The following is a 114,048-nucleotide window of genomic DNA, read 5'->3' on the forward strand; positions in this document are numbered from 1 at the left end:
TTTTCCCCGGACAGGGTGAGGAGGATTGGTTGGTCGGCCGCATGGGCCTCCCGGTCCGTGCCGTGCGGCAGGAAGCTTTCATCGGTAAACGTCCACAGGTGATCGTCGAGCGCGGACATGCGCTCCTCGGTCGTCACCTGCACGACCGCGCGCCAGCCCCGCTCCAGGGTCTTCTGCAGGAGCGTGGGCAGCACGGCCTCGAGGGGCTGGTGCTGAAGATGATAGAAGAGGATCTCGGTCATTGCTGATCACAATCCTCTGCGGCTGCAAAGGGTTGCCATGTGCGCGAGGTCCTCTTCTCTCTCATCCTCAGGCCTCGTAATGATCGCGCACGAGGCGATCGAGAAGACGCACGCCCCAGCCGGAGCTCCAGCCCTTGTTGATCTCGGTTGCCGGCGACCCCATGGCGGTGCCGGCGATGTCGAGATGGGCCCAGGGCACGTCGTTCACGAAGCGCTGGAGCAGCGCCGCCGCGGTGCTCGATCCGCCGAAGCGGCCGGCCGAGTTCTTCATGTCGGCGAACTTGGATTCGATCATCTTGTCGAATTCCGGCCCGAGCGGCATGCGCCACACGCGCTCGCCGGTCGCCCGGCCTGCGGCCGTCAGGCGCTCGGCCAGTTCGTCGTTGTTGGAGAACAGGCCTGCATATTCCTGGGCCAAGGCCACGAGAATCGCGCCGGTCAGGGTCGCGAGATCGATCATGAACTTCGGCTTGAAGCGGTCCTGCACGTACCAGAGCACGTCAGCGAGCACGAGGCGCCCTTCGGCGTCGGTGTTGATGATCTCGATGGTCTGGCCCGACATCGTGGTGACGATGTCGCCCGGGCGCTGGGCATTGCCGTCCGGCATGTTTTCCACGAGCCCGATGGCACCGACCACGTTGGCCTTGGCCTTGCGGCTCGCGAGAGCATGCATGAGGCCGACCACGCAGGCAGCACCCGCCATGTCGCCCTTCATGTCCTCCATGCCGGCGCCCGGCTTGATCGAGATGCCGCCGGAATCGAACACCACGCCCTTGCCGATGAACGCGATGGGCTTGTCGTTGGCCTTGCCCCCGTTCCAGCGCATGATGGCGACGCGGCCGCCGCGCACGGAGCCCTGCGCCACGCCCAGAAGAGCATGCATGCCGAGCTTGCGCATGGCCTTGTCGTCGAGGATCTCGACCTCGACCCCGAGCTTGGTGAGCGCCTGGGCACGGGCGGCGAATTCCTGGGGCCCGAGCACGTTCGGCGGCTCGTTGACGAGGTCGCGGGCGATGACGACGCCCTGCTGGACGCCCTCGCGGGCCTTGTAGACCTTCTTGACGGCCGCGGGATCCGCCACGCTGAGGACGAGGCGACCGCCGCCGTTGGAACCGCCGTCGTCCTTCTTGGTCTTGTAGCGGTCGAAGCTGTAGCGGCGCAGCTGCGCGCCGAGCGCGATATCGGCGATTGCGTCCGGCGTGACCTCGATCTCGGGCAGATCGAGCACCGCCGTCGCGAGCTTGCCGTTGACCCTTCCGGCGATCAGGCCGCCCAGCTGGACGAAGTCGAGGCTGGCCCGGTCCTTCACGCCGCCGACGCCGATCACGACGAGCCTGTCGACCGACAGGCCGGAAGGAACGACGATGGACATGGATGACTTGGCCTTGCCCTTGAAATTCTCGGCAGCCGCAGCCTTGGCGATCAGATCGACGGCCTTCTGGCCCAGTTGCTTGGCAACCGCGGCCGTGGGCTTGAGATTCTCCGCGACGAAGACGATGAGATCGCCGGATTCGACCTTGCCGTAGGGCTGAAAGTCGATCTTGAAGCTGTCGGCCATGAAATCCTCTTTGTTGTGATGCACATCGCCGGTCTTCAGGCCGGCTGCGACGCTGACGCTTGGGACATATATCATATGGCGGGTTAAGGCACAGGGAAGCTGCCGTGAAATCGGCGCAATCGCGGGCTGTTGAAAACAGCCGTCTTGCCTGAGATCATGTGACACGATACCCAGGGCTCCACCGCCCGGGGGCGAAGGGCTTCATGACACTTCTCGAACGCTACATCCTCAAAAACACATTCAATGCCTTCGCCGCATGCCTCGTCGCGCTGACGGGCGTGATCTGGATCACGCAGGCCCTGCGCGAACTCGACCTGCTGACCGGCAAGGGTCAGACCCTTTTCATCTTCCTCACGGTAACGGGCCTGTCCCTGCCGGCGCTGATCAACGTCATCGCCCCGGTCGCCCTGTTCCTCGCCACTCTCTATACCCTGAACAAGCTCAACGGCGATTCCGAGCTGATCGTCATGAGTGCCGGCGGCATGCCGCCGCAGCGCCTCCTGCGGCCCTTCATGGCCTTGGCTTCCTTCGTCTGCATCGTGGTGGCAATCATCTCGGTCTATCTCATGCCCGCGAGCTTCCAGGAGCTGCGCCAGCTGTTCACCAAGATCCGGGCCGACTTCGTGGGGACCATGGCCAAGGAAGGGCAGTTCATCACCTTGGAGAGCGGCATCACGTTCCATTACCGCGAGCGCTCGGGCGATGCCCTCCTCGGGATCTTCATGGAGGATCTCAGGGAGAAGGACAAAGCCATCGTCTATCTTGCCGAACGCGGCCAGACCGTCGAGCAGGGCGGGAACGCCTATCTCGTCCTTCAGAAGGGCAGCGTTCAGCGCAAGGAGCCCAACAGCCGCGATTCGTCGATCGTGGCCTTCGAGCGGTATGCGGTCGATCTGTCCGCCTTCAACAAGGAAGGCGGCGAGGTCGTCTACAAGCCGCGCGAGCGGAGCACGACCCAGCTCCTCTTCCCGGACAAGAACGAGCCCCTCTATCAGGAGCAGCGTGGGCGCTTCCGGGCCGAACTGCACGAACGCCTCTCCTCCTGGCTGTATCCTCTTGCCATGATGGTCATCGCCTTCGCGGCTCTCGGCGAGGCCCGCACGACCCGCCAGGGGCGCGGCCTTGCCATCGCGGGCGCCGTCGTCGCGATCGTTCTCCTGAGAATCCTCGGCTTTGCCGCATCGAGCGCCGTGGCACGCACCCCGGTGGCGGTGCTTGCGATGTATGGCATACCTCTGGCAGGCATTCTCGTCAGCCTGCTGTTCATCTTCAAGGGACCGGCCATGCGATCCGCTCAGGCCCGGTTGCATGCGACCATCCGCAACCTGCTTCCCTCACGCTCCCCCGCCCCGCAGAAGGCCTGACCATGCTGATCGGCCGCACCCTCGGGTTCTATTTCTCGCGACAGTTTCTTAAGACTATTTTCCTTGTGTTCACGACTGTCTTCACCCTTGTCTATACCCTCGACTTCGTCGAACTCATGCGCCGGGCCGGCGACGCGCCGGCCGCCACGACCGGCGTGATCGCCCAGCTGGCCCTGTTCCGCACCCCGGCCATCGCAGAGCAGGTCATGCCCTTCGCCGTGTTGTTCGGCAGCATGGCCGCCCTCCTCCAGCTCAGCCGCAAGCTTGAACTGGTGGTGGCGCGCGCGGCCGGCATTTCCGCATGGCAGTTCCTGCAGCCCGGGCTCCTGATCGCTTTGCTGATCGGGATCGTGTCCGTGACCGTCTACAACCCGGTTTCGGCAATCCTGAAGCAGCGCGGTTCCGCGCTGGAGACGCAGATCTTTTCCCGGGCGGTCCAGACCCGGGAGAAGCCCATCTGGATTCGCCAGAGGAGCCAGGACGGGCAGGCCATCCTGCGCGGCGACGGTTCGAACGCCAACACGGCAACCCTCTACGGGGTCACCGTCTATGCCTTTGATCATGCCGGAGTTTTCACCCACCGCGTCGAAGCCAAGGAGGCGACCCTGCACGAGGGTTTCTGGGAGCTGAAGGATGCCCGAATCCTGTCGGCCACCGAAGAGCCCCAGGCCCATGACCGTTACCTGATCGCCTCGAACCTGCAGCCCTCGCAGGTTCGACAGAGCTTCATCGATCCCGATGCGGTTCCGTTCTGGGACCTCAAGGAGACGATCAAGCGCATGGAGCAGGCGGACATCAATACGACCACCTATCAGCTCCATTACGACCTGCTTCTGGCCCGTCCCCTGCTGTTCATCGCCATGGTCTTCGTGGCCGCATCCGTATCGTTAAGATTCTTTCGATTTGGCGGTGTAGCGATGATGGTTCTGGGTGGCGTCGCGGCCGGCTTCGTGCTTTATGTCGCCACGGAGCTTATGGCGGAGCTTGGCGCCTCCGGAATTATCAGTTCCCTTGTTGCAGCCTGGTTCCCGGCTGTAGTAGGCAGTCTGTTAGGGACCTTGGCGTTATTGCACCAAGAGGACGGCTGATCGGCCTCGATAAGAAGGTTTGCGAAGGAGTGGGGATGCGGCGGCTTAAGACAACGATCGCAACGTCTGCGGTCGCAGCGGCTCTGTTAGCTGCTGGGTCTGTGCCTGCGCTTGCCCAGGCGACCCTGAACGAGGCCATTGCCGGCCGCGCCCAGTCCGGATCGGGTCAGGACCGGCTGCTCGTTGACGCTAAGGAAATCGTCTACGACAACGACAAAAACACGATCGCCGCCTCCGGCGACGTCCAGATGAACTACCAGGGCCGGACGCTCCAGGCCGACCGGGTCACCTACGACCGGAACACCGGCCGCGTCTTTGCCGAAGGCAATGCCCGCCTTACCGATGCCAGCGGCACGGTCGCTACGGGCGATCGATTCGAGCTGACGGATGACTTCAAGAACGGTTTCATCGATTCCCTGAGGGTGGTCCAGACCACCGTCGAGCAGGGCCGGCCTCTCACGACCCGCTTCTCGGCCCCGCGCGCCGAGCGCGCCGAGGGAGAGACCACGACGTTCGAGCGCGGCACCTATACCGCCTGCGAACCCTGTAAGGACAATCCGGAACGGCCCCCGCTCTGGCAGGTCAAGGCCGCCAAGATCATCCACAACAACAGCGAGCGGACGATCTATTACGAGGATGCCACCCTCGAACTCCTCGGCATTCCGGTCGCCTACCTGCCCTATTTCTGGACTCCCGATCCGACGGTGAAGCGCAAGACCGGCTTCCTGTCGCCGCGTTACATTTATTCTACGTCGATCGGATACGGCGCCACCGTCCCGTTCTTCTGGGCCATCGCCCCGAACTACGACCTGACCATCAGCCCGACCTTCCTGAGCCGACAGGGCCTCCTGGCCCAGGCCGAATGGCGGCATCGGCTCGAGAACGGCGTCTACACCGTCCGGGCCGCGGGCATCTCGCAGCAGGAGCCGGAAGCCTTTCTTCAGCCCCCCTACGGGGCCGGAGATCGCGATTTCCGCGGCTCGCTGGAGACGACCGGCCTGTTCTACATCAACCAGAACTGGCGCTGGGGCTGGGACATCGCGCTGCTCTCGGACAAGTGGTTCCTGTCGAACTACAAGATCCGCAGCGAAAGCCTGAGCGCGTACTACATCAAGGAATCGATCTCGACCGTGTACCTGCAGGGTCAGGGGGACCGTTCCTTCTTCGACATGCGGGGCTATTATTTCCAGACCCTGTCGAGCAACGAGTGGCAGAAGCAGCAGCCGGTCGTCGCTCCGGTCCTGGACTACAACAAGCGCTTCACGCCTCCGACCATCGGCGGCGAGTTCGCCCTGGACGTGAATGTCACCAGCCTCTCCCGCGAGGCCGCCCAGTACGATCCGCTGTCCATCGCCAACACGACCTATTTCGGCGTGGCTCAGACCTGCGTTGTCTTCGACCCCGCCTCCTGCCTCGTGCGCGGCATCAGCGGCTCGACCTCCCGCGCGTCGGTCACCGCGTCCTGGCGCCGCGAGTTCATCGATCCGATCGGCCAGGTCTGGACGCCGTTTGCCTATGTCAGGGCTGACAGCTTCTGGATTTCCCCGGATTTCAACGGGTACCAGAACGCTCAGCTCGGCAACTTCATCGACGCGGACGACGATTATCTCTTCCGTGCCATGCCGGCCGTCGGCCTCGAATACCGCTATCCCTTCATCGCCAGCCTCGGCACCTCCGGCAAGCAGATCCTCGAGCCGATCGCCCAGGTAATCGCCCGTCCGAACGAGACCGGCATCGGCAGCCTCCCTAACGAGGATGCCCAGAGCCTCGTGTTCGACGACACCTCCCTGTTCGACTGGGACAAGTTCTCCGGCTACGACCGGGTCGAGGGCGGCGTGCGCGCGAATGTCGGCATCCAGTACACGGTGACCGGCGCCGACGACTTCTACGCCAACGTGCTGTTCGGCCAGTCCTATCAGCTCGCCGGGCGCAATTCGTTCCGCCAGGGCGATCTTGCCAATGTGGGGCTGGACTCCGGGCTCGAGTCGCGGGCCTCCGACTATGTCGGCCGCTTCCAGATCTCGCCGAACGCGAACTTCGCTTTCGTGACCCGTGCGCGCTTCGACCAGGAAACCTTCGACGTGAACCGGATCGAAGCCGGCTTCCGGGCGAACTTCAATCCGTACCTGCCGATTTCGACCTCGCTGACCTATGCCCGCTACGAGGCTCAGCCCGCCATCGGGTTCCCGATGCGCCGCGAAGGCCTGCTCGGCTCGGCCCGGTGGGACATTTCCCCGAACTGGTACGTGACGGGCTCGGTTCTCCTCGACCTCGACCGCTATCTCCTCGCGCGTGAAAGCCAATTCGCCAGCCTCGACATCGACCCGGACGAGGTCGCCTATGTGAGCGGCATGTCGCTCGGACTGGGCTACATGGACGAATGCACGATCTTCTCGGTCAGCTACAGCGTGACGCCGCGCGAGGTGGTGCGGAACTCGGGTGAGAAGAACCAGAACCACACCATCGCCTTCAGCCTCGAGTTCCGGTCTCTCGGCGAAGTGGGATATACTCAGAATCTCAGCGGCACTGACGATGAATGATGGGGCAGAGGCCCGGTGTCAGGTGTGAACCAGCGCCCTCTCCTGTTGACCCAGGGGGATCCGGCCGGGATCGGGCCCGAACTCAGCCTGAGGGCTTGGCTCGAGCGACATCAGCAATCCCTGCCGCCTTTCGCCATCCTCGGCGACCCTGACCATCTCGCCCGGGTCGCCAGTGGATTCGGATGGACCGTTCCCATCGCGCCGGTCGAACCTGGGCGGATCCGATCCGTCTTTCCCGACGCCCTGCCCGTCATTCCGCTGAGCGTCCAGGTCTCCGCCTCCCCGGGGCGGCCGGATGCGGCCAATGCCCCGTCCGTCATCGAATCCATCGAGACTGCGGTGCGGCTCGTCCGGGCGGGTGCAGCGGCGGCCGTCGTGACCAATCCCATCGCCAAGCACGTGCTCTACGAGGCTGGATTCCGGCATCCAGGCCACACGGAGTTCCTCGCGGCTCTCGCTTCGGAAGGTGCATCAGAGGCGTATCATCCGGTGATGATGCTCTGGAGCGAGCAGCTGGCAGTCGTTCCCGTCACAGTCCACATCCCGCTCTCGGACGTGCCCTCGGCGCTGACGACAGATCTGATCGTTCGCACCGGGAGGATCGTCGCCCGGGAGCTTCAAGATCGGTTCGGCATTGCCCATCCGCGGCTCGCCCTGGCAGGGCTCAACCCTCACGCGGGCGAAAACGGCGCAATGGGAGCCGAGGACGGCGCGGTCATCGTCCCGGCGGTCGACATCCTGCGCGCCGAAGGGATCGATGTGGCCGGTCCCCTGCCAGCGGACACCATGTTCCATGCCCGCGCACGGGGCCGCTACGACGCAGCCCTCGCCATGTATCACGATCAGGCCCTGATCCCGATCAAGACCATCGCCTTTGACGAAGCCGTCAACGTGACCCTCGGTCTTCCCTTCGTGCGGACCTCGCCCGACCACGGCACCGCCTTCGACATCGCCGGGAAGGGCATCGCCCGCCCCGACAGCCTCATGGCGGCCTTGAAACTCGCCGCCCGCCTGGGGCAGCCATGAGCCAGATCGACGACCTTCCCCCCTTGCGCGAGGTGGTGCGCACCCATGGGCTGATGGCCAAGAAGTCCCTTGGCCAAAACTTCCTGTTCGATCTCAACCTCACCAGCCGGATCGCCCGCTCGGCGGGTCCTCTGGAAGACGCGACAATCATCGAGGTCGGGCCCGGCCCCGGGGGGCTGACCCGTGCCATTCTCGCCGCCGGCGCCAGGAAGCTGATCGCCATCGAGCGGGATACCCGCTGCCTGCCCGCCCTTGCCGAGATCGCCGAGCGGTATCCTGGCCGGCTGGAAGTCGTCGAAGCCGATGCCCTGGAGTTCGATCCGCGTCCCCTGGTCGGGGACGGCCTCGTCCGGATCATCGCCAACCTGCCCTATAATGTGGGCACGGCTCTGCTGACCGGTTGGCTCACCGGCGAGGCCTGGCCCCCGTGGTGGGCGTCGCTTACGCTCATGTTCCAGCGCGAGGTGGCCGAGCGCATCGTGGCGGACGAGAGCGATCCGAAGAATTACGGGCGCCTCGGCGTTCTCTGCGGCTGGCGCACGCAGGCGCGCATCCTGTTCGACGTGCCGCCCTCCGCCTTCGTGCCGCCGCCGAAGATCATCTCCAGCATCGTCCACCTGACCCCGCGGGCCGACCCGCTGCCCTGCCGCATCGGCGCCCTGGAGGCCGTGACCCGTGCCGCCTTCGGCCAGCGCCGCAAGATGCTGCGCCAGAGCCTGAAATCCATCGCTCCCGACCCGACCGCGATCATCAACGCTGCGGGGCTCGAGGAGACGATCCGCGCCGAGAACATCTCGGTCGAAGGCTATGTGGCGCTTGCCAATGCCTGGGACGCAACACGCACCGCGTGAGAGGCTAATTCGTAAAGCGCGACGAGCTCTCCTCCCCCTTGTGGGGAGGGAAAACGCGCCTGTGCACTGCGATAGAGCCCTGCGCCGCGACCAGCCACTCTTCATGAGACCTTAACCGCGCCTCTTCCATGATCCGATCAACGTGAGCGGCCCCTCGGCCGCGAGAGGAGGAAGCGGGCATGTCGCAGCCGCGCAAGACGATCGGGCTTCTGTTCGGAGGGCGCTCGGCGGAGCATGAGGTCTCGAAGCTGTCGGCGGCCAATGTCTTGCGCGCCCTCGATCCGGACCGTTACGACATCGTCCCCATCGGCATCGGCCGGGACGGGCGCTGGCTTCTCTGCGACAACGGCAATGGCGGCGGAAGGGGCGCGCAATCCCTGGAGATCCCGGATGGATCTCCGCAGGTGGCCCTGCTCCCCGGCGGCGCGGGCGAAACGCTCGTGCTCGATGGCAGCTCCCCGTCCCGCTCCCTCCGCCTCGATGCGGTCGTTCCCGTCCTCCATGGGCCGAACGGCGAGGACGGAACGGTCCAGGGCTTGCTGGAACTCGCCAATGTCCCCTATGTGGGCTCCGGCGTCATGGGATCTGCCGCCGGCATGGACAAGGACGTCGCCAAACGCCTGCTGCGCGACAGCGGCCTGCCGGTCGTTCCGTTCCTGACCCTGACCTCCCGTACCCGTGTCGACTACCGGACGGCCGTGGACGCCCTTGGCACGACCGACCTGTTCGTCAAACCGGCGAACATGGGTTCGTCGGTGGGCGTGTCCCGTGCCTCCTCCGAAGGGGAGTTCGACCAAGCCTGCGAGAAAGCCTTTCGTTATGACGGCAAGGTGCTTGTGGAGCGCAGCGTCACGGGTGCGCGCGAGATCGAATGCTCGGTGCTGGAGGATGCTGCCGGCGAGGTCCGCGCCTCTCCGCTCGGCGAAATCGTGCCGGCCGACAGCCACGGCTTCTACAGCTATGACGCGAAGTACATCGACGCGGACGGCGCACTCCTGCGCATCCCGGCGGAGCTGGCGCCAGCCCAGGCGCGGCGTATCCAGGAGCTGGCGGTGGAGACATTCAGGACGCTCGCCTGCGAGGCCATGGCGCGGGTCGACTTCTTCCTGGATCCGAAGAACGACGACGGCCTCTTCGTCAACGAGGTGAACACCTTCCCGGGCTTCACGGCGATCAGCATGTATCCCAAGCTCTGGGAGGCGGGCGGTCTGCCGCAGAGCGAATTGATGGAGGTTCTGATCGGACACGCCATCGCCCGCCACGGGCGCCGGAATGGGTTCTCGCTGGTGTAAGCAGGATCAGTCGATCTTTTCCGCCAGCAACCCTTCGACGAAGTCGGAAAGTCCGACGAGGCGTTCGCGCTTGAGGCGCTCGGCCGCCTGGATGGCCTTGAGGCTCTCGAAGGACTTGCCGAGATCCTCGTTGACGATCACGTAGTCGTACTCGACCCAACGCTCCATTTCGACCCGGGCATTGGCGAGACGCTTGGCGATGACCTCGGGCGCATCCTCCGCCCGCCGTTCCAGCCGTGCCTTCAGCTCCCTGAAGCTCGGCGGCAGGACGAACACGGTGACGACATCGTCCGGCAGCTTTTGACGCACCTGGCGCGTGCCCTGGTAATCGATGTCGAAGACCATGTCCTGGCCGCCCGCCAGGGTCTTCTCCACGGGCTTGCGCGGCGTGCCGTAGAAATTGCCGTGCACCTCGGCCCATTCCAGGAGTTCGTCGCGCTCACGCATCGCCTTGAACTCGTCCACGTCGATGAAGTGGTAGTGCTTGCCCTCGATCTCGGACGGACGCTTGGGGCGGGTGGTGACGGAAACCGACAGAACGCCGGCTCGCTCTTCCACGAGGCTGCGGGTCAGCGTGGTTTTCCCGGCGCCTGACGGCGAGGACAGGATGAGGATGAGGCCGCGACGGCCGACCGGAGGCTTCGAATCTTGGCTCACCGCGTCACTCCACATTCTGCACCTGCTCCCGGAATTGCTCGATTACGGCCTTCAATTCAAGCCCAATCCGCGACAAGGACACATCGTTGGCCTTCGCACACAGGGTGTTGGCCTCGCGTCCGAACTCCTGGGCCAGAAAGTCGAGCCGCCGGCCGACCGATCCGCCCTCCTGCAGGAGGCCGCGAGCCGCGTCCACGTGTGCGCGCAGGCGGTCGAGTTCCTCGCGGATGTCCGCCCGGGCCGCAATCAGCACCGCCTCCTGATGCAGGCGGGCCGGATCAAGGGCGGCCTTGCCGTCGAGCAGCTCGGCAATCTGAGCCTCCAACCGGGCGCGAATGGCCTCGGGCCGACGGGCCGGGGCGGCCTCGGCCTCATCGACCAGGCGGGAGACGTTGTCGAGCTGCTGCCCGAGCACGGCCGCGAGTGCCTGTCCCTCCTGCAGCCGTGCCGTCTTGAGGGACTCGATCAGGGTGCCGATCCCCGCTCTGAGAGCTGCGACAAGTGCCTCGTCCTGCGACGGATCGGCGGCATCGTCGTCCAGCTCGACGACGCCACGGACGGAGAGCAGACCGTCGAGCGAGGCGGGCGTCACGTTGTCCGGGAGGGTCAGGTCACCGATGGCCGAGAGCAGCGATTGCAGCACATCCTGGTTCACGCGCAGCTTGGGAGCGGCGGATGCCTTGCTGAGCGACAGGTTGAGCTGGCCTTGCCCGCGGGTCAGTGCCTTGAGGATCTGTCCCCGCGCCTCCTCGCCGACGGCGTCGAGGCCCGAGGACGTCCGAACCCGTACCTCGAGCCCGCGTCCGTTGACTGTCTTAAGCTCCCAGGCCCATTGATAGGACCCGGTGACGCCGGCCTCGCGGGCAAAGCCGGTCATGCTCGCAATGGACATGCGCTAACCTCGAACGGAATGGAAAAATCGGCGCGACCATAGTGCGCGCCGATCCAAGAGTCGATTGCCGGAATCCAGGATTGCGTCGCCGACTCAAGGCTGGCGCAAGGCCGGAACGTTCTTCGGATTGTTCAGGTCGAAGGTCTTGTTCTTGAGCGGATCCTTCTCGGTTCCCTCGCTCGCGTCGAAACCACGGCCCGGTCGCCCGCCGGACGCGGGCAGCGCATTTGCGGTGCCGCGCACCGCAGGCGCCACCCCCGGAGGCAGGCTCGTCTGGTCGGAATCGGGCACCACCCGGTCCACGTCGGCAGCCGGACGGCTCTTCTCGATCTGGCGCCAGCGGGTCACGTTGCGCTGGTGCTGCTCATAGGTCTCGGCGAAGGCATGCCCCCCGGAGCCGTCGGCAACGAAGTAGAGATCCTTGGTGCGCGAGGGATTGGCCACGGCCTCTAGGGCGGCGCGGCCCGGATTGGCGATGGGGCCCGGCGGCAGGCCTTCCACCACATAGGTGTTGTAGGGCGTTGCGGCCTCGATCTCGCTGCGCAGGATGCCGCGACCCAGGGTGCCTTTCCCGCGGACCAGTCCGTAGACGATGGTGGGGTCGGACTGAAGCTTCATCCGCTTCATCAAACGGTTGATGAAGACGCCCGCCACACGGGTGCGCTCGTCCGCCCGGCCCGTCTCCTTCTCCACGATGGAGGCCAGGATCACGAGTTCCTGCGGCGACTTGATCGGCAATTCGCTGGAGCGGCGCTGCCAGATCTGCTCGATGGCCTGGCGCTGGGCGGTCTGCATCGTGTTGATGATCTGCTGCCGCGTCGTGCCGCGCTCGAACTTGTAGGTGTCGGGCAGGAGCGAGCCCTCGCGCGGGGTCTCGATCACGTCGCCGGTGAGGATGTCATGCTCGTAGAGGCGGCCGACGATCTGCTCGCTGGTCAGTCCTTCGGGAATGGTCACCGTATGCAGGATGGCCTTACCCTGGATGAGGGTGTCGATGGCATCCTCGATGCTGGTGCCGGCCTTGAACTGGAACTCTCCCGCCTTCAACTGGCCGCGCTGCCGGTTGAGATGGGCATAGGCCTGGAACAGGAGCGGCTGATCGATCACACCCTCCTCCTTGAGGATGTTGGCGATCTCACCCGTGCCGGTGTTCCTGGGGATGACCACAACCTTGTCGCTCTGCAGCGGCCCTTGGGCCGTCACCTCGTGCTGAAGCATGGAGAAGCCGAAGATGCCGGCGATCGCCAGGGCGACGAAAAGCGTCAGCAGGCCGCTCAGGAGCGACAGCATGCCTCGGCGGCGGCGGCGGAGCTTCGGCGGCGGCGGCGGCGCCATCGACGGCTTGATGGCCTCGTTCGGCGAGCGGGGCGCCAGCCGGGGCTGCGACGCTCCGTGATCGGATTCATCTACGGAGGGGAGAAGGATCTTTTTCTTTCGTCCGAACATTACGCCGCTTTTCTGGTATCGGCCGGCGGTCCTGCCGGTCCGCCGACACCCTAGCAGGGAATATGGCGAAAAGCCGTAACGTGCCGTCGCCGGTCAAATATCGGACCCAAAAGTGGACGCCACTTTTGGGATTGATCCGATGTTCAATCCCTCAGGCGGCGCATCGCCTGGAGCGGAAAACCGGGCCCACTTTTCCGCGCGATGCGCTAGGATACGCGACGAAGAATGAGCGAAGCGTTAGTTCCGCCGAACCCGAAGGAGTTCGACAGGGCCACGTTGATCTCCTTGCGCTTGGCCGTCTTGGGCACGAGATCGATGGCCGTTTCCACCGACGGGGTGTCGAGGTTGATCGTCGGCGGAATGATGCCGTCGCGCATGGCCAGGATCGAGAAGATCGCCTCGACGGCGCCCGCAGCCCCGAGAAGGTGGCCGATTGCCGACTTGGTCGACGACATGGAGAGCTTGCCGGCCGCATTGCCCATGATGCGCTCGACGGCCTTGAGTTCCAGTTCGTCGCCCAGCGGCGTCGAGGTTCCGTGGGCGTTGACGTAGTCGATCTCGGAGACATCGATGCCGGCGCGCTTGAGGGCCGCGGCCATGCACCGATAGGCGCCGTCGCCGTCCTCGGAGGGTGACGTGATGTGATAGGCATCGCCCGACAGGCCGTAGCCGATGACCTCGGCATAGATCTTGGCGCCGCGGGCCTTGGCGTGCTCGTATTCTTCGAGCACGACGACGCCGGCCCCCTCGCCCATCACGAAGCCGTCGCGGTCCTTGTCGTAAGGGCGCGAGGCGCGGGTCGGATCGTCGTTGAAATTGGTGGACAGGGCGCGGCAGGCGGCAAAGCCCGCGATGGACAGCCGGTTGATGGGCGATTCCGTGCCGCCGGCCACCATCACGTCCGCATCGCCGAGGGCAATGAGACGGGCGGCATCGCCGATGGCATGGGAGCCGGTAGAGCAGGCGGTCACGACCGCATGGTTCGGCCCTTTCAGGCCATGCTCGATGGACACGTAGCCACCGGCCAAGTTGATGAGGCGGCCGGGAATGAAGAAGGGCGAGATGCGGCGCGGGCCACGCTCGATCAGGGTGGCGGAGGCCTCGTAGATGCCGCCGATGCCGCCGATGCCGGAGCCGATCAGAACGCCGGTCGCGCATTGGTCTTCGTAGGTCTTGGGCTCCCAGCCGGAATCCCGCAGGGCCATGGTGGAGGCGGCCATCGCATAGACGATGAAGGGATCGACCTTGCGCTGCTCCTTCGGTTCCATCCACTGGTCGGCGTTGAAGGTGCCGCCGGAGCCGTCGCCCCGCGGAATTTGGCAGGCGATCTGGCAGGCCATGTCGTCGACCTGGAAATCCGTGATCCTGTTGGCGCCGCTTTGCCCCTCGACGAGGCGGGACCATGTGGCATCCACCCCGCACCCCAGCGGCGTCACCATGCCAAGACCTGTAACAACTACCCGGCGCATGAATTCCTGCCCTATCGATCAATAAAATTCGGGCGTCGAATGAGTCACCCGACGCCCTTTCAGTGCTTTAGGCTGCGTTCTTCTCGAGGAAGCGGATGGCATCGCCGACCGTCACGATGGTCTCAGCCGCGTCGTCCGGAATCTCGACGTTGAACTCTTCCTCGAACGCCATCACCAGCTCGACCGTATCCAGGCTGTCGGCGCCCAGGTCGTCGATGAAGTTGGCATTGTCGGTCACCTTGTCGGCTTCGACGCCGAGGTGCTCGACAACAATCTTCTTCACGCGATCAGCGACGTCACTCATCGTTTTTTCCTCAGTGGCTGCCGCCTCAGGAATTGGGCGGATTAAGAAATCAATTTAGATCAGCTGTTCAGCTGACAACGCTGAAACGGCTACCCTGCGCCGTGCAAAGCCGCATTTTTAAGCGCCGGTCAACCCCTTTGACCTGATCGGGACCATGCTTAACACAAGCTTATCCTGTCTGGCGAGGGGTGAACGGCACCTTCAAACAGATTCCGGAAACCAGGATAAGTTCCTTTAGAACATGGCCATTCCGCCGTTCACGTGAAGGGTCTGGCCCGTCACATAGGCGGCCTCAGCGGAAGCGAGATAGACCACGGACGAAGCGATTTCCTCGCCCTGGCCGAGCCGCCCCATGGGGATCGTGCCCAGGATTCCCTCGCGCTGCTTCTCGTTGAGCACATCGGTCATGGGCGACTCGATGAAGCCTGGAGCAACGAGGTTGACCGTGATGTTGCGGCTCGCGACCTCGGCGGCAAGCGCCTTGGTCATGCCGATCAGGCCAGCCTTGGAGGCGGCATAGTTGCCCTGCCCCGGATTGCCGGTCGAACCCACGACGGAGCCGATATTGACGATACGTCCGTAGCGGCGTCGCATCATGCCCTTCACGGCCGCCCGCGACAGGCGGAAGGAAGCGGTCAGGTTCACGGCAAGGACCGTGTCCCATTCCTCGTCCTTCATGCGCATGAAGAGGTTGTCCTTGGTCACGCCCGCGTTGTTGACCAGGATGTCGAGGCCATCCATGGCCGCCTCGGCTGCCGGTACGAGAGCTTCGACGGAATCCTTGTCCGACAGGTTAGCCTCGACCACATGGACCCGCTCGCCCAGGGACGAAGCCAGTTCGTCCAGGGCCGCCCGTCGGGTTCCGGAGAGGGTCACGGTTGCGCCCTGGGCGTGGAGAGCGCGGGCAATGGCGCCGCCGATGCCGCCCGTGGCGCCGGTGACGAGAGCCTTGCGGCCGGTGAGATCGAACATGCAGGGCTCCTCTTACGCGTTCAGCGAGGCTTTGAAAGCGGCGACATCCTCAGGGGTGCCGATGGCCGTGGCCGAGGCGCCGGCCGCAATGCGTTTCACGAGGCCGGTCAGAACCTTGCCAGACCCGACTTCATAAAACGATTCAACACCCTGGGCGGCCATATAGGCCACGCTCTCGCGCCAGCGCACGGTGCCGGTGACCTGTCGGACCAGGGCATCGCGGATGGCCGCCGGATCCGTAATGGCAGCAGCTTCCACATTGGCCACCACCAGAACGACCGGGGCATTGACGGTCACGCGGCCGAGAGCCTCGCGCATGGCGTCGGCCGCCGGCTGCATGAGCGCGCAGTGGAAGGGGGCGGACACGGCCAGCATCACGGCGCGCTTGGCGCCCTTGGTCTGGGCGATCGCCACGGCCCTCTCCACGGCAGCCTTATGGCCGGAGACCACGACTTGCGCGCCGCCATTGTCGTTGGCCGCATCGCAGACCTCGCCCTGGGCCGCCTCGCGGGCGACCTCGAGGGCCGCGTCGAATTCGAGCCCGAGAAGCGCCGCCATGGCGCCCTGCCCCACCGGAACCGCGTTCTGCATGGCATTGCCGCGAATCCGCAGCAGGCGGGCGGTATCGGCTACGGAAAGGCTGCCGGCGGCAGCGAGCGCCGAATATTCGCCCAGCGAATGGCCGGCGACGAACGCGGCGTGATTCTTGAGGTCGAGCCCAGCCTCCGCTTCCAGAACCCGGATGGCGGCGACGCTCACGGCCATCAGGGCCGGCTGGGTGTTGGCGGTCAGGGTCAGCTCCTCCGCCGGCCCCTCCCACATGATAGCGGAGAGCTTCTGGGATAGGGCCTCATCCACCTCGTCGAACACGGCCTTGGCCTGAGGGAAGGTGTCGGCAAGGGCCTTGCCCATGCCGACGGCCTGGCTTCCCTGGCCTGGAAAAACGAATGCGCGCTTCATCGGGAGCGGAACCTTTATTGCGTCGAATCCGCGCGGAACTGGCACCCGAAAGGCCCGGAGTCAAGGCAAAGCGCGCGTCTGAGACCCTTATCCAGCTTTCATATATGCTGCCTCCAGCCCCGAAGGAGGCTACGGTCAATCCTCGACCGTCCAGGAAAGAGCCGTTTCCAAAGGCGGTTGGCCCAACCCCGAACGTCACTCAGAACACACAACAAGGCTCTCATAACGCCCACCGTTATTGATATGTTGCATCATAACTTTAATGCCATTCAGGGAATGTGCGGCTCCGCACGCCCTGGGTTTCCGGTTAAGTCTCTGTCTGGTAACGCTTCCTCTTGTTTTCTCGAACCAACCGGTGTATCCGGTCCCCCTTCCGATATTCTCCATTGCTGAAGAAGGAGCCCCGCATGGCTCGCGTGACCGTCGAAGACTGCATCGACAAGGTCGACAACCGGTTTGAGCTCGTGCTGCTGGCCAGCCACCGGGCCCGCCTCATATCTTCGGGCTCGCCGCTCACCATCGACCGCGACCGTGACAAGAACCCGGTCGTGGCTCTCCGCGAGATCGCCGACGAGACGATCGCTCCCGACGACCTGAAGGAGCAGCTCATCCACTCGATGCAGAAATACGTCGAGGTGGACGAGCCGGAGGCCGAAGCCGTTCCCATGCTCAGCAACACCGCGGCAGCGCCCTCGGCCGGCGGCGACAACGACGCGGACGTCCAGTTCGACCGCATGAGCGAAGAGGACCTGCTTCGCGGCCTGGAGGGCCTCGTGCCCCCGAGCAGCAGCGCGGACGACGACGACCGCGAGTAAGCGCTCGCCCTCATGATGAAAGCCCGGCTCGATGCCGGGCTTTTTTTGTTGGCGGCTTAACCACGCCCCTGCATCGGCCGCCTGCGGCAAGCTATTCAGCTTGCGGTCGGAAGATGTTGTACAATATCTTCGATAGCTTCGTCATTTCAGCCAGATAACAGGCCAAAAGGAGAATGCGGCCGCATGATGCGCCAATATGAACTCGTCGAGCGGGTCAAGCGCTACAACCCCTCGGCCGATGAGGCGCTTCTCAACCGCGCTTACGTGTATGCCATGATGGCCCATGGCACCCAGAAGCGCGCATCCGGAGATCTGTTCTTCGGCCATCCGCTCGAAGTGGCGGCCATTCTCACGGACCTCAAGCTCGACGATGCGACCATCGCGGCGGCGGTTCTCCACGACACGGTGGAGGACACCCAGGCGACGCTGGAGGAGATCAACAGGACCTTCGGTCCCCAGATCGGCGCTCTCGTCGACGGCCTGACGAAGATCAAGCGGCTCGATCTCGTCTCGAAGCGGGCGGCACAGGGAGAAAACTTCCGCAAGCTCCTCCTGGCGATTGCCGACGACGTGCGCGTGCTGCTGGTCAAGCTTGCCGACCGCCTGCACAACATGCGCACCCTCCAGTTCATGCCGCCGGAGAAGCGCAAGCGCATCGCCGAGGAGACCCTCGACATCTATGCGCCGCTCGCCGGCCGCATGGGTATCCAGGAGATGCGCGAGGAGCTGGAGGAGCTGTCGTTCCAGAATCTCGATCCGGAAGCGTACGAGGCCATCAAGCGCCACCTGCACGAACTCTCCGCCAAGAACGAGAAGCTCGTCGACGAGATCGAACGGACGCTGACCACCAAGCTGCGCGCGCAAGGCATCGAGGCCAGCGTGACCGGCCGCCAGAAGCGGCCCTATTCCATCTGGCGCAAGATGGAGCGCAAATCCGTCTCGTTCGAGCAACTGTCCGATATCTTCGCCTTCCGGATCATCGTGAACACCCTCGACGAGTGCTACCGGGCGCTCGGCATCGTTCACACCAGCTGGCCGATGGTGCCGGGACGGTACAAGGATTACATCTCCACCCCGAAGCAGAACGATTACCGCTCGATCCACACCACGGTGATCGGCCCCGGCAGCCAGCGCGTGGAACTGCAGATCCGCACCGAAGACATGGACGAGGTCGCGGAATACGGCATCGCGGCCCATGCTCTCTACAAGGAAGGCGTCAACGACAATTCGCGCCTCGCCACGGAAAGCCGCGCTTATCAATGGCTGCGGCGGACTATCGACCTCCTGGCCGAGGGCGACAACCCGGAAGAGTTTCTCGAGCACACGAAGCTCGAACTCTTCCACGACCAAGTCTTCTGCTTCACGCCCAAGGGCCGGCTCATCGCCCTGCCGCGCGGCGCGACGCCCATCGACTTCGCCTATGCGGTGCACACCGATGTCGGCAATACGGCGGTCGGTTGCAAGATCAACGGCCGCATGTCGCCGCTGCTCACCGAATTGCAGAACGGCGACGAGGTAGAGATCGTCCGCGCCGAGGGCCAGACGCCCCCGGCGGCCTGGGAATCGCTCGTCGTCACCGGCAAAGCGCGCGCCTCGATCCGTCGCGCCACCCGTGCCGCCGTGCGCCGGCAATATACCGGCCTCGGACACCAGATCCTGGAGCGCGCCTTCGAGCGCGCCGGCCGCCCCTTCTCCGACGAGAAGCTGAAGGGCGCCCTGCCCCGCTTGGCGCGGGCCTCCGTCGAGGACGTGCTGGCGGCCGTGGGCCGGGGCGAGATGTTCTCGGGCGACGTGGTGCGGGCCGTCTATCCCGACTACCTGGAGGAGCGTCGCGCCGGTTCCGACAGCCGCGGCAGCGGGCAGCCCGACGGTGCAGGCAAGAAGCCGACGAGCGAGAATCCCGGCGGCATCCCGATCCGCGGCCTCAACAAGGACATGCCGATCCGCTTTGCCCAGGAAGGCGGCGCCGTGCCGGGCGACCGCATCGTCGGCATCCTGACCCCGGGCCAGGGAGTCACGATCTACCCGATTCAATCTCCCTCGCTGGCGGCCTTCGACAACGAGCCCGATCGCTGGATCGACGTGCGCTGGGACCTGGAATCCGGATCCACCCAGCGCTTCCCTGCACGCATCAAGCTGCAATCGATCAACGAGCCCGGATCGCTCGCGCAGATCACCCAGGTGATCGCGGATCATGACGGCAATATCGACAACGTTTCCATGAAGCGGCGCACCCAGGACTTCACCGACATGACCATCGATCTGACGGTCTGGGATCTGAAGCATCTCAACGCCATCATCGCGGAGCTGCGCGCCAAACGCGTGGTGAGCCGCGTCGATCGCGTCACCGGTTGAGCGTCATGACGCTCAAACCTCGCATAGCCGTCATCATGGACGAGAACACGAGCGTGGACGGCACGCGCTACGACATGACGAAGGCGTATTTCGTGGCGATTCAGCGTGCCGGAGGGCTGCCCTTCGGCATTCCCTATATCCCGGAGATGGTCGAGCCCGTGACCGACGAGTTCGACGGTTTCTTAAGTACCGGCGGCCGCTTCGCCTTTCCTGATTCCTGGTTCATCGACGGGCAGGTCTCCAAGGCCCCGGCATCGGAGCGCCTGGACGTCGAGATCGCGCTGATGCGCGGCTTCCTGGAGCGGAACAAGCCTGTTCTCGGCATCTGCAACGGCATGCAGGTTCTCGCGGCCCTCCACGGCTGTCGTTTGTCGCCGGACCTGCGCTCGCTCGGGCCGCATGTCATGGAGCACGACAAGCGCGGTGCCTTCCATCCCGTTGCGATCAAGCACGATACCCTGCTCTCGCGCATCGTCGGGCAGCCCGAGATCACCGTGAACACCTTTCATCGAGAAGCGGTGGTGGAGATCTCCGACGAGGCCTTGATCAGCGCCGGTACCGAGGACGGCATCATCGAAGCGATCGAAATTCCGCATCGACGCTTCGCCATCGGCGTCCAGTGGCACCAAGAGCTGTTCGCCACGCAGGATCATCCAGGCAACAGGCTCTTCGCGGCGTTCGTGCAAGCTGCCGGACAGCGTTCGTAGACCACTCCTCCAAAAACGAGCCCTCCCGATGCCCATCTCGATTCTAGGCCTCGATGCCGACGATACGCTCTGGCACAACGAAACCTTCTATCGGATGACGCGCCAGCGCTTCAACGAACTCCTCGCCGATTTCGTCGATGCCGCGACCCTCGAAGCGGAGGTCGAGGCAACGGAGAAGCGCAATCTCAGCCTCTACGGCTATGGCGCCAAAGGTTTCACGCTCTCGATGCTGGAAACGGCGCTCGCCGTCAGCAAGGGCCAGGTGTCCAACCACGTCATCACGGAGATCCTGGCAGCCGGCCGGGAGATGCTCAGACATCCCGTGGAGCCTCTCCCGGGCGTTCACGAGGCTCTCGAAGAGCTCTCCCGAGAATACAAGTTGATCCTCATCACCAAAGGCGACCTTTTCCATCAGGAATCGAAGCTCGCGGCGTCGGGTCTCGGCAACTTCTTCTCGGGCGTCGAGATCGTCAGCGAGAAGAAGGCGGAGACCTACACACGAATTTTTTCGCGCCATGGCGCCGGTCCGGAACAGGCCGCCATGGCCGGCAACTCCGTGCGCTCGGACGTTCTGCCCGCCCTCGAGGCCGGCAGCTATGCGGCGCTCATCCCCTACCATCTCGTCTGGGCCCACGAGGACGCCCCGCTCCCGACGGCGCATCCCCGCTTCGCCGAACTGCCGTCGCTGGCGGACTTGCCGAAATGGCTGGCCCAGGTTGCGGATTCTTCCGCATAAGGCTGTCCGTTTCCTCTTGCCTCGTGCGGGCCCGCCTGCCAAACAGCCCCAGCGCAGGAGACCCGCAGCCATGACCCCGAACGATGTTCTCGACGAGTTCCGCTCAGCCGGCGCATTGCTGGAGGGACACTTCATCCTGTCGTCGGGTCTGCACAGTCCGGTCTTCCTGCAGAAGATGTTCGTGTTCCAGGATCCGGCCAGGACCGAGCGGGTGTGCCGGGCGCTGGCGGAGAAGGTCAGTGAAGCCTTCGGGGCGGTCGACTACGTGGTCTCGCCGGCGGTCGGGGGCATCGTTCCAGGCTACGAGACCGCGCGGCATCTCGGAGCCAAGGCGATCTTCGTCGAGCGCGAGAACGGAGTGTTCGTCCTGCGCCGCGGCTTCGCGATTCCGGAAGGCGCGCGGGTCGTCATGGTGGAGGACATCGTGACGACGGGGCTTTCCTCAAGGGAGTGCTTGGCGGCCCTGCGGGAACATCCGGGCACGATCCTGGGCGCGGCCTGCCTGATCGACCGTTCCGGCGGCAAGGCGGATCTCGGAGTCCCACTGGTGTCCCTGGTCCAACTCGACATTCCAGCCTATCAGCCGGACCAAATTCCTGCAGACTTGGCGGCTCTTCCGGCGGTCAAACCGGGCAGTCGCAGCCTGAAATCGTAAATAGCTGTTTATTTGCCACACTTTGGCTTGACTGCCTTGGTTCTGCCACCTTGACTCTTGGAATTTACACGCCATTAAGTATTTTGCTTTGTCGTTTTTACTCGTCCGAAGGGTTAATAGCAGCCTGTTTCAAGGCGCGTCGTGATTTTATCGCGCAATTCCATTGCCAGCGTAAATAATAGATGCCGCTTCAATAATGCAGGTTGTTATGCCGCTCCGGCAGACACGAATAGAGAATACTTATGTCAGGCCAGCAGCGGATCGCGCTCTTCATTGATGGCGCCAACCTATACGCTACCACCAAAACCCTCGGCTTCGATATCGATTACAAGCGCCTCCTGAAGGAATTTCAAGGTCGCGGCACTTTGGTCCGGGCCTTTTACTACACAGCGCTTGTAGAAGATCAGGAATATTCTTCCATCCGCCCGCTGATCGACTGGCTCGATTACAACGGCTATCGGGTGGTGACGAAGCCGACCAAGGAATTCGTCGATTCCGCCGGCCGTCGCAAAGTCAAGGGCAACATGGATATCGAGCTCGCCATCGATGCGCTCGAACTCTCCCCCTACATCGACCACATGGTCCTGTTTTCCGGCGACGGCGACTTCCGCTCCCTGGTCGAAGCCATGCAGCGCCGCGGCGTGCGCGTCTCCGTGGTCTCGACGGTCACGACCCAGCCGCCCATGGTGGCCGACGAGCTGCGCCGCCAGGCCGACGAGTTCCTCGATCTGTCGCAGCTCGCCTCCCGGATCGGGCGGGACCCCTCCGACCGTCCGCAGCGCACGGGGGGCGAGAACGGCGATCGTTCGCGCCCGCAGCCGCGCAACGGCGCTCTCGAGAGCCGCTACGGGATCCGGCAGTCTCCTGACGAGGAATTCGACATCTGAGAGCTGGCCTTCGAGAGATGGACGCATGGCCGGGTCGCCCCGGCCATTTGCATTTCAGAGGGAGCTCTCTTCGACCTGGCAGCTCAAGCCGAGCGCTCCTGCGGTGTTGCTGACGGTGGCCAGGCACAGATCCGTCTGTCCAGCGGGAATGGAAACTGCGAACCGGGTCACGTAGAGGCCGCCCTCACTCTCTGGGAGCTTGCGTGCCTCGAGGCGCACGATGTTGGCCTCATACTGCTTGAACACCTCCGAGAGACGGGCCACGAGACCGAGCTGATCCCCGCCGCTGATGGTGATGCGGTGGGTGATGTTGCCCGCAGGACCGGGGCTTGGGTCGAAGGCATAGGGAACGGCCCGGATCTCCGCTCCCTCAAGCTCGGGCAGCCGCTTCAGGCCGGCCTCGATGTCGGCGGCCGTGAGTTCCGTGGGAAGCTCGCAGAGCGCGACGAATTCGGCGCCGGAACCAAGCGCCGCGAAGGTCGTGTCCCTCAGGTTCACGCCCACGTCGAACAGATGTTCCGCGATTGCCGCAACGAGACCGACCCGATCGGGGCCAAGAACCGAGACCAGAGCCACGGATGCCATGTCTTCCCTCCCAAGCAACAGATGGGAGATCTAGCGCGGCAGGCCGTTGCGTCAGCCCTTCTCCCGCATGAGGCGCGCCTTCTCTCGGTTCCAGGAGCGCTCTTTCTCGGTCTCGCGCTTGTCGTGCAGCTTCTTGCCTCGTCCGAGGCCGAGCTCCACCTTCGCCCGCCCACGATCGTTGAAATAGATCTTGAGCGGGATCACGGTGAACCCTTCGCGCTGCGTGGCGCCAATCAGCTTGTCGATCTGGCGCTTGTGCAGGAGCAGACGACGCGGACGCTTCGTCTCGTGATTGAAGCGGTTCGCCTGGAGGTATTCCGGGATATAGGCATTGAAGAGGAAGAACTCCTCGCCGGACGGCCCGGCATAGGCCTCGCCAATGGTCGCCTTGCCCTGTCGCAGGGATTTCACTTCCGTGCCGGTGAGCGCAATTCCCGCCTCGTAGGTGTCGATGATCTCGTAATTGAACCGCGCCTTCCTGTTGTCGGCGACGACGCGGTTCGCAGCTTTTGGATCTTTGGACATGAGCTCTTTTAAGCGTTGATCAGGCCCGCATGGACCATGGCCGAGCGAACGGCCTGCTTCGCACCCTCGGAGGCGGGCACCAGGGGCAGGCGCACGGTATCCTCCATGAGGCCGAGGAGGGACGCGGCGTATTTCACGGGCGTCGGGTTCGTCTCGATGAACAGGTTGGTGTGCAGGGGCATGAGCCGGTCCTGCACCTTCAGGGCCGAAGCATAATCGCCGTTCAGGCACGCATTCTGCATCTCGGCGCAGAGCCGGGGCGCGACGTTCGAGGTCACCGAGATGCAGCCATGGCCGCCATGGGCCATGAAGCCGAGCGCGGTCGCATCCTCGCCGGAGAGCTGGATGAAGTCCGGTCCCAGCACCTGCCGCTGCAGGCTTGCCCGCGCCATGTTGGCGGTCGCGTCCTTCACGCCGGCGATGTTCTTGAGCTCATAGAGCCGCGCCATGGTCTCCACCGACATGTCGATCACCGAACGTCCGGGAATGTTGTAGATGAAGATCGGGATGCCGATTGCGTCGTTGATGGCCTTGAAGTGTTGATAGAGGCCCTCCTGCGTCGGCTTGTTGTAATAGGGCGTCACGATCAGCACCGCGTCGGCGCCGACCTTTTCCGCATGCTTGGAGAAAGCCACCGCCTCCGCCGTGCTGTTGGAGCCGGCGCCCGCAATCACGGACGCCCTGCCCTTCGCTTCCTCGACGCAAATTTCGACGACCCGCTCGTGCTCCTTGTGGCTGAGCGTGGGGCTCTCACCCGTGGTGCCGACGGGAACGAGGCCGCTCGTGCCTTCCTGAATCTGCCAGTTGATGAAGGACCGGAACGCCGCCTCATCCACGGCTCCATCCTTGAAGGGGGTTACCAGGGCCGTGATGGAGCCTTTGAATTGGGTCATGGGGGTTATCCTCGATAGTCGCGCCGGGCCTTCTCTTGGGCCAAAGTACACACAGGAAGTTGGGTTTTACACATAGGGGGTGCGGCGCATGCGCGCAAACATTCGTTCGGGGAGTTGTCCTAGCTCGGCTCTTAGTGTTTCCTCAAGAGAAACGTCGTCACAATGAGATAAATGGCGGCAGCAAGGGGTTAGCGGGTGAGCCTCAACATGCGTCCTCTCCTCTGTCTTGCGACGTCCGTCGCGCTTGTCCCCATTCTCCTTCTCCCCGTCTACGCCACCGAAACTTCGCCCGGCACGCCGGCTCCGGCCCAAGCCACCACCCTGGAAAGCTTCGTGCCTCCCGCGCCGGTGCCGGGAGACCTGGATCACCTGGCGGGAATCCTCAAGGCCTATCGGGACAACGATCTCACCGAGGCTCAGATCCTCAAGACGAAGCTCACCCAGCCTGCTGGCCACGCGCTCATCGAGTGGTTCGCGATCCGCAGCGGGCTCACCACGAGCTTCGACCGGATGGCCGCCTTCCAGAAGGATTATCCGGACTGGCCGATGACCAATCAGCTTCGGAGAAGGCACGAGGAAGCGCTGCTGTCCGAACGCAGGCCCCCGTCTCAGGTCCGCGCCTTTTTCGCCAAGCAGCCCCCAGGAACGCCTGCCGGCCGGATCGCCCTCGCCTTCGCCCTCCAGGCAGAAGGCCTCGCCCAGGAGGCAAACGACAAGATCCGCCATGTCTGGCGCGAGGATACCTTCGGACCCGACGCGGAGCGCCGCATCCTCGACCGCTTCCCGGATGTGCTTGCAAAAGCCGACCACCGCTTCCGCATGGAGCGGCTTCTCCTGAAGGAGAACTGGGGCGGCGCCCAGCGCGCGGCCGGCTATGCGGGCAAGGAATACGAGTTGCTCGTCAAGGCTCGCATGGCTGTCTTCCAGGGCAAGAAGAAGGCCGAGAAAGCCTTCGCGGCCGTCCCGGCTTCCCTGCGCAGCGATCCCTCCTATCTGTTCTCCAAGGCGCTGCTGCAGCGCCGGAGCAACAATCTCGCGGAGGCCGCCGCGATCATCATGCAGGCGCCGCGCGACCCCGAATTGCGGGTCGATGGCGACGAATGGTGGGCCGAACAGCGCCTGATCACCCGGAACCTGCTCGACAAGGGAGATCCGAAGACGGCCTATGAGGTGGCAAGCCATCACGCCGCGGAATCGCCCGCGCAGCAGATCGAGGCCGAGTTCCATGCCGGCTGGATCGCACTGCGTTTCCTGAACGATCCGGCAATCGCCTCCAGGCATTTCGCGGCGGTGGCAAAAACCGCCTCGACCCCGATCTCCATCTCCCGCATCGCCTATTGGCAGGGCCGCGCGGCGGAGGCCGCCGGCCAAGGGCAGGACGCCAGGATCTACTACGAGCGCGCCGCCGACCAGCCTACGACCTATTACGGGCAATTGGCCCAGGCGAAGCTGGGGCAGACCATCTCGCTGCGGAAAGTGGACCCGCTGTCGGAGGAGGAGCGCAAGGCATTCGACACCCTCGTTCCCATCCAGGCGGTGAAACTGCTGCAGCAGATCGGCGAGCACGACCTTGCCCTTAGCCTTTATACCGACCTCGCCCAGACCTTGAGCGATCCGGGACAGCTCGACGCCTTGGCGGGTCTCGCCGCCTCCCAGCAGAATCCGCGAGCCGTGCTCGCCATCGGCAAGATGGCGCTGCAAAGGGGCTTTCCGCTCGATCAGCATGCCTACCCGCTTGCAGCCATTCCCGACTTCCAGCCTGTCGGCGACGAGGTCGAACCGGCCATGGTCTATGCCATTGCCCGGCAGGAGAGCGCCTTCAACCCGCGCGCTATCTCGACCGCCGGCGCGCGCGGGCTGATGCAGCTCATGCCCGCAACCGCAAAGAGGACCGCGCAACGGTTCGGCGTCGGCTTCGATCTGAAGCGGCTGATCGAGGACCCGTCCTATAACGCCAAGATCGGCTCGGCCCATCTGGGCGAATTGATGGAGGACTGGAAGGGCTCCTACATCCTCGCCTTCGCGTCCTACAACGCGGGTGGCGGTAATGTGATCAAGTGGATCAGGACCTATGGCGACCCTCGCAAGCCGGACGTGGACGAGGTCGATTGGGTCGAGCGGATCCCGTTCTACGAGACCCGCAACTACGTCCAACGCGTGCTGGAGAACCTGCGGGTCTACCGGCAGCGCCTGAACGACAAGCCAGTGCCTGCAGTCCCGGCGACGGCGGATGCGACCAGCACCAATTGATGAGGCAGGATGCCGTTCGTCGGGCCTCGACGAGGTCGGACTGACATGAGCGGCTCCTACGGCGATCTTTTCGTAACCGCCGACGACGGAATTCGGCTCTATGCCCGTGACTACGGGCCGCTGACCGGCCATGCATCATTGCCCGTCGTCGGCCTGCCCGGTCTCGCCAGAACGTCCGAAGATTTTCACGACATCGCCGAAGCCCTGAGCCGGGATCCGTCGCGCCCTCGCCGGGTTCTGTGCCTGGACTATCGAGGGCGCGGGCGCTCCGAATGGGATCGGGACTGGCGGAACTACGACGTCAAGGTCGAACTGAACGATACCCTGCAAGTGCTGGCGGCTGCCAGAATCCAAAAAGCGATCTTCATCGGCACTTCCCGCGGCGGCTTGATCACGATGGCGCTGAGCGCGGTCCGGCCCGAGCTCATCGCCGGAGCGGTTCTGAACGATGTCGGACCGGTCCTTGAAGCCCGCGGGCTGAAGCGGATCCGGAGCTATGTCGGCAAACTTCCCACACCGGGAACCGTGAGCGAGGCCGTCGATCTCCTGCGCCAGAGATCGCAGAGCCAGTTTCCGCACTACTCTGATGAGCAATGGGCAAAGATGGCGCGGGGAACCTGGCGCGAGACGGAAGGCGGATTCGTTCTCGATTACGATCCCAACCTGACGAAAACCCTCGACAACCTCGACCTCGACGCGCCCCTGCCGGATCTGTGGCCCCTCTTCGAGGCTCTGAAGCCGTTTCCCGTCCTGGCCATCCGGGGCGACCATTCCGACCTGCTGACGGCGGACACCTTGCAGATGATGCAGGATCGGCATTCGCGCCTCACGGCCGTCACGGTGCCGGATCAGGGCCACGCGCCCTCCCTCGACGGCGATCTCCTTCCTGTCATCAGGGATTTCGTCTCTGCTGTTGACGGCCGGGACTGAGCCTCATCGCCTCCGTCTTCGGATCTGGTGGGGAGCTTGTAGAGCAGTCGCCTCGTCGTGCAACCATGACCCTGTTGCGGAGCCGCCTCCCTCCCCGGGTTTGTCGCGCGCCAGAAGGTCAACCACGCGCCTCACCGGACGTCTCGAAGACTTGGAGGAGCTTATTGCATCTGCTTGATCGTCCAAAAGAAAAACCCCGGTGTTGCCACCGGGGTTCTCCTATCCAATCAGGACAAGCCGATTAGAAGTCGCGCTGAACGCGCAGACGGCCTTCCCAAACGTCGTTCTTCAGGTTGACCGGATCCGGACCACGCGGGTCGATGTTGGCGTAGAGAACCTCGACGCCGAGATCCAGGCCGGAGACCGGCGACCAGATCACGTTCGTGCCAGCGCGCCATTCGGTGAAGTCGGACGCGATGCCGAAGGCCGGCGCAACGGCCCGCGGGGCAACGTTGTCATACTCGACGCGAGCCCACGAACCGAACACGTTCTGGCGGATGGTCGGGGTCCAGTAGTGACGCAGACCACCGGCGATCGACCAGCCCTGGCCGGTGTGGATGTCGCCATCGACGCCGATGTAACCGTCGACAACCGATTCCTGCAGCGAGCCAACGGTGACGGACGAACCGAAGCCGAGGTAGCCGAGAGCGCCGTCAGCATAGGTCGCAGCGAGCCACAAGGCGTCGCCGGCAGCCAGCATCGGGAGGTTGATGTGGCCCTGAGCCGTCACAGCCCAGCCGAGTTCGCTGTCCGGATAATCGAAGGCGCCCGGAGCGACTTCAACCACGTCGTCGCTGCGCAGCTGGTGCAGAGCACCGGAGAGCTGAGCCGAACCCCAGGTGCCAGCGTACTTCAGGTTACCGACGAGGTCAGGCATCGTCTGACCAGCTTCGGTGAACACCGTGGCGGGAACAGGAACGCCAGCAGCGTTGAGGCGGGTGCCGAAGGCGGTGCCAGCATAGCGGCCTTCTTCAGCCGAGATCGTGGCCGAGAAGCCGTTGCCGAACGAGAAGGTGTAGGCGAACAGGTTAACGTTCGGAGCGTCCGAGAAGCGGAGCGTGCCGAAGTGGCCGGTGGGCAGGTCGCTGTTGTCGAAGAACGACACGACGCGACCGGCGGTGAGGCCGCCGAACTGGATGAAGGCCTGGTCGACGTTGGCCGTCGTGGAGCTGAAGCCGTACGAGCCGGTGTCGCGGGTCATCTCGAAGCGCACGAAGGTGCGGAGCAGACCGTAGGCGGTGGCGGTGCGGGCGTCGATGTTCAGACGGCCACGGGTACGGAAGCCGATCGCATCCTCGGAGCGGTCGGACGGCTCGAGGTAGCGGAACTCGGCGCGAACACGGCCGCCGACGCGGAGGCAGGTTTCGGTGCCGGGGATGTAGAAGAAGCCTGCGCCGTAGGTGGAGCAGACGCGAACGTATTCGACAGCAGCGGCCTTCTTCGCGGGAAGGTCGGCAGCTTGTGCCCCGGCAACAGCCGCGAGACCCGCGACCGATCCGAGGAAGAGGCTCTTAGCGAGCTTCATGGTTAAACCTCCAAAGTTTCGAGACCCTGGGGGGCCGGGTTTTTGTGCTTCGAGTGCTTCGACGAAGCCCTAAACACGTCCCTTTTCCCCTAGTACCCGGCGACCCGCCTTTTTAGGTCGAACTCACCAGGATCACGACCGGGGTGCCCCCGTCGCTGGAGCCACATTATCCATGACTGGTCCGCAAGCAACCGAATGAAGGCGCAAAATGGGCAAGGGGCGGGGCTTTTCAGGGGCATGTTGCACAAACGCAACGTTCAAAGCTGGCTTCTTTACCCTTCGTTAAGACTTTGACCCCGGATTTCAGAAATCCTTAATTAAAAAGGGTTTGGCGTTTGTCTAACCAAGGGTCAGATGATGCGAATAGAAGTCTCTTCGGGACAGACAATAAACCGGGCCTGTGAATAACGCCCGTCACATCTTCGATAGTCCGCTCTTCTTGAGCCAAAGAAAAAGGCCGGGCGGACCCGGCCTTTCTCGAATCATTGGGCGATCGTCGTCTAGGCAACCTTCGGACCGATCACGCCGCGGCGAATCTGGTCCTCTTCGATGGATTCGAAGAGCGCCTTGAAGTTGCCTTCGCCGAATCCGTCATCGCCCTTGCGCTGGATGTATTCGAAGAAGATCGGCCCGATGGCCGTCTTTCCGAAGCGCTGGAGCAGCACCTTGGTGAAGCCGCCCTCGACCACGCCCTCCCCGTCGATCAGGATGCCGTTCTTCCGGAGGCGCTCGAGAGGCTCCTCATGGCTGGGCAGCCGCTTGTCGACGCGAGAGTAGTAGATATCGTTCGGGGCCGGCATGAACTCGAGACCGCCCTCGACGAGCGCCTCGATGGATTCGTAGAGATCGTGCGAGCCGAGAGCCACATGCTGGATGCCCTCGCCCTTGTACTCCTGCAGATATTCCTCGATCTGCCCGGTCTCGCCCGCATCCTCGTTGATCGGGATCCGGATCTTGCCGTCCGGGCTGGTCATGGCGCGGGAGTGCAGCCCCGTCAGCTTGCCCTCGATGTCGAAGTAGCGAATCTGGCGGAAGTTGAAGAGACGCTCGTAGAATCCGGCCCATTCGTTCAGTCGCCCGCGATAGACGTTGTGGGTCAGGTGATCGATGTAATAGAGGCCGACGCCCTTCGGCTTCGGATCGGGCTCGCCGAGCCACTCGAAATCGACGTCGTAGATGGAGCCTTTCGCCCCATAACGGTCGACGAAGTAGATCTGCAATCCGCCGATCCCTTCGATGCCCGGGATCTCGAGTTCGTTGGGGCCGACCTGCGTCTCGATGGGTTTGGCGCCCATGGAAAGCGCCCGGTCGAAGGCATGCTTCGCATCGGCGACGCGGAAGGCCATGGCCGGAGCCGACGGGCCGTGCTGCGCCGCGAAGCGCTCCGCGAAGGAGCCGGGCTGCGCGTTGACGATGAAGTTGATGTCGCCCTGGCGGTAGAGCACCACGTTCTTCGAGCGATGCTTGGCGACGGTGCTAAAGCCCATCGTCTTGAACAGACGGTCCAAAGCCTGCGGGTCGGGATGGCAGAACTCCACGAATTCGAATCCATCCGTGCCCATGGGATTCTCTTCAGAGATGGCGGCCGGCGGCGCATCGTGCGGGAACGGTCCCATGATCTTCCTCCTGTTGTGCCTCTGCCGATCGAGAGGCCCGTGATTGCAAAAACAACGCATCCGCCCCGTGACGGATGCGATTCGTCCTCAGATCGCGTCAGGCTGACTGGCCGGTGCGGCGTCCTGAAAGGCTTTAAGCGCGGTGCAGGCCGCATCCACCGCCACGATCTTCGGATAGGCATCGAGGGGAACGTTGAAGCGTCGTGCGTTGAAGACCTGCGGCACGAGATAGACGTCGGCCAGGGTGATCTTGGGGCCGAACGCGTAAGGACCTGGCCCGAGCAGGGCCTCGATGGCGTCGAAGCCCTCGCGAACCCAATGGGCGTACCATTCGTCGGCAGCCGCCTGATCGTGCCCGAGGCGGTTCTTGAGATAGGCCAGCGTTCCGGAATTGTTGAGCGGATGGATATCGCAGGCAATCAGGCTGGCAATTGCCCGTACCTTCGCGCGGGTCACCGCACCGACCGGCAGCAGGGGCGGCTCCGGATAGACTTCGTCGAGATATTCCAGAATAGCAGGGGACTGGATCAGCGTCGTGGCGCCGATATCGAGGGATGGCACGCGCCCCTGCGGATTGACGGACCTGTAGATCTCCTCGCGCTGCTCCCCCTTCAGCAGATTGATCGAGACGGAATCGTAGGTCACGCGCTTCAGGTTGAGGGCGATCCTGACCCTGTAAGCCGCAGACGAACGGAAATAGGTGTAGAGCTTCACGCGTCACCCTCCCCAACGTCCCGCGGTGCGAGCAAACGGGCCTGCTGCGTCAGCTTGTCGATCAGCGAAGAGAGCATCTTCTGCTCGTCGGAGGTGAGCACCGCCAGGAGGCGCTCCTCGACCGCCAGTGCCTCGGGCGCCACCGCCTCATAGATCGCCCGCCCTTCCGGCGTCAGGGCCAGCCACTCCTCCCGGCGGTCGTCGAGATTGGGACGCCGAACGACGAGCCCCCGCTTCTCGAGAGCCGAGACAGCCCGGGAGACCGTCGATTTGTGCATGACGCCATCGGGCGCCATGTCCCGTGCGGTGCGAAGCTCATATTGCCCGAGGGTCACGATCACCCGCCAGGCCGGGATCGAAAGGCCGAACCGCTCGGCATAGATCTGGGCCAGGGCGCTCGATGTCAGCCCAGCCAGAACATTGAGCCTGTAGGGCAGGAAATCCTCCAGAACCACGAGCGGCTCGGGCATTCTCTTCCTTGCTGCGGATCCTGTCGCCATCGCCACGCCAATCGTTGCACTAGCAACCAATAGCAGAATTCGTTGCACTGGCAACCAGATTGTCTGACATTGCGGCACCTGATCAAACGAGAAAGGCGCGGTCAGGCTGGCCGACCGCGCCTTTCTCCAGGGTATTTGCCTTCGACACTCCGAAGGTCAAATCCTTCGAAGCCCGGACACTCCGCGTTTACGCCCGTCCGCGGGTGCGGATCATGAAGGTGTCGAAGGCGTATTCGTTGAGCTGCCACCAGGGCAGAACGTCGTTGCGATAGGCCACCATGGAATCATAGGCCTTCTTGAAATCCGCGTTCTTGGCGGAAAGCTCGCCATAGAGCTCATTCGCGGCCTTGAGCGAGGCCTCCAGGATGGCCGGGGAGAAGGTGCGCAGCTCCGCGCCCGCGCCCACCATGCGGCGCAAGGCCTGTCCGTTCACGGCATCGTACTTGGCCAGCATCCAGTTGTTGGCCGCCTCCGTCGCCTGGGACAGGATGGCCTGGTAGTGCTTCGGCAACTCGTTCCACTTCTGCTGGTTGACCACGAGGTGGAGCATGGCGCCGCCCTCCCACCAGCCGGGAGCGTAGTAGTATTTCGCCACCTTCAGGAAGCCGAGCTTCTCGTCGTCGTAGGGACCGACGAACTCGGCGGCATCGAGGGTGCCGCGCTCCAGCGCCGGATAGACGTCCCCGGGAGCAAGCTGCTGCGGAACGACGCCGAGCTTGGCCAGAACCTGTCCACCCAGTCCGCCGATGCGGAACTTGAGGCCCTTCAGGTCGTCGACCGTGTTGATTTCCTTACGGAAGAAGCCGCCCATCTGGGCGCCGGAATTGCCGCACACGAAGGAGGTGCAGTTGTACCGGCCCATGACCTCGTTGATGATCTCCCGACCGCCGGCGAAGTGCCACCAGGAATGGAGCTGGCGCGCATTGAGGCTGAAGGGCAGGCCCGTGCCCATGCCGAGCGCCGGCTCCTTGCCGATGTAGTAATAGAGCGGGGTGTGGGCGCATTCGACCGAGCCGTTCTGCACCGCATCCATGGCCTGCAGGCCCCCGACGATCTCCCCGGGGGCGAAGACCTGGACCTGGAACTTGTTGTCGGTCGCGTCCGCCATGTACTTGGCGAAGGTCTGGGCGGTGCCGAAAATCGTGTCGAGGGATTTCGGGAAGCTCGAAGTCAGACGCCAGCGGATCTCGGGCATGCTCTGGGCGATGGCCGGAGCGGCCACCGTTCCGGCCGCAGCCGCGAGGCCTGCTCCCTTCAGGAAGTTTCTTCTCTTGATCGTTGTCATTGGCGTTTCCCCGGAAAGCATTCTGTTGCAAGTTGAAAGGACCATAACAACCCGGTCGGTGGCAATGAAGCTCTCCTCCCTCAACCAAGGCCGTGACGGCCGCCTCGTCATCGTGTCGAAAGACCTGACCCGCGCGACAGATGCTTTTTTCATTGTTCCGACGCTTCAGCAAGCCTTGGACAATTGGGAAAAAGTCGAGCCTCAGCTGCGGGATCTCGCGGAGCAGCTGGAGCACGGCTCGGTCCCGGCCTTCCGCTTCCACGAGCACGACTGCGCCTCGCCCCTGCCCCGTGCCTATCAATGGGCGGACGGCTCGGCCTACGTGAATCACGTCGAGCTCGTCCGGAAGGCCCGCGGAGCCGAGATGCCGGCTTCCTTCTGGACCGATCCGCTCATGTATCAGGGCGGCTCCGACTCCTTCCTCGGGCCGCGCGACCCGATCCTGGCGATGGACGAAGCCCACGGGGTCGACTTCGAGGCCGAGGTGGCAGTGATCACCGGCGACGTGCCCATGGGCGCGCCCCGGGAGGAAGCCGCCCGGGCCATCCGCCTGGTGGTCCTCGTCAACGACGTTTCCTTGAGAAACCTGATTCCCGCAGAGCTGGCGAAAGGCTTCGGCTTCTTCCACGCCAAGCCCTCCTCGGCTCTCTCGCCCGTGGCAGTCACGCCCGACGAGCTGGGAGATGCCTGGGACGGCGGCCGTCTTCACCTGCCCCTGCTCTCCAGCCTCAACGGCAAGCCCTTCGGCAAGCCCAACGCCGGCGTCGACATGACCTTCGATTTCCCGACCCTGATCGCGCACGCGGCCAAGACCCGACCTCTCGGCGCCGGCACGATCATCGGCTCCGGCACGGTCTCCAACAAGGACGAGGCCGGCGGGCCGGGCAAGCCCATCGACCAGGGCGGCCTGGGCTATTCCTGCCTGGCTGAACTGCGCACGGTGGAGACCATCCTGCAGGGCGAGGCCAGGACGCCCTTCATGCGCTTCGGCGACACGATCCGCATCGAGATGAAGGACCGGCAGGGCCACTCGATCTTCGGCGCCATCGAGCAGGAAGTTCAGGCCTATCGCACGGAAGGCTGATGCTCCGCATCGACCATGTCCAGCTCGCGATCCCGGCAGGCGCCGAGGATCTCTGCCGGACGTTCTATGTGGCTCTTCTGGGGATGAGGGAGGTGCCCAAGCCTCCCGCCCTCATGGCACGTGGCGGTCTTTGGCTCGAAAGCCCTCCCGTGCAGATCCATCTCGGTATCGAGGAGGATTTCCGCCCGGCGCGCAAAGCCCATCCGGCTTTTACCGTCGCCGACCTCGATGGCCTGGCGCAAATCCTGGCGGCGGCAGGCCATGAGCCCTTGTGGGACGACGCGATTCCTGAGATCCGACGCCTCTATGTGTCCGATCCGGTCGGCAACCGACTCGAGTTCATGGAGGATGGCGGCTCTCCAACGAAATAGGCCGCCGGAAATCTCTCGGCGGCCTGATAATTCGTGAGGCTGCGAGCTCACATCGCGCGGGCCGCGCCACCGCGCAGGCCCTGGACATGCTCGAGGTGCATTTCCAGGGTGGGCAGGGTCGCGCCGGCAAACTGCGCGAGTTGCGGCACGTCGCCGTTCTGCGAATAGGACGTGAACAGGGCCACGGCTTCCTGATGCGCCATGAGCTGGGCGTTCACATAGGCGGCGTCGAAGTCCGGAGCGGCCTGGACGGTCGCCAGCATCTGCTGGTGCTTGGCGTTCATGGCGGGCGGCGGCATCGGCAGGCCCGCGCGGCGCACCACCGACGTCATGCGGCGGGTGGCGGCGTTGTGATCGCGGATCATCTGCTGGGCGAAGCGGCGAACCTCGGGATCACGCGACCGCTGCAGGGCCAGGCGGCTCGACTCGATCTCGAACAGGTTCGACGAGGTCGCCGTCGGGATGAATTCCGCCGCGGTGGTGACGGCAATGGGAGCAACGGGAGCCGTGGCCGTCGGCGTCATGCAGCCGGCAACACCAAGCGCCATGGCACTGGCTACAAGGACGATCTTGAGATTCATTGCGGGAGTTCCCTTCCTTTGCCCGGTTGGTCCAGCCGAGCTGACGCTCCCCAACGATGGAACATCCTCCTAAGTTCCTGGCGTCCCAGAGTTACCTTTTCCATTCGTGATCACAAATCATGACCGAAGCCTCTCACCTGATGGTGGGCACGGCCTCAGTGCGCTCCGGGGTCAAGACCTATAAACGCGAAGCGCCCCAAGTGCCTTTGGATGGGGTACTGTGCCCCTCGATTCCGGAGATGTCCTTCAGGAGGTGCAGAGGATGCAGGTTCAAGCCGTTCATCATGTCGCCATCGCAACGCGGGACCTTGAGCGGTCCCTGGCCTTCTACAGCGGCGTCCTCGGTCTGAGGCCTGCGCCCCGGCCCAATTTCCCGGTGGGCGGCGCTTGGCTCGACATGGGCTCCACGCAGGTCCATCTCGTGGTTCACCCCGAGGCCACCTTCCGGACCAACTCTGAGATCGACAACAACGACTGTCACTTCGCCCTGCGGGTGGAGGACTTCGATGCCGCGCTCGATCACTTGATCCGGCATGGCTACGCTGAGAACGCCCCTGAGGGGAGCGGGAGGAGGCTCCTGGTGAAACGCCATGGGCCCGCAGGCTTCCCTCAGGCCTATGTGCTGGACCCGGATGGGCATGTCGTGGAGATCAACGCGAGCAGCTGATCAGAGCCATAGGCCCGCCCATTTCGGCTCAGCCCGCTGCAATCATTATAGGTCCTGAGGCTAGAGCTGTTTCCACTTGCGTGGAATCATCTCTCTTATGGGTTTGCCGCATTTTTGACGGCGAACCGGATCCACTTTGCTAGAAAATGCTCTAGCTCCATGCTTTCGGCAAAGCACGGAGCGTCCCATGGATGACCACGTCTACAAGATCGTCGAACTCGTCGGCTCGTCCGAGACCAGCATCGAGGATGCCATCCAGACGGCGATCCGGCGGGCGAGCCAGACCTTGAGAAATCTGCGCTGGTTCGAGGTCATCCAGACCCGCGGCCATATCGAGGACGGCGAGGTGCGCCACTACCAGGTCGTGCTCAAGGCCGGGTTCACCCTGGAGGCGGGCGAGTAAGCGGGCGCTGCTCTCGTGTCGTTCGCGACCGGGGATGACACCCTCGACTGTCATGGCCGGCCTTGTGCCGGCCATCCCGATACGGTGACGCGCAGTGCTTCAATCCATCGGGATCACCGGCACAAGGCCGGTGATGACGTGAGAGTTTCAGATTGAACGCTCGACGCGACCTTCGGGCTACTTCACCTCGGCCTCGTAGATGTAGAGCGTGGACTTGTCGTCCTCGGGCATGAAGTAGCCACGGATTCCCGCATCGCTCGCCTCCATCCAAACCGGGTTGTGCGTCATGTCCATGCCGCCTGCGGTCCAGAGCAGCACCGGCGTCTGGAAGATCGGACGGCCGTCGGCGAGATTGACGAGATCGAGCCCGCCGAGACGGAACGGGTTGGCCTCGGGCGTGATCCGCATCTCGGTCACGCCGGAGCACAGCATGCGGCTTCTGCCGACATATTTGCAGTCCTGGTAGTCGAGATAATGCGAGGTGTTGAGCGCCCTCAGCTTCTCGGGGGTTTCATTGGCATTGGTGGGCTTCCCGCCGTCATCGAGCGTCCAGCGGTAGAATCGTCGCGAGCCCCAGCTCACCCCGTGCAGGGTCTTGTCGTCCGTGTTGTGCACCACGCCGCCGATGTGGTCGGCGAAGCGGAACATCTCCTCGGCCTTCATGGTCTCCGGATCGACCCGATAGACGATGGAGCGGCTGTTCGGCCGGTACTCGGCCACGGGAACCCAGATATACCTTCCGTCGTAGTCGATACCGCCCGGATGATAGATCGTGCCTTCGCCGAGGGTGATATCGGCGATGAGATTGCCCTTCATGTCGAGCTTGAACAGGTGCCCCACGCCGGCGCCCGTGTCGCGGTCGTAGCCGTCGACCGGCTGGGGGAATCGCTTGGTCGGCTGCTGGATCTCCACGGACGACACGAAGAGCGTGTCGCCGATCTTCACCATGCCCTGCGGATGATGGGTCAGGAAATTGATCGGAACCGCGGAGACGGGCTTCCATTGCGTGCCGCGCGAGAGCTTTGGGATCCGGTCGGCAAGAACCGCCCGATCGGGCTCTGCAGCCTTTGCAACCGCGGGCATCAGCCCAAGACCCAGGATCGTCAGGATCGTTGTCAGGTAACGTCTCGACTTGCAGTCCATCGCGCTCCTCCTTCAGTGACGATCCCGCTTCTAGCGAGCGGGTGATGTCACTTTAGTGTCGGGCGTGGATTCTCTGCAAATCGATCGCGGAGGACGTGGGAGGCGAGATCGGTGGTGCCTCGCCCGGAGCAGAAAAACGTCAGATCCCGTCTCTTTCGCCCCACGTCATCACCGGCCTTGTGCCGGTGACCCCGCTTGTGTGAAGCACAGCGCTGTTCCGATCGGGATGGCCGGTACGAGGCCGGCCATGACGTGGTGGTTGCCATTCCGGGAAGAGCCTCTGGAGGAGCGGTCGGGAATCCATGACGCCGCTCGTGACGGACAAACCCGCTACCCCTCCAGCTCCTCGCGCAGCATCTCCAGTTCGAGCCAGCGCTCTTCCGCCGCGTGCAGCTCCGACTGCAGTTGCGTGAGCGCGTCCATGGCCTTCTGGAAGCGGGCGGGATCGCGGGCATAGAGTTCGGGATCGGCGAGGATTTCCTGCACCTTGACGATCTTGGCCTCGAGCTCCCCCATGCGCTGCGGCAGGGTCTTGAGGGCGTGCTGCTCGTTGAAGGAGAGCTTGCGCTTGTTTCGAGCCGGGGCCGTCGTGGCCGGCCTGTCGACGCTCTTGGGCTTCGAATCCTTCTCGACCACGCGCGCCTGAACGCCGCGGCCGCGCTGGGCTACCATGTCGGTGTAGCCACCCGCGTATTCGAGCCAGCGCCCCTCGCCTTCCGACACCAGGACGGAGCTCACCGTGCGGTCGAGGAAGTCGCGGTCGTGGCTGACCAGGATGACGGTGCCGGAATAGTCCTGGATCATCTCCTCGAGCAGGTCGAGGGTCTCGAGGTCGAGATCGTTGGTGGGCTCGTCGAGCACCAGAAGGTTCGAAGGCTGCGCCAGCGCCCGGGCCAGCATGAGGCGGTTGCGCTCGCCGCCGGAGAGCACGCCCACAGGGGTGCGCGCCTGCTCGGGCGAGAACAGGAAGTCCTTCATGTAGCCGATGACGTGCTTGGTCTGCCCGCCGATGGTGACCGTGTCGCCGCGCCCGCCGGTGAGGGTTTCGGCCACGGTGGCATCGGGATCGAGGCTCGCGCGGCGCTGGTCGAGGGTGACCATCTGCAGGTTGGAGCCGAGCCGCACGCGGCCCTGGTCCGGCTCCAGGGCGCCGGTGAGCAGGTTGATGAGGGTCGTCTTTCCGGCGCCGTTCGGCCCGATGATCCCGAGACGATCCCCACGCAGGACGCGCAAGGACAGGTTCGAGACGATCGGCCGGTCGCCGTAGGATTTCGAGATCCCTTCCGCCTCGACCACGAGGGTGCCGGACTGCTCGGCCTCGGCAAGGCTCATATTGACCGTGCCGACGGCACGCGTGCGCTCGCGATATTGCTGGCGCATGGCGTGCAGATTGCCGAGGCGGCGCACGTTGCGCTTGCGCCGCGCCGTCACCCCGTAGCGCAGCCAATCCGCCTCGGCCACGAGCTTGCGACCGAGCTTGTGGTGCTCGGCCTCCTCCTGCTCCAGGACCTGATCGCGCCATTCCTCGAAATGGGCGAAGCCCCGGTCCATGCGGCGGGTCCTGCCCCGGTCGAGCCAGATGGTCGCCTGCGACAGGCTTTCCAGGAAGCGGCGGTCGTGGCTGATGAGCACCAGCGCCGAGCGCAGGCTCTTCAACTCGCCTTCGAGCCATTCGATCACCGGCAGGTCGAGGTGGTTCGTGGGCTCGTCGAGCAGCAGGATGTCGGGCTGAGGCGCCAGCACGTGGGCAAGCGCCGCGCGGCGTGCCTCGCCGCCGGACAGGGCGGCCGGCGTCTCCTCGCCGGTCAGCCCCAGTTGCTCCAGCAGGTAGCGCGCCCGATAGGGATCGTCGCCCGGTCCCAGGCCCGCCTCCACATAGGCGAGCGTCGTCGGATAGACGGAGAGATCGGGCTCCTGCGCGAGATAGCGCACGGTGGCGCCCGGCTGCACGAACCGCTTGCCATGGTCGGCCTCGATGAGGCCTGCGGCGATTTTGAGCAGGGTGGACTTGCCCGAACCGTTGCGGCCGACGAGGCAGGCCCGCTCGCCCGGCGAGACGGACAACTCGGCGCCCTCGATCAGCGGCGTGCCGCCGAAGGTGAGAGCGATATCTTGCAGGAGAAGAAGAGGAGGCGCCATTCCCGCTCACCTGACACCTCTTCGCCGCAGATGCAAGGCCGCTGCCGGATGTCAGCGCCTCGGCATGAGGCGAAAACCGGGAAACACATCCCCGCCGATGCGCTAAGGGGTGGACGGTCGCGGAAGTTTATGATCCCCTTCTGACATTAAGCTGAGCGTTTGAATGACACTGACGAGGCGTCTGCTTCTTCTTGCCGTGATCTCGGTTCTCCCGGCGATCGTCATCTGGACCTACACGGAAGTTTCCCTGCGTCGCGCCCGGGAAGCCGAGGTGAACGACCTCGCCATCAGGCAGGCGCAACTGGTGGGCGCGGAGCTCGAGCGGATCTTCGACGGCGTGCACAGCCTTCTGCTCGCCGTGGACGAGACGCCGTCGATCCGCGCCTTCGACACGGCGGTCTGCAGCCCCTATCTGAAGGCCATCCAGGAAAAGGTGCCTTACGTGCTGTCCTTCGTGGCGATGGACATCAGCGGGCACATCCGCTGCCGCCCGACAGGAACCGTCGACACGCAGCACTACTTCGCCGACCGTCCCTATTTTCATCACGCCCTGGCCGAAAAGGGCCTCGTGGTCGGCGAATATACGCCGGTCTTCGAGGAGGGCGCGCTCGATCCTCATCCGGTCCTGCCCCTCGCTTTGCCGATCTGGAACGACAGGGGCGATGTGGTCGGCGTCCTCGCTGCGGCTCTCGATCTCCGATGGCTCGGCCAGAAGCTGAAGGAACGCACCGTCCCGGCGGGCGGCTCCTTGACGGTCGCCGACCGAAGAGGGATCGTCATCGTGCAGGATCCTCACCCGGGGCGCCTGATCGGGAAGCTTCTTCCCCAGGAATACCTGCTCCAGGCCAGAGCGAAGGACGCAGGAACGACTGAGACCATCGGCCCCGACGGCGTACGCCGCATCGTCGGCTACATCCCGCTCACCGCTCCTCCCCGGGACATCTACATCAATGTGGGCCTGTCGACGAAGGCCGCCTTCGCGTCGATCAACGAGGCGGCGAAACGCGGCTTCATGCTAATCGCCGCAGCCCTCGTCCTGGCCCTGTCCCTGTCCGCCCTGCTCAGCCGCGCCTTCATCACCAAGCCCTTCGAACTCCTCACGGACGGCATCCGGGCCTGGCGCCAGGGCGACTACCAAGCCCGCATCGACCTTCCGGGAAAGTCCGGAGAGTTCGGCATCCTGGCGCGGGCCTTCAACGACCTGATGGACGACGTGGCCGAGCGGCAGCACGCCCTGCAGGCCAGCGAGGAGCGCGCGCGCCTGGCCCTGGAGGCAGGTCATATGGGAACCTGGTGGTACGATCCGAACAAGGGCGTCGGCGGCTGGTCCAGCCAGGCGACCGCGATGCTCGGATACCCGCACGCCAACGAGACCATGGACCATCAGCACTGGCTGGCCATCCTCCATCCCGAGGACATGGAGCGGGTCATCCAGAGATGGCGCGAGGCCGTGCAGAACCAGGGCGACTATCAGGACGAGTATCGCATCCGGCGCCCCGACGGCGCCATCCGCTGGATCAACTCCAAGGGGCGGGTGTTTTTCGACATCCAGAAGAGGCCGTTCTACTTCGTCGGGATCTTCCAGGACATCACCGAGCAGAAGCAGGCCGAGGAGCAGCAGCGGTTCTTCCTCGACGAGTTGAATCACCGGGTGAAGAACACGTTGACCACCGTGCAGTCCATCGCGTCGCAGACCCTTCGCACGACGGAGACGCCGGCGCAATTCAAGGAAGCGTTCGAAGGCCGCCTGCTCGCCCTGTCGAAAACCCACAACCTCCTGACCCGCAAATCCTGGCGCGAGGCGGAGCTGCGCGACGTGGCGGAGCAGGAGCTGGCCCCTTATCGCAAGGAGGGCGACGAGCGGGTCGTCCTCAACGGGCCGAATGTCAGGCTCCCGGCCCGCTATGCCATCAATCTGGGCCTCGTGCTGCACGAGCTGGTGACGAATGCCGCCAAGTATGGGGCGCTCTCGACCAATGCGGGGCGCCTCGACATGAACTGGACGATCGTCGAGCACGAGGACCGCCCGGATCAGCTGCGCATCCACTGGACCGAAAGCGGCGGGCCTCCCGTCGCGCCGCCGAAACGCCAGGGCTTCGGCTCGCGCCTGATCCGCCGCAGCATCGAGGGCGAGCTCGGCGGCTACATGGTGCTCAACTTCGCGGAAGGCGGCGTCGCCTACGACATCTCCGTGCCCCTGGCCCACAGCTCTAGCGCAGCAGCATAGACAACAGGCGATTCATGCGGCCCCCATAGGGCGGCCTCGTCATGCCGGCTCCGTTGAAGCGGGCCTGGTGGAAGACGGATCGCGCATGGCTGAAGGTCCGGAAGCCCGCCTCGCCATGATAGGCCCCCATGCCGCTCGCTCCCACGCCCCCGAAGGGCAGTTCCTCCTGCACGCAGTGGAGGAGCGTATCGTTCACGGCGACGCCGCCCGATTGGGTTCGCGCCAGGATGCAATCGACGGTCTTCGCGTCGCGGCCGAACAGGTAGAGCGCCAGGGGGTGCGGGCGGGCCGCGATGAAGCGGCAGGCCTCCTCGACATCCTCATAGGCAACCACGGGCAGCACGGGTCCGAAGATCTCCTCGCTCAGGACGAGCGCATGATCCGGCACGTCGGTCAGGACGACGGGGGCCATCTTCCGCTGCGCCGGATCGAATGTTTCGTGACCGGGATTGATCTCGTGGATGCTGGCGCCGCAGGATCGGGCGTTCGCGACGAGATGATGCAGGCGCTCATAGTGCCGCTCGCTGACGATGGCCGTGTAATCGGCATTGGCAGCGATCGTCGGGTAAAGCCGCGAGACCGCCTCGCGAAACGCCGTGACGAAAGCGTCCTTGCTCTCGCGCGGCACCAGCACGTAGTCGGGCGCGATGCAGGTTTGGCCCGCATTGAACAGCTTGCCCACCGCGATGCGCTCGGCCGCCCTGTCGATCGGATAATCCGCCATCACGAGGGCGGGAGATTTTCCGCCCAGTTCCAGCGTCACCGGCACCAGGTTGTCGGCGGCCGCCTGCATGACCTGCCGACCGACCGCCGTTGAGCCGGTGAAGAACAGGTGATCGAACTTCAGCCGCGCGAACGCCTTCGCCACGTCCGGCCCGCCCTGCACCACTGCGATTTCGGCGGGATCGAACACCTCCGCGATGACCTGTTCCAGCAGGGCGGATGTGCGCGGCGTGATCTCGGACGGCTTGATCATCACCCGGTTGCCCGCCGCCAGAGCGCCGGCGAGCGGCGAGAGCACGAGCTGGATCGGATAGTTCCAGGGTCCGATGATGCCCACGAGGCCGAGAGGCTGATACAGGACGCACCCCCGTCCAGGCTGGAACATCCATGCGATCGGCCGCCGCCGCGGCTTCATCCATTGGCGGAAATGCTTTCGCGCATGGCGCAGGGCCGCCACGACGGGATAGATGTCGGCAAGCTTCGTCTCGTGCACGGAGCGATGCCCGAAATCCGCCGCGACGGCTGCCGCGAAATCCTCCGCATGGCGGATGAGGGCATTTGCCAGCCCATCGAGACTTTCGGCCCTCCGCTCGGGCGTCAGTGGCCCGTGCGCGGAAAGGGCGGCGCGCTGCGCGTTCAAGCAGGCCTGCAGCCTGTCTCTCGCCGGATTGGGAACGGCATCGTGCACGTCGTCGGGCCTCCACCTGATGAGCGTGATGATATGGCGGAGCCGAGACCATTCTCAACACGGCGCGGGACAGGACGGATTGACGAAGCGGTCGAGATGACAAGGATGGACACTCAGCCATTCCAGCAGGAGCATGATGTTGAGCGGCCCCTCCCCCGTGCTGTCGATTGAAAACCTCTCCATCGGGCTTCCCGTTCTGGCTGACCGGCAGCACGCGATCAGGGACCTGTCGCTCTCCATCCACCCGGGCGAGACGCTCTGCGTCGTGGGCGAATCCGGCTCCGGCAAGTCGATGACCGCCATGGCGGCCATCGGGCTCCTGCCGGCGGGCGTCCAGGTCCTGTCCGGATCGATCCGGCTCGGCGAGCGCGATCTCCTCGCCCTCGACGAGGCCGGCTGGTGCGACGTGCGCGGCCGGGAGGTCGGCACCGTGTTCCAGGAGCCGATGACCTCCCTCAACCCCGTGATGCGGGTGGCGGACCAGATCGCCGAGACCTTTCGCGCCCATGGCCTGCTCAGCCCGGCCGAGCGCGACCGCCGCGTGATCGAGCTGCTGACCGAGGTCAACCTGCCGAACCCGGAGCTGATCGCGAAGGCCTATCCGCACGAGCTCTCCGGCGGCCAGCGCCAGCGGGTGATGATCGCCATGGCGCTCGCCCTCGAACCCAAGCTCCTGATCGCCGACGAACCCACGACGGCCCTCGACGTGACCACCCAGGCCCAGGTGCTCAAGCTCATCGACAACCTGCGCCGCAAGATGGGCACGGCAGTGCTCTTCATCACCCACGATTTCGGCGTCGTGGCCGAGGTCGCCGACCGGGTCGCGGTGCTGCAGCAGGGTGAGCTCGTCGAGCAGGGCCCGGCTGAGGAGGTGCTGACCCGTCCGCAGCACCCCTACACCAAGCGCCTCCTGGCGGCCGTGCCCTCGTTGACCCCACCCGCCCCGAAGCAGCTCACCGGCGAGCCCATCGCCCTGAAGGTCGATGCCCTGACCAAGTCCTACGGCGGGCGCGGCTTCTTCCGCAAAAGCCGCGAGGTTCAGGCCGCCGATGCGGTGAGCTTCGACATCCGGCGCGGCGAGACCCTGGGCCTCGTGGGCGAATCCGGCTCCGGCAAATCGACCGTGGGGCGCTGCGTGCTGCGCCTGATCGAGCCGGACGGCGGCGCCATCGAGATCGGAGACCTGAACTTCGGCGCCCTGTCCCAGCGGGATCTGCGCCCCTACCGCCGCCGGATCCAGATGGTGTTCCAGGACCCCTTCGCCTCCCTCAACCCGCGCCGCACCGTCGGGCGCATCATCGCCGAAGGCCCGATCACGCAAGGAGAAGACGCAGCCAAGGCCCTGGACGAAGCCCGCATCCTCCTGGAAAAGGTCGGCCTTCCGGCCCAGGCCATCGAGCGCTATCCGCACGAATTCTCCGGCGGCCAGCGCCAGCGCATCGGCATCGCCCGGGCGCTCGCCATGAAGCCCGACGTGCTGGTGGCGGACGAGGCGGTCTCGGCCCTCGACGTGTCGGTTCAGGCCGAGATTCTCAAGCTGATCCGGGGGCTGCAGGAAGAACTCGGTCTCGCCATTCTCTTCATCACCCACGATCTGCGCGTCGCCGCCCAGATCTGCGACCGCGTGGCAGTCATGCAAAAAGGCCGGATTGTCGAAATGGCCGAAACCGCGCAACTCTTCGCCCATCCGCGGGACGCGTATACGCGCCAGCTCCTGGCCGCCGTGCCGGGCATGAACAAGATGATTTAGGGAGACGACAGCCGTGAACGATCAGGTCAGCGCGAGCCTCGCGCCCAACATGGTGTTCCAGAATCTCATCGGCGGACGCGAGCGTCCGGCCTCGGACGGCATGAGCCTCGACGTGCTCTCGCCGGTCGATGGCTCGCTGCTCGCCCGGATCGCCGCCGGCACGGCGCAGGACATCGACGAGGCCGTGAAGGCCGCCCGCGCCGCCCTCAACGATGCCTGGGGCAAGCTGACTGCGACGGAGCGCGGGCGCCTGCTCATGAAGCTCGCGGCTGCTGTCGAGGCCCATGCGGATGAACTCGCCCTCCTGGAGAGCCGCGACAACGGCAAGCCCCTGCGCCAGTCGCGGGCCGACGCCATCGCGCTTGCCCGCTATTTCGAGTTCTACGGCAGCGCCGCCGACAAGCTGCATGGGGACCTGATTCCCTATCTAAACACCCATTTCATCGGCGTCGAGCGGGTGCCACACGGGGTGACCGGGCACATCGTGCCGTGGAACTACCCGATGCAGATCTTCGGCCGCTCGGTCGGCGCGGCGCTGGCCGCCGGCAACGCCACCGTGGTGAAGCCCGCCGAGGACGCCTCGCTGACGATCCTGCGCGTGTCGGCTCTTGCCCAGGAGGTCGGCTTCCCGGACGGCGCGCTCAACGTGGTGACGGGCCTCGGCCGCACGGCCGGCGCGGCGCTCGCGGCCCATCCCGGCATCGATTTCCTGTCCTTCACGGGCAGCCCCGAGACCGGCACGGCGGTGCAGACTGCGGCGGCCAAGAACCATGTGGGCGTGACCCTCGAACTCGGCGGCAAGTCGGCCCAGGTGGTGTTCGACGACGCGGATCTCGAGCGCGCACTGCCGACCCTCGTCAACGCCATCATCCAGAACGGCGGCCAGACCTGCTCGGCGGGCAGCCGGCTGCTGATCCAGCGCGGCATCTTCCAGGACGTGGTGGATGCGGTGGCGGAACGCTTCCGGACGCTGCGTGCCGGCCATCCCGAACATGAGCCCGATCTCGGGCCGATGATCAACCAGGCCCAGCAGCGCCGCGTCCTCGGCTATCTCGAGCGTGGCCGCAACGAGGGCCTGAATGTCATCGGCGAGGGCTCCGTAGCCTCCGACGCGCCGGCCGGCGGCTTCTACGTGGCGCCGGCCTTCCTGGCGCCGGTCCCGCACGAGAGCATCCTGTCCCAGGAGGAGGTCTTCGGCCCGGTCCTGGTGGCGACGCCCTTCGACGACGAGGCGGAGGCGATCCGGCTGGCGAACGGCACGCCCTTCGGCCTCGCTGCAGGCGTCTGGACCCGTGACGCCATGCGCTCCACCCGCGTGGCCCGCTCCATGCGCGCCGGCCAGGTCTTCGTGAACTGCTACGGCGCCGGCGGCGGCATCGAGCTGCCCTTCGGCGGCTTCGGCCGCTCGGGCCACGGCCGCGAGAAGGGTTTCGAGGGGCTGATCGAGTTCACCACGACGAAGACGCTCGTCATCGCGCATGGGTAGGCAGCGGACGAGCAAAGCTCGACCTCATCCTGGGCTCTGGCTCAGAAAGCGCAGGCAACTCTCCTCCTCCTTGTGCGGAGGAGTTGGAGGTGGGGGTGTGAGCGATAGCCTATGAAGGTCAGGCGCCGACACCCCCACCCTACCCCTCCCCACAAGGAGGAGGGAAAAGCACACGTTGAAAGGGAAGAAACATGAATCGCCTTGAAGGCAAGGTGGCGCTGGTCACGGGCGCCGGGTCCGGATTCGGATTGGGCATTGCGGAAACTTTCGCCCGCGAGGGCGCGAAGGTCGCCATCATCGACATCAACGAGGCGGCGGCCAAGAGCGCCGCCGAGAAGATCGGCGCCTCCGCCATCGGCCTTGCCGCCGACGTATCGAAGGCCGCCGACGTGAACGCGGCCGTGGAGAAGACCGTCGCCGCCTTCGGCAAGCTCGACATTGTGGTCAACAACGCGGGCATCAGCCACCGCAACCGGCCGATGCTGGAGGTGGAGGAAGACGAGTTCGACCGGGTCTTCGCGGTCAACGTGAAGTCGATCTATCTCTTCGCCAAGGCGGCCGTTCCGCTGATGCAGAACCAGGGCGGCGGCGTGATCGTCAATGTGGGCTCGACGGCGGGCCTGCGCCCGCGCCCCGGCCTGACCTGGTACAACAGCACCAAGGGCGCCGTGCACACCATGACGAAGTCCATGGCCGTGGAGCTCGCGCCGAGCAAGATCCGCGTCTGCGCGCTCGCCCCCGTGGCCGGCGAGACGCCGCTGCTCGCCACCTTCATGGGCGAGGATACGCCGCAGAAGCGCGAGCTGTTCGTCAACTCGATCCCGCTCGGCCGCTTCTCGACCCCGCAGGACATCGCCAATGCGGCGCTCTACCTCGCCTCGGACGAAGCCAGCATGATCACCGGCGTGGTGCTGGAGGTCGATGGCGGCCGGTGCATTTGAGGCGGGCCGCATTTCCGATGTCATCACCGGCCTTGTGCCGGTGATCGCGATACGGAGAAGCGCGGCGCTTCACAGGATCAGCGAAGGGGAAGGGAAACCATAGCGCCACTCGTGCGAGTGGATCCCCTTCCCGGCCTACGGCCGCCGGGGATGACACGAAGCGGTTTCGTCACCCTCTCACCCACTGGAACGGCAGCGGAGCCTCCTTGAAGGCGAACCGGTCGAGATGGGAGGCGACGACGCCCTTCATCCGCTGGAGGGTCTCGTCGTCCTGGGCTTCCACGCTCACCGTGAGTGCCTCCGGATCCGCCTTCATGGTCGCCACGGCGGCCGGGAAGCGGACGATGCCCTCGTTCTCCGAGAGCTGAACGTTCAGCTTGTGGCTCCAGTGCTTGCAGAGCTGCTGGAGGTATCGGGCGCCGTTGGCGGTGGGCACCCGGGCGGTCTCAAGAGCCATGTCAAAGCCTTTCATTCCGCCAAACGCCTCAGAACAAGAACAATTGGCGGATCTGTTCACGCCTGATGCTTAGGCCTCGGTCGCGGCGAAGTTAAGTGAAGATTCCGTAATGAGCATCTTCCATCCGGCGCGGTCCTGCGTAAGCTGGTCCCATCGCGATCCTGTCGCAGCCCGTGACCCGATGGAGTTCAAGCCCTGATGACGAAGCGCCTCCTGACCGCCGCCCTCCTGCTCTCCGTCAGCGTCATCCCGGCCCATGCGGCCAAGACCTCCCTCGTGGTGGGCATGCCCATCGAGCCCCCGGGCCTCGACCCGACGATCGCGGCGCCCGTGGCCATCCGGGAAGTTACCTGGGTGAACCTCTATGAGGGCTTGGTGCGCATCGATCGCACCGGCAAGGTCCAGCCGCTCCTGGCGAAGAGCTGGGAGGTGTCTCCTGACGGGCTGACCTACACCTTCCGCCTGCAGGAGGGCGTGAAGTTCCATGACGGCACGAGTTTCGATTCCGCCGACGTGAAGTTCGCCTTCGACCGCGCTCGCGATCCGAAATCGACCAACGCCCAGAAGCAGATCTTCGCGCCGATCTCCTCCATCGAGACGCCCGATCCCGCCACCGTGGTGATCAAGCTGAAGGAGACCTCGGGCAACTTCCTCTATTATCTCGGCTGGGGCGATGCGGTGATCGTGGCGCCCGAGACGGCGGCGAACAACGCGGCCAATCCGGTCGGCACCGGTCCGTTCAAGTTCAAGTCCTGGACGCGCGGCGACCGGGTCGAGCTCGTGCGCAATCCCGATTACTGGCAGAAGGACAAGGTCAAGCTCGACAGCGTCACCTTCCGCTTCATCAGCGACTCGCAGGCCCAGGTCGCCGCCGTGAAAGCGGGCGATGTGGATGCCTTCCCGAACCTCGCAGCTCCCGAGCTCTTCGCCGAATTCCAGAAGGATCCGCGCTTCAAGGCCGTGGCCGGCAATACCGAAGGCGAGACCGTCGCAGGCCTCAACAGCGCCAAGAAGCCGTTCGACGACGTGCGGGTGCGTCGCGCCCTCATGCATGCGGTGGACCGCAAGGCTCTCGTGGAAGGCGCCTATTCCGGCTTCGGCCAGCCCATCGGCAGCTTCTTCTCGCCGAACCACCCGGCCTTCGCGGATACGACGAACGTCATTCCCTACGATGTGGAGAAAGCCAAGGCGCTCCTGAAGGAAGCAGGCTACGGCAACGGCCTGTCGATCACCATCAAGTCGCCCCAGATGGCCTATGCCAGCCGCTCGGCGGAGCTGCTCTCCGCCATGATGGCCGAAGTCGGCGTCGACCTGAAGATCGTCCCGACGGAATTCCCGGCCAAGTGGATCGAGGAGGTCTTCAAGAACAAGGATTACGACGTCACCATCGTGTCCCACACGGAGCCGCTCGACATCGAGATCTTCGCGCGCGACACCTATTACTTCAATTACAAGAACGACAAGTTCAAGTCCGTACTTGCGGAAGCTGCCCGGACCACGGACGAAAAGGCGCGCTTCGCCAAATACGCGGAAGCGCAGAAGATCCTGGCCGAGGACGTGCCTGCCCTCTTCCTGTTCCAGCTGCCGAAGCTCGGCGTATGGAACGCGAAGGTGCAGGGCTTGTGGGAGAACTCGCCGATCCCGTCGAACGACGTGACGGAAGTTTTTTGGACGGAGTGATTTGATCCCCCCGGTGCCTCTTCCCTCCCCCTTGTGGGGAGGGTTAGGGTGGGGGTGTGAGCGCCAAGGCTTCAGAACGTGACGCTGACACCCCCACCTCCAACTCCTCCCCACAAGGGGCAGGAGGGTACACTGGCACACAATGAATTGCTCTCTCGATAGATGCATGACCGGCATGAGGCGCATCTAAGCCATGCTGCGTCTCGTCATCTCACGTCTCGTCTCTCTGGCTATCACCCTTCTGGCCGTATCGCTCGCGATCTTCCTGATCCTGGAAGTCCTGCCGGGCGATCCGGCCGCCATCATGCTCGGCACCGCCGCGCGCGAGGACACGCTCGCGGCCCTGCGGCAGGAACTCGGTCTCGACCAGCCGGCGCTCGTGCGCTACCTGCAATGGATCGGCGGGATCCTTCACGGCGATCTCGGACAGTCGATCACCTACAAGATGCCGGTCGCGACCCTCGTGGCCGAGCGCATGAACGTGACGCTGCCGTTGAGCCTGCTTGCGATCCTCATCTCGACGGCGCTGGCGCTCCCGCTCGGCGTCGCGGCAGCCGCGCGCCGGGACGGGGCGGTAGACCGCGCCGTGCTGGTGTTCAGCCAGCTCGGCGTGGCGGTGCCGAACTTCTGGATCGGCCTTCTGTTCATCCTCTTCTTCTCCACCTGGCTCGGCTGGTTTCCGGCCGGCGGCTTTCCCGGCTGGAGCACCGGCATCGGGCCCGCCTTCCAGGCGCTTCTCCTGCCCGCCGTGGCGCTTGCCCTGCCCCAGGCGGCCGTACTTACGCGCGTGACGCGCTCGGCCACGTTGGAAGTGATCGGTGCCGATTTCGTGCGCACTGCCCGCGCCAAGGGCGTCGACAAGGGAGGGACGCTGCGCCGCCACGTGGTGCCGAACGCGCTCATTCCGGTCACCACGATCCTCGGCCTGCAGCTCTCGTTCTTCTTCGGCGGCGCGATCCTCGTCGAGAACGTGTTCAACCTGCCGGGCCTCGGACGGCTCGCCTATCAGGCGCTCAACCAGCGCGACCTCGTGGTGATCAAGGACATCGTGCTGATCTTCTCCGGCCTCGTCATCGTGGTGAACTTCATCGTCGATATCGGCTACGCGATCCTGGATCCGCGCCTGAGGGGACGCTCATGAGCAAACGCTCGCGGCTTCCTCTCAACTCCGCCCTCCTCGTCGGCGGTATCCTCACGACGCTGCTGATCGTGACTGCCCTCGTCTCGCTCGTCTGGACGCCGGAGGTGCCGACTCGCGTGCGCGTGGCCCTGCGCCTGAAGGGCCCCGGAGAGGTCGGCATCCTCGGCACCGATCATTTCGGCCGCGACGTCGCCTCGCTCCTCATGGTGGGAGCCTGGAACTCGCTCGCCATCGCCTGGCCGGCGGTTCTCTTGGGTGCTGCCATCGGCACGGCCATCGGCTGCGCGGCGGCGGCCTGGAAGGGGATCGCCGACGAGATCGCCATGCGCGTGTCGGACGTGGTCTTCGCCTTTCCGGCTGTGCTCTCGGCCATCATGATCGGCGCGCTGGTGGGCTCGGGGCCGCTTGCCGCCATCCTGGCGATCGCCGTGTTCAACGTGCCGGTCTTCGCCCGCGTGACGCGCGGCGTCGCGCTCCAGGTCTGGACGCTCGACTACATCGCGGCAGCCCGCGCCATCGGCAAGCATCCGCTGCGCATCACCTGGGAGGACGTGATGCCCAACATCGCGGGCGCGCTCATTGTCCAGGTGACGATCCAGCTCGCGCTCGCGATCCTGACCGAAGCGGGCCTGAGCTATCTGGGCCTCGGCGTGCGCCCGCCCAATCCAAGCTGGGGCCGCATGCTGAGCGACGCCCAGACCTATCTCTCGCAGGCCCCTCACTTGGCCATCGCGCCCGGCATCGCCATCGCGCTCTCGGTGCTGGGCTTGAATCTGTTGGGGGATGGGTTGCGCGACGCGCTCGACCCGACGCTGAGGGGCAGAGGCGCGACGGCCTAAAGCATCGGACCCAAAAGTGGATTTGCACTTTCGGGATCCATCCGATGCTTCCTCCATAAATGAGAGCATCGTTCGTGCGGACCCGAAGGGCCGCACGATGCGCTAGGAGAGCGACGTCTCCCCTGTCCACTACGTCATCACCGGCCTTGTGCCGGCCATCCCGATGGGAAGAGCGCTGCGCTTCACCGCATCGAGATTACCGGCACAAGGCCGGTGATGACGGGGGAGCTTGTTGTATTGTCTAAGCCGCCTTCCTCATATCCTCCCGCACCTCGCTCAAAATCTCATACGAGCGCAGGCGCTTGTCATGGTCGTAGATGGCGGACGCGACCATCACCTCGTCGGCGCCGGTCTGGGCGATGAAGTTCTCCAGCCCGTCCTGCACGGTCCCGGGTGAGCCTACGAACGAGCAGGACAGCATGTTCATGGCCTGCGCCTTCTCGTGCGGCGCCCAGTAGCTCTCAATGTCGTCGATGGGCGGCTGGAGCTTGCCGCGGGTGCCGCGGAACAGGTTGGTGAAGGATTGCTGCGTAGAGGTGAAGAGATGGCGCGCCTCCTCGTCCGTATCGGCGGCGATCACGTTGACGCCCACCATGGCATAGGGCCGGTCGAGCTGGGCGGAGGGCTGGAAGCGCTCGCGATAGACCTGCAGCGCCTGCATCAGGGCACCGGGCGCGAAATGCGACGCGAAGGCGTAAGGCAGCCCCAGCATCGCGGCGAGCTGCGCGCCGAACAGGCTGGAGCCGAGAATCCAGATCGGCACATTCGAGCCTGCGCCCGGAACGGCCTGGATCGCCTGATCCGGCTGCACGGGTCCAAGCAGCGCCTGCAATTCGAGCACGTCCTGCGGGAAGGTGTCGGCGGCGGTCGGATCGCGGCGCAGGGCCCGCAGGGTGCGCTGGTCCGTGCCCGGCGCGCGGCCGACGCCGAGATCGATGCGCCCCGGGAACAGGGCGTCGAGGGTGCCGAACTGCTCGGCGATCACCAGGGGCGAGTGGTTCGGCAGCATGATCCCGCCCGCGCCGATGCGCATGGTCTTCGTGCCGCCCGCCACATGGGCGATCACGACGCTCGTCGCCGCGCTGGCGATGCCTACCATGTTGTGGTGCTCGGCCAGCCAGTAGCGCGTGTAGCCCCACCTTTCCGCGTGCTGCGCCAGGTCGAGCGTATTGCGCAAGGCATCGGAGGGCGTGGAGCCTTCGGGAACGGGCGCGAGATCGAGAACGGAAAAGGGAGGCATGGGCAATCTTTCTGGTGCGGTTCAAGGCCGAACGAGGGTTGCCATGAGATCATCATTCCGAGCCTCGGATGCAACCCATGAAGCTCCCCGCCTGAGGCACATCAGCCCTGCAAACAAAAACCCGGCGTCTCGGACGCCGGGTTCTTCTGTGACGTGACAAATGCAGACTTAGCCGCGGGTGCGGGCGCGGATCATGTAGGTGTCGAAGGCGTATTCGGCCACTTGGAACCAGAGATATTCCTCGTTGCGGAAGGCGCGGAGCGAGTCGATCAGCTTCTTGAAGTCCGCATTCTGGGCGGAGATCTCCGCATAGACCTCGTTGGTCGCCTTGTAGGCGGCGTCGAGGATTTCCTGGGAGAACGGACGCAGCTGCGCGCCGGCACCCACCAGGCTGCGCAAAGCCGCCGGGTTCTTGGCGTCGTACTTGGCGAGCATGTCCATGTTGGCCGCCATGCAGCCCGCCTGCAGGATCGCCTGATAGTTCTTCGGCAGAGATTCCCACTTGGCCTTGTTGAACAGGAAGTGGAGCGTCAGGCCGCCTTCCCAGAAGCCCGGATAATAGTAGAACGGCGCGACCTTCTGGAAGCCGAGCTTCTCGTCGTCGTAGGGGCCGATCCACTCGGCCGCGTCGATGGTGCCGCGCTCCAGAGATGGGTAGATGTCGCCTCCGGCCACCTGCTGGGGGATGACGCCGAGCTTCGCCATCACCTGACCGGCGATGCCGGCGATGCGCATCTTCAGGCCCTGCAGATCCTGAACGGTCTTGATCTCCTTGCGGAACCAGCCGCCCATCTGGGTGCCGGTGTTGCCGCCCGGCAGGGCGTAGAGGTTGTGCTTGGCCATGAACTCGTTGACGAGGCCGATGCCGCCGCCATGATACTGCCAGGCATTGAGCTGGCGGGCGTTGAGCGTGAACGGCACCGCCGCGGCGGCCGCGAAGGTCGGATCCTTGCCGACGTAGTAATAGGCGGCCGTGTGGGCCATCTCGACTGTGCCGGCGGACACGGCGTCGGCGGCCTGGAAGGTGCCGACGATTTCACCGGCCGAGAACGGCTGGATCTGGAACCGGCCTTCGGTTGCCTCCGACACGTACTTCGCCAGGAAGTCGGCGCCGCCATAGATGGTGTCGAGGGACTTCGGGAAGCCGGAGGTCAGACGCCAGCGGATCTCCGGATTTGACTGGGCAATGGCGGGCTTGGCGACCGCGCCTGCGGCGAGGCCGGCGCCGGCCGTAGCGAGAAAATTGCGGCGTTTCATAGGTGCCTACTCCAGTTCGAGGGCATGTCGCGCTTTTAAGGAAGGCTCGGTAACAAGGGATGGTTGCCCTTGAGTAAAGTTAGACGAAAGACTCAGATTGCACCGTTCATTTCGGGCAACGGGTCGCCCTCCCGGCTGTTCCTCGGATTATTCGGGTGTCAAACTGTTGAAATGACGAAGGTGTGGCTCTTCATCACGAACGAGCCCCTGTCGGCAGGACGCCAGCGATCATCGACAGGCATGATCTCAGCGCATTGGGGACCCGCCAAGCTTGCATGAGAGCCGCGAGAAACGTTGAATTTGAGCCGTTTCAGCCGTCCTCGCAGGCTCAAGATCCAATGATATAAAGTCAATGAAGATAATCATCGTAGAGATAAATAATTCTTATTAGTAAACTCTCAGAATCTTGTAGCATTTACTATGAAAAGCACCAGTATTACGGAAGCATACCTCTTACGAGTCAGTACATTACTTAGAAGTCGCCACAGATTCGCCATAGTCAGCACATGAGTTTTACCCGAGCAAGGGGAAGAGCCAACGTGCTCTTATAGGCCGATGAAGAAGACGCTTATTTTGCTTGGAGCCTCCATCGTCACGCATGGGATGATGTTCAGCGGTGCGGAGGCGCGGTTGGTCCGATACGAGATCAACGGCAAACAGTACTCCTACAGCACCAACAACCGCGCCCAGACGGCGGAGGCCAGGAAGCGGATTGCGGCCGCGAAAGCGGCAGAGGCCGCAAAAACGAAGGCGGAGGCGGAAAAAGCCAAGAACCCACTCGCGGCAGCTTTCGGCTCCACGACGCAAAAGGAAGCCAAAGAGGCAGAGGGACGGCTGCAGCAAATCCTGTCCGGGCCGACGGAGTACATGGCGGTGTCCCAACCCGTCCGCGACCGGGTCGACGAACCCGCAAGGAAGCTCCAGGACAAGCAAGCCCGTCAGGCTTCCGTCGTCTCCAAGCCCACCCAACGGCCCGTCACCATTGTTCGCGCGCCGGCCAAGCCGGTCCTCGCATCTGCGGCAGCGGCATCCCTGGTCATCGCAGAGCCGATCACCCCCCAGAAGCAGACGAAGGTGAAGTCCGTCTCCTTCGATATGCAGACCGGCATCAAGACGATGATCATGATCGACGGGACGATCGAGGAGGAGCCGTTCGACAGCAGCGCTCTGGCGTTCCTGGCTCCCGAGCCGGGGCAGACGAACAGCCTGACGGCTTTCGTGAACCAGTTGCGCAAGATGGCGCCTGAAGAGACGACCGGCTCGATCAGAACCAGCGTGGCCGAACCGGAAGACGAGACGCTGATCCGGCATCGGTAGGATCGATCGGTCGAACGCGCAATGAAAACGGCGTCGCGCGAGCGACGCCGTCTCCCTTCATCGGATGGATGCCGGAGCTTAGAAGTCCATGCCGCCGGCGGGCATCGCCGGAGCGGCTTCCTTCTTGGGCTTCTCGGCGATCATGGCCTCAGTGGTGATGAGGAGACCCGCGACCGAGGCGGCGTCCTCAAGGGCGACACGCACGACCTTCGCGGGGTCGATGATGCCGAACTTGTAGAGGTCGCCGTACTCGCCGGTCTGGGCGTTCCAGCCCGCCGCGTAGTCCGTCGCCTCGGCCACCTTGCCGACGATGACGGAGCCGTCCTCACCCGCGTTCAGGGCGATCTGACGGGCCGGAGCCTGCAGGGCGCGACGCACGATCTCCACGCCGGTCTTCTGGTCGTCGTTGACGGGCTTCACGGTCTCGAGAGCCTTCAGCGCACGCAGAAGGGCCACGCCGCCGCCGGGAAGGATCCCCTCCTCGACCGCCGCCTTGGTGGCGTGCATGGCATCGTCGACGCGATCCTTCTTCTCCTTCACCTCGACCTCGGTCGCGCCGCCGACGCGGATCACCGCGACGCCGCCGGCGAGCTTGGCCAGGCGCTCCTGCAGCTTCTCACGGTCGTAGTCCGAAGTGGTCTCCTCGATCTGGGCCTTGATCTGGCCGACACGGGCCTCGATGTCGCGCTTGTCGCCGGCGCCATCCACGATGGTGGTGTTCTCCTTCTCGATCACCACCTTCTTGGCCCGGCCGAGCATGTTCAGCGTCACGTTCTCGAGCTTGATGCCGAGATCCTCGGAGACGACCTGACCCTTGGTGAGGACGGCGATGTCCTCGAGCATGGCCTTGCGGCGGTCGCCGAAGCCCGGAGCCTTGACGGCAGCGATCTTCAGGCCGCCGCGCAGCTTGTTGACCACCAGCGTCGCCAGCGCCTCGCCTTCCACGTCCTCGGCGATGATCAGCAGCGGCTTGCCGGTCTGCACCACGGATTCCAGGACGGGCAGCATGGCCTGCAGGCCCGACAACTTCTTCTCGTGGATGAGGATGTAGGGATCCTCCAGTTCTACGCGCATCTTCTCGGCGTTGGTGATGAAGTACGGCGAGAGATAGCCGCGGTCGAACTGCATGCCTTCCACGACCTCGAGCTCGGTCTCCAGGGACTTGGCCTCCTCGACCGTGATCACGCCCTCGTTGCCGACCTTCTGCATGGCCTCCGCCAGCATGCGGCCGACATCGGCATCGCCGTTGGCCGAGATGGTGCCGACCTGGGCGATCTCGTCGTTGGAGGTGACCTTCTTGGCGTTCTTCTTGAGATCCGCCACCACGGCCTCGACGGCGAGATCGATTCCGCGCTTGAGGTCCATCGGGTTCATGCCGGCGGCCACAGCCTTGGCGCCCTCGCGGACGATGGCCTGGGCCAGAACCGTCGCCGTGGTGGTGCCGTCGCCGGCGCGGTCGTTCTGCTTGGAGGCGACCTCGCGCACCATCTGGGCGCCCATGTTCTCGAACTTGTCGGCGAGCTCGATCTCCTTGGCGACGGTGACGCCGTCCTTGGTGATGCGCGGAGCCCCGAAGCTCTTCTCGATCACCACGTTGCGGCCCTTGGGACCGAGCGTGACCTTCACGGCATCGGCGAGGATGTCGACGCCGCGCAGCATCTTGTCGCGAGCGTCCAGGGAGAATTTGACTTCCTTAGCAGCCATTGTTCGTCACTCCTGATGAGACGTAACGATATGTGACTCTGATTGCGGGGCTAAGCCTTACGCGGCCTTCTTCTGGACGGCGGTCTGTTCCAGCACGCCCATGATGTCGCTCTCCTTCATGATCAGAAGATCATCGCCGTCGATCTTCACCTCCGTGCCGGACCACTTGCCGAAGAGCACCGTGTCGCCGACCTTGACGTCGAGGGGAACGAGCTGACCCTGCTCGTTTCGGGCACCGGGACCGACGGCGATCACCTCACCCTGTTGGGGCTTCTCCTTGGCGGTATCCGGGATGATGATCCCACCCGCGGTCTTCTGTTCGGCCTCGATGCGGCGCACGACGATCCGATCATGCAAAGGACGGAACTTCATGAAGCTTCCTCCAATGATTTCAGTCTATTAACTGCCTCAAGCGGAGCCGTTCGGGCCTCCGCGGTCGGAAATTTGGTTGAAAGAGCTTCACCGTTCAAGAGGGGGTGCGAAAATTTTTTGGCACTCCGGGGAGCCGGGTGCCAAAGAAGCTTTTCGCTATGGAAACTGGTCGCGATACAGATGCCTGCTCCACGTCATCACCGGCCTGTGCCGGTGATCCCGCTGAGGAAAAGCGTGGCGCTTCACAGGATCGGGATGGCCAGGACAAGCCCGGCCATGACGTGGAGACGCCAGCACAGTCTGCAAGGCGCCCCGGCTGCCGTTCGGGTCGACTAGTAATGCGGCGGCGGAGGCTCGGGCGCGGACGGCCCGCCCGTATTGTCCTCGACTTCCTGCACGCGGTCGAGCAGCTCGTTGAGCTGCCGCTTCAGGCCGTCGATCTGCTTCCATTGAGCGATGACGGTCTGGTTCAGGTCCTCGATCATCTTGTCCTGGTAGGCGACGCGCACCTCGAGCGCCTCAATGCGGGCTTCATGGTCACTCATCAGATTGCCCTGCCTCATCCGGCCGCTCCACGAGCCCGTGGCCGAGTGCCACCCGCTCGTCGAAGACGAAGCACCCGCCGTTCCAGCGGCTCTCCGCTGCCGGAACCTCTTCCAGGTATTTGAGGATCCCGCCCTTGAGGTGGAAGACCTCTTCGAAGCCCTGGGCGAGCATGTAGGAGCTAGCCTTCTCGCACCGGATGCCGCCAGTGCAGAACATGGCGACCTTCCTGTGCCGCTGCGGGTCCAGCTCGGTCTTCACGAAATCCTTGAACTCGCTGAAGCGCTTGATCCGCGGGTCGACCGCTCCCTCGAAGGTGCCCATCTCGACCTCGAAATCGTTGCGGGTATCAAGCAGCACGATACCGGGCTCGTCGAGCAGCCTGTTCCATTCGGCCGGCGACACGTAGGTGCCGACCCGGCGCAGCGGGTCGGTCTGGGGATCGCCCAGCGTCACGATTTCCTTCTTGAGCCGCACCTTCATCCGCTTGAACGGCATCTCGGCGGCGGTCGAGAACTTGAGCTCGAGATTGTCCAGACGCCCCCTGAAGAGCGCGCCGTCGCGCAGCTCGGCCATGAGGGCGTCGACGCTCTCCTGCGTGCCGGCCACCGTCCCGTTGATCCCCTCGTGGGCGAGCAGGAGCGTGCCCTTGATCCCGAGATCCAGGCAGAGCGTGTGCAGCGGGTCCTTTAGCGCCCGGAAGTCCGGCAGCGGGACGAACTGGTAGAGGGCGGCAACCTTGTACGTCATGGCGGCTGTTTATCAGCAGGTGGCTTCTAGGAAAACCCGAACCATCCGGCTTCGATGTCGCTACGGTACCCTGTCCTCAACGTCATCACCGGCCCTGTGCCGGTGATCCCGATTGTCTTGGGCGCCGCGCTCTTTATCGGGATGGCCGGGACCGATCCCCGGATCGAGTCCGGGGACGGCCATGACTTGGAGGGGAAGTCTTGCGGCATCAAAGCCTCGGCCAGGGCCGCTTGTCCGGGCACATCTCCTCCCAGGCGTGAGAGAGCCGCAGCACGCCCATGTCGTCGAACCGGCGGCCGATGATCTGGAGGCCGATGGGAAGGCCCGCTTTCGTGAAGCCCGCATTGACGGAGGCGGCCGGCTGGTCCGACATGTTGAAGGCGACCGTGTAGCCGATATGCTCGAACGGCTCCTCGGGATTGTGGATGGGCGATGCCAGTTCCGCCGGGTAGGCGGCGCAGGGCGCCACCGGCGAGATCGCGAAGTCGAAGCGATGGGTGGCGGCGACGGCCGCGTGGCGCATCACCATCATCTGGTTCATGCCGCGGTAGACCTCGGCACCGGTCAGGTCTTTTCCGCCCTCGGCCCATTGCAGGATGTAGGGCAGGATCTTTCCGCGCTCCTCGTCGCTCAGGGGCGCGATGTCCGTCCAGGCCCGCTGGCGCCAGAAATCGTCGAGGCCGTCGAGCATCTCGCGGGTGATGAAGGGCGGCATCTCCTCGACGAGAGCGCCGGCATCCTCGAATATCTTTGCTGCGCTCTCGACGGTAGCGCGAACCTCCGGGTCGAGGGTCATGCCGACGCCGGCCTGCATCATCACGCCGATCTTCAGGCCTTTGACGTCGATGTCGAGATCGAGCCAGGGCAAATCCTGATAGGGCAGGCTCATGGGATCGCGCATGTCGGGCCGCGTGAGGCTTTTCATCATGAGGGCCGCGTCGCGTACGGTGCGCGTCATCGGCCCTGCCACGCGGCCGTAATAGGTCGGGTCGATGGGAATGCGGCCGAAGCTGGGTTTGAGGCCGAACACGCCGCACCACGACGCCGGCAGGCGGATGGATCCGCCGATATCGGTGCCGATATGAAACGGCCCGTAGCCGGCCGCCGCCGCTGCGCCGGCTCCCGCTGAGCTGCCGCCTGGGTTCTTCGAAATGTCCCAGGGATTGCGCGCGAGCGGGTGAAAGCTCGACAGCCCCGAGGAGAGCATGCCGTAATCCGGCATGGTGGTCTTGGCGAGGATGACCACGCCGTCCTCGCGCAGGCGCGCCGCCGGAGGCGCATCCTCGGCCGCTGGAACCAGCGGACGCGCCGCCGTGCCGAGCGGTACCGGCGTCCCCTTGGTGGCGATGTTTTCCTTGACGGTCGCGGGGATGCCGTCGAGCGCCCTCGCCTGCCCGCTCATCCAGCGCTGCTCGGACGCGCGTGCATCGCGAAGCGCCGCATCGGGATCGAAGGCATAAAGTGCCTGCAGCCGCGGCTCATAGGCATCGATGCGTGCAATCACATGCTTCGCGACCTCGACGGGAGACGCCGCCTTGCGGGCATAGGCTTCCAGAAGCTCAGGAGCGGACCAGTCCGCCAAATCCGCCGTGCTGCCGCTTACCCGATACGAAGATGACTGCGTGCTCAATGCGGAGTTCTCCCCAGAGATTCTGAACGCGCCATGCTGAGGCCTTCCGTGGGAAGGGTAAACCGGTTTTGTCGCGGCGGATGCGCATGGGCCCATGACGCCAATGCAGAAGCCGGTCTTGAGCCGGTCAGCACGACCCGAGGCATTCTACTCTTCGGAGGCATGTCCGTCAGGCCATGGCACAAAGCCACAACCCTGTCGTTTCCCTGAAGTCGGCATCTGTCCGAGCCACATCCGACGACCCGCCTGCAAGGAGGACATGTTCTGAGCCCGAACCGCCTGTTCATAAGTACGGCCCGCGATTGCACATCCTGAAGTTGTGACGTTATTATCCTGTAAGGATACTCGGTAACTTCATCCGGGGATCCTCAACGCGGTGATGACCCTGCCATGAAGAATGGTACGAAGGCCGCCCTTCATCGAAGGAACCAGCTCCTCGCCGCTCTGGAGCCAGACGATTATTCATGGCTCGAGCCTTATCTCGAGATCGTTGAGCTGCCACGCGGCAAGATCGTCTATCAGACCGGCGAGGCGATCCGGCATACCTATTTCCCCCACGATGCAGTCATCTCTCTGGTGACGGATCTGCAGAACGGCGGCTCCGTCCAGATGGCGGTGTTCGGCCGGGAATCCGTCTTCGGCTTCGTGAGTGCGCTCGTTACCCGTCAGTCCTTCGGACGCTACGTCACCCAAATATCCGGCTCGGCATCACGCATCACCTTGGAGCGCTTGAGCAAGGACCTCGAACTGCGCCCGCCGATCCGCCGCGTGCTGTTCCGTTACTCGGAAGCGCTTCTCGCGCAAACGCTTCAAACCGTTGCATGCAATGCCGTTCACAGCGTCGAATCCCGGTGCTGTCGCGCCATCCTGAGCACGCATGACCGAACCGACAAGGACGACATCCCCCTCACCCATGAGATCCTGGCCGAAATGCTGGGGGTTCAGCGCTCGACCGTGAGCAGCGTCACAAGCGCGCTGCAGCGGATGGACTTGATCAGCCAAGGCCGAGGAACGATCAGGATTACAAACAGGGCTGGTCTCGAGGAAACCGCATGCGAGTGCTATCGCGCGATCCGCCAAAGCTTCGAGCGTCTTCTTCCGTCAGGTCACAAAGCGTCCGTGGTGAGCGCCCATTCTCATTCAGCGCTTGCCAAGAAGCGAAACACAACCCGTTGAACGGAAGAAAGATTTCTCCTGTCTTTGTCGGGTTCCAAACAGACGGGGTAACCCGACCTCAGTATTCTGACCCTCTTATTAACGCAAAGTTAATATGAGGAAAGAGATGAACGATACTAAGTTTCATAAAGAAGAAGCGAACAACGGGGCTCTCCTTCCAAGAATGTACTCACCCACCTTCCAGCCGTTGCTTCAGTCGCTTCTGGCGACCCTGGCCGACATCGATTTCGATTACGAACGGGAACGCGCGCAACTGAGCAACATTTCGCCTGACACCAACATCAAGATCCGCGCCCTCGAGAGGCTGAAGGCCCGCCATCATGAGCGGCGGCAGCCCTACATCCAGCAGCTCGCCATCCTGCAAAAGCGCATGATGGAATTAAGAGCCTAGTCAAACGTCTCTCCGTTCGGCGCATTCCAAACGCCAGGCGTCGAAGCCAAGAACGAGCATTCCTTGGGGCATAAGCACTCGACCGGACAGGTCATACGGATGCGTTCACACGATCTGGGCACACACCAACGGCTCACGAGGGATTGTCGACATGACTGAGGAAGAAGTTGAGATCGTCGCGGAGGAAATGGCCAAGATCGGTGGCGTAACCTGGTATCCAGGCCGGGAAAAGGGGACCCTGATGCGGGTCGTCTGCGACCGCTACCGCGACAGAGCCCGGGTGGCGATCGAGGCGCTCGACCGCTATCGGGCCGGTCAGCAACCCACCCTCGCGCAGGACAACGTGGAGGTCGAGAGGCACGCGACGACCAGCACGCCTCATCCGCCGGTCCATGAGGACATCAGGCCTGGGACGACCGTCATATACCGACCGCCCGGGGATCGGCGGGCCTATTCCTGCCGGGTGGTCGAGATCGAAGGCAATCGGGCCTATCTGACCCCCATCCTCAGAGCCTGCACGGAGTGGGTTTCCATCGAGCACCTCGTCCCGGACCAGGAGCCCGGCAAGGCCGCGGCCCACGATTGATTGTCGATCGACGATGCAAAAAGGGCGGCTCCGATGGAGCCGCCCTTGCTCTTTGCGGTCAGGCCGCCCGTCACTGAGTCAGCTTGCTGTACGTGCCGCCCTTCCAGACATTGATGTTGTATCTCGGATCCTTGATGTCGCCCTTCTCGTCGAAGGTGACCGGGCCGAGAACGGTGTCGACCGTTGTGCTGCGCAGGGTCTTCGCCACGGCTTTCGGATCCGCGCTGCCGGCTTTGCCGATTCCGCCGGCGATGGCCTGAACGGTCGCATAGGAGAACAGCGTGAATCCTTCCGGCACGAAGCCGATCTGCTTGAACTGCTCCAACGCTCCCTTGGCCGCCTCGCTGTCGCGGCCGTCGGGCGGGAAGGTGAACAGGGTTCCGTCGGCCGCAGGACCGGCGACGGCCCCGAATTCCGGCGTCGCGATGCTGTCTCCCATCATCAGCTGGAACTTGTAATTCTGATCACCTGCCTGGCGCATGATGAGCCCGGCCTCGGTGTGATAGCCGCCGAAATAGAGAAACTCAACGCCCTGGCTCTTGAGGCGGTTGACCACCGCCTTGTAGTCCTTCTCGCCGGGATTGATGCCCTCGTAAAGCACCTCCTTGACGCCGGCGCTGTTGAGGGAAGCCCTCACCACATCCGCGAGGCCTTTGCCATAGGCGCTCTTGTCGTGAAGGATGCCGATCTTCTTGGTGCCGTAATTCTGCTTGATCCACGGCCCGATGAACTTGCCCTGCGCATCGTCGCGACCGTAGAGCCGCATGATGGTCGTCCAGCCCTCTTCGGCTGCCTTGTCGGTCATGGCCGGGTTGCTGGAGGCCGGGCTCATCATCAGAACGTCCGCCTCGGCATAGACCTCGGAGGCCGGGATCGAGGAGCCCGAGCAGGCATGCCCGTCGACGAACTTGATGCCCTCGGCGATGATGCGGTTGGCGATGGCGACGGCCTGCTTCGGATCGCAGGCATCGTCGTAGATCACGACCTTCACGTTCTTCCCGTTGACGCCGCCGTTCTTGTTGATGGCCTGCGCCGCCAGCTCGGCCCCGTGCTTGAGCTGCTCGCCGATGCTGGCGACCGCACCGGTCATCGGCCCTGCCACGGCGATGGTGATGTCCTGCGCATGAGCAAATCCGCTTCCGGCCAGCAAGGCCAGGACGGACAGGTGACAGACGTAGCTTCTCTTCATGGCGGTACCTCCAGCTTCATGCTTCGCCGCTTCAGGCCGATTGCGATCGGAAGCGATCGAGCTTGAAACGAGAGATGTCGTTGGCCGGCGTTTTTCCAAGGGCGAGGTCCGCCAGCACGTCCCCGATCACGCTCGCGAACTTGAAGCCGTGCCCCGAGCAGGGCGAGGCCACGACGATGCGGGGATCGTCGGACGATTGATCGATCACGAAATCCTCGTCCGGCGTGCGGGTATACATGCAGGTGCGCATGGCCTTCAGCGGCCCGTTGGCATCCGGCATCGCAAGGGCGAGCATGCGCCGGATCTGCGCCTCGTCGGCGGCTCCGCCATCCTGCGCCAGGTCGTTGCCCGATGAGAGATAAGTCCCTTTGCGGTGGGAGGCCGCCTTGACGCCCGTGCCGGCGAAATCCGGAAAGCCGTAGCAGGCGTCGTCCTCGGATTCGAGGATGAAGACCGGGCAGCGATCCGGAGTGTAGGAGGCTGGCTGCAGGGGCTCGAACCAGCCGAGCACCTGCCGCGTCAGCTTGAGGTGCGGCTTCAGTTCGGGAGCGAAATCCCCGATCCAGGCGCCTGCCGCAATGATCACGGATCCGGCCTCGATCTCGCCGGCCTCCGTCCGGACACGCACGGCAGCGCCGTGCGGCTCGATAGCCAGGACGCGCGTCCGTGTCCGCACTTCGGCACCATGGCTTTCCGCTAATCCGACGAATTGCTGGATGGCGAGTTCCGGCCGCAGGAAGCCGCCATCAGGCTGATACAATCCGGTCCAATGGGACGGCAGCTTGAAGGCGGGAAAGCGCCGGTTGATCTCGGCGGCATCCAACACTTCATGCTTGAGGTCGTGCAGCCTCGACGCCTCGAGCGAGCCCTCGACGATCGGGCAACCGGGATAGCCCGCCTCCAGGACGCCGGTGACCGTGAGAACAGTCCGTCCGCAGAGATCCTCCAGCTCGCGCCACTTCTCCATGGCCCGGCGGGCCAGCGGCACATAGGACGGATGCTCGAAATACGAGAGCCGGATGATCCGGCTCTCGCCATGCGACGAGCCCTTGTCGTGTCCCGGCTCGAACTGTTCGATGCCGATCACGCGCCGTCCCCGGCGCGCGAGATTGAAAAGCGCGGCGCTCCCCATGGCGCCAAGGCCGATCACCGCCACATCGAACGTCGTCATCGACCTGCCTTTCACACTTGCATCGAGGATGGGCGCATACATTCCGCAGCGACCGAGACTTCGTCAATCCGGCGGACAGGCGAGCATGGCTGTCGCTGGCATTGCCATTCTCGACGGCAGCCGCTTGCCTGAACCATCCTTGTCGAAGGAGAGCCTCGTCCGGTTGACGATGGACCGATCAGCCGAACCAGGCGGCTGAATCGTGGAACTCTTTCGATGCGGCTGCTGTTCTCGTGCAGCGAATGAGGAGGAACACATGAGCCGCGGCTTTCCATCCATGACGGCCCTTCTGGGGCTTCTCGCCATCGCTGGATACCAGAACAGGGACAAGATCGCCGAGATGATCGGCGGGTTGGGACAGAATCCATCAGGAGCCCCGGGCGGTCCCGGACAGCAGCAAGGTGGCTCGGGCGCTTTAGGAGGCCTGGGCGGCTTGCTGGGCGGCTTGGCCGGCCAAAATCCAGGCAATGTGCTGAACGGGGGCTTAGGCGAACTGGTCGACAGATTCCGGCAGAACGGCCAGGGCGACATCGCCGAGTCCTGGGTCGGCACTGGACCGAACAAGGAGGTCGCTCCGCCGCAACTGGAGCAGGCGATCGGGCCCGATGTCCTGGCGACCCTGACGCAACAGACGGGTTTGTCGCGCGAGGAAATCCTGGCCCGCCTGTCCAAAGAACTCCCGCAGGCCGTGGACAAGTACACACCCGACGGGCGACTTCCCAGCTGACACGATATTCACAGACCTTTCGGTGAAGTGAGCGCTGCGGCTCTCGTGGGAGCCGCAGCGCTCTATCCTTTTGACCTGCCTGCTACCTCCATCGCTTCATTACCGAAAAAGCCGCATCAGGTAGCTTTTCGAAGGCTCCGCTGCGAAGCGGGGTTTGGGAGGGGCTGATGCATACGGACCGCTTTGTCGTGTTCAAGTTTCAGGACGAATGGCTGGTCACCTACGCAGACCGGGAACAGACGGCGTTCGCAACCCGTCAGGACGCGGAACGATCGGCCTTCGAGGCGGCGGACATGCTCGCCTCCAGTGGCCATGCCGTTTCCGTGCTCATCATTCCCGATGGCTCGAAGGAGGTCGCAAGACCCGATCCAACTCCGGAAAAGCCGACCCGCAAGGAGAGCCTGAACTAGGGTCATCCTTGCCTCTCCGGGTTTGGCCCGATTGGACGACGGGGATCGGAAGGAGCGATGGCAGCCCCTGCCCTCGCCCGATTAAACGCGTTTCCTCCTCACAGGCCTTGCTGCGATCGCTCCTGTACCGTCTCTCGCCTGTCGACGCAGACTAGGCTAGGATTTGACCCGTGAGGATTTCCTCGGGCGCAGGACTGGGCATATGCTTTGGGCGAAGAAGGTCATTGGCCCTGCTGACTGGAGCCAGACGCAGGATCAGTTCGAAGAGCTCTTCGTCAAGCTCGGCGGCCCGAAGCAGATGATGCTCGCCGCTGCGTGCGATCCGGCGTCGGGCCAGTCGATCCTCCTCATGAGCCTTCCGAACACGACCTTCCTCGGCTTCTTTTCAGGGTTCGAACGCGTGACCGAGGACGCCCTTCCCTCGGAAGCCGCGCTGCTGGTCGGCCACAACGACGAGTTGCTCAAGCACTTCCGTTATCCGGCACGGAGGATCGTGCCTTAGGCTGGATGCGTCTTTTCCGCTGAACTTCTGCTCGTCAGGCAAGCCTACCGCAAGCTTGGGCATTTGGTTGCCACAATTGGCTGCCAATGGCCGAGATTGATCGAGCCTTTGCAGTGGAGAGCATTGTGACCGCAGCCCACGATTTCGACGAGATGGTGGATCTTCTTGCATTAAGCCGCCCGTTCGAGCGATCGGCCGGCATGAACATGGCGTGTAAAATCGCGACATTGCCGCTTCGGGAGGCCATCGCCCTGGTCGTCGAGGATTGGGCCGACGACAAGTTCAGGCAGTTGAGCGCCGTGATCGTCCGGCAGTCTGCCCCGGCCATCCGCAGCTTCGACGAGATCCGGCGTCTCTACGAAACGGCCGAGATGGCACCTGTCTCGTGAACGACGGCGGCTCCCGCTCCCTCGGCGTCCAGAATGCCGAGGATTTAGGCGTTAGACATCATATTTGACCACCCGTGCCCCTTCCCTCCTGAGTCCATACCCGCTTTCATGGGTCATGCTCACGCACCGCAGGGAGGAACGGGTGGAAGTCAACGAAGCAGAGTGCTCATGCCCGAAGTGGTTTCCCGTTTTCCTGTCCGGCATCGGGCTTGCGAGTCTCGCCCTCTCCCACCTGTTCTGGTGAACCCCGATCCCTTGAGCTCGGCAAGGGCTTTCCCTCTCGGGCGGGCCTAATCGGGCGATTTTGGACCTTGACGAAGAGACCCTGTTCGCGTCTATTGCGCCACCTGCGAAGCGGGATCCCAGATCCGGCCTTTTCGCCTGGAGACGTGGCCGAGCGGCTGAAGGCACTCGTTTGCTAAATGAGCATACCCCAAAAGGGTATCGAGGGTTCGAATCCCTCCGTCTCCGCCATCCACTCCCTTCCCTTTTCCATGAATCGACCGTCTCGCGGACCTTCGGCTGTCCTCCGCGTGGCCACCTGTGGTAGGAGCCGGGACGGCGATCGGACAGGGGAGACCAGAGCGTGCCAGACATCCGGCGGATCGGCGTTGCAGCCCGTTACAGCGATCTCGTGATCCACGACGGGACGGCCTATTTCTCGGGCTATGTGCCTGAGACGACCTTGGGCCTCTCGGTCTCCGAACAGACCCGGGACGTCCTCGGTCAGGTCGAGCAGTCCCTTGTCGAGATCGGCAGCGACAAGTCCAAGCTGCTGCAGGCGACGATCTGGCTCGCGGACATCGCCTTCTACGACGAGATGAACGCAGTCTGGGACGCCTGGGCCGTCCCCGGTCAGACGCCGGCGCGCGCCTGTGTCGAGGCCAAGCTGGCCAACCCAGATTACAAGCTCGAGATCCAAGTCGTCGCGGCTCTCTGATCCCGCAGCCCGCCTAACGCAACGTGCGGCCCCCCAGGGACGCGCTCGACGATGCGCTCGTCAAAGAATGGAGCATCGGATCAGATCCCAAAAGTGCAATCCACATTTGGGTCCGATGCTCTAGGCCCGCTCCGTCCGGGCTCCGGATTTGGCGAGGGCTCCCAAACGCTTGCGCTCATAGTGCTTCGCCAGGCGCAGGTGGCGCCATGTGGCGTAGTTCATGGCGATCAGGAAGCCATAGGTGCCGCGCAGGAAGTGCAGCCGGCCGAAATAGGCCTTCAGGAACGCCGCCGGAAACTCGAAATAGACCCGCCATGTGGGGATCGAGATCCCCCTCACCTCGAGGTCGACGGCCTGCTGGTCGGTGTAGCTGTTGAGCTTGGCGAGCTGGTCGCCGAGGGAGCGCACGGATCGGTGATGCACGAGCCCCTTGAGCTTGCCGATCTTGACGCCCGGCTTCAGGTCGACCCGGTCATGGACGAGCGAGGACGAATACCGGCCGGCGTCCCGGCGATAGAGCCGGACGGGCGCGACCCGATAGGCCAGGGGATGGGGAGCGGTCTCCCCCGGGAAGGTTTCGGCGATCCGAATGCCGTAGGCCTGGCAGGGCGGCTCTCCATGAGCGAACAGCCCGCGGATTTCGGCCAGCAGCTCCGGCGAGACCTCTTCATCCGCATCGAGGTTCAGCAGCCATTCGTGCCGGCACTGGTCCTCCGCGAAGCGTTTCTGGAGCCCGTATCCCGGCCAGGGATTGAAGATCACCCGGGCGCCGAGTTCCTGAGACACCGCCTGGGTTCCGTCCGTCGAGCCCGAATCGATCACGACGAGATCGTCCGTCAGGCTTCGGATGGCGCGGATGGTCGCTCCGATCCGATCGGCCTCGTTCTTGGCAATTATGAAAACGGAAACAGGAAGCATGGCACCGGGTGCCTAGCCGCCCTGAGGTTCCGTGGCAAGGGTTTTGGATGCCCTAAGAGCCGTGGCGCGGTCGCTCCGCTCTTCCGACCCGGTGCCCAATGGTCAGAGGAGTTCGCCCTCACGGGCTTGGCTTGCCGCTGAAACCCCGTGCCGCTTGCGCACGCGCAGCTCCGCCAGAAGGGGGAAATGATCGGACGCGACCCGGGTCATAGAGTTTCGCACCGGCCCGGCATCGACCACCTGGATGGATTTCGTCACGAAGACATGGTCCAGCCGCAGGACGGGCGCCCTTGTATGGAAGGTCGGTTGCGGCTCCCCGAAGGAATTGGACAACTGGGCGTCCTGCATCCGGTTTGCGATCAGGCGGTAGGAACGGGAGTACGGCGGCGCGTTGAAGTCGCCCAGCAACACGGCCGGTTCGGCGCAATCCGGATGGCCGATCCAATCCGGCCCGATCAGAGCGGCCGCCTGCGTTCGCCTCTCCCCGGAGCGCAGCGACAGGTGAGCGTTGATGACCTGGATCGTCTGGCCATCGACCTCGACGGCCACCCAGAGGGCGCTGCGCTTCTCGAAGGACGGCCTCGTCGATTGCGTGGGCAGGCGCCCCGACCTCACGATCCTGGAGGCGTGACGGGCCAGAACGGCGATGCCGTATTGCTCGCCCAGAATACGGATCGTGGGCTGGAAATGCAGGTCCATGCCGAGCCGGGATGCCACGGCCGCGGCCTGATCGATCTCCCCTGCTCTCGCGCGGCCGACGCGAACCTCCTGCAGGGCGACGATATCCGGGTCGCAGGAGGCGATGACCTCCGCGATCCGCTGCGGTGAGATCTGCCTGTCCGTGCCGAGCCAGCGATGGACGTTGTAGGTGAGGATCCGAAGGGTTCGCCCCTGTTTGTCGCTATGCTTCAAAGGTCGGCACCGGCTTTATCGTTCGTTACAGGTAAGAGCACCGCGGCATGCGGCACAAGCAGGAAATTGTCCTCGCCCCTAGGCGGCAAACGTGTCGGATCAATGACCCAGGTTCGGGCCTGGTTCCCCTGCGGGTGGGAGCGGGACGGAGCCGGTCGAACCCGCACAGGCAGTTCGTCCGCCCTGCCATTAATATCCTTCGCCATCATCTCCTCGGACGACTTTTGGGAGGCGGTGCCGGTGACCTCGCTCGTGTGAGGCGACGCACTCTTCTAAGGTGCTGGAACAGGGTTGACCCTGTTCCTCTCCCTCGTTCTCCCCGGGCTCGCCACCCGCGCCGTCACCACCGGGCTTGTGGCGGTGATCTCGCTTGTTTGAAGCACGGCGCCCTTCCGATCGGGACGGGGCTGGCCGTGACGCCGCGGGTGTCCTCCCCGGCGCACGCAGTGCGGGAAGGGGATCCTTGGCGTTGCGCCTGATCGTGGATCCCTTCCCCTGCGAGGGCGTTCGCCCTCTCCGGCCGGGCATGACACGCCGGGCGTGCCGCAGACGGTTCTGGTGACCTGTGGTGATGTCAACGAGCCAGCACCTTCAGGCCCAGGGCTGGTGAGCCCTGAGCCGGAAGGACGATCGAGGGTGGCGCGAGTGGCAGCCCGGCTCGATGATGATGGTGGGAGATGGAAGAGCCGGACGGCGCCTCGCGCACGGTTCTTTTCAGGCGGACCAGCTGGGACGACACCCAAGGTCGGCCTCCTGCGCTCCCAGGCGTGCGAGGCCTGCCGCAGGACCGTGCCGGCTCCCGTCACTGCGACGCCTCGCGAGCGCGCCCCTCGCAGGAACCGATCTGCACAAGAGTATAGCTCAGATGCAACACCGTGTCAAGAACAAAGTGAGAACATAGCGTTGCGTCACAGCAGTGCCACCCCGCTCCTGCTACCCGTCCCGTCATCACCGGCCTTGTGCCGGTGATCCCGATCGGAAAAGCGCGGTGCTCCAAAAGATCGGGATGGCCGGGACGAGGGAGAGAGTGAGTCTGACAGTAGAAGGGCTGGGACCGATCACCGCATCACGTCCGGGACGGCCATGACGTCGAGGGTGAGCACGGGAGAGACGCCGCATGTCCGAAACCCATTTCTGAAACCGCTTGACCTTCCCATGATTGGAAGGATTACACCCTGGTCCCATATAGGGATCAGGAGATTCACCATGGCCGCCGGCACGCCCGCCCCAATCGACAGCATCGACATTCCCATCCAGGGCATGACCTGCGCCTCCTGCGTCGGCCGTGTGGAAAAGGCGATCCGCTCGGTGGACGGCGTCATGGCTGCCAACGTCAACCTGGCGACGGAACGAGCGCATGTGGAGTTCGCCTCCTCCGAGGCCAGTCCGACGGCGGTTGCGGACGCCATCCGGGCTGCCGGCTACGAGCCCTCGGAGAATACGATCGAGCTCACGATCGACGGAATGACCTGCGCGTCCTGCGTCAACCGGGTCGAGAAGACGCTCAGGCGTGTGCCCGGCGTGGTCGATGCCTCCGTCAACCTCGCCACCGAGCGCGCCTCCGTCCGCTATTTCGGTCGAGCAGACGTCGTGGACCGCCTGATCGGGGCCGTCGAGCAGACGGGCTATGAGGCCAAGCCCGTTCAACGCGACGAGGGTCAAGTCGACCGGGAACGGCAGGCCCGGGAGGTCGAGATTTCCGCCCTGCGACGCTCTGTGCTGATCGCGGCAATCCTCACCCTGCCGGTCTTCGTTCTCGAAATGGGATCCCACTTCATTCTCGCCATCCATGATTGGGTGATGGGAACGCTCGGGCACCGTACCAGCTGGTACCTGCAATTCGCGCTGACCACCCTGGTTCTGTTCGGCCCGGGCCTGCGCTTCTTCCGCAAGGGCATCCCTGCCCTGCTGCGCGGGTCGCCGGACATGAACTCGCTGGTCGTGATCGGTACGAGCGCCGCCTATGCCTATTCCGTGATGGCGACCTTCCTGCCCGGCTTCCTGCCTGCCGGCATGGACAACGTCTATTACGAGGCGGCCGCCGTCATCGTGACCCTGATCCTGCTCGGCCGGTTCCTCGAGGCGAAGGCCAAGGGCCGCACCTCCGAGGCGATCAAGCGCCTCATAGGGCTGCAGGCGAAGACCGCCCGCGTGGTGCGGGACGGCGAGGTCCTGGAGATTCCCCTCGACCAGGTCCTGATCGGCGATCGCGTCCAGGTCCGTCCCGGCGAGAAGGTGCCGGTGGACGGTGAGGTGGTGGAAGGTTCTTCCTATGTCGATGAATCCATGATCACGGGCGAGCCGGTGCCCGTGCAGAAGTCCCATGGTAGCGAAGTGGTGGGCGGCACCATCAACCGGACCGGCAGCTTCACCTTCCGGGCCACCCGCATCGGCGCCGACACGGTCCTGGCCCAGATCATCCGCATGGTCGAGCAGGCTCAAGGCTCGAAGCTCCCGATCCAGGCCGTCGTCGACCGGGTGACCGCCTGGTTCGTGCCCGCCGTCATGGCGGCAGCCGCCCTCACCTTCCTGGTCTGGCTCCTCCTCGGTCCAGAGCCTGCCCTCACCTTCGCGCTGGTGAATGCGGTCGCCGTGCTGATCATCGCCTGCCCCTGCGCCATGGGCCTGGCGACCCCCACCTCCATCATGGTCGGCACGGGCCGGGCGGCGGAGCTCGGGGTTCTCTTCCGCCAGGGCGAGGCCCTGCAGAGCCTCAAGGAAGTCGGGGTCGTCGCCCTGGACAAGACCGGCACCCTCACTCAGGGGCGCCCCGAGCTGACCGATTTCGTGACGGCTCCCGGCGTCTCCGAGGCCGAGGCCCTGCGGCTGGTCGCGGCCGTGGAACGCCGCTCCGAGCACCCGATCGCCCAGGCTATCGTGGCGGCCGCCGAGCGGCGGGGACTGGACCAGCCGCCGACCGGGAGCTTCGAGGCCGTGCCGGGCTTCGGCGTCTCAGGCTTGGTCGAGGGTCGAAGGGTGGCCGTGGGGGCGGATCGCTTCATGACGCAGCTCGGCGTCTCCGTCGCCGGCTTCGCCGAGGTTGCTGCCCGCCTGGGCGCTGAGGGCAAGAGCCCGCTCTATGCCGCCATCGACGGCAAGCTCGCCGCCGTCGTGGCGGTCGCCGATCCGATCAAGCCGTCGACCCCGGAAGCCGTTGCGGCGCTCCATGCGCTCGGCCTGAAGGTCGCCATGGTCACCGGCGACAACCGCAGGACCGCCGAGGCCATCGCGAGGCGCATCGGGATCGACGCGGTGGCGGCCGAGGTTCTGCCCGACGGCAAGGTCGAGGTGGTCAAGCGCCTGCGCCGGCAGCACGGCAGCATTGCCTTCGTGGGCGACGGCATCAACGATGCGCCCGCTCTGGCGGAGGCCGATATCGGCATTGCCATCGGCACGGGCACGGACATCGCCATCGAGAGCGCCGACGTGGTGCTCATGTCCGGCGACCTGCGCGGCGTCGTCAACGCCATCGCCCTGTCGAAGGCGACCATCCGCAACATCCGGCAGAACCTGTTCTGGGCCTTCGCCTACAACGTGCTGCTGATACCGGTCGCCGCGGGCGTGCTCTATCCCGTCGACGGCACCCTGCTGTCGCCGATCTTCGCGGCCGGAGCCATGGCGCTGTCCAGCGTCTTCGTTCTCGGCAATGCCCTGCGCCTGCGCGGCTTCAAGGCGCCCGTGGCGTCCGCGCAGGCCGCCGCTCACTCTCAACCCGTCGAAGGTGTCGCATGAATATCGGACAGGCAGCCGCGGCCTCGGGCGTTTCGGCCAAGATGATCCGCTATTACGAGTCCATCGGGCTGATCCCGAAAACCGTCCGCACCGAGTCGGGATACCGGGTGTATTCGGACCACGACGTGCATACCCTGCGCTTCATCCGGCGCGCGCGGGATCTCGGCTTCTCGGTCGAACAGATCGCCGATCTCGTCTCCCTCTGGCAGGACCGCGAGCGGGCGAGCAAGGACGTGAAGGCCATCGCGCTCGACCATGTCGGCGTGCTCGAGCGCAAGATCCGGGAGCTGCAGGAGATGGCCTCGACCCTGAAGCATCTCGCCAGGAATTGTCACGGCGATTCCCGGCCCCATTGCCCGATCATCGAAGAGCTGGCGAACGACGAGGCTGCGCCTCTCCCGGCAAAGGTGGACGCGAAGTTCGGCACGCTTGGAAAGGGGTCCGTGCGTTAACCGGGCCGCAGAAAGCTCCTGGGCATCACCCCTTCTCACGTCATGGCCGGGCTTGTCCCGGCCATCTCGATCGGAAAGGCGTCGCGCGGAATGAAGCGCGTCGCTGTCATCCCCGGCGCACGAAGTGCGGGAAGGGGATCCACTCCCGCGCTCAGCGCCCTGGATTCCCTTCCCTTCCGCTGACGCTCCGGCCGGGAATGACAAGGTGACGCCTCATACGATCAGGCTCACCGGGACGAGCCCGGTGATGCCGGGCGAAAGAGTGTCGGGCCGATGGCTGAGACAACTCGCGAGTTCCGTGCACAGCTCCTTCAAGCCGCCATCTCCACCTCGCGGCCGCGGCCGAGATCGTGCATCAGCTGGACGTAGTTCGGCATGCGCCGGATCTGGCGCCCGTAGTGCCGCCGCAGCGCATCGGTGAGCCGCCCGTTGCGCGACAGGAGATCATCCGCGAAATCGACCATGAGGGAATTCGGCCAGGCCTGGGGACGGATCTCCGCCAGCCGCTCGAACAGGACATCCTCGCTCTCGTGCGGATTGGCCTGAGCCATGAGCGTCAGCATCGCGGCGGTCGAGCGCGAGACGCCCATATGGCAGTGGACGAGCAGGTGCCCCTCCGCATGTTCGGCCCCTCCCCTCGCCACCTCGGTTCCGAACTGAAGGACCGCCTCCACGTCCTTCGGCGTGGGCAGGATCATGCCCGGCACCGGTTCGATGATGTCGTGGAAGCGCAGGATCGTTCTGTGATGCGGATCGTAGGCGCCGAACGCCTCCGGGTCGGGATGATCCGGGTCGAGAATGGACAGAACGTGCGTCACGGACCGGTCGCGCTGATCCGGTAATTCCGCGATGCCGCAGACCGTGAGCATCTGAATGGGTACAGGCCGCATGAAGAACGCTCGCTTGGTGACCGAATTGGGACAGAAACCTTAACGCACCTGCCCGAAGAGTTAACCCGTTACAAACGAAATGGATCAAGGCGTTCAAAATACTGTGTCTTGCAAACCACACCGGACCTTTGCCACATTTCCGCCACGTGAGATCCACCTTGTCGTCACCCGCTAGGCTATGTCTCTTCATGAGTAACGCTGCCGCTTTCAGACGTCGGCAGATGAACCCCAAAAACAGAAACTGCAGGTCACCCCACTGATGTTTGCTGCTCTGGCTTCGAGCCCGTCACCGTTGAAAAACGCGATCCGCTTTCTCGCGGTTCTTCTTCCAATGGCCCTGGCCGCCTGCGTGTCGACGCAGACGCCGCCGCAGCAAGCCGTGCGCCGCATCGATCCCGCTTATGCCGCCATGTACGGTCCTCGGCCCGACGAGCCGCATCCGCTGCCGGCCACCGACATCTCCGAGGTCGATCCGCGCTTCCTGCGCCGCGAGGTCGCCTATTACGGCCGCGAGGAGCCCGGCACCATCGTGGTCGATACGGCATCCCGCTATCTCTATCTCGTGCGCGAGGGTGGCCGGGCGATCCGCTATGGCATCGGCGTCGGCAAGGAAGGCCTCGCCTGGGGCGGTCGCGCCCGGGTCGGCCGCAAGGCCACATGGCCGAACTGGACGCCGACCGCCGCCATGATCCGCCGCGAGCCGGAGCGCAATGCCAAGTGGGCCGGCGGCATGGCCGGCGGCCTGAACAATCCGCTCGGCGCACGCGCGCTTTATCTCTATGAGGGAGGCCGCGATACCATGTACCGCATCCACGGCACCACGGAGCCCTGGTCGATCGGCCAGTCGGTGTCCAGCGGCTGCATCCGGCTGTTCAACCAGGACATCATCGACCTCCACAGCCGCGTGCCTGTCGGCTCGCCCGTGGTCGTGCTCCAGGGCCAGCGTCTGTTCGACGTGGAGGATGAAATGCGAGTGTCTTCGGCTTACTAAGCGAGTTGCATATGGATCAAAAGGGCTAGCCTCCGGCTGGCCCTTTTTCTTTTGCCCCTGTCAGGCTTGAGGTAAGATCGTCTGGTCTCTTCCGGAGGCATACCATGACAGTCGAACGCGCGATCCTTCTGACCGTCGGCGGGCTCATCATCGTCAGCGTCCTGCTCGCCGTCTATGTGAACATCAACTGGCTTTGGCTCACCGGAATTCTCGGCGCCCATCTGGTGCAGGCCTCCTTCACGGGGATGTGCCCGGTGGTGATGATGTTCAAGCGCATGGGACTGCCGAGCAAACCCGGCTTCACCTGATCCCACTGAGTGAGAGGCTGGCTTTAGAAGTCTCCAGACCCTCGGCGTCATCACCGGCACAGGGCCGGTAATGACGTGGAAGCTCCGGCGGCTCTTCTTTTCTCAGCCTGTGCCGCTGGAGCCTTCGCCTCCCTGTCCTATGAATCTATGTCCATGAAGCTCAAGGATCGCTCATGGATGAATGGTTTTTCTCGGCGCTCAAACTGACGACGCGCGCCATCGAGGTCGGCGGGATCGCCATCATCGTTCTCGGAATCCTCGGATCGAGCCTCGCGGTGTTCTGGCAGATCCTGCGCGGACGCTCGGGTTCGGAGGCCTTCAACCTCTATCGCTCCAATGTGGGTCGCGCGATCCTGCTCGGGCTCGAGTTCCTCGTCGCCGCCGACATCATCAACACGGTGGCCATCGAGCCGTCGCTCCAGAGCCTGCTCATCCTCGGCGGCATCGTCCTCATCCGGACCTTCCTCAGCTTCTCGCTGGAAGTCGAGATCGAGGGACGTTGGCCCTGGGACCGGCACAAGGGCGAGAGCGAGCCCTCGTCACGCAGCACGGCTTGACGCCGGAACGCAGGCCTCGCAGATCGCCGCGATATGGCGGTGGTCGGTGCCGCAGCATCCCCCGAGCACGGAAAGCTGCGTCAGGCGCTCCCGCAGCCCGCGATAGCGCCGGGCGAGATCGTTGGGATCGCCCGGGTCGAGCTCGGTGGCTTCATCGAGCTCGGCATGGCTCTTGGCCGAGGCATTGGCGCGAAGCCCCCGGACTCGCCGGGTCCATCCATCGCGCTCCGACAGAATGCCGTCGAAGTGGCTCGGGTGCGCGCAGTTGATCATGTAATAGGCCGGAGCATGGCCGGTCTCGCGGTCCGTCCGCTCGATGGCCGATTGCAGCGTCTCGCCGGACGCGAGCCGACCGTCCGTCTCGACCGTGAACGAGATCACCACCGGCAGGCCGAGAGCCTCCGCGGCCCGCGCGATGCCGATGGCCTCCTCGGCGTAGTTCATGGTGACGGCGCTGACCAGGTCGGCGGCGCCCTCGCGAAAGGCTTCCACCTGCGGCGCATGATAGGCCTGCGCCTCCTCGGCGGTCATCTGCGCATCGGCTCGGTAGCCGTCGCCGCGCGGGCCGACGACGCCGTTGATCAGGATACGATCCCGGGTATCCGAAAGCCGGTCGCGCAGGCCGGAGGCCCAGCGCACGGCCTCTTCGTTCATGCTCGCCAGTTCGGCAGGCGGGACATTGAGCTTCGCGGCCCAATCCGTGTTGGCCCGCCAGGTGGGCGTGTCGAGGATGAAGCCGACATCCCGCTCCACGGCGGTGCGGATATAGGGCTCGAAATAGCGTTCGAGCCTCGCCCGGCCCTCCTCGCTGCGCAGAAGGGGAAATGCCGCAAAGCAGGGAAGATCGACGCCGTCGAGAAAGACGAGCGTTGTCTCGAGACCGCCATCGGTCAGGAAGATCGCATCGCCCGAGGGCGGAAAGGCAAATCGGCTGCTGGTCATGAGAAGGGCTCCCGCATTCCTCGCGACAACGTGCCTCCGGCAGCCCGACCCAAGACGGCACTCGGCTTTATCTTCGATCTGTCGACGCAGGGTTGGGGCTGCGACAGGCGGCAAGATTGCCCGAATGCCCATGATCGCGATGTGCCTTTCCTCACGTTAGGGCAATCGCAAGATCCTTCTCCCATAGTGCCGTGTGGAATTCGCCAATGCTCGGAATGGAAACGTCAGTGGATACGAAGGTGGGATGTCAGGGGTGCCGGAGCGGCGAACCGCTCCCGTTCGATTTCACCATGGCGTTCCACCCCATCGTCGATCTCGACCGGGGAGTGGTCTGGGGCTACGAGGCCCTGGTCCGGGGCACGCAGGGGCAATCCGCCTGGCAGATTCTGAGCCAGGTCGATGACAGCCGGCAGTACAAGTTCGATCAGGCCTGCCGCGTCAAGGCCATCGAGCTGGCGGGCCGCCTCTTCCCGAAAACCGACGAGACCCGGCTTTCCATCAACTTCATGCCGAACGCCGTCTATGAGCCTGCGGCCTGCATCAGAACGTCCCTGGAGACCGCCCGCCGCGTGGGGTTCGACACCAGACGGATCATGTTCGAGTTCACCGAGAACGAGCGCATGGCGGACACGAAGCACGTGGCCCGGATCATCGCGGAATACAAGCGCCTCGGGTTCATCACGGCCATCGACGATTTCGGCGCCGGGCATGCGGGCTTGAATCTCCTCGCCAATTTCCAGACCGATCTCATCAAGATCGACATGGAGATCGTCCGCGGTATCGGGGATTCCGCCGCGCGCCAAGCCATCATCGCCGGCATCCTGGTGATGGCGCGCGCCCTGAACATCACGATCATCGCCGAGGGCATCGAGACGGAGGCGGAACTCTCGACGCTGCGGGATGCCGGAATCAGCCTGTTTCAGGGGTTCCTCTTCGCCAAGCCTGCCATTGAGGATCTTCCGGCCGTTTCGCTCGGCGCCTGATCCGAAACGCAACCTCGGCAGTTGACGTAACGGCCGGTTGCCTTTAGGAACACTGTCCCGGCCCGCAAGCCGCCGCCACTCTTCCAGTGTCCGCCGGCTCCATTCCTGTCTTTTCTGCCGCTCCAGCCGCATGACTGGCGCGCCCTGTCGGTCACGCATCGAAGCATCACCGACCAAGACAGATGTTTGTCGACATTCCTGCGCAGCGCGATCCGACCGGACACAGGCGCTGCAACGGGCTCCTCTCCGGCGATACGTCCATGAGAACATTCGATACGGGTCTGTTCCTCGACAGAATTCCCTTTGTGAAATCAGGATCCGGCGTCGATCCCATCGTCGTGCTCAACGGCGGGCAGGCTTTCGTCCGACGCCCTACCCCGGCGCGTGCGCAGAGGGACGCCAGGCGCATCGCACGCCTGCTCCCAGCCGACAGAGCCGTTTACATTCTGGGCTACGATCCGGCGCCGTGCGCCGATTATTCCATTGAGACGATCGTCGGGGACGTCGCGCGGATCCTGCGGGACGAGATCGGCCCCGCGACCGTGATGGGCATCTCCTTCGGCGGCTTCGTCGCCGCGCGGCTGGCCGCGGACCACGCCGATGTGGTGAAGGAGCTGATCCTGATGGTGAGTGCGCACCGCTTCTCGCCGGAGGGACGCCGCAGCGTCGACCGGCAGATCGACCATGCGTGGCAAGGCGATTTCGAAGGACTTTTGGACGAGTTCGGCCTGGTCTTCCGCCGCCCGTGGCTCAACTGGCTGATCCGCTGGCGCTTCCGGCAGGAGCGGACACGGCTGCACGAGACGATGAACGATCCGGCCACCATCGTGCGCGGTCTCAATGCCGTCGCGGGCGAGGATTTCGGCTGCGACCCGTCCTGGCTCTCCCGCGTCGCCGCGCCGACCCTGATCGTCGGCGCGACGCGCGATCCCTTCTTCGACGTCGCGGCGATCGAGGAGACCGCGCGGCACATCCCGTCCGCGCGGCTGCAGCTCTTCAAGCGCGAGACCCATATGCTGCCCGTCGAGCGGCCCAGGGATGTGGCGAAGGTGGTTGCGCGTTTTCTTTCGACGCAACGACGTGCTCGGTGAGCCCCGTCCACCTCCCTCACCACGTCATCACCGGCCTTGTGCCGGTGATCCCGATTAGGAGTAGTGCCGCAGTGTCATTCCCGGCCGGAGATGGCGAGGCCATCGGAGGGGAAGGGGATCCACGATCAAGCGCTGAGCGCATGGTGGATCCCCTTCCCGGTCCTGCGGACCGCCGGGGATGACAACGGAGTGCTTCTCGATCAACCGCTCACATGCACCAGCACGTGCCGTTTCTTGCCCGCCGTCAGCTTCAGGGCTCCATCCGTGAGATCCGCGGTGTCGACATGAGCATCCGCATCCTGCACGACCTTGCCGTTGAGCCTCGCCCCGCTGTTGAGGACCAGGCGGCGTGCCTCGCTCTTCGAGCTTGAAAGGCCCGCGCGAACGAGAAGCTGCGCGACCGTGACGCCGGCATCGAGTTCGGAGCGGGGGACGCCGATGCTCGGAAGCCCGGACGCGTTCTCACCCTCCTCGAAGGCGCGGCGGGCGGTGTCTGCCGCGTCCCGTGCTGCCGCCTCGCCGTGGGCGAGCCGCGTCGCCTCATGGGCGAGGATCCGCTTCGCCTCGTTGATCTCGGCTCCCTTCAGCTGCCCGAGACGGTGCACCTCGTCGAGGGGCAGTTCCGTGAAGAGGCGAAGGAAGCGGGCGACATCGTCGTCCTCCGTGTTGCGCCAGAATTGCCAGAACGCGTAGGGGCTCAGTTTCTCGGCGTTGAGCCACACCGCGCCGGTCGCCGTCTTGCCCATCTTGGCACCCGCCGAGGTGGTGAGCAGCGGCGTGGTGAGCCCGAAGAGCTGGCGCTGGTCGATGCGGCGGGCGAGCTCGATGCCGTTGACGATGTTGCCCCACTGGTCCGAGCCGCCCATCTGCAGCACGCACGAGTGGTGGCGCGACAGCTCGAGGAAGTCGAAGGCCTGGAGAACCATGTAGTTGAACTCGAGCAGGGTCAGGGGCTGCTCGCGCTCGAGCCGCTGGCGCACGCTGTCGAAGCTCAGCATCCGGTTGATCGTGAAATGGGTGCCGAAGTCGCGCAGGAACGGCAGGTAGCGCAGGGGATCGAGCCAATCGGCATTGTCCACCATCACCGCGTCGGTCGGCCCGTCGCCGAAGGCGAGGTAGCGGGAGAAGACCTGCTTCAGGCCGGCGGCGTTCCGGGCGATCTGCTCGCCATCGAGCAGAGGCCGGCTCGCATCGCGGAAGCTCGGATCGCCGATCTGCGAGGTGCCGCCGCCGATGAGCACGACGGGCTTGTGGCCGGATTTCTGGAGCCAGCGCAGGGCCATGATCTGCACGAGGCTGCCCACATGCAGGCTGTCGGCCGTCGCGTCGAACCCAATGTAGGCGGCCACCGGCCCGGCGGAGAGCCGCCCGTCGAGGGCGTCGAGGTCGGTGCATTGATGGATGAAGCCGCGCTCGGTCAGCGTCTTCAGGAAGTCTGATTTGGGAGTGCTCATCGTTTCGTCTCCTGGGGATTGGCGGGAGCCGCTGCCCGGAGACCTGATCACCAAATGAAGATGCCGCCGGAGAGCGGCGGCATCGAACGTCTGGTCGCAACCGAACGGAGCCGCCCTATGGGGACGGCGTAAAATAGTTCGTGAAGCTGGTGCGACCGGTGATCATGGGGCGCAAAATACGAGCACCAGGCCGGATCGTCAACCGGCTTCAGAAATATCCCTTCAAATTCCGCCGCACCCGCTCCAGCACCGGCACGTCCGCCGGCGGCAGGACGAAGGGCTGGCCGGTGATGCGCTCGAAGGCGTCGATGTAGACCCGCGCGGTTTCCAGCACCACGTCCTGCGGGATTACGGGGATCTCGTCCTTGTAGGGGTCGCAGCGGGCGACCACCCAGGTGCGGATGAAATCCTTGTCGAAGCTCTCGGGCCGCTCGCCGGCCTCGAAGCGTTCCTGGTAGCTCTCCGCAAACCAGTAGCGGCTCGAGTCCGGCGTGTGGATCTCGTCGGCGATCATGATCCGGCCTGTCTCGTCGATGCCGAACTCGTACTTGGTGTCCACCAGGATGAGGCCGCGCTCGCGGGCCATTGCCCTGCCCTTCGCGAAGAGCGCGAGGGCGTAGTCGGAGACGGTCTGCCACTGCTCTCTGCTCAGCAGGCCCTGCCCGACGATCTCGGCCGGCGTCAGCGGCTCGTCGTGGCCGCCGTGGAAGGCCTTGCTCGTCGGCGTGATGATGGTCTGCGGCAGCTTCTCGTTGTCGCGCATGCCCTCAGGCAGGCGGATGCCATACATCTCGCGCTGGCCGGCCTTGTAGAGGGAAAGGATCGACGTGCCCGTGGTGCCGGCGAGATAGTCGCGCACCACGATCTCCACCGGCAGGATGGTCAGCCTGCGGCCGACCAGCACGTTCGGATCCGGATATTCGATCACGTGGTTGGGGCAGATATCCGCCGTCGCCTCGAACCAGAACCTGGCGGTCTGGGTCAGCACCTGCCCTTTCAGGGGGATGGCCGCTAGATTCCGGTCGAAGGCGCTGATGCGGTCCGACGCGATGATGATGCGCCGCCCGTCGGGCAGGTCGTAATTGTCGCGCACCTTGCCGCGATAGTGGTTCGGCAGTTCCGGGATGGTCGCGTCCTCGAGGACGTAACCGGCATAGGCTCCGAGGGCCGCTTGATCCACCATGCTCACCTGCCAAGGATTTCGGGCGCCGCGCTCGCATAGCGCGCTGGCCGTGTTCTAGACTGAAATCCTCGGCGCGCTAGGCCAAAAATCGGCGGAACGCCGCTCTTTCCACGGGCACGGCCTCAAGCCCTACTGGCCTGCCCTCGCGTCCCGGCGATAGGTCACGTTGAGGCCCGACAGGGTCACGGTGGTCTCGTAGCCCTGGGCGTCGATGATGGTCCATTGCTTGAGCGCATTGGCCCGGCTGTCGAAGCGCAGGGTGATCTTCGAGGTGCCGCCCAGCGTCGCGCTGTCGTCGAACCGGACCGTCACCACGCCGTCGCGCCCCACCTGCACGTCGCGCACCTTGGTGTCCCGCGAGAGGTCGATATTGTCCTGGACGAGGAATTTCAGGGGGGTCTGCCCGACCGGATAGACGTCGTTGGTGCCGAGCTTCTTGTCGCGGATGGCCACATTGCGCCCGTCGGAGACCACCTCGAGGGTGCTCGGCGGCGCGTAGGCGAAGTGGAACTGGCCCGGGCGGCGCATGGAGAGCGTGCCCTCGGCCTGCTGGCCGTTGGGGTTCTTCTGCACGAAATAGGCCGACATCACGTCGATGCTGTTGAAATAGGCGTTGACCCGGTCGAGGGCCTCCTCGGGCGTACGGGGGCCCGGCGGCGAGGTCGGCGTCGGAGCGGAGGACGGCGCGGCGACGGCGGTCGGCGCAGGCACGGCCTGGGCCGGGGTCGCGCGGGCGGGCTTCGGCGGCTCGGCCACCTTGGCGGGAGGCGGCGTGGCGGGCTTGGCCGGCTCGGCCGCCTGCACGGGGGGCTCAGAAGCAGGCTTCTGCGGTTCAGGAGCGGCCGGTCTCGCCTCCACTTTCTCAGGAGCAGGCGCCCGCGGCTGCGGCTCGGGTCTCGTGGCGGTCTGAGGCTGGGCGGCCCGTTGGGGTGCCGGCTGGGGCTTCTGCACGGTCGCCTTCGGCTTGGCGGGCTGCGGACGCGCTTGCGGCTGCGCCTGGGGGCGCGCCGCCGGCTGGGGGGTGGCCTGCGGCGCGGGCTGCTGGGGAGCGCTGCCGGCCGGCGCCCCCGGCTTCTTGAAGATGCCGTCGAGGAAGCGGGTCACCGGATCGGAGGGCTGCTGGGCAGCGGCGGGAGATGCGCACGCGAGAGCGAGGGACAGACCGAGAATGCAACGCACAGACGAATGGAGCATGACGCCACTGTTAACCTGAGAATTCACCGATGGCCCGTGCGCAAAAGCACGGCGCAGCAAGGCTTTATGGCTTGGATAAGAGGCTGAATGAAGGCAGGAGCCTTGCAGACGAAACCCACCGGGTCCATAGCGCACGCCGATTCCAGAGGCCTCACGCGGCATCCGCCAGTTCGTCCTGGTCGTCCGCCACGGGCCGGACCGGCGCAGGCCGGGGCTTGGGAGCCCGCGGGCGGGACGGCTGCTTCTTCTTGCCCTTGGCGGGCTTTGCCTTGCCGCTGAGCCCCCGCCACCAGCCCTGCCAGCTCCAGGCTCCCGGCCCCATCAGGCCATAGAACAGGAGACCGGCCAAAACGCCGAGGTGGGACAGAAACACCGCCTGCTCGGCCTGCCGGTTCAGGCCGGCATAGTCCCAGAACCGGTGCATGGTGCCGGTCGTCACCACGAGCGCCGCAATGAGAACGGCGGCGCTCAGGCGCGGCGCGAAACCGAAGATGAGAGCCAGAGGCCCGAACACCTCGGCCAGGACGATCAGGGTCGCCACCACGTCTCCGTAGGGCATGCCCTTGAGGGTCAGGGTGGCGGCCAGGCCGGAAATGTTCGACAGACGCCCGATGGCGACCGGCAGAAAGCAGCCGGCCAGAAGCAGGCGGTTCAGCAGCAGAATTCCATTGACGCCCGTTCCCCTGTCCTCGCCCATGCTCTCGCCCTCCGACCACGTTGCTCGACGGCGCCGGGAATCGGCCCGGCGCCTCAACGAGCATTTGAGGCAGAGGTTCTTAACCCGCCCTTATCGAGAGCCGGCAATCCACGGGTAGAGCATTTTTCGGCGAAGTGGCTCCGGTTCGCTGTCAAAAAATGCGCAAACCAAGAAGAGAGATGATTCCACGTTAGTGGAACCAGCTCTCGTCAGAGCTTCAGGTTCCGCTCCCGGAGCATGCTTTCCCATCGCAGGGAGTGCTCCACGATAGTGGCGAGGTCGTCGTGACGCGGCTCCCAGCCCAGCCTGGCGCGGATGCGGGACGAATCCGCCACGATCGTCGTCGGGTCGCCCGCCCGCCGCGGACCGATCCGCGCCTCCACGGGCTTTCCGGAAACCTTGCGCACCGTCTCGATGACCTCGGAGACCGAATAGCCGTGCCCATAGCCGCAATTCATGACCAGGCTCTCGCCCCCCCCGTCGAGATGCGTCAGGGCCTGCAGGTGAGCGGCGATCAGGTCGCTCACATGGATGTAGTCCCGGATGCAGGTTCCGTCCGGCGTCGGATAATCCGTGCCGAATACCTCCATGTGGGACCGCATGCCGAGCGCCGTCTGCACCGCCACCTTGATCAGGTGGGTGGCGTTCGCGGTCGACTGGCCATGGCGCATCTGCGGATCGGCGCCCGCCACGTTGAAGTAGCGCAGCACCACATAGCGCATGTCGTGCGCGGCCGCGACATCGCGCAGCATAACCTCCGTCAGCTGCTTCGAGCTCCCGTAGGGCGACAGGGGCCCCAAGGGTGCGTTCTCGTCGATCGGCTTGTCGGAGGTGTCGCCATAGACGGCCGCCGTCGAGGAGAACACGAATTTCTTGATTCCCGCGGCAACGGCCGCCGCCATGAGGGAGCGGCTCTTGACGGTGTTGTTCAGATAATAACCCAGGGGATCGGAGACCGATTCCGGCACGATGAGCTTGGCGGCGAAATGCGCGATGGCATCGACCCGGTGCTGCTGGAGCGTGCGAAGGACCAGCTCGTAATCTCCCACATCGCCGACGACGAGAGGTACACCCTCCGGAACCGACCAGCGGAACCCGGTCGACAGATTGTCGAACACGATCGGGTTGTGTCCCGCATCGAGGAGCGCCAGAACCATATGGCCGCCGATATACCCTGCCCCGCCTGTCACGAGAACGTTCATGGGATCTCCTGAAAACCTACTCAACTTTTCGCCTGCTGGCTTTATAGGTGCTGAAATTCTAGATCAACGCGGTCTCAATGGAAGGCTACCGGGCCGATTTTGAGGGGATGCAGGATGGATGATCGCAAGGAATACTGGTGGGTTCACCATGAGGCGGCGGTGCAGCCGGCCGAGGTCGACTTCGTCGGCGGCATTCCTGTGAGCTTCCGCTTCATCGGACGAGCCGGCACCATTTCCGCCGCATCGGCCGAACTGATCGAGCGTCTGCCTGCGCCTCCAAGGCCCGTCATCCGCCCCCAGCAGCCGCAACCGCCCGTCGCCCAGCCGCAGCGGAGCGGCTCATGGCTGTGGTTCTTCGGCATCCTTCTGTTGATCCTGGTCGCCCAATGCTCAGGACAGCTTTTCGATCTCATCAAATAATCGAGCCCCTGCGGCGATCGGAATTGCAACCTGATCGATGGGGGTATCGAGGCACTATCAAAAAGGCTTCATCCCATTCGAGGTAGGCTTATACTTCGACAGCATTACACCTCTTCAGGGCATTCGACTCTTTAACTCCGAATTGCCCCGCGCGTATAAAATAGATCCATTTCACTTCTGCGATTATGCCTATTTAATTCCGAGTAATCAGGCCGACACCGCAGAGGAACACGCCAAGATGCTCACGACTTCCAGCGAGGCGGAAACCGATCCCGCTTCGAAGACCCGAACGCGTCACCTGTCCTTACGGCAGCGCCGCCTCGCCAGATCACCAGCGACGCAAACCTGAACAACGCCGTCGCACTGACGGCGTCCCCAAAACAGTCGGCATTTGCAATGCGCGCACCGGATCGATTCCGGTGACGACGACGCTCGCGGTCGCGCTGACACATCGATACTTGAACACTTAAGGACCTCATCATGATCTTCTATGTTGATCCGCCGACCGGCGATGCCACGAAAGACATGGCGGCCATTAATAAAGCGATTGCCGACGCAAACACATATTACGAAAGCCATAAGGCAGAGGGTCAGGTCACGGTCCAACTCGCCTCAGGAACCTATATGGTGAGTGGCGATCCGACGAATCCTTCCAAGGGTCCGGTCGAGCTCATGTCGGGCGTTGCCCTCGTCGGCGCGGGCACACGCGATTCCACGATCAAGCTCGTGGACAATTTCAATGCGCGCATCAACGGCATCGTGCGAACGGAACTGGAGACCGTCGAAAACGTCACGGTCGCCAATCTCGTCATCGACGGCAACCGGGAGCACAACACCGGACACCAGGCCGGCTTCATTTGCGGCATCAAGGAGGACGGCTCCGGCCGCACGCAGACCAACATCACGATCGACAACGTGGAGGTGATGAACTGCACGGCTTACGGCATCAATCCGCACGAAGTCACCTACGGCATGACGATCAAGAATTCCGAGTCTCACGGCAACGGGCTTGACGGCTTCGTGGCGGACGCCGTCGTGGGCGGCACCTACGAGAACAACGTCGCCTACAACAATGACCGCCACGGCTTCAACATTCAGAACGAGACGACGGGCCTCACCCTCAAAGACAACGAAGCTTACGGCAACGGTTACCGGTACATGTACCAAGGCGTCCTTGCAGGCGGCGCCGGTCTCACCATCCAACGCGGCAACATTCCTCCTGCAGGCTCGACCGAGATCCCCTGGGTCTCCGATATCGAAATCATCGGCGGCTCGTATCACGACAACGGCAAGGAAGGCATCCTGGTCAAGCTGTCGGAGCAGATCACCATCACCGATGTCGATATCTACGGCAATCAGCGCCAGGGCGTCCGGATCGAGGGATCGGACGACGTTACGGTTCAGGACAGCCGAATCCGCAACAACTCGCAGGAAGGCGATGGCGTCTACGACGAGATCAACATTCGCCTGCGTTTCGACGACGATTATTCCCAGAACACCTACTATTCTCACAACACGCAAATCCTGAACAACGTGATCTCGTCGACCGGCGCCGTCAACGCCCGCTATGGCGTTCGGGAGGAGCAGACCAATGACGATGCCGGACCGACAAACACGGTCGTCTCCGGAAACACGATCAGCGGAATGAACTCTGGCTCCATCTCGGTCCCGGGCTATGTCTGGACCGGCGATATAGGCAACAACGCGATCGACGGCACTGATGGCGCCGATACGATGGCGGGCGCCGCAGGCAACGATGAATACACGGTCAACCATTCGGGCGACGTCGTCATCGAGAATGCCGGAGAGGGAACGGACCACGTTTACTCCTCCATCACCTACGCCCTGACCTCCAATGTGGAACACCTGACCCTGCTGGGTGCGGGCGCCATCAACGGGCACGGCAACGGACTCGACAACGTGATTGTCGGTAATGCGGCCGTCAATACACTCAAGGGCAATGACGGCAAGGATACCCTGGATGGCGGCGCAGGCGCCGACAGTCTCGATGGCGGCAACGGCGACGATACATACTATGTCGACGATGCGGCCGACCTGATTGTCGAGAAAGCCAGCAAGGACGCGAACGGTATTGAACTGGGCGGCTACGACCGCGTGATCAGCTCGGTCAGCTACGCTCTCTCGGCTGAAGTCGAGGAGCTGACGCTGACAGGGTCAGCCAACCTGAACGCCACCGGCAACTCAGGCGGGAATGTTCTGAACGGCAACGGCGGCGACAACGTGCTTAACGGCCTGGGCGGCGCCGATACGATGAACGGCGACCTTGGCAACGACACCTACTATGTCGATCACAGCGGCGATACAGTGAACGAGGCTGCCGGAGCCGGGATCGATACGATCATCAGTTCCGTGTCCGGTTCCCTCGATAAACCTCTGGCCGCCAATGTCGAGAATCTGACGCTGATTGCGTCTACCGATCCGTTGAAACCTAACATCCAGGGTGTGGGAAATCAGCTCAACAACGCCATCATCGGCAACGATCTCGTTAACAAGCTGTACGGCCTCGACGGCAACGACACGCTCGACGGCGGCGCGGGAGCTGACTCGTTGACCGGCGGTGCGGGAGACGATGTGTTCATTCTCCGCAAGGGCGAGTTCCAGGACGAAACGATCGCCGACTTCATCGGCAACGACGCGCTTGCAGGCGACCGGATCGAATTCGTCGGCTTCTCCAGCCAGGCGGTTCTATTCTCCGCCGGCGGCGGCATCTGGACGGTCACTGACGGGGGCTACTCCGAGAGCTTCCGCGTGTCCGGCGGGGTGAAGGTTCACGCCAGCGACCAGAACCTTCAGTTAATGCCGGGGCCTGTCTGGAACGGTGACGCAGGCAACAACGAGATCGTCGGCACCGCCGGGGCCGATACGATGAACGGGGGAGCGGGCAACGACGTCTACCACGTCAATCATTCAGGAGATGTGGTGAACGAGGATGCGGGAGCCGGGATCGACACAGTCGTCAGTTCGATCTCCTTCTCCCCTGATAAACCTCTGGCTGCCAACGTCGAGAACCTTACTCTGACTGCTCCTGCCGATCCGACGAAACCCGCCCTTCAAGGTACGGGAAACCAGCTCAACAACGTCATTACGGGCAACGATCAGGATAACAAGCTGTTTGGTCTGGAAGGCAACGACACGCTCGTCGGTGGCCTCGGTAACGACACCCTGGATGGGAGTCTTGGCACGGACACGGTGATCTATACCGGAAAGAAGTCCGACTACACCATCACGATCAAAATCGACGAATGGAAAGTGACTGGCTCGGATGTCGGCACCGACACTCTGCGAGCCATTGAGATCGTGCAGTTCTCGGACGGGCGTCTGAACAACGGCGTCTGGGAGCCTACTCCGACCAACCCGGGCAATCCCGGCCCAGGGACGCCCAGCAATCCTGGAACCCCGGGCAATCCTGGAACGCCGAGCAACCCCGCGAATCCTGCAGTCGCGACCGAGAGCCGCAACGGCAACTCCAAGGCGAACACCCTCGTCGGCAACGACAACATCAACATCATGAAGGGCCTGGGCGGCAACGATGTCATCAAGGGCCGGGGTGCCGGCGACGAGCTCCGTGGCGGCGTCGGAAACGACAAGGTCTACGGCGAGAGCGGTGATGACTGGCTCTACGGCGACGACGGTGCCGACAGGGTCTATGGCGGCACGGACAGCGACCATGTCTATGGCGGCGGCGGCAACGACCGCGTCTACGGAGATTCCGGCAACGACTGGGTCTATGGCGGCGGCGGTCAGGACACGGTCGTCGGCGGCTCGGGCGACGATGTGATCGATGGCGACGGCAGCAACGACGTCCTTTACGGGAATGCTGGCAGCGACGCCTTCGTGTTCAGCGACAAGCTTGGAACGGCCGGCACGGATCGCAAGGTCAACTTCGATACGATCAAGGACTTCAACGTCACGCTCGACAGCCTCTGGCTCGACAACGCGGTATTCAGGAAGCTCGGAAGCGGGACATTGTCCAACCCGACGCAGCTGAACAAGGAGTTCTTCGTCACGGGCACCAAGGCACGGGAGAAGGATGACTACCTCATCTACAACAAGAAGACGGGCGTCCTCAGCTACGATGCCGATGGATCGGGTTCGAAGGAGGCTGTGGAATTCGCGCAGCTCTCCAAGAACCTCAAGCTGACCTACAAGGACTTCTTCGTCATCTGACGTCGACGTCGCAAGAAAAGGGCCCCTGCCGGTCGGCACGGGGCCTTTTTGCGCTTTGACGGCCGGGAACTGCAGGGCGCCGGATGGGCGCACGGGGACCAAAGCCGGTCCAGCGCCGTTGATGGGAGAGAACGACAGGTGACAATTCACCCGAGGATCTATAAGAACCAACCTGTTTCACGTCAAAAAAGAAACAAATAATTTATTCTACATCAGAGAGATGCAAAATGGCCGCCCGTGGTGCCCTGGACCTCATCGGAAGGACTCCCCTCGTCGAGGTGACGAATCTCGATACCGGTCCGTGCTGGCTCTTCCTGAAGCTGGAGAGCGCCAACCCGAGCGGCTCCATCAAGGACCGTCCGGCCCGCGCCATGATCGAGGCGGCGGAAGCGGACGGACGCCTGAAGCCCGGAGGCACCATCGTCGAGGCGACGGCCGGCAACACGGGCGTCGGCCTGGCCCTGGTCGGCGCCAGCAAGGGCTATCGCACCCTTCTCGTGGTGCCGGACAAGATGAGCCGTGAGAAGGTCCTGCACGCCAAGGCCCTGGGCGCCGAGGTGGTCATCACCCGTTCCGACGTGGGCAAGGGTCACCCGGACTACTACCAGGACCTCGCCCAGACGATCACGAACAGGACGCCGGGTGCCGTCTACATCAACCAGTTCGAGAATCCGGCCAACCCGGCCGCCCACGAAGCGAGCACCGGCCCGGAGATCCTCGAGGGTATGGACGGTGACGTGGATGCCGTCGTGGTCGGCGTCGGCTCCGGCGGCACCCTCACGGGCGTCGGACGCTATCTAAAGAAGGCGTCGCCCAAGACCGCCATGGTGCTGGCCGATCCGGCGGGCTCCATCCTCGCCCCGCTGGTCGAGACCGGGCAGATGACCGAGGCGGGCTCCTGGGCGGTGGAAGGCATCGGCGAGGACTTCGTGCCGCCGAACTGCGACCTCTCCCTGGTCAAGAAGGCTTATTCCATCGGCGACAAGGAGAGCTTCTCGGCAGCCCGCGAATTGCTGCGCAAGGAAGGCATCCTGGCGGGCTCCTCCTCGGGTACCCTGCTGGCGGCCGCCTTACGCTATTGCAGCGAGCAGACGGAACCGAAGCGCGTCGTCACCCTGGTGTGCGATACGGGTGCGAAATACCTGTCGAAGGTGTTCAACGACGCCTTCATCGCCCAGGAAGGCTGGCTCGACCGCAAGACGACCGGCACCGCGCGGGACGTGGTGATCAACCCCTTCGGCGAAGGCGCCACCATCTTCGTCTCGCCCAGTGAGACCCTGCGCTCGGCCTTCGCCCGCATGCGCTCCTCCGATGTCTCGCAGCTTCCCGTGATCGAGAACGGCAGCGTGGTCGGGTTGATCGACGAGAGCGACATTCTGGATGCGCTGGTCGCCCACGAGGGCGCTCCCCAGAGCGTCTTCGACAAGCCCGTGCGGGACGTGATGGTCTCGCGCCTTCAGACGATCTCCGCCGATGCTCCGGTCAAGGAGCTTCTGCCCCTCTTCGCCGCCGGCCTCGTGCCGGTGATCATGGACGGCGATTCCTTCGTCGGCCTCGCCACCCGCATCGACCTCATCAACTTCTTCCGGATCCACCCATAATGACCGCCCGCAACCAGCTCGATTTCGCCACCCGCTGCATCCATGCGGGTCAGTCGCCGGATCCCACCACGGGCGCGGTGATGATGCCGATCTACGCCACCTCGACCTTCGCGCAGGAGAGCCCGGGCGTTCACAAGGGCTTCGAATATGCCCGCTCGCAGAACCCGACCCGCATGGCATTCGAACGCTGCATCGCGGATCTCGAGGGAGGCACCGCGGCCTTCGCCTTCTCGTCCGGCCTCGCGGCGAGCGCCACCGTGCTCGACATGCTGGAGCATGGCTCCCACATCGTCGCTTCCGATGATCTCTACGGCGGCACCCGCCGCCTCTTCGAGCGCGTGCGCAGAAAATCCGCCGGGCTCGACATCACCTATGTCGATCTCGGCAACCCCGATGCGGTGAAGGCGGCTCTGCGCCCCAACACCAAGCTCGTCTGGGTCGAGACGCCCACCAACCCGCTCCTGAAGCTCGCCGATCTGGAGGCGATTGCTGCCGCCACGCGCGGGCACGGCACCTGGCTCGTGGCCGACAACACCTTCGCCAGTCCCTATGTGCAGCGCCCGCTCGAATTCGGGTTCGACATCGTGGTGCATTCCACCACGAAATACCTCAACGGCCATTCCGACATGGTCGGCGGCGTGGTGATCGTGGGCCAGAACCAGGAGGTCCGCGAGAAGATCGCCTTCCTGCAGAACGCGGTCGGCTCGGTCTCCGGACCTTTCGACAGCTTCCTGGCGCTGCGCGGCCTCAAGACCCTGTCGCTGCGCATGGAGCGGCACTGCACCTCGGCGCTCAAGATCGCCCAGTTCCTGGAAAGCCATCCGGGCGTCGACGGCGTGATTTATCCGGGACTCGCCTCGCACCCGCAGCATGAACTCGCCAAGCGCCAGATGCGGGGCTTCGGTGGCATCATCACGGCCCGCATCGCGGGCGGGCTCGACGGCGCGACACGCTTCCTGGAGCGCTGCCAGCTCTTCACCCTGGCGGAGAGCCTGGGGGGCGTCGAAAGCCTGATCGAGCATCCGGCGATCATGACCCACGCCTCCGTGCCGCCGGAGGTGCGGGCCGAACTCGGCATCGACGACGGGCTCGTGCGCCTGTCGGTCGGCATCGAGGACGCGGACGACCTGATCGAGGATCTGCGCTCGGCTTTGGCTTAAACGTCGTCCGAAGCGCTCTATCCTGCTCGTCATCACCGGCCTTGTGCCGGTGATCCCGATCGGAAAGGCACTGCGCTTCAGACAATCGGGATGGCCGGGACAAGCCCGGCCATGACGACGTGAGTGTCATTCCCGGCCGGAGCGTCAGCGAAGGGGAAGGGAATCCACCCGCACGCTCAGCGCTATGGATCCCCTTCCCGGTCCTGCGGACCGCCGGGGATGACACGCGCCAATCACGCAACCGGCGAGAACCGTCCGACGAGCTGGTGCCGATCGCCCGGATAGGTGATGCGCGCCTCGGTCACGAAGGCGCCCGCCTGCCATGTTCTGCGCTCCAACATGAGACAGGCGGTTCCCGTCTGGATCTGCAGCCGCTTCGCCATAGAACCGTCGGCATTGACGGCGCGCACGATGTGCTCCGCATCCGTCCAGGGCACACGCCGCAGCAGCCAAGTGCCGGGCGGATCGTCCTTGAACGCCTCCTTGTCGGCTTCGGGCACGGTGGCGAGATTGATCAGGCGCTGCTCGAAGGCCTGCGGCACGTCGTCCATGACGTGAAGGGTCGAGAGGCAGAGCATCTTCGTCCCCACCGGAAGACCTGTGCGCTGCGCGGCGGCGGCATCGATGGGCTCGACGGAGCGGTGCAGGATCCTGAAGCGGTATTCGACTCCGGCCCGTGCCGCCTCGAGGGCGAAGTCCTGGATCTGCAGCACGGCCTGCTGGCTGCTCGGCTCCGCCACCACCGTCCCGGCGCGGCGCCGGCGCGTGATGAGGCCGTTGGCGGCTAGTGTCGAGAGCACCTTGTTCACGGTCATGCGCGAGCAGCCGTATTCCGCCATCAGCTCGTGCTCGAAGGGAATGCGATGGCCCGGAGGCCATTCGCCGGACATGATCTTGGCCTCGATGTCGTCGCGGATGCGCTGGTGCAGATGCTTCATGCTTGTCTCATGCCAGGATGCGGGCCATGGCGCGCGCATAGCGGGCGCGGATCGCGTCGCGCTTCACATGCCGGCCGCCCGTGACCACGGGTTCGCCCGCAACGAACACCGTGTCGATGGCGGCCTTGCCGGTCACGAACACGTAAGAATCGAGCCAGCGGTCCCCTGAAACGGCCGCGAGATCGGGATGGCTCGGATCGAGCACCACGAGATCGGCGCGATGCCCTGCCGCAATCGCCCCGATGCGGCGGCCGAGCGCCTGAGCGCCGCCCGCCAGGGCCTTGTCATAGAGGCTGCGCCCGGTCGACTGGCCCTTGTGCCCGGCCAGGACATTGCGGGCGCGGTGCTTGAGGCGCTGGCTGTATTCGAACTGCTTGAGTTCGCCGGGAGCCGAGATCTCAATGTTGGAATCGGAGCCGACGCCGAAGCGGCCGCCAGCTGTGAGGTAATCGATCCCTTCGAAGATGCCATCGCCGAGATTGGCTTCCGTGATCGGGCAAAGGCCCGCCACCGCGCCGCTCGTGGCGATGCCCTCGACCTCCCGTGCATCGAGATGGGTCGCGTGGATCAGGCACCAGCGCCGGTCGACGGGCGCGTGGTCGAGCAGCCATGCGACGGGACGCTGCCTAGACCAGGCGAGGCAATCCTCGACTTCCTTCACCTGCTCGGCAATGTGGATGTGGATCGGCCCCTCACCCGCCATCGCCTCGACCTCGCGCAGGCTCTCGGGCGTCACGGCGCGCAGGCTGTGCGGCGCGACACCAACGACGGCATCGTCGAGATCGGCCACGGCCTGACGCGCGCCTTCGAGCAGGCGAGCATAGCTCTCCACATCGTTGATGAAGCGCCTCTGACCTTCGGACGGCGCCGCGCCGCCGAAGCCGCCCTGCGCATAGAAGACCGGCAGGAACGTCAGGCCCATGCCGGCGTCCCGCGCGGCGGCCGCGATGCGGCCGGAGAGCTCCGCGATGTCGGCATAGGCGCGGCCGTCCGCATCGTGATGCAGGTAATGAAACTCGGCGAGAGCCGTGAAGCCGCCTTCCAGCATCTCCATCATGGCGAAGGCCGCGATGGCTTCCACGTCGTCGGGCGTGAGGGAGCCGAGAAAGCGGTACATCACCTGTCGCCACGTCCAGAAGCTGTCCCCTTCCGGCCCGCGCGTTTCGGCAAGCCCCGCCATGCCGCGCTGGAAGGTATGAGAGTGCAGGTTCGGCAAGCCGGGCAACGCGATTCCGGCGATGCGCTCGCGCCCCTCTGCGGAGGCGTTCGGCATGACGGCGGCAATCGTCCCATCCTCGATGTCGATCCCGACGTGCTGCGCCCAGCCGTCCGGCAGCAGGGCATGATCGAGAATGAGCCTGCGCATGCTGACACCTTCCTTGTTGATGGTCCTGACGCGCAGCCGCCAAAAAGCCACGCCTGCACCCGAGCATCAGAGCCGATCGAATAAGTCTAGACAATACCGATGTTCCGCGATTATGTATAGACATTATCGCAACCTCACCGGAGCAGGAACATGCGCTTCGATCGGGTCTGGTTCAACGCTCGCTTGGCTACGCTTGCCGGCGACGATCTCGGGATCGTGGAGAGCGGGGCCGTTGCCGCCAGGGACGGCCGGATCGCCTTTGCCGGACCGGCGGAGGATCTCCCCACCGGCTGGGAGGCGGCCGAGCGAATCGATTGCCAGGGCCGCTGGATCACCCCCGGCCTCGTCGATTGCCATACCCATCTGGTCTTCGGCGGCGACCGGGCGCATGAATTCGAGCTGCGCCTGAAAGGCGCGACCTACGAGGAGATCGCCCGCGCCGGCGGCGGCATCGTGTCGACGGTCAAGGCGACGCGGGCGGCCAGCGAGAATGAACTCGTCGCCAGCGCCCTGCCCCGCCTCGATCATCTCATCGCCGAGGGCTGCACCACCGTCGAGATCAAGTCGGGCTACGGCCTCGATCTGGAAACGGAGGCGCGCTCCCTGCGCGCCGCGCGCCGTCTCGGCGAGGAGCGCCCGGTTTCCATCATAACCACCTTCCTCGGCGCCCATGCCCTGCCGCCGGAGGCGAACGGCGACAAGGATGCCTTCATCGACAAGGTCTGCCGCGAGATGCTGCCGGCGCTCGCCCGCGACGGACTGGCCGATGCGGTCGACGCCTTCTGCGAGGGCATCGCCTTTTCACCCGAGCAGACCGCGCGCGTGTTCGAGGCCGCAAGGGCGCATGGTCTCAAGATCAAGCTCCACGCCGACCAGCTCTCCAACCTGCACGGTGCGAAGCTCGCGGCCGATCACGGCGCCCTCTCGGCCGACCACCTCGAATATACCGACGAGGAAGGCGCCGCCGCCATGGCGAAGGCCGGCACCGTCGCCGTGCTGCTGCCCGGCGCGTTCTACATGCTGCGCGAGACGAAAGTGCCGCCGGTCGCCGCCTTCCGCAACGCCGGCACGCGCATGGCGCTGGCGACCGATTGCAACCCCGGCACCTCGCCGCTGACCTCGCTGCTGCTGACCATGAACATGGGCGCGACCCTGTTCCGCATGACGGTCGAGGAATGCCTCGCGGGCGTCACGCGCGAGGCGGCGCGTGCGCTAGGCCTGCTCGACGAGATCGGAACGCTGGAAGCCGACAAATCCTGCGATCTCGCGATTTGGAACATCGAACGGCCCGCGGAGCTCGTCTACCGCATCGGCTTCAACCCGCTTCACGCCCGTGTCTGGAGGGGACAGTGACCCAAGACGTAAAGCTTCATCCCGGCTCCGTTGCGCTCGCTGATTGGCGTCGCGCGTATTTCGGTGCGGGCATCACGCTCGATCAGGATTGCCGCGCCGCCATCGAGGCCGGCGCCAACACGATCGAGACGATCGTCGCCAAGGGCGAGCCGGTCTACGGCATCAATACCGGCTTCGGGAAGCTCGCGAGCGTGCGCATCGGCACCGCCGATCTCGCCACGCTCCAGCGCAACATCGTGCTCTCGCACGCGGCCGGCGTCGGCGAGCCGCTGCCGGCCGCGGTGGTGCGGCTCATCATGGCACTCAAGCTCGCAAGCCTCGCGCAGGGCGCATCGGGCGTGCGCTGGTCGACCATCGAGCACCTGACGGCCTGCCTCAAGGCGAACCTCATTCCGGTCATTCCCGGCCAGGGGTCGGTGGGCGCCTCGGGCGACCTCGCTCCCCTCGCCCACATGACGGCAGCCCTCATGGGCGTCGGCGCGTTCTTCGTCGACGGCACCCGCATGCCGGCGGAGGCGGCTCTTGCGCGCGCGGGCCTCGCGCCGCTCGTTCTTGGACCCAAGGAAGGCTTGGCGCTTCTCAACGGCACGCAGGTGTCGACCGCGCTGGCGCTCGCCGGCCTGTTCGAAGCCGAGCGCGTGTTCCAGGCGGCGCTCGTCACGGGCGCGCTCGCGACCGATGCGGCCAAGGGTTCGGACGGGCCGTTCGACGAGCGCATCCAGAAGCTCAGGCGTCATCGCGGGCAGATCGAGGTCGCCGCTTCCCTGCGCGCCTTGATGCAGGGCAGCGCCATCCGCGCCTCGCATCTCACCAACGACGACCGCGTGCAGGATCCCTATTGCCTGCGCTGCCAGCCGCAGGTCATGGGCGCAGTCCTCGACCTGCTGCGCCAAGCCGGCGAGACGCTCGGCACCGAAGCGAACGGCGTGTCCGACAACCCGCTCGTCTTCTCGGAAACCGGTGAGGTCATCTCAGGCGGCAACTTCCATGCCGAGCCGGTGGCTTTTGCGGCCGACATGATCGCCATGGCCCTGTGCGAGATCGGCTCTCTGGCCGAGCGGCGCATCGCCATGCTGGTCGACCCGTCATTGTCTGGGCTTCCCGCCTTCCTGACGCCGAAGCCCGGGCTCAATTCCGGCTTCATGATCCCGCAGGTCACCGCCGCAGCGCTCGTATCGGAAAACAAGCAGCGCGCCTACCCGGCAAGCGTCGACTCGATCCCGACCTCCGCCAACCAGGAGGACCATGTGTCGATGGCAACCCATGGCGCACGACGCCTTATCCCGATGGCGGCGAATGCCGCCAACGTGATCGGCATCGAGTTGCTCGCCGCCGTTCAGGGCTGCGACTTCCATGCGCCGATGCCTTCGAGCGAGCGCCTGGAGCGCGCTCGCGCGCTGCTGCGTGCGCAGGTGCCGCATCTCGACGACGACCGGCACATGGCGCCCGACATGGAGCAGGCCACGGCCCTCGTCGTGTCCGGCGCGCTCGCGGATGCGGCCGGTGCCGACGTGCTGCCGCTCGTGACGGATGAGGTCCGGGCATGAGCGCGCATCCCGACTGGCTCAGCGTCATCCGGGGCGAAGCGCCCCTCGTGGTGAGCCTGCCGCATACGGGCACGGACATTCCATCTGACTATGAACATGGCCTCGTCTCGCCCTGGCTCGCGCGCAAGGATGCGGATTGGTGGATCGAACGGCTCTACGATTTTGCCGCCGATCTCGGCGCGACCGTGATCCGCACCACGATCTCCCGCACGGTGATCGACGTGAACCGCGACCCTTCCGGCGTGTCGCTCTATCCCGGACAGGCGACCACGGAGCTGTGCCCCACCACCACCTTCGACGGCGAGCCGCTCTACGCGCCGGGCACGGAGCCGAATGCGGAGGAGATCGCCGAGCGGCGTACGCGCTTCTTCGATCCCTATCACGCGACGCTTCGCGCCGAGATCGAGCGGCTGCGGGCACGGCATGACAACGTGGTGATCTATGACTGCCACTCGATCCGCTCGGTCATTCCGCGCCTGTTCGACGGCACTCTGCCCCATTTCAACATCGGCACCAATGGCGGCACCACCTGCGCGCCTGTCTTGACCGACGCCATCGAGGCGATCTGTGCCGGCAGCGGCTTCAGCCACGTGGTCAACGGCCGCTTCAAAGGCGGCTATATCACGCGCAGCCTCGGGCGTCCCGAGGCAGGCGTCCACGCCGTCCAGATGGAGCTGGCCTGCCGTGGCTACATGAGGGAGCCGCTCGGCCCCGTCTCCGAGGGCGAATGGCCGAGCGCCTACGACGAGGAATTCGCGGCGCCCATGCGCGCGGCCCTCACGCGCATCCTTCAAGCCTGTCTCACCTTCGCCCAATCCAAAGCCTGATCCGAGGATCCGTCCCATGACCCGCATCGACAATGCCCGCGTGATCCGCGCTCCCCACGGCACCGACCTGTCGGCCAAGAGCTGGCTGACCGAGGCGCCGCTGCGCATGCTGATGAACAACCTCGATCCCAACGTCGCCGAGAAGCCGGGCGAGCTCGTCGTCTATGGCGGCATCGGCCGCGCCGCGCGCGACTGGGACAGCTTCGACCGCATCGTGGCCGCGTTGAAGAACCTGGAAGCCGACGAGACGCTTCTGGTGCAGTCGGGCAAACCGGTCGGCGTGTTCCGCACCCATGCGGATGCGCCGCGCGTGCTGATCGCCAATTCCAACCTCGTGCCGCACTGGGCCACCTGGGACAAGTTCCACGAACTCGACCGCAAGGGGCTCATGATGTACGGCCAGATGACGGCCGGCTCCTGGATCTATATCGGCACGCAGGGCATCGTGCAGGGCACCTACGAGACCTTCGTGGAGGTGGGCCGCCAGCACTATAACGGGGATCTCTCCGGCCGCTGGATCCTCACGGGCGGCCTCGGCGGCATGGGCGGCGCGCAGCCGCTCGCCGCCACGATGGCGGGCGCCTCCTGCCTCGCCGTGGAATGCCAGCCGAGCCGCATCGAGATGCGCCTGCGCACCGGTTATCTCGACCGGCGCGCCGACACGCTCGACGAGGCGATGGCCATCATCGAGCAGTCCTGCCGCGACAAGAAACCAGTGTCCGTGGGACTTCTTGGCAACGCCGCCGAGATCTTCCCCGAGATCTACCGGCGCGGCATCCGCCCTGATGCGGTCACCGACCAGACCTCGGCGCATGACCCGATCAACGGCTATCTGCCGAAGGGCTGGACGCTGAGCCAGTGGGAGGCCAAGCGCGAGAGCGACCCGAAAGCCGTGGAGCACGCCGCCAAGCAGTCCATGGCCGAGCACGTGCGCGCCATGCTCGATTTCTACAAGGCCGGCGTGCCGACTCTCGATTACGGCAACAACATCCGCCAGATGGCCAAGGAGGAAGGCGTCGACAACGCCTTCGACTTCCCGGGCTTCGTGCCGGCCTATATCCGCCCGCTCTTCTGCCGTGGCATCGGGCCGTTCCGCTGGTGCGCACTCTCGGGCGATCCGGAGGACATCTTCAGAACCGACGCCAAGGTGAAGGAGCTGCTGCCCGACAACAAGCACCTGCACAACTGGCTCGACATGGCCAAGGAACGCATCAAGTTCCAGGGCCTGCCCGCGCGCATCTGCTGGGTCGGCCTCGGCGACCGTCACCGCCTGGGCCTTGCCTTCAACGAGATGGTGGCCAAAGGCGAGCTGAAGGCCCCCATCGTGATCGGCCGCGATCATCTCGATTCCGGCTCGGTCGCGAGCCCGAACCGGGAGACGGAGGCCATGAAGGACGGCTCGGACGCCGTCTCCGACTGGCCGCTCCTCAACGCGCTGCTCAACTGCGCCTCCGGTGCCACCTGGGTGTCGCTGCACCACGGCGGCGGCGTCGGCATGGGTTTCTCGCAGCATTCGGGCATGGTGATCGTCTGCGACGGCACGCCCGAGGCGGCCAAGCGCATCGAGCGTGTGCTCTGGAACGATCCGGCCACGGGCGTGATGCGTCATGCGGATGCGGGGTACGACATCGCGATCGATTGCGCGCGCGAGCACGGCCTCAACCTGCCGAGCCTGCGCTGATGACGGCACGCGTCATCCGCCAGCACGATCTCGTCCGGGTTCCCTGGAAGAACGGCCACGGCACCACCGCGGAGGTCGCGGCCTTTCCGGAGGGCTCGACCTTCGAGACCTTCGGCTGGCGCATCAGCATGGCGGATGTGGCGTCGGACGGGCCGTTCTCAACCTTTCCGGGAATTGACCGCACACTGATCGTGGTCGAGGGCGACGGCATCGAGCTCGATGTGGAGGGCATTGCATATCCGCTCGACAGGAGCTCTCCCAAGCTCTCCTTTTCGGGAGACGACATCACCGCCGGGCGGCTCCTGGTGGGGCCGATCCGCGACCTCAACGTGATGACGCGACGCGGAAAGTTCCGGCACCGGACCCGGTTCGTGGAATCCGGCGTGGCGCTGCTGTCGGAGGACACGACAGTGGCCTTTCTCGTCGCGCTCGACGGTTCCTTCGACGTGACGCTCGATTCGACCATCCATTCGCTTCAAGTGCTCGACACGCTGATGCTGGAGGCGACGCGGGATCTCATCGTCCTCTCCGGCACCGGGCGCGCGATCCTCGTCGAGATCGCGCCGGACCAAGCCTAGGAGCGCGATATTTGTCGCATGATGCCCAAAACAGTGGCAGGTCGAAATGTCTATACATTTGACAATGCCGCTGCGTCATGGTGCCATTCGCCCGCTCACAGAAGAATGCCGACCGCGGACAACACCTTTCAGGGGAACGGCCGGCGGAACGAGTCAGGGAATCAACAGAACGGAGGCTGCAATGAAGGCGGTATTGGGTGGATTGGCCGTGTTGGCACTGGCGGTCGGGTCGGCTTCGGCACAGGAGACGAAGGTGGCCATCGGCATCTCGGGCTGGACGGGCTTCGCGCCCCTCACCCTCGCGAAGGAAGCCGGCATCTTCAAGAAGAACGGCCTCGACGTCACGATCAAGAAGGTCCCGCAGGCCAGTCGCCATCTCGCCATCCAGTCCGGCGACATCCAATGCGCCGCCACCACGGTCGAGACCTGGATCGTATGGAATGCGAACGGCGTTCCCACCAAGCAGATCTTCCAGCTCGACAAGAGCTACGGCGCCGACGGCATGGTGGTGAAGAACGACATCGCCTCGATCAAGGACATCAAGGGCAAGCAGGTGGCGGCCTCCGCGCCCGGCACGTCGCCCTATTTCGCTCTCGCCTGGATGCTCAAGAAGAATGGGCTGTCCGTGAAGGACGTCACCGTCGTCAACATGGAGCCGGGCCCGGCCGCTCAGGCCTTCATCGCCGGGCAGAACGATGCGGCCATGACCTACGAGCCCTATCTCTCCTCCGTTCGCGCAGCCCCTCAGGCCGGCAAGATCATCGCCACGACCCTCGATTATCCGATGGTCATGGACACCTTCGGCTGCACGCCGAAATTCCTCGCCGACAATCCGAAGGCCGCCAAGGCTTTCGCGGACAGCTATTTCGAGGCCCTCGACATGATCGCCAAGGATCAGGCCAAGGCCTACGAGATCATGGGCGCGGACGTGAAGCAGACCGGCGAGGCCTTCGGCAAGTCGGCCCAGTTCCTGCGCTGGCAGGACCGCGAGGCCAACAAGAAGTTCTTCGCCGGCGAGTTCAAGACCTTCTCGGCGGAAGCCGCCGACCTGCTTCTTGAAACCGGCATCATCAAGCAGAAGCCGGACATGGAAGCCCTGGCCGATACGAGCTTCATCCAGTAACACCTTCGGGATACGGCGGCCGGTTTGACTGCCGGCCGCCGTATCGTTCTTTCTTCCCGCGCATCATCCGGCCCGATCGGTCGGATCGCAGAACAGATCACACATGCCTCGTCCTCTCGAACCCGTCAGCCAGGGCACGCGCATCGCGCTCGGCATCTCCTTCTTCGTGCTCTTCTTCGCGGCCTGGGCCTTTGCGACGCTGGGCGGCTTCGTCTCCCGCACGTTCCTGGCCGATCCGATCACCATGGTGCAGGACGGCTGGCTGCTGCTCACGCGCTTCGGTTTCCTGGGCGATATCGGCATCACGGTCTGGCGCGTCGTGGGCGGCTTCGTCCTGGCCGCGCTCGTTGCCGTGCCGCTCGGCATCATGATGGGCGCCTACAAGTCCTTCGAGGCGTTTCTCGAGCCTTTCGTGTCCTTCGCACGCTATCTGCCGGCCTCCGCCTTCGTGCCGCTGCTCATCCTCTGGGCCGGCATCGGCGAGATGCAGAAGCTCCTCGTGATCTTCATCGGCTCGGTCTTCCAGATCATCCTCATGGTGGCGGTGGCCGTGGGCAACACCCGCCGCGATCTCGTCGAGGCCGCCTATACGCTGGGCTCCAAGGACAGCGGCGTGGTCAAGCGCGTGCTGATCCCCGCCAACGCGCCCGAGATCGCCGAGATCCTGCGCCTCGTGCTCGGCTGGGCCTGGACCTACGTGATCGTCGCGGAACTCATCGGCTCGTCGTCCGGCATCGGGCACATGATCATCGACAGCCAGGCGCTTCTCGCCACAGGCCAGATGATCTTCGGCATCATCGTCATCGGCATCATCGGCCTCATCTCCGATTTCCTGTTCAAGGCCCTCAACCGCAAGCTCTTCCCATGGAGGCTCGCATGAGCAACACGATCCTCCAGATCGACAATGTCTCGCGCGTGTTTCCCGGCATGCGCGGCGGCGCGCCCGTTCGGGCGCTCGAGCCGACGAACCTGCAGGTGGCGCAGAACGATTTCATCACCATCCTCGGCCCCTCCGGTTGCGGGAAATCCACGCTCCTGCGCATCGTCGCCGGCCTCGACCGGCCGAGCAGCGGACGCGTCATGCTCAACGGCCGTGAGATCAAGGGCCCCGGTGCCGATCGGGGCATGGTGTTCCAGTCCTACACCCTCTTTCCGTGGCTGACGATTGCCGAGAACATCGCGTACGGCCTGCGCGAGAAGAGCATGCCGAAAGCGGAGCGCCAGGACATCGTCGCCTCGTACACCGAGAAGGTGGGCCTGCGCGGTTTCGAGAACCATTATCCGAAGCAGCTCTCCGGCGGCATGCAGCAGCGCACGGCCATCGCCCGCGCGCTCGCCAACGATCCGGACATCCTGCTTCTCGACGAGCCCTTCGGCGCCCTCGACAACCAGACCCGCGGCCTGATGCAGGAGCTCCTGCTCGGCATCTGGGAGCGCGAGCGCAAGACCGTGCTCTTCGTGACCCACGACATCGAGGAAGCGATCTTCCTCGCCTCCCGCGTGGTCGTCATGTCGGCCCGTCCCGGCCGCATCAAGGCCGACATCCCGGTCGACCTGCCGCATCCCCGCCATTACACCATGAAGACCACGCCTGAGTTCTCCGCCCTGAAGGCGCAGCTGACGGAGGAGATCCGCGTCGAGGCCATGCAGGCGGAAGCCGTGCACTAGAGCCTCGGACCCAAAAGTGGCTTCCACTTTTGGGTCCGAGGCTCCTTCCCTTAAGCGGCGCATCGTGCGGAAAACCGGGGCCACTTTTCCGCACGATGCGCTAGCATGTCCTCCGCCGCGACGCACAAGGCATTCGCGGTACTCTTCCGGGTGAATTGACGCTGCGGGCTCCTTCAGGCGACCCTTCCCGTCTCTGATGTGGGAAGGCACGATGCTCAAGCGCCTGCTAGCCGGATCCATCCTGATCGCCAGCGGCATGCCCGCCATGGCCGACATCCTCATCGAACAGGCAATGATCACCGCCGGCGAGCTGCGCGTCGTCGGCCGGTTGAGCAAACCCCGGCAGGTGTCGGTTTTTCTCGACGAGCGGTTCGAAACGAAAGCGGAAGCGAACGGCCGATTCACCTTCCGGGTTGCCTATCATCCCGTCAATTGCATCGTGAACCTCCAGGCGGAGAACGAGCAGCGGCAGGCGGTCGTCGGATTCTGCGGCCAGCGAGGTCCGGAAGGATCCGGAACGGCACAGCAATCGGCGGCCGCCGCACCGGCTCAGCCGGGGCCAGCGGGCCCGCCCGGCCCTCAGGGCGAACCCGGTCGCGACGGATCTCCCGGTCCGCAGGGAGCCGCGGGACCTGAGGGACCTCCGGGCCCTCAAGGACCGGTCGGGCCTCCCGGGCCGCGCGGAGAGGCGGGTCCTCAGGGCCCGCCCGGAACGTCGGAAGCTCGAGCCGCTCCTCACGGGCAGCCCGGACCTGCGGGGCCGGCAGGACCGATCGGGCCCGAAGGTCCGGCAGGCCCGCCAGGTCCCCAGGGGCCGCAGGGGCTAGCCGGTCACCAAGGGCCTCATGGACCTCAGGGAGCCCCAGGGCCGCGCGGCGAACCGGGACCGGCAGGTCCTGCTGGTCCGGCCGGTCCGCCGGGTCCTGTCGGGGCGGAAGGACCGATCGGGCCCATGGGCCCTGCCGGCTCGCCTGGACCGCAGGGTGTCGCCGGTGCCATCGGTCCCATCGGACCTCCGGGTCCCCTTGGTCCCATCGGCCCGGCAGGCCTCACGGGTCCCGTCGGCCCGCCCGGACCTGCAGGCCCGGAGGGCAAGGCGGGAACGGCTGGAACGATCCTTCGCGTCTTCGTGCAGGAATGCGCATCCCAGGGCCGATGCATGGCGCGTTGCGAGCAGGACGAATATCCGGTCAACGGCACCTGCAACCGCGGCGATCGCTTCGACATGGATGAAACAGGCGTCTACTGCTTTTCCACCAGCGACACGGCAAAAGGCATGATCGCGCGGGCGATCTGCGCGAAGAAGTAACTCAATCGGACTGGCGAGAATGCTCTGCTGGAAGGAGCGACGAGCGCCAAGGACGGAGCTCGCGATAAGACTGGCGTCGAGCTGATCAGACCGCGTGTCTGTCCTTGCGAGCCGACGTCGAAGCCTCATCCACAACCCTCGGAGCAAAGGTGCTGCTGAGCGGATGGGGGTTCCATGGGTGGTCGGAGGACGACACCACTTTGAGCGCACCGAACCAGCGACGCCTGAACCGCGTCGCGGTTTGCAAGTCGCTGAAGCCCACGAGCCCCCACTCGTCGAGCAGGTGATAGAAGTCCCAGTCGCTTTCCTGCTCGTCGAGCCACCGGATGACCTCCTGGTTCAGGTCGCGCCCGCTCTCGTTCCAGACCCGCCAGTCGTTGACCATGAACACGTAGGGCCAGAGCTTCGAATAAGCGTCGATGCCGTAGCAGGCCGAGGAAGCCATCTCGTCGTCGCGCCATGTTGCGGCAATGGTCTTCTTCAGTTCATCCAAATTCTTCATCGCCCAGGTCTCAGATTGCCCGATCCGCGCTGCGGGTCTGCGTTACGATGTTCACAATAGCATATAGGTGTAATCCAAGAGTAGTAGAAAAATTCTTACACCCCGTCGCATTGAAGTAAAAAATGATCATGAGCAATGGCGGCAGATCTTACGACCTGGATGCTTCAAGATCGTCTATGGAAATCGTCCTAAGGCGGGCCGTTGCTCGGAAGTATTAGCAGACTCAACGATATCAATGACTTTGCTTTTCTCACAAGTGGTAATCCCAAAGAGGAAGGGAACGAATCCCTCTCCAAGTACCTATCTGGTTAAAAGGTGCAGGGAGACTTGCATGACGCCAGACCAGGTTGAGCTTGTCGCGCAGGCGTTCTATGGCGCCGAATATCCAGGCGACTGGGACGATGCTCCCGAGATCCTCCAGGAGCAGTTCAGGGATCTGGCCCGCATGGCCATTTCGCTTCTGCATCGGCAGATCTCGCACAACCGATCATCCTTTGTGCTGGCGAAGATAGCCGCGCCCGTTCACGAAGAGGAAGCGGTCCGGCTCCCATCCTGATCGACAGGCGCTTCAGTCGTCACCGCTCAGCGGATCGCTCATCTGGGCTTGCGAATGGCAGCAGCCGTTCGCTCGAGACAGGTGCTCGCTTTACCCTTGTTCCTCAGCATTGCGCAGGGTCGGAGCGTCGCATGACTGCGACTTGCGACGCTCCGGGTTCGCTCACCAGCAGTCCAGCGGATCGCTGGGGCCGGGCGGCGTGCCGCAAAACGGGGGAATGCCGCCAGGGTCGCCGATCGGACCGGGAGGCGTGCCGCAGAATGGGGGATAGTCGCCCTCAGGCTCGTTGCTTGGAATGAACCACGGTGTGGGACCCTCAAACAGAAGGGTCGTGGGATCCACGCCGGGTAAAATGCCCCCGTCGCCAGGGTCGTAGGTGGGATGGCAATCGATCATGGGACGTCCTTTCAAACCGGGCTGCTCAATTCCGCCGAAGATGGTTTCCGTCGGCGAACGATGACTTTGCCCGTTATGGAAGGCCTGAACTGTGAGATGCATCACAAGGGGTCAGTTTCATGGAACGACCCACCTTTGCGACCACCGCAACTGGCTTCGAAGCTTTGGATGGAAAAGAGCCGAAATCATGAGGCTTTTACGCTTCGAGCCCTAGCGATTTCTTGGCTCCTCTGTCCTGCCTTCTCACTGGAGGAGACGCCACGTGGAAATGCAAACTTGCAGCAGACCGAAATGCAAAAACCCTCGGCTGAGCGCGCAGCCAAGGGTCTTTAAGTATATGCGATCTACTTCGGCTTAACGGCGACCGCCGCCATTGCCCCCGCCCTCGCCTCCACGGCCGCCACCGCTGCCTCGGCCGCTATCACCACCACGACCACCACCCGGGTTGGACGGGTCAGTTCCTTTCACATCGGTGCTGGTGTTGTCCGCAGGCTCCGATCCGTTGCCGAGACCATTGTTGTTGCCCGGCCCTTGGCCATTGCCGTTATTGCCCTGGCCACCGGCGGCGCTGCCACGGCCGTCACTCGATCCACCGATGCCCCCGGTTCCACCGGATGCATTGCCGGATGCGGTGGCTCCGCCGGAGTTCCCGCTCAGTCCACCGGAATTCGCATTGTCGCTGACGCCGCTGGCACCAGCTGTGGCCCCTGCGCTGCTACGTCCGGAGTTGCCGCTGTCAGCCACGCTCCCGGCTCGGCTTGCAGCTGTGCCGCCGCTGACAGAACCAGAGGTGCCGATGCCCAGCGTGCCCTCGGCGACACCGCTGTTGCGGGAACCTACATTACCGAAGCCAGAGCTACCCGATCCCGGAAGAAGGGCAGGACGGCTTCCGATCGATCCGGTCACGGCTTCGTCTGCATCCTGCGCCCTCTGCCGGTCGATGCGGCGCAGGGCTTGAGGACGGATGGCGCAACGGCAGACCTCTTGTCCTTGCACGATATGCAGACGGCAGTTCTGGTAACTGGAGGCATCTGCCACGGCCGGCACGCACTGCTGCCCTGCCCTAAAGGTTTGTGCGTAAGATGGGGCCGATATCGCTAAGAAGAGAGCAGCACTAGACAAGGCAAGAGCGTGCGAACGCTTCATGTTTTCACCTACAATACGCATGATTTCTGAGGTAGACTGAAGAATATCAGCCCGTATGCAGATGAAGACGCTCAAGCAAGGCTCAGGTTCCATTCTTCCTTAGGGAGTACCCATTTCGGGGTAAATGAAACCTTACCAGGCCCTCCCCAGGCCTCCCTCTTCTCTTCCAGAGGCGTAGGGGTGTCCTTCCCTCACGGCTAAAGCCGTTCCCCGGGGAAGTTTGTGTGAGCTCACCGGCCAACACCTCAGCACCCGGTCCGACCAGCAGTTTGGGTGGAATTTCAAGGCGCCCGATGAGGCTTGTAGGCGAGGATCTCCAAGCGCTCGATCTCGGGCGGATCGACAAAGAGATCGGGAGCTTGCTGGATCAAGGTCACGAGAGCTTCACCGGCTAAGTGGGCGTCCCGCGTAGCTTCGTCCTGGAAAGCGGCAAAAAGTGCGAAGGTGTTGTGATCAAACCGCACCGCATACCAAGTAGTTGTGCCCGGCTCCTTTTCAGCGAGGGGAAAAAGTGACCGAAGGAGCTCGGCTGCCTCGTCTCTCTATCCGGCCGCGCTTCTAAGGGCACATACAGGGCGAGCTTCGTCATGCAAGCATGCCTTTCCTCTTGTCCTCCGAGTAGCCAGGGAAGATATGGAGCAACCGTGAGCAACGCCTAGGCGACATGTCTTTGGGCCGGTTCCGTGAGCCCCTGGAACACTCTCCTTACCCCTTCATCTATACCCTTGGCATGACGTACTCCCGCGATCGATCGCCGTCTTCGAACTCACCGGCCAATCCATCAGCACCTGGTCCGAGAAATGGCGGATGGAAACACCGGATCGGATCCTGCTGAAGATGGTCGAGGCAGAGCATCAAGGACAATAGGAGTTACCCCTTCTCCGGCTCTATCTGACGGTTAGCTGGGGGCGCAGGATCGCTCCTCGCTCGACATCGTGCCGTGATGGATACCGTTGGGAGGTCCCGGATGTCATGTTCACAGAGCAAAGCGATCCTGCGCTCTACTGCCAGGACAGTTGTAGTGGCCATTGGACTTAGCATCGTCTCAGTCACAGGCGGCGTCGCATCCCCAGAGGACGAAGTCGCCCGGCTCAATCGGGTTCGCGCGAATCTGTTCGAGGAGCTGGTAAGGACGCGGGCGGAAGCGGCTTCCGCCCGGGCCGAACTTGAGGCAGCTCTCAAGGCGCGCGATACGGCCGAGGCTGAACTCGCTCGCCTGAAGGAGGCCGGTAATGCTAAACCTGCTGACCCTGGGCCGAGCACCGCGTCGAAGGCCGAGCCAAAGCAACCCGCCACGACTGCCGCCTCACCCGCGATTCGCCGCCAAAGCACGCGCCGAACGGCACCGGGAACCACGGGATCCATTCAGAGAACCGTCACGGCGAGCGCGCCGCAACGTCTCGTCCGACGCGATGCTGCATCGCGCGCAGTCGCCCGGCAGGCCAATCCGGCTCCGCGCCAGTCGGCGCCGCTTGCCCGGGCGCAGGAATTGCCTAGCGTGCTGCGCCTGCAAGATCCGCAATAGCCGCCTGCCCGCGAGCATTGACGCGACATTCAATGACGCCTTGGCGGGCTTCCCGCCCGCCGGGACGTGAGTAGACGATCCCAATCTCCACCGGCGCCCGCTGGCCGCTTCGGGCGAGCCGCATTTCGCCGGCGCTGGTGGCATCCACGCGGACCAACCTCGCGTCCGACGCGGCGGCATGCGCGCGCGCCGCTGCGATGACCGCTTGGCGACATTTTTCCACCACCTCATTGGGCGTACCAGGCCGATACTGAAGCTTCGGGACGATGGCCCGTTCGGCTGCGTAGCCGCCGCCCAATCCGGCGGCGCCGAGGAGAAGGATGACCCAGAGCATGTCTGTCCACCAAATGAGCCCTGCGAACGACGGGGCCAGGGCCTCATGACTGTCGCTTCAAGAAGTTCTTACCTGGGCTGTCAGTTCCCTATCCTGAGGTATGATGACGGCTACTCCGGGCTTGGTGCGGGCAAGGGGCCGGGCGAAACCCCGAGGAAGCCCCCGGGAGACGCCGCTAAGAGGCAGGTTCGGAATCACGAAGGGGGCGGTGCATGTGCAATCTCTACAGCGACTGCGCCACCCAGGCCTCCATGGCAAAGGCCTTCGCTGCGAAACGCGGCCGATCGGGTTCCGCTGAGGCGGGCCCGATCCCAATGAACAAGAGCCCTGCAATCGCGGGTGCATAGAACCGGACCATCGGGCGCCCGGAAGGAGGCGACCGGCTCAGCAAAGCCGACTTCGGAAATTCTGGGTGATCTTCTGCCGCACGCGTCGGGCTGGTAAAGCTGAGTCAGTTCGGAGATCGCCCATGGACGATGAGCGCCGCGACGAACAGGATCGAGCCAGGACGCTGGAAGTTGCTCAGTTCAGCCTGTTCGGATTTGAGAGACGGACACGGATCATCCTGCTCGCGTTCGCCCTCGTGAACATCGGCCTCCTCGCTTTGGTGGTCGGCTACCTCTTCACCTTGTCCTGGGATCCCTATAGCCCCGCCCGCTTCCTGTGGTAGGCGAATGTCAGGGGCTCTTTACTAACTTCGCTTGCAGGCGTGGATATTTTGCCTCCGAATACCCGCTGGCATAAACGCCGCCCGTGGCAAGCGCAGCTCCGATAACAAGGCTAAGCCCGATCCCAAGCGCCCATCCCTGTCGATGAGACTTCCAGAGGGCCATTACTGCCGGGGCCAGGCACATGCAGAGCAAAATGAGACCGAACATGAAAAAGGCGTGCAGGTTTGGAGAGTGATAGATGGCTCCAATATCGAAGCCCTGCTCCTTCGGCGGCTCTCCAAGAAAGAATTGAGCCAGGAATGTGAACATGGAGTGCCCCCGAAAGCTGCCGGGGAGTGTGACCCTCCCCCTGTTGGCGTGCCTGCGCTTTTGCGAGAGTTTATCTTGCATTGAACTGCAGGTCCATGTCGGGATCGACCAGATCGGGAAATTCAGATCTTCAAACGAGGGGAAGAAGATCATTCGTAAACTTGAGAAAACTCAGCGTCGCAGCGGCTAAGATCCAAAGCATGCGGTCAAACGACGTCAAAGGAGGTGGATCGCTACACGCGTGCGGCGGAGCAAAATCGGCTGGCTGCGAGTGCCTTGGGGGTCGAAGCTGAGTCCCACCTTGAGAGCCCCGCTTCTGAGAAGTGGTCTAGAACCAGCAAGTTATTGTGCGAAGTGGTGCCCAGGGGCGGAATCGAACCACCGACACTGCGATTTTCAGTCGCGTAGCTCCGGATTTTAGTGGACAATTGTGGACGCCGGCGGAATAAGCAACCTCTTGCATAATAAGCATTTTTCGTTCTCTACTGTTCGAGCTTGTCCACGGTCATCCAGCGATTTTGCGTCCCCGGCGTGTCCCCGGGACGCAACGCTCGAGGTCCGACCACCCGGAGACGCTCGTGCAAAAGTCCCTTACCGACGCCCTGGTGCGCTCGATCGCCGCGCCTGAAACCGGCCGTATCCAGATCTCGGACGCCCGCTGTAGCGGCTTGGCTCTTCGGGTGTCCAGTTCTGGCGCAAAATCCTGGTCCTTTAGGTTTCGCGATCCTTTGACGAATAGAGACGAGCGGATGACCCTCGGGTCATATCCGGACGTTACACTCGCCGACGCCCGGGAACGCGTCGACCAATTGCGCCGGCTCGTCGCGTCTGGCCGCAACCCGATCACTGAGAAGAAGAAGGAGCGTGAGGAGGTTGATACCAAGACGTTCGGAGCACTCGCGAGCCGGTATCTCCGGGAACACGCCTACCGCTTTAAGCGCTCGGCGCCTCGAGACGATCGGAACCTCGAGCTTCACGTACTACCCCACTGGCGGGATCGCCGGTTTGACGAGATCCGCCGGAGCGATGTGATCGCCCTTTTAGAGGGAATGATCTCGAGCGGCTTAAGCACCCAAGCGAACCGGATCCAGGCGCTTATCAGCAAGGTCTTTTCCTTCGCGGTCGATTGTGAGCTCCTCGGCGCGAATCCCTGTACGCGCCTCCGGAAACGAGGTGTCGAGAACGTAAGCGAGCGGGTCCTCTCCGACGCGGAGCTCCAGCTTTTCTGGGCGGGAATCATCCTCCCGCCGGTCTCTTACCAAGCCGGCCTGGCGCTCCGAATCGCGGCTACGACGGCCGCTCGCGTCAGCGAGATCGCGGAAGCGGCAAAATCCGAGTTCCAATACCTCGACGACCCGTCCCGGTCGGCTTGGATCCTGCCGGCGGCGCGGTCGAAGAACGGCCGCGCTCACTATGTCCCTCTCGTCGGGTTGGCTAGAGAGGCCGTCCTCGAGGCCTTCCAGCGCGCCGGCGAGAGCCCCTGGCTATTCCCCTCCACCGCCGTGTCGGACGCTCCAATCAAAGGCCACGCCTTGAGCGTCGCAATGATGCGCTTTCAGGCCGGCCTCGAGCCTGGGGAGGACCTAGCCTCCGAAGTCCGCATAAAGACGCCGGAGGAGCGCCTACAGCGGAGGGAGGCTAAGGCCGCCCTCCTAGCCTCTCCCGCGCACGAGGAGGCCGTAGAAACTTGGCGCAAGGTCCCGCCAACCCCTCACGATCTTCGGCGCACACTCAATACCCGGCTCTCTGAGCTCGGCGTGGTTCGCGAGGATCGGGAGGCTGTTTTGAACCACACTCCGAAGGGAGTGAACGCGGTTCATTACGACCTTTACGATCGCGCTCGAGAGAAGCGCCGCGCGCTTTCCCTCTGGAACGATGCTCTGAGCTCAATCCTTGAGGGGCGCCAGACAGGCGCCGACATTGTCCCGCTCCGGGCCAATTCAAGTCGGTTAGGATAGGCTTCGGCTCCGCCGGAGCTTCAATCGCTCAACGCCAATCCGATCGGAGAATGACTGGCCTCCGCTCTCAGTAATCGGAAAGCGAGAAGCGGCTTTTTGAAAGTGTCGAGGCGAGTCATTTCCGCCACAGACAAAGCGATTCCGGTCCGCCTAAAAAAGCGAGCCGCCGAGGTGCGACCAACACCTCGACGGCCCTAACCACGCGCCAACCTTAGGGGCATTGCGCAATGGCTTATCGCTTTTGTACGGGATCGCGGTCACGTGTCACGTCTGTTCGCTCTCGGACACCCTTAATCTCCATCGCCGTACTTAACTTTCGTGATCGCCTAATAAAGGCCGGCGGCCAGGTCGTCGAAATTGGCATCCTCGACGGCGAGATCTTTGTCGACTGGCTTCCAGTCGACGCGGATCCCTATCTCGAACCCCTCCGGGCGTCGTTCCTTCTCCCGTCACCAGCCGCCGAGAACGACATCGAGGAAAAGATCCAAGTACTCCTAGACGAGCCGGCAATCGCCGCGCTCGAGGACGAGGCTTTCGCCCTCGGCGCGGCCTCGCTTGAGGCTTGGCGCACGCGCAACGGCAATTAAGTAACGGCGATTCCGATTGGTGTCCAAAGAAGCGGCGAACTTTGGATCGCCGCTTTTATTTTATCCACAAGCTACGGCTTCCGATTATTTGGGTCAATTTCCGATTTCTTGCCCATTATCCGATCGGAAATCGGCTCTCTGAATGAAATAAGTCATTGTTAGACAAAGCATCTAAGTATTCATTCATTGGTAATTATGACGCTTTCCGAATTCTATCCATGATAAAATCGGAAAGCATCGCTGGTGCGCGGATTTCCGATCGAAATATTTTTTTCACCCGACTTCACATCTAGATCACCACTACGTCATTTTGCCTCCGACCGCCGACAAATCCGCCGGCGTACATTGGAGGCAGAACAAATGCTTGAGAAACCAGCATTCAGTATCGACGAACTCGCAAAGGCCGGCCCCCTCGGCCGTTCGAAGCTCTATGAAGCTATCAAGGCGGGCGATCTGATCGCTCGCAAAGCCGGTCGTCGGACGGTTGTTCTCAAAATCGATTACGACCGCTTCTTGAACGCTCTCCCCGTCGCCAATGCTCGCCAC

At 64.2% G+C, this 114,048-nt stretch carries 107 protein-coding genes and 2 tRNA genes (2 of these 109 running past the window's edge); 61 read left to right on the forward strand and 48 right to left on the reverse strand.

Annotated elements, in window-relative coordinates; genetic code table 11:
* Positions 1–242: the 5' portion of a DNA polymerase III subunit chi gene (locus VB672_RS06980; protein ID WP_329783455.1), read on the reverse strand. It extends 211 nt beyond the left edge of the window; only the first 242 of its 453 coding nucleotides appear in the window; it begins with the start codon at positions 240–242; its stop codon lies beyond the left edge, outside the window.
* Between the two features lie 67 nt (positions 243–309).
* A complete protein-coding gene (locus VB672_RS06985; RefSeq protein WP_329783456.1) occupies positions 310–1,800 on the reverse strand; it encodes a leucyl aminopeptidase in 1,491 nt (496 codons plus the stop codon).
* Between the two features lie 203 nt (positions 1,801–2,003).
* On the opposite strand from VB672_RS06985, the gene lptF reads away from it, so the two are divergent.
* The 6 genes from lptF to VB672_RS07015 all read left to right on the forward strand — a co-directional run bounded on the left by lptF (position 2,004) and on the right by VB672_RS07015 (position 9,961).
* On the forward strand, positions 2,004–3,164 hold the full coding sequence (lptF, locus tag VB672_RS06990; RefSeq protein WP_329783457.1) for an LPS export ABC transporter permease LptF: 1,161 nt from the start codon (positions 2,004–2,006) through the stop codon (positions 3,162–3,164).
* A gap of 2 nt (positions 3,165–3,166) precedes the next feature.
* Complete coding sequence (gene lptG / locus VB672_RS06995) at positions 3,167–4,252, forward strand: LPS export ABC transporter permease LptG (protein ID WP_329783458.1); 1,086 nt, start codon at positions 3,167–3,169, stop codon at positions 4,250–4,252.
* 35 nt (positions 4,253–4,287) lie between these two features.
* Positions 4,288–6,792, forward strand: a complete 2,505-nt coding sequence (locus VB672_RS07000; RefSeq protein WP_329783459.1) for an LPS-assembly protein LptD — start codon at positions 4,288–4,290, stop codon at positions 6,790–6,792.
* Positions 6,793–6,816: 24 nt separating this feature from the next.
* Positions 6,817–7,818, forward strand: a complete 1,002-nt coding sequence (gene pdxA, locus VB672_RS07005) for a 4-hydroxythreonine-4-phosphate dehydrogenase PdxA (RefSeq protein WP_442931934.1) — start codon at positions 6,817–6,819, stop codon at positions 7,816–7,818.
* A complete protein-coding gene (gene rsmA / locus VB672_RS07010; protein WP_329783461.1) occupies positions 7,815–8,669 on the forward strand; it encodes a 16S rRNA (adenine(1518)-N(6)/adenine(1519)-N(6))-dimethyltransferase RsmA in 855 nt (284 codons plus the stop codon). Before pdxA ends, rsmA begins: the two co-directional genes overlap by 4 nt.
* Before the next feature lie 179 nt (positions 8,670–8,848).
* Positions 8,849–9,961 carry a D-alanine--D-alanine ligase family protein gene (locus VB672_RS07015; RefSeq protein WP_329783462.1) on the forward strand — a complete coding sequence of 371 codons (1,113 nt, stop codon included), beginning with the start codon at positions 8,849–8,851 and terminating at the stop codon, positions 9,959–9,961.
* A gap of 6 nt (positions 9,962–9,967) precedes the next feature.
* On the opposite strand, the gene gmk is transcribed toward VB672_RS07015, so the two are convergent.
* The 7 genes from gmk to fabD form a co-directional block, all read right to left on the reverse strand.
* Complete coding sequence (gene gmk, locus VB672_RS07020; RefSeq protein WP_329783463.1) at positions 9,968–10,633, reverse strand: guanylate kinase; 666 nt, start codon at positions 10,631–10,633, stop codon at positions 9,968–9,970.
* Positions 10,623–11,510 (reverse strand): YicC/YloC family endoribonuclease, encoded by an 888-nt coding sequence (locus VB672_RS07025; protein WP_329783464.1) that lies wholly within the window; start codon positions 11,508–11,510, stop codon positions 10,623–10,625. Before VB672_RS07025 ends, gmk begins: the two co-directional genes overlap by 11 nt.
* Positions 11,511–11,603: 93 nt before the next feature.
* Positions 11,604–12,800, reverse strand: coding sequence for an endolytic transglycosylase MltG (gene mltG, locus VB672_RS07030; protein WP_442931935.1), 1,197 nt, complete (start codon positions 12,798–12,800; stop codon positions 11,604–11,606).
* 362 nt (positions 12,801–13,162) lie between these two features.
* A complete protein-coding gene (gene fabF / locus VB672_RS07035) occupies positions 13,163–14,425 on the reverse strand; it encodes a beta-ketoacyl-ACP synthase II (protein ID WP_329783466.1) in 1,263 nt (420 codons plus the stop codon).
* A 67-nt stretch (positions 14,426–14,492) separates the two neighbouring features.
* Positions 14,493–14,729: an acyl carrier protein gene (locus tag VB672_RS07040; RefSeq protein WP_009764365.1), complete on the reverse strand. Its 237-nt coding sequence runs from the start codon at positions 14,727–14,729 to the stop codon at positions 14,493–14,495.
* A 234-nt stretch (positions 14,730–14,963) separates the two neighbouring features.
* A complete protein-coding gene (gene fabG, locus VB672_RS07045; protein ID WP_329783467.1) occupies positions 14,964–15,701 on the reverse strand; it encodes a 3-oxoacyl-[acyl-carrier-protein] reductase in 738 nt (245 codons plus the stop codon).
* A gap of 12 nt (positions 15,702–15,713) precedes the next feature.
* The gene (fabD, locus tag VB672_RS07050) at positions 15,714–16,661 is read right to left on the reverse strand and encodes an ACP S-malonyltransferase (RefSeq protein WP_329783468.1); all 948 of its coding nucleotides are present in this window, start codon (positions 16,659–16,661) and stop codon (positions 15,714–15,716) included.
* Positions 16,662–17,068: 407 nt separating this feature from the next.
* Here fabD and rpoZ point away from each other — a divergent pair, with 407 nt between their 5' ends.
* The 6 genes from rpoZ (at position 17,069) to VB672_RS07080 (ending at position 22,816) form a co-directional block, all read left to right on the forward strand.
* Entirely contained in the window at positions 17,069–17,476 is a 408-nt protein-coding gene (gene rpoZ, locus VB672_RS07055) for a DNA-directed RNA polymerase subunit omega (RefSeq protein WP_329783469.1), read from the forward strand.
* Positions 17,477–17,659: 183 nt separating this feature from the next.
* Positions 17,660–19,831, forward strand: a complete 2,172-nt coding sequence (locus VB672_RS07060; RefSeq protein ID WP_329783470.1) for a RelA/SpoT family protein — start codon at positions 17,660–17,662, stop codon at positions 19,829–19,831.
* Positions 19,832–19,836: 5 nt separating this feature from the next.
* On the forward strand, positions 19,837–20,538 hold the full coding sequence (locus tag VB672_RS07065; protein WP_329783471.1) for a gamma-glutamyl-gamma-aminobutyrate hydrolase family protein: 702 nt from the start codon (positions 19,837–19,839) through the stop codon (positions 20,536–20,538).
* Between the two features lie 28 nt (positions 20,539–20,566).
* The gene (locus tag VB672_RS07070; RefSeq protein ID WP_329783472.1) at positions 20,567–21,274 is read left to right on the forward strand and encodes an HAD family hydrolase; all 708 of its coding nucleotides are present in this window, start codon (positions 20,567–20,569) and stop codon (positions 21,272–21,274) included.
* Positions 21,275–21,344: 70 nt separating this feature from the next.
* Positions 21,345–21,929 carry an orotate phosphoribosyltransferase gene (gene pyrE, locus VB672_RS07075; RefSeq protein WP_329783473.1) on the forward strand — a complete coding sequence of 195 codons (585 nt, stop codon included), beginning with the start codon at positions 21,345–21,347 and terminating at the stop codon, positions 21,927–21,929.
* 242 nt (positions 21,930–22,171) lie between these two features.
* Positions 22,172–22,816 (forward strand): LabA-like NYN domain-containing protein, encoded by a 645-nt coding sequence (locus VB672_RS07080; RefSeq protein ID WP_329783474.1) that lies wholly within the window; start codon positions 22,172–22,174, stop codon positions 22,814–22,816.
* Between the two features lie 54 nt (positions 22,817–22,870).
* Here the strand turns inward: VB672_RS07080 and VB672_RS07085 are convergent, their stop codons facing one another.
* Genes VB672_RS07085 through dapA form a run of 3 tightly spaced genes read right to left on the reverse strand, consistent with a single transcriptional unit; the run spans position 22,871 to position 24,819 of the window.
* Complete coding sequence (locus tag VB672_RS07085) at positions 22,871–23,401, reverse strand: glycine cleavage system protein R (protein ID WP_329783475.1); 531 nt, start codon at positions 23,399–23,401, stop codon at positions 22,871–22,873.
* Between the two features lie 51 nt (positions 23,402–23,452).
* Complete coding sequence (gene smpB / locus VB672_RS07090) at positions 23,453–23,926, reverse strand: SsrA-binding protein SmpB (RefSeq protein ID WP_329783476.1); 474 nt, start codon at positions 23,924–23,926, stop codon at positions 23,453–23,455.
* Positions 23,927–23,934: 8 nt separating this feature from the next.
* The gene (gene dapA, locus VB672_RS07095) at positions 23,935–24,819 is read right to left on the reverse strand and encodes a 4-hydroxy-tetrahydrodipicolinate synthase (protein WP_329783477.1); all 885 of its coding nucleotides are present in this window, start codon (positions 24,817–24,819) and stop codon (positions 23,935–23,937) included.
* 207 nt (positions 24,820–25,026) lie between these two features.
* Here dapA and VB672_RS07100 point away from each other — a divergent pair, with 207 nt between their 5' ends.
* Both VB672_RS07100 and VB672_RS07105 read left to right on the forward strand, forming a co-directional pair.
* Positions 25,027–27,069, forward strand: coding sequence for a lytic transglycosylase domain-containing protein (locus VB672_RS07100; RefSeq protein ID WP_329783478.1), 2,043 nt, complete (start codon positions 25,027–25,029; stop codon positions 27,067–27,069).
* A 45-nt stretch (positions 27,070–27,114) separates the two neighbouring features.
* Positions 27,115–27,999, forward strand: a complete 885-nt coding sequence (locus tag VB672_RS07105; RefSeq protein ID WP_329783479.1) for an alpha/beta fold hydrolase — start codon at positions 27,115–27,117, stop codon at positions 27,997–27,999.
* A 241-nt stretch (positions 28,000–28,240) separates the two neighbouring features.
* Here VB672_RS07105 and VB672_RS07110 read toward each other — a convergent pair whose 3' ends face one another.
* The 5 genes from VB672_RS07110 to VB672_RS07130 all read right to left on the reverse strand — a co-directional run bounded on the left by VB672_RS07110 (position 28,241) and on the right by VB672_RS07130 (position 33,630).
* Entirely contained in the window at positions 28,241–29,524 is a 1,284-nt protein-coding gene (locus tag VB672_RS07110) for a porin (protein WP_329783480.1), read from the reverse strand.
* 500 nt (positions 29,525–30,024) lie between these two features.
* A complete protein-coding gene (hppD, locus tag VB672_RS07115) occupies positions 30,025–31,140 on the reverse strand; it encodes a 4-hydroxyphenylpyruvate dioxygenase (protein ID WP_329783481.1) in 1,116 nt (371 codons plus the stop codon).
* 87 nt (positions 31,141–31,227) lie between these two features.
* The gene (maiA, locus tag VB672_RS07120; RefSeq protein ID WP_329783482.1) at positions 31,228–31,854 is read right to left on the reverse strand and encodes a maleylacetoacetate isomerase; all 627 of its coding nucleotides are present in this window, start codon (positions 31,852–31,854) and stop codon (positions 31,228–31,230) included.
* Positions 31,851–32,324, reverse strand: coding sequence for a MarR family winged helix-turn-helix transcriptional regulator (locus VB672_RS07125; protein WP_329783483.1), 474 nt, complete (start codon positions 32,322–32,324; stop codon positions 31,851–31,853). The genes maiA and VB672_RS07125 overlap by 4 nt, the downstream gene beginning before the upstream one ends.
* Before the next feature lie 217 nt (positions 32,325–32,541).
* Entirely contained in the window at positions 32,542–33,630 is a 1,089-nt protein-coding gene (locus VB672_RS07130; RefSeq protein ID WP_329783728.1) for a TRAP transporter substrate-binding protein, read from the reverse strand.
* A gap of 73 nt (positions 33,631–33,703) precedes the next feature.
* On the opposite strand from VB672_RS07130, the gene VB672_RS07135 reads away from it, so the two are divergent.
* Both VB672_RS07135 and VB672_RS07140 read left to right on the forward strand, forming a co-directional pair.
* Entirely contained in the window at positions 33,704–34,723 is a 1,020-nt protein-coding gene (locus tag VB672_RS07135) for a fumarylacetoacetate hydrolase family protein (protein ID WP_329783484.1), read from the forward strand.
* Positions 34,723–35,094 carry a VOC family protein gene (locus tag VB672_RS07140; protein WP_329783485.1) on the forward strand — a complete coding sequence of 124 codons (372 nt, stop codon included), beginning with the start codon at positions 34,723–34,725 and terminating at the stop codon, positions 35,092–35,094. The genes VB672_RS07135 and VB672_RS07140 overlap by 1 nt, the downstream gene beginning before the upstream one ends.
* A 47-nt stretch (positions 35,095–35,141) precedes the next feature.
* On the opposite strand, the gene VB672_RS07145 is transcribed toward VB672_RS07140, so the two are convergent.
* The gene (locus VB672_RS07145; RefSeq protein ID WP_329783486.1) at positions 35,142–35,675 is read right to left on the reverse strand and encodes a DUF4142 domain-containing protein; all 534 of its coding nucleotides are present in this window, start codon (positions 35,673–35,675) and stop codon (positions 35,142–35,144) included.
* Positions 35,676–35,937: 262 nt separating this feature from the next.
* On the opposite strand from VB672_RS07145, the gene VB672_RS07150 reads away from it, so the two are divergent.
* Both VB672_RS07150 and VB672_RS07155 read left to right on the forward strand, forming a co-directional pair.
* Positions 35,938–36,342 carry a VOC family protein gene (locus tag VB672_RS07150; RefSeq protein WP_329783487.1) on the forward strand — a complete coding sequence of 135 codons (405 nt, stop codon included), beginning with the start codon at positions 35,938–35,940 and terminating at the stop codon, positions 36,340–36,342.
* Between the two features lie 187 nt (positions 36,343–36,529).
* Entirely contained in the window at positions 36,530–36,745 is a 216-nt protein-coding gene (locus tag VB672_RS07155) for a dodecin (RefSeq protein WP_329783488.1), read from the forward strand.
* Positions 36,746–36,922: 177 nt separating this feature from the next.
* Here VB672_RS07155 and VB672_RS07160 read toward each other — a convergent pair whose 3' ends face one another.
* A complete protein-coding gene (locus VB672_RS07160) occupies positions 36,923–37,888 on the reverse strand; it encodes a DUF6454 family protein (RefSeq protein ID WP_329783489.1) in 966 nt (321 codons plus the stop codon).
* A gap of 330 nt (positions 37,889–38,218) precedes the next feature.
* Positions 38,219–40,027, reverse strand: a complete 1,809-nt coding sequence (locus tag VB672_RS07165; RefSeq protein WP_329783490.1) for an ABC-F family ATP-binding cassette domain-containing protein — start codon at positions 40,025–40,027, stop codon at positions 38,219–38,221.
* A 163-nt stretch (positions 40,028–40,190) separates the two neighbouring features.
* Between VB672_RS07165 and VB672_RS07170 the strand changes: the two genes are divergently transcribed.
* Complete coding sequence (locus VB672_RS07170) at positions 40,191–42,254, forward strand: sensor histidine kinase (protein ID WP_329783491.1); 2,064 nt, start codon at positions 40,191–40,193, stop codon at positions 42,252–42,254.
* On the opposite strand, the gene VB672_RS07175 is transcribed toward VB672_RS07170, so the two are convergent.
* Positions 42,238–43,665 (reverse strand): coniferyl aldehyde dehydrogenase, encoded by a 1,428-nt coding sequence (locus tag VB672_RS07175; protein ID WP_329783492.1) that lies wholly within the window; start codon positions 43,663–43,665, stop codon positions 42,238–42,240. The two genes, VB672_RS07170 and VB672_RS07175, sit on opposite strands and share 17 nt — an antisense overlap.
* Positions 43,666–43,801: 136 nt before the next feature.
* Between VB672_RS07175 and VB672_RS07180 the strand changes: the two genes are divergently transcribed.
* The 3 genes from VB672_RS07180 to VB672_RS07190 all read left to right on the forward strand — a co-directional run bounded on the left by VB672_RS07180 (position 43,802) and on the right by VB672_RS07190 (position 47,842).
* A complete protein-coding gene (locus VB672_RS07180) occupies positions 43,802–45,415 on the forward strand; it encodes an ABC transporter ATP-binding protein (RefSeq protein ID WP_329783729.1) in 1,614 nt (537 codons plus the stop codon).
* A 13-nt stretch (positions 45,416–45,428) separates the two neighbouring features.
* Positions 45,429–46,901 carry an aldehyde dehydrogenase family protein gene (locus tag VB672_RS07185; RefSeq protein WP_442931938.1) on the forward strand — a complete coding sequence of 491 codons (1,473 nt, stop codon included), beginning with the start codon at positions 45,429–45,431 and terminating at the stop codon, positions 46,899–46,901.
* A 191-nt stretch (positions 46,902–47,092) separates the two neighbouring features.
* Positions 47,093–47,842 (forward strand): SDR family oxidoreductase, encoded by a 750-nt coding sequence (locus VB672_RS07190; protein WP_329783493.1) that lies wholly within the window; start codon positions 47,093–47,095, stop codon positions 47,840–47,842.
* Between the two features lie 169 nt (positions 47,843–48,011).
* Here VB672_RS07190 and VB672_RS07195 read toward each other — a convergent pair whose 3' ends face one another.
* Positions 48,012–48,299, reverse strand: a complete 288-nt coding sequence (locus tag VB672_RS07195; RefSeq protein ID WP_329783494.1) for a DUF2218 domain-containing protein — start codon at positions 48,297–48,299, stop codon at positions 48,012–48,014.
* A 198-nt stretch (positions 48,300–48,497) separates the two neighbouring features.
* Between VB672_RS07195 and VB672_RS07200 the strand changes: the two genes are divergently transcribed.
* The 3 genes from VB672_RS07200 to VB672_RS07210 all read left to right on the forward strand — a co-directional run bounded on the left by VB672_RS07200 (position 48,498) and on the right by VB672_RS07210 (position 51,959).
* Positions 48,498–49,979, forward strand: coding sequence for an ABC transporter substrate-binding protein (locus tag VB672_RS07200; protein ID WP_329783495.1), 1,482 nt, complete (start codon positions 48,498–48,500; stop codon positions 49,977–49,979).
* 193 nt (positions 49,980–50,172) lie between these two features.
* On the forward strand, positions 50,173–51,120 hold the full coding sequence (locus VB672_RS07205) for an ABC transporter permease (RefSeq protein WP_329783496.1): 948 nt from the start codon (positions 50,173–50,175) through the stop codon (positions 51,118–51,120).
* Positions 51,117–51,959: an ABC transporter permease gene (locus VB672_RS07210; protein WP_329783497.1), complete on the forward strand. Its 843-nt coding sequence runs from the start codon at positions 51,117–51,119 to the stop codon at positions 51,957–51,959. Before VB672_RS07205 ends, VB672_RS07210 begins: the two co-directional genes overlap by 4 nt.
* 241 nt (positions 51,960–52,200) lie before the next feature.
* On the opposite strand, the gene VB672_RS07215 is transcribed toward VB672_RS07210, so the two are convergent.
* Positions 52,201–53,199, reverse strand: coding sequence for an LLM class flavin-dependent oxidoreductase (locus VB672_RS07215; protein ID WP_329783498.1), 999 nt, complete (start codon positions 53,197–53,199; stop codon positions 52,201–52,203).
* Positions 53,200–53,367: 168 nt separating this feature from the next.
* Complete coding sequence (locus tag VB672_RS07220) at positions 53,368–54,456, reverse strand: TRAP transporter substrate-binding protein (RefSeq protein WP_329783499.1); 1,089 nt, start codon at positions 54,454–54,456, stop codon at positions 53,368–53,370.
* 555 nt (positions 54,457–55,011) lie between these two features.
* Between VB672_RS07220 and VB672_RS07225 the strand changes: the two genes are divergently transcribed.
* The gene (locus VB672_RS07225) at positions 55,012–55,773 is read left to right on the forward strand and encodes a hypothetical protein (protein ID WP_329783500.1); all 762 of its coding nucleotides are present in this window, start codon (positions 55,012–55,014) and stop codon (positions 55,771–55,773) included.
* Positions 55,774–55,851: 78 nt separating this feature from the next.
* On the opposite strand, the gene groL is transcribed toward VB672_RS07225, so the two are convergent.
* The 5 genes from groL to VB672_RS07250 form a co-directional block, all read right to left on the reverse strand.
* The gene (groL, locus tag VB672_RS07230; RefSeq protein ID WP_329783501.1) at positions 55,852–57,477 is read right to left on the reverse strand and encodes a chaperonin GroEL; all 1,626 of its coding nucleotides are present in this window, start codon (positions 57,475–57,477) and stop codon (positions 55,852–55,854) included.
* 57 nt (positions 57,478–57,534) lie between these two features.
* A complete protein-coding gene (gene groES, locus VB672_RS07235) occupies positions 57,535–57,849 on the reverse strand; it encodes a co-chaperone GroES (protein WP_329783502.1) in 315 nt (104 codons plus the stop codon).
* 332 nt (positions 57,850–58,181) lie between these two features.
* Positions 58,182–58,394, reverse strand: a complete 213-nt coding sequence (locus tag VB672_RS07240; RefSeq protein WP_442931940.1) for a SlyX family protein — start codon at positions 58,392–58,394, stop codon at positions 58,182–58,184.
* Positions 58,387–59,142 (reverse strand): oxygen-dependent tRNA uridine(34) hydroxylase TrhO, encoded by a 756-nt coding sequence (trhO, locus tag VB672_RS07245; RefSeq protein ID WP_329783504.1) that lies wholly within the window; start codon positions 59,140–59,142, stop codon positions 58,387–58,389. The genes VB672_RS07240 and trhO overlap by 8 nt, the downstream gene beginning before the upstream one ends.
* 208 nt (positions 59,143–59,350) lie before the next feature.
* A complete protein-coding gene (locus VB672_RS07250) occupies positions 59,351–60,772 on the reverse strand; it encodes an amidase (RefSeq protein WP_329783505.1) in 1,422 nt (473 codons plus the stop codon).
* 390 nt (positions 60,773–61,162) lie between these two features.
* Between VB672_RS07250 and VB672_RS07255 the strand changes: the two genes are divergently transcribed.
* From VB672_RS07255 to VB672_RS07265, 3 genes are all read left to right on the forward strand, one after another.
* Positions 61,163–61,948 carry a Crp/Fnr family transcriptional regulator gene (locus VB672_RS07255; RefSeq protein ID WP_329783506.1) on the forward strand — a complete coding sequence of 262 codons (786 nt, stop codon included), beginning with the start codon at positions 61,163–61,165 and terminating at the stop codon, positions 61,946–61,948.
* A 106-nt stretch (positions 61,949–62,054) separates the two neighbouring features.
* On the forward strand, positions 62,055–62,339 hold the full coding sequence (locus VB672_RS07260) for a hypothetical protein (protein ID WP_329783507.1): 285 nt from the start codon (positions 62,055–62,057) through the stop codon (positions 62,337–62,339).
* A gap of 151 nt (positions 62,340–62,490) precedes the next feature.
* Positions 62,491–62,925 carry a hypothetical protein gene (locus VB672_RS07265; RefSeq protein ID WP_329783508.1) on the forward strand — a complete coding sequence of 145 codons (435 nt, stop codon included), beginning with the start codon at positions 62,491–62,493 and terminating at the stop codon, positions 62,923–62,925.
* A 70-nt stretch (positions 62,926–62,995) separates the two neighbouring features.
* Here the strand turns inward: VB672_RS07265 and VB672_RS07270 are convergent, their stop codons facing one another.
* Both VB672_RS07270 and solA read right to left on the reverse strand, forming a co-directional pair.
* Positions 62,996–64,114, reverse strand: coding sequence for an ABC transporter substrate-binding protein (locus VB672_RS07270; RefSeq protein WP_329783509.1), 1,119 nt, complete (start codon positions 64,112–64,114; stop codon positions 62,996–62,998).
* 31 nt (positions 64,115–64,145) lie between these two features.
* A complete protein-coding gene (solA, locus tag VB672_RS07275) occupies positions 64,146–65,285 on the reverse strand; it encodes an N-methyl-L-tryptophan oxidase (RefSeq protein WP_329783510.1) in 1,140 nt (379 codons plus the stop codon).
* A gap of 256 nt (positions 65,286–65,541) precedes the next feature.
* Here solA and VB672_RS07280 point away from each other — a divergent pair, with 256 nt between their 5' ends.
* The 6 genes from VB672_RS07280 to VB672_RS07305 all read left to right on the forward strand — a co-directional run bounded on the left by VB672_RS07280 (position 65,542) and on the right by VB672_RS07305 (position 68,253).
* On the forward strand, positions 65,542–66,012 hold the full coding sequence (locus VB672_RS07280) for a YidB family protein (RefSeq protein WP_329783511.1): 471 nt from the start codon (positions 65,542–65,544) through the stop codon (positions 66,010–66,012).
* 167 nt (positions 66,013–66,179) lie between these two features.
* Positions 66,180–66,422 carry a hypothetical protein gene (locus tag VB672_RS07285; RefSeq protein WP_329783512.1) on the forward strand — a complete coding sequence of 81 codons (243 nt, stop codon included), beginning with the start codon at positions 66,180–66,182 and terminating at the stop codon, positions 66,420–66,422.
* A gap of 202 nt (positions 66,423–66,624) precedes the next feature.
* Complete coding sequence (locus tag VB672_RS07290) at positions 66,625–66,924, forward strand: hypothetical protein (RefSeq protein WP_329783513.1); 300 nt, start codon at positions 66,625–66,627, stop codon at positions 66,922–66,924.
* A gap of 125 nt (positions 66,925–67,049) precedes the next feature.
* On the forward strand, positions 67,050–67,313 hold the full coding sequence (locus VB672_RS07295) for a hypothetical protein (protein WP_329783514.1): 264 nt from the start codon (positions 67,050–67,052) through the stop codon (positions 67,311–67,313).
* Positions 67,314–67,696: 383 nt separating this feature from the next.
* Positions 67,697–67,787, forward strand: a tRNA-Ser gene (locus VB672_RS07300).
* Between the two features lie 112 nt (positions 67,788–67,899).
* Positions 67,900–68,253, forward strand: coding sequence for a RidA family protein (locus tag VB672_RS07305; protein WP_329783515.1), 354 nt, complete (start codon positions 67,900–67,902; stop codon positions 68,251–68,253).
* Between the two features lie 120 nt (positions 68,254–68,373).
* Here VB672_RS07305 and VB672_RS07310 read toward each other — a convergent pair whose 3' ends face one another.
* Both VB672_RS07310 and VB672_RS07315 read right to left on the reverse strand, forming a co-directional pair.
* Entirely contained in the window at positions 68,374–69,171 is a 798-nt protein-coding gene (locus VB672_RS07310; protein ID WP_329783516.1) for a glycosyltransferase family 2 protein, read from the reverse strand.
* A gap of 102 nt (positions 69,172–69,273) precedes the next feature.
* Positions 69,274–70,083: an endonuclease/exonuclease/phosphatase family protein gene (locus VB672_RS07315; RefSeq protein ID WP_329783517.1), complete on the reverse strand. Its 810-nt coding sequence runs from the start codon at positions 70,081–70,083 to the stop codon at positions 69,274–69,276.
* Between the two features lie 1,206 nt (positions 70,084–71,289).
* Here VB672_RS07315 and VB672_RS07320 point away from each other — a divergent pair.
* Complete coding sequence (locus VB672_RS07320; protein ID WP_329783518.1) at positions 71,290–73,815, forward strand: heavy metal translocating P-type ATPase; 2,526 nt, start codon at positions 71,290–71,292, stop codon at positions 73,813–73,815.
* Entirely contained in the window at positions 73,812–74,267 is a 456-nt protein-coding gene (gene cueR / locus VB672_RS07325; protein ID WP_329783519.1) for a Cu(I)-responsive transcriptional regulator, read from the forward strand. Before VB672_RS07320 ends, cueR begins: the two co-directional genes overlap by 4 nt.
* Before the next feature lie 311 nt (positions 74,268–74,578).
* Here the strand turns inward: cueR and VB672_RS07330 are convergent, their stop codons facing one another.
* Positions 74,579–75,157: a tyrosine phosphatase family protein gene (locus tag VB672_RS07330; RefSeq protein WP_329783520.1), complete on the reverse strand. Its 579-nt coding sequence runs from the start codon at positions 75,155–75,157 to the stop codon at positions 74,579–74,581.
* Positions 75,158–75,488: 331 nt separating this feature from the next.
* Here VB672_RS07330 and VB672_RS07335 point away from each other — a divergent pair, with 331 nt between their 5' ends.
* The 3 genes from VB672_RS07335 (at position 75,489) to VB672_RS07345 (ending at position 77,013) form a co-directional block, all read left to right on the forward strand.
* On the forward strand, positions 75,489–76,148 hold the full coding sequence (locus VB672_RS07335; RefSeq protein ID WP_329783731.1) for a L,D-transpeptidase: 660 nt from the start codon (positions 75,489–75,491) through the stop codon (positions 76,146–76,148).
* A gap of 104 nt (positions 76,149–76,252) precedes the next feature.
* The gene (locus tag VB672_RS07340; RefSeq protein WP_329783521.1) at positions 76,253–76,456 is read left to right on the forward strand and encodes a YgaP family membrane protein; all 204 of its coding nucleotides are present in this window, start codon (positions 76,253–76,255) and stop codon (positions 76,454–76,456) included.
* A gap of 173 nt (positions 76,457–76,629) precedes the next feature.
* Positions 76,630–77,013: a DUF1622 domain-containing protein gene (locus VB672_RS07345; RefSeq protein WP_329783522.1), complete on the forward strand. Its 384-nt coding sequence runs from the start codon at positions 76,630–76,632 to the stop codon at positions 77,011–77,013.
* Here VB672_RS07345 and VB672_RS07350 read toward each other — a convergent pair.
* On the reverse strand, positions 76,996–77,955 hold the full coding sequence (locus VB672_RS07350) for a homocysteine S-methyltransferase family protein (RefSeq protein ID WP_329783523.1): 960 nt from the start codon (positions 77,953–77,955) through the stop codon (positions 76,996–76,998). The two genes, VB672_RS07345 and VB672_RS07350, sit on opposite strands and share 18 nt — an antisense overlap.
* A 215-nt stretch (positions 77,956–78,170) precedes the next feature.
* Here VB672_RS07350 and VB672_RS07355 point away from each other — a divergent pair, with 215 nt between their 5' ends.
* The gene (locus tag VB672_RS07355; RefSeq protein WP_329783524.1) at positions 78,171–78,938 is read left to right on the forward strand and encodes an EAL domain-containing protein; all 768 of its coding nucleotides are present in this window, start codon (positions 78,171–78,173) and stop codon (positions 78,936–78,938) included.
* A gap of 182 nt (positions 78,939–79,120) precedes the next feature.
* Positions 79,121–80,029 (forward strand): alpha/beta fold hydrolase, encoded by a 909-nt coding sequence (locus VB672_RS07360; RefSeq protein WP_329783525.1) that lies wholly within the window; start codon positions 79,121–79,123, stop codon positions 80,027–80,029.
* Between the two features lie 200 nt (positions 80,030–80,229).
* Here the strand turns inward: VB672_RS07360 and tyrS are convergent, their stop codons facing one another.
* The 5 genes from tyrS to galE all read right to left on the reverse strand — a co-directional run bounded on the left by tyrS (position 80,230) and on the right by galE (position 85,759).
* Positions 80,230–81,483: a tyrosine--tRNA ligase gene (gene tyrS / locus VB672_RS07365; RefSeq protein WP_329783526.1), complete on the reverse strand. Its 1,254-nt coding sequence runs from the start codon at positions 81,481–81,483 to the stop codon at positions 80,230–80,232.
* A 208-nt stretch (positions 81,484–81,691) separates the two neighbouring features.
* The gene (locus VB672_RS07370; protein ID WP_329783527.1) at positions 81,692–82,666 is read right to left on the reverse strand and encodes a phosphoribosylaminoimidazolesuccinocarboxamide synthase; all 975 of its coding nucleotides are present in this window, start codon (positions 82,664–82,666) and stop codon (positions 81,692–81,694) included.
* A 129-nt stretch (positions 82,667–82,795) separates the two neighbouring features.
* The gene (locus tag VB672_RS07375) at positions 82,796–83,860 is read right to left on the reverse strand and encodes a LolA family protein (protein ID WP_329783528.1); all 1,065 of its coding nucleotides are present in this window, start codon (positions 83,858–83,860) and stop codon (positions 82,796–82,798) included.
* Between the two features lie 151 nt (positions 83,861–84,011).
* Positions 84,012–84,557, reverse strand: coding sequence for a DoxX family protein (locus VB672_RS07380; protein WP_329783529.1), 546 nt, complete (start codon positions 84,555–84,557; stop codon positions 84,012–84,014).
* Positions 84,558–84,766: 209 nt separating this feature from the next.
* The gene (galE, locus tag VB672_RS07385) at positions 84,767–85,759 is read right to left on the reverse strand and encodes a UDP-glucose 4-epimerase GalE (protein WP_329783530.1); all 993 of its coding nucleotides are present in this window, start codon (positions 85,757–85,759) and stop codon (positions 84,767–84,769) included.
* Between the two features lie 114 nt (positions 85,760–85,873).
* Here galE and VB672_RS07390 point away from each other — a divergent pair, with 114 nt between their 5' ends.
* From VB672_RS07390 to VB672_RS07405, 4 genes are all read left to right on the forward strand, one after another.
* Complete coding sequence (locus VB672_RS07390; RefSeq protein WP_329783531.1) at positions 85,874–86,179, forward strand: hypothetical protein; 306 nt, start codon at positions 85,874–85,876, stop codon at positions 86,177–86,179.
* A gap of 480 nt (positions 86,180–86,659) precedes the next feature.
* Positions 86,660–90,367 (forward strand): right-handed parallel beta-helix repeat-containing protein, encoded by a 3,708-nt coding sequence (locus VB672_RS07395; RefSeq protein ID WP_329783532.1) that lies wholly within the window; start codon positions 86,660–86,662, stop codon positions 90,365–90,367.
* Between the two features lie 227 nt (positions 90,368–90,594).
* Entirely contained in the window at positions 90,595–91,968 is a 1,374-nt protein-coding gene (locus VB672_RS07400) for a pyridoxal-phosphate dependent enzyme (RefSeq protein WP_329783533.1), read from the forward strand.
* Positions 91,968–93,128 carry a cystathionine gamma-synthase gene (locus VB672_RS07405; RefSeq protein WP_329783534.1) on the forward strand — a complete coding sequence of 387 codons (1,161 nt, stop codon included), beginning with the start codon at positions 91,968–91,970 and terminating at the stop codon, positions 93,126–93,128. The genes VB672_RS07400 and VB672_RS07405 overlap by 1 nt, the downstream gene beginning before the upstream one ends.
* Before the next feature lie 233 nt (positions 93,129–93,361).
* Here VB672_RS07405 and hutC read toward each other — a convergent pair whose 3' ends face one another.
* Together hutC and VB672_RS07415 are read right to left on the reverse strand one after the other, a co-directional pair.
* Positions 93,362–94,066 (reverse strand): histidine utilization repressor, encoded by a 705-nt coding sequence (gene hutC, locus VB672_RS07410; protein ID WP_329783535.1) that lies wholly within the window; start codon positions 94,064–94,066, stop codon positions 93,362–93,364.
* Between the two features lie 7 nt (positions 94,067–94,073).
* On the reverse strand, positions 94,074–95,432 hold the full coding sequence (locus tag VB672_RS07415; RefSeq protein ID WP_329783536.1) for a formimidoylglutamate deiminase: 1,359 nt from the start codon (positions 95,430–95,432) through the stop codon (positions 94,074–94,076).
* A 150-nt stretch (positions 95,433–95,582) separates the two neighbouring features.
* On the opposite strand from VB672_RS07415, the gene hutI reads away from it, so the two are divergent.
* From hutI to VB672_RS07460, 9 genes are all read left to right on the forward strand, one after another.
* Entirely contained in the window at positions 95,583–96,785 is a 1,203-nt protein-coding gene (gene hutI / locus VB672_RS07420) for an imidazolonepropionase (RefSeq protein WP_329783537.1), read from the forward strand.
* Positions 96,782–98,332 (forward strand): histidine ammonia-lyase, encoded by a 1,551-nt coding sequence (gene hutH, locus VB672_RS07425; RefSeq protein WP_329783538.1) that lies wholly within the window; start codon positions 96,782–96,784, stop codon positions 98,330–98,332. Before hutI ends, hutH begins: the two co-directional genes overlap by 4 nt.
* A complete protein-coding gene (gene hutG, locus VB672_RS07430) occupies positions 98,329–99,159 on the forward strand; it encodes an N-formylglutamate deformylase (protein ID WP_329783539.1) in 831 nt (276 codons plus the stop codon). The genes hutH and hutG overlap by 4 nt, the downstream gene beginning before the upstream one ends.
* Positions 99,160–99,175: 16 nt before the next feature.
* Complete coding sequence (hutU, locus tag VB672_RS07435) at positions 99,176–100,840, forward strand: urocanate hydratase (protein ID WP_329783540.1); 1,665 nt, start codon at positions 99,176–99,178, stop codon at positions 100,838–100,840.
* Positions 100,840–101,418 carry a HutD/Ves family protein gene (locus VB672_RS07440; protein ID WP_329783541.1) on the forward strand — a complete coding sequence of 193 codons (579 nt, stop codon included), beginning with the start codon at positions 100,840–100,842 and terminating at the stop codon, positions 101,416–101,418. The genes hutU and VB672_RS07440 overlap by 1 nt, the downstream gene beginning before the upstream one ends.
* A 181-nt stretch (positions 101,419–101,599) precedes the next feature.
* The gene (locus tag VB672_RS07445) at positions 101,600–102,541 is read left to right on the forward strand and encodes an ABC transporter substrate-binding protein (protein WP_329783542.1); all 942 of its coding nucleotides are present in this window, start codon (positions 101,600–101,602) and stop codon (positions 102,539–102,541) included.
* A 103-nt stretch (positions 102,542–102,644) separates the two neighbouring features.
* Positions 102,645–103,421 (forward strand): ABC transporter permease, encoded by a 777-nt coding sequence (locus VB672_RS07450; RefSeq protein WP_329783543.1) that lies wholly within the window; start codon positions 102,645–102,647, stop codon positions 103,419–103,421.
* Positions 103,418–104,209, forward strand: coding sequence for an ABC transporter ATP-binding protein (locus VB672_RS07455; RefSeq protein ID WP_329783544.1), 792 nt, complete (start codon positions 103,418–103,420; stop codon positions 104,207–104,209). The genes VB672_RS07450 and VB672_RS07455 overlap by 4 nt, the downstream gene beginning before the upstream one ends.
* Before the next feature lie 211 nt (positions 104,210–104,420).
* On the forward strand, positions 104,421–105,518 hold the full coding sequence (locus VB672_RS07460; RefSeq protein WP_329783545.1) for a hypothetical protein: 1,098 nt from the start codon (positions 104,421–104,423) through the stop codon (positions 105,516–105,518).
* An 85-nt stretch (positions 105,519–105,603) separates the two neighbouring features.
* On the opposite strand, the gene VB672_RS07465 is transcribed toward VB672_RS07460, so the two are convergent.
* Positions 105,604–106,020, reverse strand: coding sequence for a hypothetical protein (locus VB672_RS07465; RefSeq protein WP_329783546.1), 417 nt, complete (start codon positions 106,018–106,020; stop codon positions 105,604–105,606).
* Between the two features lie 331 nt (positions 106,021–106,351).
* Between VB672_RS07465 and VB672_RS07470 the strand changes: the two genes are divergently transcribed.
* Entirely contained in the window at positions 106,352–106,576 is a 225-nt protein-coding gene (locus VB672_RS07470; protein ID WP_329783547.1) for a hypothetical protein, read from the forward strand.
* A 162-nt stretch (positions 106,577–106,738) separates the two neighbouring features.
* Here the strand turns inward: VB672_RS07470 and VB672_RS07475 are convergent, their stop codons facing one another.
* Both VB672_RS07475 and VB672_RS07480 read right to left on the reverse strand, forming a co-directional pair.
* The gene (locus VB672_RS07475; RefSeq protein WP_329783548.1) at positions 106,739–106,972 is read right to left on the reverse strand and encodes a hypothetical protein; all 234 of its coding nucleotides are present in this window, start codon (positions 106,970–106,972) and stop codon (positions 106,739–106,741) included.
* 354 nt (positions 106,973–107,326) lie between these two features.
* Positions 107,327–108,193, reverse strand: a complete 867-nt coding sequence (locus tag VB672_RS07480) for a hypothetical protein (protein WP_329783549.1) — start codon at positions 108,191–108,193, stop codon at positions 107,327–107,329.
* Positions 108,194–109,139: 946 nt separating this feature from the next.
* Here VB672_RS07480 and VB672_RS07485 point away from each other — a divergent pair.
* Positions 109,140–109,643: a hypothetical protein gene (locus tag VB672_RS07485; protein WP_329783550.1), complete on the forward strand. Its 504-nt coding sequence runs from the start codon at positions 109,140–109,142 to the stop codon at positions 109,641–109,643.
* Here VB672_RS07485 and VB672_RS07490 read toward each other — a convergent pair.
* A complete protein-coding gene (locus VB672_RS07490) occupies positions 109,612–109,977 on the reverse strand; it encodes a hypothetical protein (protein ID WP_329783551.1) in 366 nt (121 codons plus the stop codon). The two genes, VB672_RS07485 and VB672_RS07490, sit on opposite strands and share 32 nt — an antisense overlap.
* 469 nt (positions 109,978–110,446) lie before the next feature.
* On the opposite strand from VB672_RS07490, the gene VB672_RS07495 reads away from it, so the two are divergent.
* On the forward strand, positions 110,447–110,647 hold the full coding sequence (locus VB672_RS07495) for a hypothetical protein (protein WP_329783552.1): 201 nt from the start codon (positions 110,447–110,449) through the stop codon (positions 110,645–110,647).
* 7 nt (positions 110,648–110,654) lie between these two features.
* On the opposite strand, the gene VB672_RS07500 is transcribed toward VB672_RS07495, so the two are convergent.
* Entirely contained in the window at positions 110,655–110,957 is a 303-nt protein-coding gene (locus tag VB672_RS07500) for a hypothetical protein (protein ID WP_329783553.1), read from the reverse strand.
* Between the two features lie 355 nt (positions 110,958–111,312).
* Positions 111,313–111,399 (reverse strand) — tRNA-Phe (locus VB672_RS07505).
* 136 nt (positions 111,400–111,535) lie between these two features.
* Between VB672_RS07505 and VB672_RS07510 the strand changes: the two genes are divergently transcribed.
* From VB672_RS07510 to VB672_RS07520, 3 genes are all read left to right on the forward strand, one after another.
* Positions 111,536–112,915 carry a tyrosine-type recombinase/integrase gene (locus VB672_RS07510; RefSeq protein ID WP_329783554.1) on the forward strand — a complete coding sequence of 460 codons (1,380 nt, stop codon included), beginning with the start codon at positions 111,536–111,538 and terminating at the stop codon, positions 112,913–112,915.
* 227 nt (positions 112,916–113,142) lie between these two features.
* On the forward strand, positions 113,143–113,502 hold the full coding sequence (locus VB672_RS07515; protein WP_329783555.1) for a hypothetical protein: 360 nt from the start codon (positions 113,143–113,145) through the stop codon (positions 113,500–113,502).
* A 360-nt stretch (positions 113,503–113,862) separates the two neighbouring features.
* On the forward strand, positions 113,863–114,048 hold the 5' portion of the coding sequence (locus tag VB672_RS07520) for a DNA-binding protein (RefSeq protein ID WP_329783556.1). The gene runs 18 nt beyond the window's last position; the window shows 186 of its 204 coding nt (coding positions 1–186); it begins with the start codon at positions 113,863–113,865; the stop codon falls past the right edge of the window.

The sequence above is a fragment of the Microvirga sp. CF3016 genome, from assembly GCF_036314085.1.
Classification (GTDB): domain Bacteria; phylum Pseudomonadota; class Alphaproteobacteria; order Rhizobiales; family Beijerinckiaceae; genus Microvirga.

Coding starts and splice junctions, on each gene's coding strand:
- VB672_RS07255 (WP_329783506.1), top strand. CDS start 61,163: ATGAAGAATGGTACGAAGGCCGCCCTTCATCGAAGGAACCAGCTCCTC.
- VB672_RS07100 (WP_329783478.1), top strand. CDS start 25,027: ATGCGTCCTCTCCTCTGTCTTGCGACGTCCGTCGCGCTTGTCCCCATT.
- VB672_RS07170 (WP_329783491.1), top strand. CDS start 40,191: ATGACACTGACGAGGCGTCTGCTTCTTCTTGCCGTGATCTCGGTTCTC.
- VB672_RS07085 (WP_329783475.1), bottom strand. CDS start 23,401: ATGGCATCCGTGGCTCTGGTCTCGGTTCTTGGCCCCGATCGGGTCGGT.
- smpB (WP_329783476.1), bottom strand. CDS start 23,926: ATGTCCAAAGATCCAAAAGCTGCGAACCGCGTCGTCGCCGACAACAGG.
- VB672_RS07280 (WP_329783511.1), top strand. CDS start 65,542: ATGAGCCGCGGCTTTCCATCCATGACGGCCCTTCTGGGGCTTCTCGCC.
- VB672_RS07060 (WP_329783470.1), top strand. CDS start 17,660: ATGATGCGCCAATATGAACTCGTCGAGCGGGTCAAGCGCTACAACCCC.
- cueR (WP_329783519.1), top strand. CDS start 73,812: ATGAATATCGGACAGGCAGCCGCGGCCTCGGGCGTTTCGGCCAAGATG.
- VB672_RS07345 (WP_329783522.1), top strand. CDS start 76,630: ATGGATGAATGGTTTTTCTCGGCGCTCAAACTGACGACGCGCGCCATC.
- VB672_RS07500 (WP_329783553.1), bottom strand. CDS start 110,957: ATGTTCACATTCCTGGCTCAATTCTTTCTTGGAGAGCCGCCGAAGGAG.
- VB672_RS07515 (WP_329783555.1), top strand. CDS start 113,143: ATGGCTTATCGCTTTTGTACGGGATCGCGGTCACGTGTCACGTCTGTT.
- VB672_RS07340 (WP_329783521.1), top strand. CDS start 76,253: ATGACAGTCGAACGCGCGATCCTTCTGACCGTCGGCGGGCTCATCATC.
- tyrS (WP_329783526.1), bottom strand. CDS start 81,483: ATGAGCACTCCCAAATCAGACTTCCTGAAGACGCTGACCGAGCGCGGC.
- VB672_RS07460 (WP_329783545.1), top strand. CDS start 104,421: ATGCTCAAGCGCCTGCTAGCCGGATCCATCCTGATCGCCAGCGGCATG.
- VB672_RS07145 (WP_329783486.1), bottom strand. CDS start 35,675: ATGAATCTCAAGATCGTCCTTGTAGCCAGTGCCATGGCGCTTGGTGTT.
- VB672_RS07375 (WP_329783528.1), bottom strand. CDS start 83,860: ATGCTCCATTCGTCTGTGCGTTGCATTCTCGGTCTGTCCCTCGCTCTC.
- trhO (WP_329783504.1), bottom strand. CDS start 59,142: ATGACGTACAAGGTTGCCGCCCTCTACCAGTTCGTCCCGCTGCCGGAC.
- fabF (WP_329783466.1), bottom strand. CDS start 14,425: ATGCGCCGGGTAGTTGTTACAGGTCTTGGCATGGTGACGCCGCTGGGG.
- VB672_RS07490 (WP_329783551.1), bottom strand. CDS start 109,977: ATGCTCTGGGTCATCCTTCTCCTCGGCGCCGCCGGATTGGGCGGCGGC.
- fabD (WP_329783468.1), bottom strand. CDS start 16,661: ATGAAGCGCGCATTCGTTTTTCCAGGCCAGGGAAGCCAGGCCGTCGGC.
- VB672_RS07290 (WP_329783513.1), top strand. CDS start 66,625: ATGCTTTGGGCGAAGAAGGTCATTGGCCCTGCTGACTGGAGCCAGACG.
- rsmA (WP_329783461.1), top strand. CDS start 7,815: ATGAGCCAGATCGACGACCTTCCCCCCTTGCGCGAGGTGGTGCGCACC.
- VB672_RS07140 (WP_329783485.1), top strand. CDS start 34,723: ATGCTCCGCATCGACCATGTCCAGCTCGCGATCCCGGCAGGCGCCGAG.
- hutG (WP_329783539.1), top strand. CDS start 98,329: ATGAGCGCGCATCCCGACTGGCTCAGCGTCATCCGGGGCGAAGCGCCC.
- VB672_RS07310 (WP_329783516.1), bottom strand. CDS start 69,171: ATGCTTCCTGTTTCCGTTTTCATAATTGCCAAGAACGAGGCCGATCGG.
- VB672_RS07370 (WP_329783527.1), bottom strand. CDS start 82,666: ATGGTGGATCAAGCGGCCCTCGGAGCCTATGCCGGTTACGTCCTCGAG.
- pyrE (WP_329783473.1), top strand. CDS start 21,345: ATGACCCCGAACGATGTTCTCGACGAGTTCCGCTCAGCCGGCGCATTG.
- VB672_RS07080 (WP_329783474.1), top strand. CDS start 22,172: ATGTCAGGCCAGCAGCGGATCGCGCTCTTCATTGATGGCGCCAACCTA.
- VB672_RS07285 (WP_329783512.1), top strand. CDS start 66,180: ATGCATACGGACCGCTTTGTCGTGTTCAAGTTTCAGGACGAATGGCTG.
- hutC (WP_329783535.1), bottom strand. CDS start 94,066: ATGAAGCATCTGCACCAGCGCATCCGCGACGACATCGAGGCCAAGATC.
- VB672_RS07150 (WP_329783487.1), top strand. CDS start 35,938: ATGCAGGTTCAAGCCGTTCATCATGTCGCCATCGCAACGCGGGACCTT.
- rpoZ (WP_329783469.1), top strand. CDS start 17,069: ATGGCTCGCGTGACCGTCGAAGACTGCATCGACAAGGTCGACAACCGG.
- VB672_RS07360 (WP_329783525.1), top strand. CDS start 79,121: ATGTTTGTCGACATTCCTGCGCAGCGCGATCCGACCGGACACAGGCGC.
- VB672_RS07180 (WP_329783729.1), top strand. CDS start 43,802: ATGTTGAGCGGCCCCTCCCCCGTGCTGTCGATTGAAAACCTCTCCATC.
- VB672_RS07025 (WP_329783464.1), bottom strand. CDS start 11,510: ATGTCCATTGCGAGCATGACCGGCTTTGCCCGCGAGGCCGGCGTCACC.
- VB672_RS07125 (WP_329783483.1), bottom strand. CDS start 32,324: ATGCCCGAGCCGCTCGTGGTTCTGGAGGATTTCCTGCCCTACAGGCTC.
- VB672_RS07105 (WP_329783479.1), top strand. CDS start 27,115: ATGAGCGGCTCCTACGGCGATCTTTTCGTAACCGCCGACGACGGAATT.
- VB672_RS07335 (WP_329783731.1), top strand. CDS start 75,489: ATGGCCCTGGCCGCCTGCGTGTCGACGCAGACGCCGCCGCAGCAAGCC.
- VB672_RS07205 (WP_329783496.1), top strand. CDS start 50,173: ATGCTGCGTCTCGTCATCTCACGTCTCGTCTCTCTGGCTATCACCCTT.
- VB672_RS07260 (WP_329783507.1), top strand. CDS start 62,055: ATGAACGATACTAAGTTTCATAAAGAAGAAGCGAACAACGGGGCTCTC.
- VB672_RS07225 (WP_329783500.1), top strand. CDS start 55,012: ATGAAGAAGACGCTTATTTTGCTTGGAGCCTCCATCGTCACGCATGGG.
- VB672_RS07445 (WP_329783542.1), top strand. CDS start 101,600: ATGAAGGCGGTATTGGGTGGATTGGCCGTGTTGGCACTGGCGGTCGGG.
- VB672_RS07465 (WP_329783546.1), bottom strand. CDS start 106,020: ATGAAGAATTTGGATGAACTGAAGAAGACCATTGCCGCAACATGGCGC.
- VB672_RS07380 (WP_329783529.1), bottom strand. CDS start 84,557: ATGGGCGAGGACAGGGGAACGGGCGTCAATGGAATTCTGCTGCTGAAC.
- hppD (WP_329783481.1), bottom strand. CDS start 31,140: ATGGGACCGTTCCCGCACGATGCGCCGCCGGCCGCCATCTCTGAAGAG.
- VB672_RS07000 (WP_329783459.1), top strand. CDS start 4,288: ATGCGGCGGCTTAAGACAACGATCGCAACGTCTGCGGTCGCAGCGGCT.
- VB672_RS07400 (WP_329783533.1), top strand. CDS start 90,595: ATGGCCGCCCGTGGTGCCCTGGACCTCATCGGAAGGACTCCCCTCGTC.
- groES (WP_329783502.1), bottom strand. CDS start 57,849: ATGAAGTTCCGTCCTTTGCATGATCGGATCGTCGTGCGCCGCATCGAG.
- VB672_RS07395 (WP_329783532.1), top strand. CDS start 86,660: ATGATCTTCTATGTTGATCCGCCGACCGGCGATGCCACGAAAGACATG.
- solA (WP_329783510.1), bottom strand. CDS start 65,285: ATGACGACGTTCGATGTGGCGGTGATCGGCCTTGGCGCCATGGGGAGC.
- galE (WP_329783530.1), bottom strand. CDS start 85,759: ATGAACGTTCTCGTGACAGGCGGGGCAGGGTATATCGGCGGCCATATG.
- VB672_RS07390 (WP_329783531.1), top strand. CDS start 85,874: ATGGATGATCGCAAGGAATACTGGTGGGTTCACCATGAGGCGGCGGTG.
- VB672_RS07455 (WP_329783544.1), top strand. CDS start 103,418: ATGAGCAACACGATCCTCCAGATCGACAATGTCTCGCGCGTGTTTCCC.
- VB672_RS07215 (WP_329783498.1), bottom strand. CDS start 53,199: ATGCCTCCCTTTTCCGTTCTCGATCTCGCGCCCGTTCCCGAAGGCTCC.
- VB672_RS07220 (WP_329783499.1), bottom strand. CDS start 54,456: ATGAAACGCCGCAATTTTCTCGCTACGGCCGGCGCCGGCCTCGCCGCA.
- dapA (WP_329783477.1), bottom strand. CDS start 24,819: ATGACCCAATTCAAAGGCTCCATCACGGCCCTGGTAACCCCCTTCAAG.
- hutI (WP_329783537.1), top strand. CDS start 95,583: ATGCGCTTCGATCGGGTCTGGTTCAACGCTCGCTTGGCTACGCTTGCC.
- VB672_RS07110 (WP_329783480.1), bottom strand. CDS start 29,524: ATGAAGCTCGCTAAGAGCCTCTTCCTCGGATCGGTCGCGGGTCTCGCG.
- VB672_RS07210 (WP_329783497.1), top strand. CDS start 51,117: ATGAGCAAACGCTCGCGGCTTCCTCTCAACTCCGCCCTCCTCGTCGGC.
- VB672_RS07155 (WP_329783488.1), top strand. CDS start 36,530: ATGGATGACCACGTCTACAAGATCGTCGAACTCGTCGGCTCGTCCGAG.
- VB672_RS07355 (WP_329783524.1), top strand. CDS start 78,171: ATGGAAACGTCAGTGGATACGAAGGTGGGATGTCAGGGGTGCCGGAGC.
- VB672_RS07495 (WP_329783552.1), top strand. CDS start 110,447: ATGGACGATGAGCGCCGCGACGAACAGGATCGAGCCAGGACGCTGGAA.
- VB672_RS07440 (WP_329783541.1), top strand. CDS start 100,840: ATGACGGCACGCGTCATCCGCCAGCACGATCTCGTCCGGGTTCCCTGG.
- VB672_RS07195 (WP_329783494.1), bottom strand. CDS start 48,299: ATGGCTCTTGAGACCGCCCGGGTGCCCACCGCCAACGGCGCCCGATAC.
- VB672_RS07475 (WP_329783548.1), bottom strand. CDS start 106,972: ATGATCGATTGCCATCCCACCTACGACCCTGGCGACGGGGGCATTTTA.
- VB672_RS07330 (WP_329783520.1), bottom strand. CDS start 75,157: ATGCGGCCTGTACCCATTCAGATGCTCACGGTCTGCGGCATCGCGGAA.
- groL (WP_329783501.1), bottom strand. CDS start 57,477: ATGGCTGCTAAGGAAGTCAAATTCTCCCTGGACGCTCGCGACAAGATG.
- VB672_RS07160 (WP_329783489.1), bottom strand. CDS start 37,888: ATGGACTGCAAGTCGAGACGTTACCTGACAACGATCCTGACGATCCTG.
- VB672_RS07270 (WP_329783509.1), bottom strand. CDS start 64,114: ATGAAGAGAAGCTACGTCTGTCACCTGTCCGTCCTGGCCTTGCTGGCC.
- VB672_RS07265 (WP_329783508.1), top strand. CDS start 62,491: ATGACTGAGGAAGAAGTTGAGATCGTCGCGGAGGAAATGGCCAAGATC.
- VB672_RS07165 (WP_329783490.1), bottom strand. CDS start 40,027: ATGGCGCCTCCTCTTCTTCTCCTGCAAGATATCGCTCTCACCTTCGGC.
- mltG (WP_442931935.1), bottom strand. CDS start 12,800: ATGCTGTCGCTCCTGAGCGGCCTGCTGACGCTTTTCGTCGCCCTGGCG.
- fabG (WP_329783467.1), bottom strand. CDS start 15,701: ATGTTCGATCTCACCGGCCGCAAGGCTCTCGTCACCGGCGCCACGGGC.
- VB672_RS07040 (WP_009764365.1), bottom strand. CDS start 14,729: ATGAGTGACGTCGCTGATCGCGTGAAGAAGATTGTTGTCGAGCACCTC.
- VB672_RS07190 (WP_329783493.1), top strand. CDS start 47,093: ATGAATCGCCTTGAAGGCAAGGTGGCGCTGGTCACGGGCGCCGGGTCC.
- VB672_RS07065 (WP_329783471.1), top strand. CDS start 19,837: ATGACGCTCAAACCTCGCATAGCCGTCATCATGGACGAGAACACGAGC.
- VB672_RS07200 (WP_329783495.1), top strand. CDS start 48,498: ATGACGAAGCGCCTCCTGACCGCCGCCCTCCTGCTCTCCGTCAGCGTC.
- VB672_RS06985 (WP_329783456.1), bottom strand. CDS start 1,800: ATGGCCGACAGCTTCAAGATCGACTTTCAGCCCTACGGCAAGGTCGAA.
- VB672_RS07135 (WP_329783484.1), top strand. CDS start 33,704: ATGAAGCTCTCCTCCCTCAACCAAGGCCGTGACGGCCGCCTCGTCATC.
- gmk (WP_329783463.1), bottom strand. CDS start 10,633: ATGTGGAGTGACGCGGTGAGCCAAGATTCGAAGCCTCCGGTCGGCCGT.
- lptF (WP_329783457.1), top strand. CDS start 2,004: ATGACACTTCTCGAACGCTACATCCTCAAAAACACATTCAATGCCTTC.
- VB672_RS07470 (WP_329783547.1), top strand. CDS start 106,352: ATGACGCCAGACCAGGTTGAGCTTGTCGCGCAGGCGTTCTATGGCGCC.
- VB672_RS07415 (WP_329783536.1), bottom strand. CDS start 95,432: ATGCGCAGGCTCATTCTCGATCATGCCCTGCTGCCGGACGGCTGGGCG.
- lptG (WP_329783458.1), top strand. CDS start 3,167: ATGCTGATCGGCCGCACCCTCGGGTTCTATTTCTCGCGACAGTTTCTT.
- VB672_RS07450 (WP_329783543.1), top strand. CDS start 102,645: ATGCCTCGTCCTCTCGAACCCGTCAGCCAGGGCACGCGCATCGCGCTC.
- hutU (WP_329783540.1), top strand. CDS start 99,176: ATGACCCGCATCGACAATGCCCGCGTGATCCGCGCTCCCCACGGCACC.
- VB672_RS07070 (WP_329783472.1), top strand. CDS start 20,567: ATGCCCATCTCGATTCTAGGCCTCGATGCCGACGATACGCTCTGGCAC.
- VB672_RS07350 (WP_329783523.1), bottom strand. CDS start 77,955: ATGACCAGCAGCCGATTTGCCTTTCCGCCCTCGGGCGATGCGATCTTC.
- VB672_RS07015 (WP_329783462.1), top strand. CDS start 8,849: ATGTCGCAGCCGCGCAAGACGATCGGGCTTCTGTTCGGAGGGCGCTCG.
- VB672_RS07405 (WP_329783534.1), top strand. CDS start 91,968: ATGACCGCCCGCAACCAGCTCGATTTCGCCACCCGCTGCATCCATGCG.
- VB672_RS07240 (WP_442931940.1), bottom strand. CDS start 58,394: ATGAGTGACCATGAAGCCCGCATTGAGGCGCTCGAGGTGCGCGTCGCC.
- VB672_RS07320 (WP_329783518.1), top strand. CDS start 71,290: ATGGCCGCCGGCACGCCCGCCCCAATCGACAGCATCGACATTCCCATC.